Raw genomic sequence first — 115,343 nt, 5'->3', positions numbered from 1 at the left:
AGCTCATCAAAATTCATGGGCCTGTATTTCCTATATAAATTATTGTACATAAAAGTTTCCTCCTAAATCATCTAAACTCAATTAATCAAGGTTATTATCTATGAAAGATTCGCCTCTCATCAAAAATTTTATCTTATTTACTTTGTTTTCGAAAATCTTTAATATTCTTGCTCTATTTTCTTCAGGAATTTCAAACGTGAAATGAACACTGGCTCCAAAATTTTGATCTATTATCTTAAAATCATAGATTTTTCGAGTTAATCGTTCAATTTCAGAAAATTGACTGTAATCGCATTCTGCTTCATAGATTGAAGTTTTGTGATAATTAACAACTTTTGATTTCTTTACTGCTTCTTCTGCAGTTGATGAGTATGCATCTATTAATCCGCGAATTCCTAACTTTACTCCTCCAAAGTATCTTGTTACGACTATTGCGATGTTGTTTAATCCATATTTTTCAATTACGCCAAATATTGGTTTACCCGCTGTTCCAGATGGTTCCCCGTTATCTGAATAATTAAAAATTTCTCTTTCGTTTTCATAAACCTTATAGGCCCAACAGTTGTGAGTAGCGTTTATATATTTTTGTGAGATTTCTTTAATGAATTCTTGAGCAGACTCTGAAGTATCAACTTTTTGAACATTTCCAATAAATTCAGATCGTTCAATATTCAATTTTACCTCTTTTGGTTCTTTTATAGATTTGTATCTAGTCATTAGAAAAAATCTTGACCTCTCCTTCAAATTGGTTATCTATGTTAAACTCCTCGGAAGCATTTCCCATATTTTTAGAAATCTCATAGTATCCAGAGCTATCTAGGTGAATTAATAATTCGTTTTTCTTTACTTCTGAATAATTTTTTACAAAAACGATTTCCTTTTTTATTCCGTTAATTTCTACCATAAATTTCTTTCCTGAATATTTATTATTTAAAAAGTTATAGTCTAAATTCGTTTCTATATTACCAAAATCGTCTTTATACAAAAAATCGCATATTATTTGATTATTTTTAATTTTAGGTTTCTTTATATTGAAGGTTATTAAGTTTTCTACCTTTGGGCCAAAATGGTTCAGTAATATGCCCTTTGAAATATAAGCAGCAGCTGGAGAAAATATGTCTCTACCGTGAAAAGTTGATGAATACTCTGATTTATAATAGAAATTTTTATTGGTTAGTTCATAGGCTTCATTTACATCATATTCATCGATGACATAGCTAAATAAACCATTATCAGGTCCTACGAAATATAATTTTTTCTTCAAAGTTTCAAAAGCGATTGCTTTTCTTGAGCTTCCAACTGTAGGATCAACAACACATAAAAATACTGTCCCATCTTCAAAATCTTTACAGGCTCTCATAATAATAGCGGCATATTTTTTTATGTTAAAATGCCCTGCATTATGCGTAATATCAATAATATCACAGTTACCATTTATCTTTTTGATTACAGATTTACATACTGAAACGTAATAAGAAGATATTCCCCAATCAGTTAAAAATGCAATAGTATTCACTAATCGTATTCCTCCAAAAGTTAGGTTTCTTGAGTCAATTCAAGAAACAACCATGAACCAATAAAAAACACTACCGAAAAAGTCAACAAAATTATTATCTCATAACTAATGTCACCTAATCCATACCCCAACACGGTTAGCTTTCTCCAGCTATCCAAAGAATATTTAATGGGAAAGATGCTTGCTACTTTTTCAAGGAAACTACCAGCGGGTATTGGAATTAAAACGCCTCCGAAGACAAGCATTCCACCAATCACAGCTGTTACAAGAAACGATGACCCTCGAGCGGTTTTCAAAAAAGATGATAAAAATAGACCAAAAGAAGTGAAAGATATAACAGATATTAATACCAATAAAATTAAATTGAAAGGGTTTGCTTGGGACTGTACTCCAAAGAATCTAAACATATACCATGAAAATAGACCTGCGACAAAACCTATAATAGTGTAAGCGATTAATTTTGAAATAAGAAATTCATGACTTTTTAGACCATTAGATATATATAAATCCAATAATCCAACTTCCCTTGATTGACCAGTGGAATTCGCGATTCCAATCATAGATAGTAATAAAATAGCTACAACAGCAACGATTGGAGCAAACATATCATTTATCGAGAGATTTGAAGTTTCAGATACAATCAAGGAACCATCTTCTTGGCTTGGAATAAGCATTTTTATTTCTGGTTTGGGTCGTGTTTCATCTATACCTATACCGCCACCAAGTAAAAATTCTGTTGTAGAACCCACCTTAATTTCTGGGATCCCGGCAAGTTCATCAAAAACAGCTTTGAAACCTGTGTATATCATCATACTGTTTTGAATTTTATGGGGGTTTGGAACCACGTATAACGTTGTTTGTTTTTTATCCATTAAGTTAGAAGTGAACCCCTTTGGGATAATAACTATAGAATCGTATTCACCTTCTTTTATTAATTGGGTTAACTGATCATCGTTTTTTATCTCAAGGGTATTATCGAAATTTAAAAATTGTTTTATTAAAATAAAAGCAAAATTACCCAGCAAACTTTTATCCTCATTATACAAAGCCAGTTGGAAATTCTGCGTCATATCAATAGGATAGAAAGACGATCCAAAATACGCTAAAACAACGGGGATTATTATACTTATTATTAAAACACCACGATTTCTAACAACTTTTTTGATTTCATACCAAGCCATTTTTAAGATTTTCATGGTATCCTCCCAAATTCAAAATTTTTTTCAAATGAAAAAATTGACTACCTCGCATTTTGTTCCAAATGTTCTGATATTTTTATTATTATGCTGGGTGCTTCGTAAAAAGTTAGCGTTTCATCATTTATTAATAAATATAAACCGTATGTGTTTATGTATGGTTTGTGCATGGTGGTCATATTAGTTGGCCACATAAACATGTCTCTGATTTTTGGATAATATAATTCTTGTTTTTTTTGCAATTTAAACATTCCAAAATCGTCAATATCTTTATAATCAATAAACCTTTTGTATAAACCATTACCAAGCTTAGTGCTAAATGCTATGCCTTTATCTCCAAATCCAAAAACTGCTGTTGTTAAATTAGTTAATTGATCTATGTTTTTAATCTGCCCCATGCCAAAAAAACAAATTTCAAACTTCCAGTTTTCATCAGAATATCCTTCATTTTTTATGTATCTTTTTAGATCATCAACTATCCTTTCATCTCTTGAAGCTATAAATAAAAGGAAACTAGCAAATGCGATGTAAATAAAAAGAGGAATGTTTGAAAATTCCATAAAATTCATTATCAACTGTGAAATTAGCAAAAGTGAGGAAAGGGTTATAAAATGAAAAGTTCCTCGATTTTTTAAAATAAAATAGGAGAATATTAGTATAAGGGAAGATACACCAAAAAACAGCCATCCTTTAATAAAAAACTGTAAAAAAGGTATTAATCCAAGAATTATTGAGATTGTTATATACATTTTTCACCACCTAATTCACTATGCGAAGTTTGAGAAAATAGTATTTTTATATTTCTGAGTTGAGCAAATATTTCCGGTATTTTTAATATGTTCAATTAATTCTTTGTAAATAGCAGAGCTACTTAAAGTAAAGCTATCGCCAACTACTATTAATTTTCTTTTCGCTCTTGTGAGAGAAACATTCAACATAGTTATTTATATCTAAAGGTTTTTGCTTTGTAAGAATAATTATCACCCTACTTCATTTAAAAAATAAATTATTTTAAATTATTTTCCTACACAAAAGTTTGAAAAAATTGTATTAAGTAATTCTTCATTATAGTTTTCTCCAGTAAGTTCATAAATCTTTTCTATCGCTTTTCTAATATCTATCATTACTACATCGTTTGAAAAGCCTTTTTTTATAGAATTTATAGCTTTAACAAGATAACTTTTTGATGATTCTAAGGTGATTTTTTGCCTTTCGTTAGTTAAAGTCGGTTCTTCTATATTAAGTTTATCATAAAATATCTCATAAATCTTTTCTTCTAAAGTTTTTACTTCACCATTTTTTGCTGAAATAGTAACCATATCAAAGGATTTTTCTTGACTGATTAAATTGAACTTATTTTTATCAAAATCCGGAGCATCAGATTTATTTAGAACCATTATAACAGTTTTATCTTGAAGTTTTATTAATTCATTATAGATCATCTGATCTTCTTTTGAAAATGAAGTAGTACCATCTAAGACAAACAAGATTAAATGAGAATCTTTTATTGATTTAATGGCTCTTTCGATGCCAACCTTTTCTATTATATCTTCAGTGTGTCTGATTCCAGCTGTATCTATAATTTTTATAAATATACCTTTAATGTTTAAATTCTCTTCAATGGTATCTCTGGTAGTTCCAGGTATATCAGTAACTATTGCTCGATCCTTTCTTAAAAGAGCATTCAAAAGAGTGCTTTTACCAGAATTAGGTTTTCCTACAATGGTTGTTCTCACTCCGCTAATAGCTATTATACCATTATCAGCTTCTTTCAAGATATTGTCGATTGAATTTATAATATTTACAATTTTAATTTCAATATCAGTACTTGCCATTTCTACATCATCAGGATAATCCATTTCTACTTCTATCTCGGCAGCAATATTTAATAACTGATTTTTTATTGATAATACCTTTTTTGAAAGAGAATCTTTTAATTGATTAAAAGAGGCTTTTAGAGAAATTTCTGTTTCTGAAGTAATTAGGTTGTTTATAGCTTCAGCTTTTATTAAGTCCATTTTACCATTTAATACTGCTCTTTTAGTAAACTCTCCAGCGAATGCTTGTCTAACTCCATATTGCAATACGGTATTTAAAACCTTGAGAGTTATCAATTTACCGCCATGACAAAATATCTCAAGCATATCTTCACCTGTATATGAATGAGGTTTTTCATGATAAACCCAAGTAACTTCGTCTACTTTTTCATTTTGTTCGTTATATAACCAGCCGAAATATATTCTTTTTGATAGGTAATTTTTTCTCTTTAAGCCTTTTCTTATAATAATTTCAACGTCTTTTTTTGAACCTGTAACCCTTACAATACCTATAGCTCCAGTGCCTATAGGTGAAGAAATTGCTGCTACAGTATCGCACAACATATTTTCCACCTCTTATGAAAATATCCTTTCCATATAAGTTATACTATCTTTAGGTCCATAACTTATAAGTTCTCTGGTTTCCGGGAAGAAAGTGACTTTTCGAGAATATTTATTATATTTATCTATAATGGGTAAAGTATCTTTATCGAATTTAAAGGATATATACGAATCACCTATTTCTATTTCTCTGATACCTTCCATGTTGGCTTTAACTTTTATTAATGAGTATTTGAATAATCTTTCCACATCTTCAGGGAGTTTTCCATATTTATCTGTAACCTCTTCTTTTATTTTCTCTACCTCTTCGGGTGTTTTTGCAACTGATATTTTTCTATATATTCTCATTCTTTCTATGGAGTTCTCTATGTAAGATTCGGGTATAACTATCGAACCCTTAATTCCTTTTATTTCGGTGACTGTTTGTGATTTAGGAAGTATCTTTGATTTATCTATTCCGTACTCAAATAAAACTTTGTTTAACATGTCGTGATAAAGATGGTAACCAATTGCGTTTATATGTCCTTTTTGCTCAACTCCCAATAAATCACCGTATCCTCTTATTTCTAAGTCTCTTATTGCTAACTTTAGTCCGCTTCCTGGTTCGTTGTATTGTTTCAAAGCTTCTAATCTTTTCATGCTTTCTTTATTCAAATCCTTTTTGTAGAGAAAATACGCGAAAGCTCTTTTGTTTGATCTACCTACTCGTCCTTTTATCTGGTACAACTGAGATATTCCATATCTTTCAGGATCATCTACAATTAAAGTATTAACGTTAGGGATGTCAATTCCATTTTCGATTATTGTAGTTGCCAATAGAAGGTCAATTTCTCCACTATACAGGCTGTTGATAATTTTTATGAACTCGCTTTTCTGAGTTCCACCATGAACCATTACTATTTTTATTTCAGGTACAAGTTTTTGCAATTTTTTAAATAGATCATCTAATTCCTGTACTCTGTTGTGAATGTATATAGTTTGACCACCCCTAGATTTTTCTCTTAAAATAGCAGTTCTAACCATTTTATCAGAATATTTACCTATAAAAGTTTGAATAGGTAACCTCCCTAATGGAGGAGTGTTTATGGTAGAGATGTCTCTTATTCCACTAATAGAAAGATATAATGTTCTTGGAATTGGAGTAGCGCTCATCATTAAAAAGTTAACACCTTCACTTATTTTTTTAAACTTTTCTTTCTGAAGTACACCGAATCTTTGTTCTTCGTCAACAATTACCAATCCCAACTTTTTTGTTTTTAGTAAATCAGATAACAAAGCATGTGTTCCAATTATTATATCAGTTTCTCCCTTTCTTATTTGTTCAAAACTAATATCTTTTTCTTTCTTAGTTATATGTCTTGTAATTAAAGTGATTTTTACTCCGAAAGGTTCCATTCTTTCCTTGAAGTTTTCAAAATGTTGCTTTGCAAGAATTGTTGTTGGTGCAAGCAAAAGAACTTGGAAATTAGAAACAACGGTTCTAAAAGCTGCTCTAATTGCGACTTCTGTTTTACCAAACCCAGAATCTCCTGCAAGCAATCTATCCATAGGTCTATTACTTTCCAAATCAGATAATATTTCGTTTATACTTTTTTCTTGATCCGGTGTTTCAACGTATGGGAATGTTTCTTTGAATTTTTGTTCTAATTCAGGATCTCCGAAAAGACGAATCCCTTCGTTATTTTCTCTAACCGCATAAATTCTTAGCAATTCTTTTATTTTTTCTTTTATTTCCTTGTTGACTTTTTCTTTTGTATTCTTCCATCTCTTGCTATTAAGAGAAGAGATCGTTACATTTTGCTGATCGCCTATGTATTTGGATAGTTTATCTAATCTACCTACAGGTACGTAGACTTTTGAACTGTCTTTGTACTCAAGTGTGACATATTCTCTAAGTCCTAAAGAGGTTTCAACTTTATTTACTCCGTGGTAAATACCTATTCCGTAGTCTTCATGAACTACAAGATCCCCTTCTTTTAAATCTTCCCAATCCAAAAGAGGAAGATACTCTAACCTGGTATCTTCTTTCTTTTTTGGGATATAATAAATCTTTTCTAAAGACAGTTTCACTTCTTGGTAATTTATTTTATTTAATATTTCTATGTTTTGCCCAGAATAAATCTTGTAAATTTTCTTTTTTAAAGTAGTATCACACATTTCGTAATTTTCTCTCTCTTTTTCTAAGAAAGATTTCATAACCTCATTTTTGTTTATTAAATAGATTTGGCTTTTTTCTTGCAAGTAACTTAATATACTGTTTTTGTCCTTATAAAATATTCCAGGAAGTGAGTTTAACTGATCTATATTAATTAATTCTTCTTCTTTGGTTTCATTTACTAACCTCTTAATTCTTCCTTCGTAAATATTTATATTCGAATCGAATTTCATGATTTCAGAGCCCGGTACGATTAGAATTTCTTTTGAGTTTTTAATAGATCTTTGAGAGTAGCTATCGAATAGACTAATTCTTTCTAAATCGTTATCCCAAAGCTCCATTCTGATAGGTAAATTATAAATAGGAGAAAAGAAATCTCTAACAAAGCCTCTTTTTGCATACTCTCCAGGGTTTGAAACTTCACTAGATAATGTGTAACCCATTTTATAAAAAAAGTTATTCTCAAAATCAATCTTATCTCCAATTGAGTATTTTTTTATTATAAAATCCTTTTTTGGAATTGTGTATTTAACAAGTGCAGATAAAGTAGTTACTATAGTTACTTCATCTTGAGTAAGTAAATAATAAAGAGATTTTATCCTTTTACCTCTGATATTTGGCGATACCTCTAAATTTTCAAATGGAAATATGTCAAAATCAGGATAGTTCAGAATATTTTCGTCTTCGATATCCTGATCATAACCGTCCGGTATAATTATTATCTTATGTGCTTGAAGATTTTTTATTGAGCCCAAAAAATCTAGTAATTCTTTCTTAATCAATTCATCTTTACCTCCTGATGAACTTTAAATATTTTGAATTATTTTCCGTATCAACAAAAAAAGCCGCATCTTGAAAATAATCTATATCTTTTTCGTCTCCCGAAATTAAACAAATAAGATTTTTATCTTTCCAATAATATTTGATATTTTTCCCGATAGGAACTTTAACATAAAAGCCTAAAAAAGACAACTTTATTTTTTCGTGTTTTTTAGATTTTATAATATCTTGGGCTAGTTGTAAAATATATTCTTTTGAGACATTCCTTTTTAAACTTTTTCTAAGTGGTTTGTAGATGTATTTCTTTGTTTTACCTTCTTTTATCTTAATATCTATCATTTTTGTCGTATTTAAAAACAAATCATAATTAGTTTCGACGTTTTTCAATAAAAGAAAAGCCTGGAATTTTTCCTCTATTATATTTATATCAGATAAAGAAAAATTTTTTATTATATCTATCTTAAAAAATTTCGAAGTGTTTATTTTTATTTCATTGATATTATTTTCTTTATCAACTATGGTAACGGAATTTGCTAAATCAGAAAAACTTTTGATCTCGATAGAATCGTCGGGATCAAATGAATTTATTATTAAATTTGAGTTTTCGGTTGATTTGAGATGATACTCAGGCTGATTAGAAGAAAAATTTATTATAGAAGTATCCATAGAAAGATTTGCTTGTTTAATAATTATTTTTCTTGAGACGAACATATGTATATTAACGCCTCTTTCAACCTAGTAAAAGGTTCAAAAATGTCAAAGACTTCTACATAAGATTTTAATTTTTTAAGCAAAACAGAATCTACTATTTTCGTCGAGTAGAATTTTAAACTTTTCTCTTCGTTTAAAGGAATGGCACCTTCTTTTTCTTTTACTCCAAATCCTTTATCACTGCTTATCTCAACGATAAACATTATGGGTTTATCTATATCGATATAATTTAACAAATCACTATCATCAGTTAATATGAGATCAATATCAAATGGTTTATAAAGTTCATTGTTATTTAGAATCTGGAAGGCTAGATAATTTTTTAAGTTATTACCATAGATAATTTTTTGAATTTTTGTTGGTTTTATTGGTTCAGTATATTTAAATGAAACAGGGATTCCATTCTCATTCATTATTAATAAGCCACCGGAATATTTTTCTTCATCCGATTTATATAGTGAAAAGTATCCTAACATACATTCTCCTTTTTTTATTTATAATCTAATATCTAATAATTTTCCTCGGTATTCATCTATAGATTTAATTTTGTCTTGATTTTTTCTTTTAAAATTCATAGAGCTGCTAAACTTATTATTAGAGGAATTGTTGTCAACGTTTTTCTTTTCTGCCCCATCTTTATTTTTGACCTTTTTTTGTAAATTTTGAGAGTATTCAGTAGCTTGTTTAATTAACAGCATATTTCTTGCTGCATCTTGTGAATGTGAAATTGCTTGAACATTATTGGCAATATCTATAGATTTGGTAACAAGGATTTGCATATCATGTAAATTTGACATCTTAATCTCTTCCTTGAAGGTCCTTTTTTAATTTTACTAAAATTATTGAGTGTAGTTGAGACACTCTTGATTCACTTATATCAAGAACTTTCCCGATTTCTTTAAAAGTTAATTCTTCATCATAATATAGAGAAAGTATCAATTGTTCTCTTTCCTCTAATTTATTAATGGATGATGTGAGTTTCTCTTTTAATATTTCTTTATATGCCAACAGCTCAGGATCGTTATCTTGTTGAGCATAATTAAAAAAACTATCTTCTTCATCATTTAAGAAATATTCATCAAGTTGAAGAATCTGTCTTTTATTCAAAGAGTATTTAATTTTATTTATTTCCTTCTGGTTTATATTTAGTCCTTCTGCAATTGAATTATCGTCAAAATATTCGCTATCTTTATTTTCATAAACAAAATCTTCGTATTTTTTTACAAGCGAACGAGTCTCTTTTGGAAGCCAGTCGATTCTTCTTAAATAATCAAACATTGCACCTTTAATCCTTTTCAAAGCAAAAGTATAAAACGATGCACCTTTTTCTGGCTTATATCTTCTGTAAGACTGAATTAATCCTATTATTCCTTCTTGAATTAAATCTTCTACTTCGATATTTTGAGGTAGAGTTGTTTTTAAGTTCAAAGCTATTACCTTTATTTTAGGTAAAAACTGAATTACCAGCTGATCTTCATTTATTTTATAATTCATTTCTGTGCCACCTTAGATAACTATAATTTCAACTTTTTCTCCCCCACCTACTTTTTTAACTCTCAATTCACCATTACTTAAATTAAATTCCACACTTCTTGCCCTCTTTCCACCTGTATCTTCCGCTAATAATTTAATATCCTTTTTTTTTAAAATTTCTTTTATTGCTTGTACATTCTTATTTCCAACTTCTAAAGAATTATTAGTACTTTTGAACATCGAAGCACCACCAGCTATTTTTGCTTCAATATTATTTATACTTCCTCCTAAATCAACTATTCCTTGAATTACGGCGATTATACCGGTGTCTGCATATTTACCGATTTTTTGGTCTTTTCCACGACTTTCTGGCAACATTACATGTACAAGACCACCAATCAAATTTTTTTTATCTCTCAAACAAACGGCTACACAAGAACCTAAGCCTAACGTGACCAAAACAGTAGGATTTTTATCTACAATATATTCACCGATTCCTATAATTTTTTTCTTAATATCAGTCATCATTCAACCCCATTCCTAAGGTTTTTAAAAGCTCTTCAACGTTTTTCTCATCAGAAATGTATATTAAGAATCCTTTGACATTCCCACTATGTTCTTCTATGGTTATATCAGTTCTAATGAGTATAACAAAATCTTCTCCTCCAGTAATCATTAATGATGATTCAGATACAATAGCAGTTAACATGTCAACAGTTACTCTGGGAGGCATAGAATGTATATTTAATCCTGTAAAATTTGAGATTGCAGAAATATATGAGCTACATATAATATTTCCAATTTCTCCTATAGCTGAAGAACTCATTTCATCTAATTGAGTTAAATCAGAAGGTCTTGGTAACATCAAAAGTTCTAAAAACTCTTTAGTTTCTTCAATTCCAAGCAAGAACAAGATTGCTCCATGAAGGTCTCCTTCTATCTCAACCATAGAACCAGCAGTAATCTCTTCTGGGTTTTTAAATTCCTCCCATAACTTTGAAACAGGTAAAATCTCAACAGAAGGTACTGTTATATCAATTTTCTTTGCGAGCATGTTTGATATAGATGTTGCAGCATTTCCCGTACCAATATTACCTATTTCCTTTAAAGTATCCAACTTTTCTTCATTTAATTCATCGTAAATAGACATTCAACACACTCCTTTTTAAGAAGAAGTTAGATAAAACCATTTCTGAACAATTCTCTTTCATATTTAAAGACGAATCTTACAAACTCTTCTTCTTGTTCTCTAGCCAAATTAAGAAATTTTACTCCATATATGTAATCTCCGCCTTGGGTTTTTCCAACGTTCCTAACAATTTTAGCTTCAATATCTTTTAATTTAACCTCATTTTTTAGATTTAAGTTTATTAAGATTACCTCTTCTAATTTGAGATTTTTGGAGGTTGTTAAGGCAAGCCCTCCAGCACTGAAATCCTTGGTTAAAAAACGATATTTTTCAGGGTTTTTCTCTTTTTTTTCTTGATAATCTTCTATCTCTTTTTTTATGTAAAAGAAACCTTCTTCAGTTATTGGAATACGGGCGTAGGATCTTCTTTGAACTCGAAACACTATATGCGGAATATTAATTAGCAAATATCTAACGCTACCTTCTTTGCCGCTACTTAAAACCTTACTTTTAAAAAGATAAATGGCCCTTGATGAATAAGCTCTAACTTTTAAATCTGTACCATCGAAAATCTTCATATAGGCCCCTTTATATATAGGTAATCCTATCTTAGCAAGCCCGCTTTTTGGATCACATTCATATAAAATACTTTTATATACTCCATTAATACCCTTTTCTTGTATCTCTAAATCTATGGGCATATTAGTATACAAAACGTTTTTGGCTAGTACTTTTTCTATAAATTCAGACATATCAAACTCCTAAATAAAAATTAATTTTTAATTAGTACTACTTTTGCTAAAAATCTGTTTTAAACGCATTGTGAAGCTAATAGGATGTTCTACTTTTAGATTTAAAATATTTGTTGTTATGCTCATTATATCTTTTGAAAATCTACTGCTACTTTTTAATGAAACCAAAGGGATTTGTCTCTTTACACTTAAATGTACATTCTCATCATAAGATATTTCATAAAAATTTTTGATTTCTCTGTTAAGAAATCTTCTCGTTGTGTTAGATAAAACAGATTTTACACTGTTTACTTCATTCTTGTTTTTTACCATATTCAATATTATTTCTATTTCTCCTTCGACTTTCAGCAAAGATAAAGCCTTCAATAATGTATAACCATTGACTATTGCTGTTGGTTCTGGAACAGTAACAAGAAAAATAGTATCGGAGTTTATATAAAAGTTGTTTAACTTTTCAGAATATCCTGCTCCTACATCTATTATAAAATAATCTATATCTCTTAACAAAATTAAAAATTCATTTAATATAGAATCATTAAAATTATTTTGGAATATTTGCCAATCAGTAAAGTCAAAACCTGTACTAATTATTTTTACCCCATAATTAGTTTCTTGTACACAATCTCTGAAAGATATATTGCCTTTCATATAATCGCTCAACGTATTTTTTAAACTGTTTCCAAGTAATATTGAAGCGTTTGCAAAACCTGCATCAGAATCAAACAACAAAACCTTTTTACCTTTGGAGGCTAAATCAGTTGCAATATTAACTGAAAATATAGATTTTCCAACTCCTCCTTTGCCGCTTAATACAGTAATTATTTTTGTTGGTACATTTATGAATTCTTCTCTTAAGCTAGCGGCCTGATCATGATATATACGGTTCATTTGAATACCTCCTCGACTGCCAGTTCTATTAACCACTCTTTTGAGGCAAATTTTATATCTTCAGGGACTCTTTGTCCATCCGTTATTCCTAAGAAAGGTAGACCTGAGTAATCTAAAAAAGAAAAAATTTGCCCATAAGAAGAAGTTTCATCTAATTTTGTGAAAATCAATTCATCAGGATTTAAGTAACTATAACTATCGAAAATGTGCATCATATCTTCACAATTTATATTTGATGAAATCAACATTATAGTAAAATCAGGTTTAATGGTATCTATATAAACTTTTAGTTCCCCCATTTGTAGATTGTTTTTATGACTTCTACCTGCTGTATCTATAAGTATAGTATCGTAGCTCAATAAAGATTCTAATGTAAATTTTAAATCTTGTGGGGTATAGCATACATATAACGGAAGGTCTAATATGTCTGCATAAGTTTTTAATTGGTCAGTTGCGGCGATTCTATATGTATCTATCGTTACAATAGCAACTTTTTTACTTTCTTTTTTTAATTTTGCTGCTATTTTTGCCAAAGTAGTAGTTTTACCCACTCCTGTAGGACCAATAAACATAACTTTTCCTTTAATTTCATAGAAATTTTTTGTATTAATACATTGGGTAAGGCGTTTTTCAAATCTGTTTTTAATTATTTCTTGTTTTTTCCAATTTTCTTCAATTTTTATATCTTCCAGGGTGGATAAAAAACTTCGAATAAAATTTTTTGAATAAGACTTGTTGTAAAGTTCTTCTTTTATATCCATTAGATACTGATTGTTGACTTCCATTTTTTTATTTAAATTTTGAACCATTTTTTTTAATTCATCAAGTTGAAGACTTTCTTTTGGGATATTTTGATTTGGGATACTTTCCATATTATTTTTATTTTCATTTTTCTGGTAGAAAGATTTAGCGCTTTCGTCTAATTTAGCAGAAATTTGTCTGTTTTTTTCAATAAAGTTTAAAAATTCAGAGTTTAAGATTTTTTCATCAAGATTTTGTTGATATGAGTTATTTATTTGATGTTTATTATTTGTTCTATAAGTTGATTCAGAATTCCTTTTTAACAAATCGGTTAAAGAATAAGTGCTATTTGAAGCTTTTTTTATTTTATCATCGGTTTTTTTGTCTTGTCTTATTTCGTTATTCTCACTTAAAACTGTTACCTCTAAATATTTTTGACCTCCAATACCAAAAAAGCCACCTTTTTTTACTTTTTTTGTTTCCAAAATATAAGCATCCTCGCCAAATTCTTTTCTAATCTTATCCATGGCTTCGGAAATACTTTTAACGGTTAGCTTTTTAATTTGCATCGGAGTTTCCTCCTTCAAATTCCACAATTTCATTGACACTAAGAGAAGTATCAGAAGGAATTTCCTCATAAGCAATTATGTTAATATTTTGTATAAATTTTAAGATAAATCTAGCAAATGGATATCTGATATTTTTTGAACATATCAAAACAGGGTTATATCCTTTTATCATCATATTTTCGAGGGATTTTGAAATTTTGTGTACTAGAACGTTAGAATATTCGGGATTTAAAACAAGGATTCTACCATAATCTCCTTCAATAGTTGATTCGGAGATTTTCTTTTCAATATTTGGATCTAACGCCACAGCGTGTAATTCTCCATCTTCAGATTTTAAACTTTCAACAATCTGTCTTCCAAGTGCTTGCCTAATATTTTCTACCAACTTTTCAATATTGTTTCCATATTTATCAGCAGCTTCAATCAAACTTTCAAAAATTAATGATAAATTTCTTATAGAAACTTTTTCGTATAAAAGTGCACTTAAGATCTTTTTGACTTCATGCATTTTTAACATTGTAGGGATAAGAATATCAACAAGAGAAGCATATTCGACTCTTAAGCCATCTACTAAAATTTCCACTTCTTTGATACCTATAATCTCATGGGCATATTTTTTAATCATTTCAGAAAGATGTGTAGCAAAAACACTAGGAGCATCAACGGTTGTGTATCCTTTTTCAATAGCTTCTTCTTTTAAACTTTCATCTATCCAAAAGGCATCAAGTCCAAATGCAGGTTCTTTAGTTTTTATCCCCGGTAATTCCTCAGAAGCCATTCCGGAATTTATAGCTAATAATCTTTCAGGTATTAATTCAAATCTTCCTACTTCAACTCCTCTCAATTTAATAACATATTCATTCGAACTTAATAGAACACTATCTCTTATTCTAATTGGAGAAATTATTATTCCTAGTTCATAGGCTAGTTGCTTTCTTACAACAGTTATTCTATCTAGAAGATCTCCTCCTTGGTTTGGATCAGCTAGAGGAATCAGACCATATCCTATATCTATTTCAATTGTATCTCCTTGTAAAACCTCTGAAACTTCTTCAGGGCTAGTTAAAGGAGGTAAAAAAACACCGGGAATATTTTTGCCTCTACGTCCAGAACCAGTTCCCGAACTACCTATTTCTTCAGTACCTTCGGAAGCTCCAACACTTTGTAAGACTGGTTTTTGCTTTTCGTTTTGAAGGTTAATATAAGCAACAAACAACAATCCCCCACCTAATATCAATGAGGGGAATACTGGAATAGGAGTTAGCGAACCTAAAATTATTAAAATACCTCCAGAAATATTTAAAACCCTGGTATCTTGGGTTAATTGTATGATTAAATCTCTTCCAAAATTATCTTTAGATGCTGCTCTAGAAACTATCATCCCAGCGGATGTTGAGATTAATAATGCAGGAATCTGAGCTACGAGTCCATCTCCAACGGTTAATAAGGCAAATATTTCTGCAGCTTCACCAATCGATAATCCTTGTTGCATCATACCTATTATTAAACCACCTACTAAATTTATCAACGTTATGATCAAACCAGCTATTGCATCCCCTCTAACAAATTTACTAGCTCCATCCATAGCACCGTAGAAATCCGCTTCTCTTCTTATATCTTCTCTACTTTGCCTTGCTTGCTCTTCATTTATCAATCCTGAAGATAAATCAGCGTCTATACTCATTTGCTTTCCAGGCATTGCATCCAAAGTAAATCTAGCTGCAACTTCTGAAATCCTTTCTGTACCCTTAGTTATAACAAGAAATTGTATTATAACAAGTATCAGAAATATTATAATACCAACAATATAATTTCCTCCTACTACAAAATCTCCAAAAGCTCTTATAACTTTACCTTCGAAATTTTTCCCGTTAAGTAGAATTAAACGCGTAGAAGATACGTTTAAGGCTAATCTAAAGATAGTCATTACCAACAATAAAGAAGGGAATATAGAAATATCCAAAGCCCTTCTTAAGTATAAGGTAGCAAGTAGAATAACTATTGATAGGATTATATTCAAAAGTTGTAGGAAATCTAATAAAAAAGGTGGTATTGGTATAACCATCAAAATAACTATTCCCACAATCAATATGGAAATAACAATATCAAAACCTTTAAAATTCATTTTCATGGTATAACCCCCAGTTATACACAGAAGAAAATTTATTGTAGTTTATAAACATATGCTAAGACTTCTGCTACTAATGTGTACATATCTTCTGGTATTTCTTCATTTATATCTACTTCTTGATACAATTTTCTAGCAATTTGAGGTCTTTCTAATATAGGCACACCACTTTTAAAAGCAATATCTCTAATTTTGAAAGCTACTTCATCTTTCCCTTTTGCTACAACTACAGGGGCACCCATTTTTTCTGGATTGTATTCAATAGCTACCGCGTAATGAGTAGGATTAGTTACTACTACATCTGCCTCTGGAACTTTTTGCATCATTCTGGTTCTAGCTAAATTTCTCATTATTTCTCTTTGTTTTTGTTTAATTTCCGGATTACCTTCTATTTCTTTGTGCTCTTGTTTTACTTCGTATTTACTCATTTTTAATTCTTTCTTGTATTCATACCTTTGATACCAAAAGTCGAATAAACTTAGCAAAAGTAGCGCTATTCCAAGTTGAAAAAGAACATTTATTACTAAATCAAAGATAACTGAAAGCGATAACCCCACCTCTTCTTCAGCCAAAGAAAGGATTTTGTTCCAATTTGATTTTATAATATTATAAGTCATAAAACCTAAAACTGTTAATTTGAGAAGAGCCTTGATTAATTCAATTACTGATCTAAGAGAGAACATTCTTTTAAAACCTTTAATAGGAATGATTTTACCCAAATCCAACTTTAAAGATTTAAAAGTGAATAAAAATTTTGTTTGAATCATTCCTAATAGAATTGATACTATCACTGCAACTGCGAAAAACATTATCAACTTAAGGTATAAATTCATATGAGCTGTCAATTCATAATTAAGTATATTTTCAGGTAAAAACTCTACATCTAAAGATAAATAATCATTAAACACTCTGAATATATCATCTATCAAAGCTTCAAAGATTACCCATAAAAAAAGGGACATGCTTAAAAAACTAATAGCCATATTAAATTCATTAGATTGAGGAATATTTCCTTCTTCTCTTGCTTTTTCTAAACGTCTTGGAGTAGGATCTTCAGTTTTGTCAGGATCGGCAAAAAGTTGAAGATCTATTGAGATAGGAGCATCATAGATTTTCTTATCCATTCGATTAGTTGAAAAAAAAGATATGAAAATTGATCTTCCCAAATTACTATCACTCCAATTAATAATAAAAATCCTACCAATATTTCCAAGGGGATACCAACCATGAAAACATTAACTTGTGGAATCAGCCTAGAAACAATACCAAGAGCAACTTTAATCAAAATCATAAATGCAACTAAAGGCATTGCAAGTTGAATTCCAATAGAAAACACATCAAACAATTTCTGTGAAAAAACAAAATAACCTTCCGGATTAAAGGTAAACACGATTGGTATCTTATCAAATGAATCTATTATAATTGAATAAAGTATCATTGGACCTTTAAAAAGAAAAAAAAGAAAAACACTTAGTAAAAAACTGAATTCGGATATTAATGAAATTTCATCGTTTGTCACTGGATCAAATACGTTAGCCATAGCAAATCCTATCTGTATTCCTATAGTTTCTCCAGCAAATTGAAAAGCATAAAATATAATATTTGCTATCAATCCTACTGTGGTTCCAAAAAGGAAATTCATTACTAAATAAAATACGATGGCTAATGGAGATGAATTAATTGGGAAAGTACCATTGTTCTCTAAAAGTACTAAATACGATATAAAAAGGGTTATAAAGGCTTTGACTTGAACTGGAGCAAATCTTGTACTAAAAAAAGGTAGAAAAAATGTTATTCCTGCAATTCTTGCAAATATAAAAAAATAAACCCATAATGAGTAGGATAAATTTTCTAAAACCAATTAAACCATTCCTAAATAACGTGTGAATAACTCAAAGGTAAAGTCAGATAAATTCTGAATTATCCATGAAAATATAAAAGCCAAAACTAAAAAGGTAATGATGATTTTGGGTGCAAAAGTCAAAGTTTGTTCATGCAACTGAGTAACCGCTTGAAATATACTTATAATTAGCCCAACTGCCACACTTATGATAAGTATTGGAGAAACTACTCTTAAAAACACAAAAATCCCGTTTTCAAAAATTTCTATCAACACTTCTTCACTCAAAAAAATCACCCTCTAACAAAACTTCTAACCAATCCTCCAATCAAAAGGTCCCATCCGTTTACCATAACAAAAATCATTATTTTAAAAGGTAACGATATAAGGATCGGTGGAATCATAATCATTCCCATAGAAAGAAGAATACTTGCAACAACCATATCAACTATTATAAAAGGTAAATAAAGTAAAATGCTCATTTTAAAAGCTATTTCGAGTTCGCTTATTGCAAAGGCTGGAACTAATATTTGGAATGGAGTGTCTTCTATATTATCTATTGTTTCTCCCATGGAAGATGCTAGCATGTAAATATCGTCTTCGTTTTTATGAGCAACTATCTCAGAAATCATAAAATTTTTAAATTGTTGCCAACTAATTTGAATAGCTTCTTCATAACTTATTTCGTTTTGGTTATAAGGTACAATAGCTTCCTGATATACTCCATTGAATACTGGAAACATGATCATTATAGTTAAAAAAAGAGCTAAAGCTAACATAACTTGATTGGGCGGGGCTTGTCTTGTTCCCATGGCCTGTCTTAAAAAGCTTAAAACAACCACAATCCTTGTAAAAGAGGTGAATAGCATTAAAAAGCCAGGAGCTAATGATAAGACAGTTACTATCAAAAGAATTGTGAGTGTTGTATTTAAATTATTTGGTTCTTCTTCTGTATTGATTTGTATGTTTATTCCTGGGATTTGAGTTAAATTTTGTGAGTATACGATATTAAAAGAAATAATAAGTAAAAATGATATGACTATTATTTTTTTGATTTTTTATCTTCCTTTTCTTTTGGTGTTTTCTCCCTTTTCAAAACTTTAGAAAGAGTGTCTACAAAATTAAGATTTTCTTTTGTTATTTCTTCTACTTCCTCATTATTTAACTTTCTTAAAACCTCTGTGGAATCAGAAGTTACAAGGGTAACATAATATTCTTCAAATACTTTTATTATCGCTATATACAAATTCCTATCCAAATAATATTTTTTTGCCATCTTAATTTCTTTATTTTTTGGACCTTTTTTTGCTGTTTTAGCAAGGAAAAAATATAATATCAACAATAAAATTACTAGAAATATTATTGCTACAAACCAGAAAGTTACATCAACGAGGTTACTAGTGTTAGTTGCATAAGCTGTAGACATTTTTATTACTCCAATTTTTGTAAAGCTTCAATAACTCTGTTCGGTTGGAAAGGCTTTACTATAAAATCTTTGGCTCCTGCTTGTATAGATTCAATTACCATAGCTTGTTGACCCATTGCACTACATACGATTATTCTGGCACTTGGGTCAATCTTAACTATTTCTTTTATAGCTTGTATACCATCTTTTACGGGCATCGTAATATCCATTGTAACAAAATCAGGTTTCAGCTCTTGATATTTATCAACTGCTTCTTGACCATTAGCCGCTTCTCCAACTATTTCATAATTAGCTTTTGTTAATATGTCCTTTAACATCATTCTCATAAAAGCTGCATCATCGACTACTAAGACTCTCTTAGCCATTGAAACACCTCCAAAACTTCAAATAATTTTATTTACTTAATTCATTGTTTAAGATATTTTCTAAGTCAAGGTATACAATTAATCTACTTTGTATCTTAATGACTCCTTTAACTTTTTCTGAATATATGTCCTTTTTCGATTGTATTTTTTCTAACTTGTTAGGATCAATAGATATAACATTTTCAACCTCATCGACTAACATGCCGACTTCCTCGTTGTTGATATTTAAAATTAGGATATTCTCAAAAGTATGTTCCTCTCCAACATTTAACTCTAAAATTCTTGCTAAATCTATAACAGGAACGATTCTACCTCTCAGATTAATTAAACCAACGATAAAATATTCTGAATTTGGTACAGGGGTGATATCAGCCATATCAACGACACTTTCAATGTTTTCTATTGGTAAAGCATATTCTTGGTTAATAATTTTGAAAGAAAGAACATCTTCCATATTTACACTCCCCCTTTTTTAATGAATCTATATTAAAGTAACGAAGCAACATCTAGGATTAAAGCGATCCTACCATCACCTAATATTGCCCCTCCACTAAACTCTTTCACATTATTCAACAAACTACCTAATGATTTAATAACTATATCATCTTGTCCTAATAGTCTGTCAACAACGACCCCATATTTTTTGTTTCCTATTTTTATAATAACGATATGTTCTTTTGAATCTTCCTCTTGTAGTTGATAACCAAATAGATTTCTTAAGCGCACAACAGGCATAACCTCTCCTCTTAATAAAAAGACCTCCTGGCCTTGAACTGTCTTTAATTCTCCGTCAGTTATTCTTTGAGTTGTATCAATGTTTGCAATTGGAATGGCGTATACGTCATCGTTTACGGTAGTCAAAAGAGCCTCAATTATAGCCAAAGTAAGAGGTAATCTTATACTTATTTTTGTTCCTTTATCTTTTTTCGTTTCTAAAGATATAGTTCCTTTCAAATTTTCAATAGTATTCTTTACAACATCCATTCCCACCCCTCTGCCCGAGAGTTCTGTTGACTTTATTTTAGTGGAAAATCCCGGAAGAAATATAAAATTATATATTTCTTCATCATTTAACTTTGAAGATTCTGAAGAGTTTAAAAGCCCTTTTTCTATTGCTTTTCTTATAATAGCCTCTTTATCTAAACCTCGACCGTCATCTTCTATTTCTATAACTACACCGTTACCTTCATGTCTTGCTGATAATCTTAAAAGTCCGGTTTCAGGTTTCCCTTTTGAAATTCTTTCATGAGGGCCTTCTATGCCATGGTCTATGGAGTTTCTTAATAAATGAATAAGTGGGTCTCCTATTTCATCGACAACAGTTCTATCTAATTCTGTTTCTTCACCTTGAATTATGAAATTAATTTTCTTTCCTAAATCTTTTGCTAAATCCCTTACTAATCTTGGGAATCTGTTAAAAACGAATGCAATTGGTACCATTCTAATCTTCATCACTACATTTTGAAGATCCAAAGTTATTCTTGAAAGTTGAGTTAAACTTTCATCTACGTCTTTCACGTCGTATTTATTTAAAGTTTCTATGATTCTACTTCTAGCTATAACAAGTTCTGCCATTAAGTTCATTAATTCATCAAGTTTATTTATATCAACACGGATAGTTTTTGAGAGTTTTACTTCTTTCTTTTCTTCAATTAATTTTTTTTCATTTTCTTCCTCTTTTCTTTTTTGGGACAATTCGAAATTCATTGTTGAAAACTCGTCGATATATACAGAATCTACCTCTGCAACTTTTTTTATTAACTCTGCAATTTCGTTCAAACCTTTAGAAGTTACAACACCATAGATTAACTCTTTATCAAAGTTCTCTTTTTCAATGTCTTCGGTATGAGGGTAAGAATATACTATTTCGCAGCCGTTTTCCTCTAATTTATGGTAAATAGCATAAGCTCTTGCCTGCTTTAATTGTACATCGTCAACTAAAATGATCTTTAATAATAAAAAGTTCAAATTTTCATTTTTAGCCTTATTATATACTTTCTTTAATACTTCCATAGTTTCATTGTCTATTTTTGAATAAATTTCATTATTATTTTCATTAAAATTTTCATTAGATGTAGCTTTTGATTTTTCTAAATTATCTTTTGAAGTAGTCGAATCAACGAAATTATCAATTAGATGGAATAATTCTTTTATTTCTAGGACTTCTCCATCTCCACCATCTGCGATGTTATTTATACTTTCTTCTAGAGCATCAGCTGCCTTAAATAAAAAATCCATCAAATGATTCGTGAGGTCAATTTTCTTATTTCTTAATAGGTCAAAAATGTTTTCTAATTTATGCGAGAATTTTGCTAAAGAATTAAATTCCATTGTACCCGCCATACCCTTGAGTGTATGAACTATTCTAAAAATATTATTAAGTATTTCTGAATCTTCTCTATTTTTTTCTAGTTCGAGTAAGAGGTCATTAAGTTCTTGAATATTTTCTTTGGACTCCTCAAGAAAAACGTTCAAATAAACATCATAATTAGACATTTCTACCCCCTCCTATTAAAAACTAAGCTAAGTTCTCATTTCTAATTATTTTCAAAACATTCCATAAAGCAAAGTAAGTAGCCCTTTTCCTTATATCTTCTCTATCTCCAGAAAATACTTTTTTTAAAGAGAAAAATTCGTTATGATGCAAAAAACCAAAGCAAACAGTCCCTACTGGTTTTTCAGATGTTCCACCTTCTGGCCCAGCAATCCCAGTTACAGAAACATAAATATCACAATTATTTATTAAACTTTTCAAACCATAAGCCATTTCCTTTGATGTTTCTTCACTCACAGCCCCTTTTATTTGGAGGGTTTCTTTTTGAACAGCCAATAATTTAGTTTTTAATTCGTTTGAGTAAGCAATTACAGAGCCTTTAAAAACTTTCGAGGAACCAGAATTAGCAACTAAAGTACTGGAAATCATTCCTCCTGTGCATGATTCAGCAAAGGAAATAGTTTTGGATGATTTTAATAATTCTTCAAAAACTTGAATCTCTAATTTTTTAGAACCTATATAATATTTTTGAAATCTTGATATTATCTCATTTTTTATATTTTCTCTATCTTCATTCTTGTTTATCCTAATTCTTAAGCTTGGTCCTACATATTCTTCTATTTTTGTGGAATAATCAATGTTTTCTAAAAGACTTGAAACTTGATCCATAAATTCAGCCTCAGTTAACCCATAAAAATAGAGGGCATACTCTTTAAATTCTTTCTTCGCAATATTTTTTAATTCTGGGTATATGGAGATATCAAATATCGATTTCATTTCATTAAAAGGACCTGGAAGCAAATAAATTATTTTACCTTTGTAATCTATTTTTTGGCCCGGAGCACTTCCAATAGGGTTATTAAGGATTTTTGCACCCTTTAAAACATAGCTTTGTTTTTTTAAGATATCCAAATCTTTTTTTGTTTTTTTATAATAATAATCTTGAATACTTTTATAAATACCTTCATCAAAAAAAGTTGGTATATTTAAAGATTCAGAAAGGGCTTGTACTGTTAAATCATCTTGAGTAGGTCCTAAACCTCCAGTAACTAATATTATATAAGAAATCTGTAAGGATTCAAGGATAGTTAAGTTTATCAGGCTCAAATCATCTTTTATATTTGAAATTTTTATAGTATCATAACCAAGATCCTTTAGTTTTTCTGCTATATATTTAGAATTTCTATCTAGTATAAGACCTTCAGTAAGTTCATTTCCAGTAGCAATTATAGAAACTTTCAAAAAGTTCAACTCCAAAGAAAAGAATTTGTTTCAATATATTTTATCACATTTTATAGTATTAACGTTTTAAAATAAAATAATAAATTACAATATAAGTATATTTTAATATATAATAATATATAAATCAAATAAAGGGGTATATTTATGGAAAGAAATATTGAAAACGAGGCAAAACTAATTATAGAAAACTTTCCACGAGTTATTTCAGAAAAAGATCCGTACAAAGTTCTTGTTCAGACTATACTATCTCAAAGAACAAAAGATGTGAACACTATAAAGGCTTCACTTAATCTTTTTTCCAAATACACAAATGTTTTTGAAATTTCCAAATTAAGCCCTCAAGATATTTACGATCTGATTAAACCTGCTGGTATGTATAAACAAAAATCTCAAAGGATTATTGAGCTTTCAAAAATTATAGTACATGAATATTCAGGAAAGGTTCCGAATACATTAGAAGATTTATTAAACCTTCCCGGTGTTGGAAGGAAAACAGCAAATATTGTTTTGAATGTGTCTTTTGGGATAGCTGCACTTGCTGTTGATACCCATGTTCATAGAATCTCTAACAGGTTGGGGTGGGTTAAAACAAAAACTCCTGAAAAAACGGAATTTGAATTAATGAAAATTCTGCCTAAAAAACTCTGGGGACCAATTAATGGATCAATGGTAAATTTTGGGCAAGAAATTTGTAGACCCATTTCTCCCAAATGTTCTTTATGCCTCTTAAGAAAATTTTGCCCATCAAGAAAAATTCGATAATTTTGAGATATACTATAAAAAATAAAAACCAGCAACTCTTTTGCCGGTTTTTAGGGCTAGATTTAAGGAATAATTATATTATCTTTATTACCGCCGCTTTTTCCTCGTTTATTGTTTAAATGGGTTTTTTCCAACTGTTTTAAGAGTTCGGGAGAGGCGATACTTATATTATTGCCTGCTTCTTCCTCTTCCAATAATTGCTTCAACTTCTCTTGGTAATCAGACAGTCTATCTTTTAGTTCTTCTAAATCATTATCAATCCATTGAACAATGCCTTTAGCAATTTCATCTATTCTATCTTCACTGATGTCCATCTCTTCTTCGCTAAGTTGATTTAATGCTTCTAATTCCTCTTTAACCACTTGTTTTACCTTTTCTAAATCTAAGTTATCATTCTTTCTCAACATTCTTAAAGATATATTAGTTCTAAATTTCAAGTCCTCAACTGACATTTCCAAACTTTCTAATCGAGCCATTAACATCTGTAACAATTGATCTAAAGAAACCTGCATTTAAACTCCTCCTTATGTATTTAATTCAATAAAATTCAGATTTTAAATCTCTAGTCATCAAATCATAAATTGCCTTTTTAGGTTCTAAATCTGTATATAATGTTTCATAAATTTTGAAAGCAATTGGCATATCAATTCCTCTTGATTTTGCATCATTATAAACCGCTTTAGCAGTATAAACTCCTTCGGCTACCATGGGCATCTTATTCAATATATCCTGTAATTTTTTACCTTTTTCCAACATCTCTCCCACATATCTATTTCTGCTATGAGGACTTGTACAAGTGACGACTAAATCGCCAATTCCTGCTAATCCCATAAACGTTTCTTTTTTGCCTCCATAATAAGAAGCATATCGAATAATTTCTACTAAAGAACGAGTAATAAGAGCCGCCTTGGTATTATCCCATTTACCTAAGCCATCAATAATACCTGCGCCAATTGCATATATATTCTTTAGGGCTCCACTTATTTCAACGCCTTTTAAATCGTTATTGGAATAAACTCTAAAGGTTCTATTGCTAAAAATACGTTGTAAAAATTGGTTAACACTTTTGTCTTTGCCAGCAACTACGACCGATGTAGGAACATTTTCAGCAACTTCTTCTGCGTGACTAGGGCCACTTATAGTACAATACTTGAAATCAGGAAAGTATTCATAAAATATTTCACTTGGAGTTTTTAGATTTTCTATTTCTATTCCTTTTGCTAAATTGACAAAGATCGCATCTTTTTTAATATTATTTGCATCTATTATTTTCAAGATATTTCTTATAAATTGGACGGGTATTGCCAATACTATAATTTCTGCTTCCTTTAAACTTTGATTTATATTAGATTCAACTATAATCCTTTCTGTTTTTATTTCTACGTTAGCTAAATATCGTGAATTTTTACCCTTTTTTATATCTTTGAGGACATCTTCATCTCTATCCCACACAGTTATTGTATGGCCATTTTCATTTAAATGTTTTGTTATAGCTGTTCCCCAACTCCCAGCACCTAAAACCGTGATTTTAGACATCAGTTTCTATCTCCTGGGCTATAAATTGCACTGATTCTTTTACTGCTGGTGTTCTGTATACTTTTATTATATCATCAAGTTTCACTAACCATTCATTGTTAGTTTTAACAATAGAGATAAAATAACTTTGTTCAAATCCTTCATCATCAGAAAAAACTTTTAATAAATATTCAGGATTATTCACTTTTGTATATAAATCTTTTATAATAAAAGTTGAATTATCTAATGTGCTCTTTAAACCAACTAGAGTCTTTAATTTTGTAAAATCTGGATTGGATATTTTTTTATGTGGCAAATTATTTGCTCCTCTTAAAAACCTTTTAATTTCTTTTCTATTGCTTTTAACAGCCTTAAATAAATATTTTTTCCTTCCTTCTTTTTCCCATTTATTTTGGTATTTTGTCTTGAAGGGAAGTTGAAAATCTTCAACTATTTCACTTGTTTTAAAAGATCCGTCGCTTTCAAAATCAAACTTAACTTGAGTTGCATACCTAAGAACATCAGTTGTTAGAATAAATTCTCCGCCTTTTTCTAGTACGCAAGACAATGTTTTTATAAAATTATCATCAAAAAGTCTTCGTTTTTTATGTTTTCTCTTTGGCCACGGACAGGGAAAATTAACTATCACTTTATTTACAGAATCATCTTCAAAAAATTCTCTTAAAGCAAACTTTGCATCTTCAAAAATTATTCTAACATTATCTAGATTATTTCTATATATTTTTTTTTGAATTTTATGGCAAGAAGTTAATGAATTTTCAATTCCTATGTAGTTGAAATCTTGTTTAGCTTTTGCTAGTTCTACTAAAAATTCTCCACCGCCAAAACCAATTTCTACAACCAACTTTTTATCGTTTGAAAAAAATTTGTTCCATAGTATAGGATATTCGTCTATTTTATTTGGGTAGACTTGATATTTTCCTAAAAAAGAATTCAATTCCATATTCCTCCAAAAAATAGGGGTAATTCTCCTATTTTTTTTCTTACCAAATTATTCAGCGGCTGAAACTTCTTCTTCTAACACTTCACCCAAATACTTTTTTACCTTGAAATGTAGTTTGGATTTTTTCCTTGCGGCATAGTTTCTATGAACAGCTCCATTTGATTTAGCTGTGTCTATTACTTTGAATGCTTTACTTAGCAATTGAAGAAGTTCTTCTCTTTCTGCATTTTCTTTAATCTTTTTTTCAATTTCTTTAGAAATTTCTTTTATCCTTTTTTGATACCCTTTGTTTCTTTGCCTTCTTTTTGCAGATTGTTTTACCCTTTTTTCAGCAGATTTTTTATTTGGCAATTTTTGATTCCTCCTCTATTTTTTTTATATGAATAAATATTATTTTCTTAATACTATAAACCTAAAGCAACTTTTAACTCCCTTACCTTGTCTAACCTTTCCCAAGGGAACTCTATATCATTCCTGCCAAAATGGCCATAAGCAGCAGTTTTTTTGTATATAGGCTGTAAAAGATTGAGTTTTTCAATGATAGCTGCGGGTCGAAAATCAAATATTTCTCTAACAATTTTATATAGTTTTTCTTCATCTACTTTCGCAGTGCCTTTGGTGTCGATGTTAATAGATACTGGTTCCGCAACACCTATAGCATAAGAAAGCTGAATTAATACTTCATCAGCTGCACCACTTGCTACAAGATTTTTGGCTACGTATCTTGCCATATAAGTCGCTGATCTGTCGACTTTGGTTGGATCTTTGCCTGAGAAAGCACCTCCACCGTGTGGAGCCCAACCTCCATAAGTATCAACGATTATCTTTCTTCCAGTTAAACCAGTGTCTGCCTGAGGTCCACCAATTACAAACCTTCCGGTAGGATTAATAAGAATTTTTGTATGCTTTGTCATTAGATTTTCAGGTATAACGGGTTCAATAACGTATTTTTTTATAGTTTCTTCTAACTCATTCCTAGAAATTTCAGGAGAGTGTTGTGTTGAAATGAGAACAGTTTCTATAGCAATTGGATTATTATTTTCATCATATTCTACTGTAACCTGAGTTTTTCCATCTGGCCTCAAAAATTCCAATTCGTTTGATTTTCTAACATCTGTCAATTTCTTAGATAATCGGTGAGCCAGAACTATGGGTAAAGGCATATAAACATCAGTTTCGTTGGTTGCATAACCAAACATTATACCTTGATCTCCAGCTCCTATTTTTTCATATGGGTCTTGATCTTTTTCTTTAGATTTCACTTCTAAAGATTTATCCACTCCTAAAGCTATGTCTGGGGATTGTTCTTCGATTGAAGTAACGACGGCGCAAGTTTCTCCATCAAATCCAAACTTAGCCCTGTTATAACCAATATCTAAAATAGTATTTCTAACTAAAGTAGGTACATCTATGTAAGCGGTTGTTCTTACTTCTCCAGTTACTACAACCAAACCTCTAGTTACTAAAGTTTCTACAGCACATCTTGCATTTATTCTATTATCTTCTGATTCTTTCTCTAGTATAGAATCTAGTACAGCATCTGAGACCTGATCACATATTTTGTCAGGATGTCCTTCTGTAACACTTTCACTGGTAAAAAGCTTTCTTTTCACACTTTTTCCTCCTTCGGATTTTATTGGAGATGATATATTGATTATTAAATCGATTAGGCATATATATATAGAACATTGTAAAATACCACGAGTTAAATTATATCAAAAAAAAACTATCCTTCAAGTGAATAAACATTATCCAATGTTAATATTTAAAATGTAAAACAAAAATTATTATTGTTTTATGAATTTTAAGTTATAACTTTTTTCATTTCCCCAAATATCCTCTAACACTATTTTCCCGTTCAAAGTGGAGAATTAAGATTGGAAAAGGCCGAAAAATCATTAACAACAATAGGAGTTAAATTTTCATCTGAATACATTTTCAACCAATAAACACTATGAGTTGAGCCGTATCCATAAACAATATCTGCTGAGTATGCTTCTTCTTCCTTAATTTTGCTGAAATCTAGTTTGAAGGTTAAAATATTATTGATATAAAGGGAAACTTTTTTGGGTAAAATTGTTGAATTATCTCCTAATTTTTCTCTAACGTGTACTTCTATTCTAGGGAAAAAGCCTGTGTATTCTACTAACGTATCTCCATTTTCATTTATTTCAAAATATTTATTAGCAGATCTAATTCTTATCAATTCTAAGGATTTACTTCTAGTTTCTTGATAATCAAGAAATTCTAGGGGATCATAATGAATTAATTCCTCCGAAATTTCCTTTAATATTTCAAAATGTAAGTGAGGAGCTAATGCTTCTCCTGTATCGCCAGAATAAGCGATAACTTCATTTACAGTAACTGGTATCTCTCCTTTGGGAAATATTATTTCAATTCTCTGATTTCCAAATTCATTTTGTACTAGTTGTGTATATTTAGAAATCTTCTGTGAGAAAGTTGATAAATGAGCATAATTACTAATTAAATCTGAACTTTCATGATACAAAAAAACAGCGTTACCGTATAATGGATCGTTAATCCAAACCTTATAAACAGAACCACTTGCTCCTGCATAAACTGGTTCACCTTTTCTATTAAATGTAGAAAAATCGGTTCCCAAATGAAAGTGAGAATTTGGACCTGTGTTTCTATATTCTCCAAATGATGATGTTATATACGAATTTTTTATTGGTGGTTCAAATAATTGTGAAATCATTAAAACTGCAACTACAAAAATATAAAAATTTATTAGGATAAATTTTTTCAAATTCATTACCTCCGAATAATTACTTAATAAAAATAATATAAGTTATCCTAAGCCTCAAGCTTCTTTTGAAGGCTGATCTTGAAACAGTTTTATATATTTAGAAGGAACCATCATCTTTACAGCATGCTTATAGACCAATGATTGTTCACCACTTTTTTCTAAAAGTATAGTATAATCATCAAATGATCTAACTACTCCACTAGTTTGAAATCCCCCCTCCAAATAAATTTTTACTTCGATCTTATTTATTCTAAGAATGTTTAGAAAACGATCTTGTAAATTGAATTTTTCTGACATACTATCACCCCTCGTATAATATTATTAAAGAAATCTATTTCTTATTATATTATATAGATTTTCGTAGTCGGTTTCAGAAATATTAATCCATTTTTTATCTTTTATCTTTCTAAAATAAATTATTTGCCTTCTGGCATAATTTCGAGTGTTTACTTTTATTTTGTGAACCATACTCTCATAATCAATTTGTCTGTGTAAATATTGTATCACTTCTTTATAACCTATAGTATTTAAAGCGTTTAGATTTGGTGAATATCCAAAATTTAAAATTTCTTTAGTTTCATCTATTAACCCTATTTCTAACATTTTCTCAACTCTACTGTTTATTCTTTGGTGCAGTTCCTCTCTGTTTCTGTCTATTATAAATATTATATAATCATATGTTTTCTTATTTTCCTGATTTACTTTAATAACGTCACCCATTTTGTTGCCCGTTATTATGAATATTTCCAGGGCTCTAATAATTCTTTTAATATCGTTTGGGTGAATTTTTAAAGCCCTTTCCGGGTCTAAATTTACTAAAATTTTTCTTAATATTCCCGGATTATTGGTTTCCAATTTTCTAAGATAAGTTCTTAAACCGTAATCTGATTTCACATTTAAAAAACCTTTTTTCAAAGCATCTATATATAGCCCTGTTCCTCCTACTAAAATAGGAATTCGATTTCTTGATAAAACTTCACTGATTTTTCTTTCCGCAAGAAATTTATAATCAAATGCTGTAAAATGGTCTTGTATATCTATAACTCCAAATAAATGATGAGGAACACTAATCTCTTCTTCTTCACTTGGGCGAGCGGTGCCTATATTTAATTGTTTATAGATCTGGCGTGAATCCATACATATAATTTCCCCATTAATCTTTTGAGCTAATTCAATTGATATTTCTGTCTTTCCAACAGCCGTAGGACCAGCTATTATTAAAACCTTATTCACTTCTCAATCACTCCGAATAAAACTTGGCTTTTCTTGCTTCCGATTTTCCTATCAAAGTTATATAATTTCCAGACACTGTCATTTGCTCTAGCTTTTATAACAACCCTTTTTTTTGATACTTTAATCATCTTTTCTATATCATACTCAGTAATTTTATCATAGCTTGCAAATTTTCTTAAAGGATTTATAGAATTTGATTTATATTGAGGATTTTCAAACATAGGATCACAGTAAACTATATCATAACTATTTTCTTGTTGTCTTTCTAGAAAAGTTTTATAGTCTTGATTAAAAATCTCTATTTTTTTTGATGCCTCTTTCATCCAGTTTTCCTTATAATTATAATTTTGGATATTCTCTTTAGTTATAAGATATATAGGGAAAGACGCTTCTAATCCTATTATCTTTTTGCAAAAATGAGCAATTAACAATGCATCACTTCCCAGCCCAAAGGTTAAATCAAGAACAATATCACTCTTATTGGGTTTCATGGAATTAATTAGATAGTCGATTCCATTTTTTAAAAAATTATTTAATCTTATTTTTGAAACAGAAGGATGGAAAAATAATTTTCCATCCTTCCATTGACAGATTAAATTTAAATCTTTTTCCACCACAAAATAAAAATTTTCTTCTTTTATCGTTTCTTTTAATTTCCTTCTGTCAACATAAAACCCATTATATTTTTTTGATAAATCATTAGATTTTTTTATTTGTGGGAAGTTAGGTTTATGGGAAGTTGTAAAGATCCATTTGTTCAATTTCTCCATCGTTTAATTCGACTCCTTTTTCAGCTAACCTATTCCTCAACTCAGAAAGAAAGTCATTTCTTTCTTCAATATTTTTGTTTAGAACTTCTTTTTGTGAATTTAATTGGTTGTATGTGTTCCTTAATTCATAATATAGATTTATTTGCCTATATATCTGAAAAAAAGTAAATCCTATTATAAAAAAAATAGCAACAAAAAAAATTACTCTCAATAATAAAGCATAATTTTTAACTTTTTTATTTTTAAAGGAGGCTCTTTTATTAGTTTTTTTTGAATCTATCTCAATAAGAGGTATTTTTAACCCCCTCCATAATAAAATTAGCCTTTTAATCCGGTTCTTGCAATTCCCTCTATAAAATATCTTTGTAAAAATAAAAATAAGATAACTATCGGTATCATAGTGAAAGTGGAAGCTGCCATCAAAAGATTATATATTTCTCCTGCATCTGTTCTAAAATTCTGTAATCCTACAGATAAAGTTCTCATTTCAGGACTTTTTGTAACTATTAAAACCCATAAAAATGCATTCCAACTACCGACAAATTTTAATAGTGCTCCCGTCATAACAGCGGGTTTGCTCAAAGGAACCATAACAGTCCATAAAAATCTCCAACTAGAGGATCCATCTATCTTGGCTGCATCCCATAATTCATTGGGCACGGTCATAAACTGCTGTCTAATTAAAAAAATCGCAAAAACGCTAATAACCCAGGGAACTATCAATGCATAATAACTATCTATCCATGAAAATCTGCTTATTGTAATATAATTCGGAACTAAAAGTACTTCCCCGGGTATCATCATGGTTGCTAAAAAAGTAATGAAAATGAAATCTTTACCCCAAAAATTTAATTTTGAAAAAGCAAAAGCTGCCATAGATGCAAATATAATTTCTAAAATTGTGGTAGCTGATGCAACAAATATAGTATTTAAATAATATTTGGAAAATGGAGCAGCATTCCAAGCATCAACATAGTTTTGAAAAATATTCGCTAAAACTTGCCCAAAAGAATAACCGACATTTGCATTGGGAGTTTCATCAAGCAACCAAATAGCAGGAACATTGTTTGTGTAAATTTCTATAGTTGAATCATTTTTATACAGTATATAATCTATAAAGGAAGGAGCTTCTACAATATTTACTTTGGAAATAGTATTAAGAAAAAATTTATCGAAATCCGTTAATATTTTATCATATTCTTTTCTTTTTTCCAATATTCTATTTAATTCACTTTCTTTGTTTGAAATATTTTGTATTAGAAAATTATAATCAGATTGCGAAAGTGCTTTTTGGGCATCTTCAAGAGGGGTGTTTTTATTAGATAAAGTTCTAATAATATTTATATAAATTGATAATTCGCTTGGTCTTTGAACTAAGTTTTGAGCTATATCGTCTATAATGTCGTTTTCAAGTAATGATACAATTTCGGCATTTAAATTTTCAATATTTTGTTTGTTGGCTTCCCTAATAACAATCTGTTTAAATTCTTCTGGAAATTGGGATTTTGTAATTTCATCAATGATATTTTTATACATTGTATCTTTATTTGGAACTTCAAATGCTATTTTTACATCTTGTATTTTTATGTCTTGCAAAGACTCATATTTTTCAATAAAATAAAGGAAAAAAGTTAGAGTATTAATATCGTCCATAATTGGAGTGTATATATTTCTCATTATTAGAGTGTTGGTATTAGAAAGTATATTATCATCGAATGTATATATATTCGATAAAAAATCTGCCAATAAATCTATAATTTCTTGAACTTCATTTTGATTGATAATTCTTAATTCGGGTGTAAAAGTTCTCAATTTAAAATCTAAGACCTCAATGTTTTCTTTAATCGATAAAAGATATTGAGAAAAAAAATCCTTTCTTTCTAAAACATGTTCAATCTCTTGTTGAGACATGTTATCATTTATTCTAAAATAAGGTAAGATATTGATATTTCTTTCAAGGGTTACATCTAAGAAACTTTGAATTTTGTTTAGGGTCTGTTGTATTCTTCTTATCGTTGAGGTTTGTTTGAAATACCCGTTTTCCTGGGAAAAAAGAGCAAAATAAATATTTTCGAAGTTTTCTAAAGAATAATCTTTTGGAACAAATAAATTTGCTAAATCATCTCGTACCTGAACATTTTCTAAGTATTGATATATATCTAATAATACTGGATCAACATCATAGTTTTCAGAATAATTAATCTCTTCAAATAATAGTTCTATTTCACCTCTTCTAACAAAATCTCCATCAATTCTGTATACTATTTTATCAGGATTAAAGCTTTGTTGTGTTGATAAAGTTCTGAATTCTGATAAACTCAAGCCGGTTCTTGGACCAGAAATAGAAGAGTCCGGGACCAACTTCAAATCCCATTCATTACTGAAATTTTTTGTAGTCCAAGTGGGTGGCCAAGCATTTATTTCTCCGCTTGTTTTTAAGGAAGTTATTATCATCCAAGCAAATGGCATCAGCATAACAATAGCACCAGCAGCTAAAAGAATATAAACAACTACAATTCCCAAAGTTTTCATAAATCTAGAATAACTCAAGTGAAGATTCCTCCTTCAAGATTCATAATATATCCTACTACGGCTCGCTCTCATTTGAATAACGGTAAACAATAAAATAATGGCAAACAGAACATAAGCTGCAGCACTAGCGTTTCCCATTCGTTGTTGCACGTAGAACATATCATAGATGTAGTAAACCATTGTCATGCCACTGTTATTATAAGGGCCGGGCATTCCAACATATAAAATAAATATTTCATCGAACACCTTAAAAGCACCTATCATTGCAACAATTATGATAAAAAAAGTTGTTGGGGATAAAAGCGGTAGGGTAATAAATCTAAATTTTTGAAAAGGTGTAGCACCGTCCACTTCAGCAGCTTCATAATAACTTTTATCAATATTTTGTAGACCCGCCAAAAATATTATGGCGTAATAACCAACCATCTTCCAGATAGATATTATGGCAACTGTTGGAATAGTAAATATTTGATCTTTTAACCACGGGATTTTCGAAAAACCCACTTGAGTTAGAAAATAATTTAATAAACCATTATCGTTGAAAATCCACTGCCAAACCAAAGATATTGCAACAACACTTGTAACAAAAGGAATAAAATAGACAGTTCTAAAAAAAGTTTTTCCCATTAAATTTCTTCTTAATAACAGAGCTATCAATAAAGCAAGAATAATGGTAAGAGGGGTTGAAAGCAAAACATAATAAATGGTGTTCCAAATAGCTTTTATGAAAAGGGACTGCTCCTTAGCTAGATTTAAAAATCTTATTATTTCAGGCACACCAAGAAAATAAAAGGCGATATAAAAAACTATCATAAAAAGAATACGAGGGAACAATTTTTTGGAAATCTGACCAAAAGAGTTGGTGGCGATAAAAATTGTGTAAATGGTCAATAGAACAAGGGAAAGAATCATAATATAAAAAAAGTTTGAGGAAAAAAACAATAAAGAAATTACTCCTAATATACTAGAAATAATTATTAATAATCTTTTTTGAGGCGTTTGAATATTTTTTAAATCAAATATCAAATGTAAAACAAAAATAGAGGTTATTAAGATTAAAAGTGTGGTGAAAAAAGCCTGATTAAAATCAATACTCACAGGTTGTTTCAACCTAAACAAATTCAAATAATTTTCAAACCCTATAAAAATAGGATTATCTTGATTTTGGAAGTCCCATTTGAAGAAACTAAGATAAAAGGAATAAAAAATAGGCCAGAAGACAAAAATTCCTAAAATTACAAAAGAAGGTAAAAGGTAGAGGTAGGCAGAAATGCTTTCTTTAACTTTTCTGTAATTGGAGGGTTTTAAAATTTTTTTTGGAAATACTCCGAAAAAAAAGAAGTGCGAAGATAATCGCTAAAACATAAATAACAATAACAAATTCAGCTCTTAGACTCATTATATACCTCCGATATCTGTATTGTTTTAGTTATATTTTTCGTAAATGTCAACCAATAATTTTAAAGTATTTTCAAAGGGCGCTTTTTCTTCTATATCTTGAGTTAAAAAGTTATTAATGTTTTCTATTTCATTTAAAGCTAAGTCGACTTTTTTATTACTCCCCTTCTTATAGGCACCAACTTCAATTAAGTCTTTAGAATTAATATAATTTGCATACAAATCCTTTAAAAATTTAGATGCTTTAAGATGTTTTTCATCTGCTACTTCAGACATCAATCGGCTTACACTTGATAAAATGTCTATAGGAGGATAATGAGCGGAATCAGCTAATTTTCTTGATAATACAATATGTCCATCAACAATACTTCTTACAGCATCACCAATGGGATCATTCATATCATCAGCCTCAACTAATACAGTGTAAATAGAAGTCATGCTACCGGTTGTTGAATTACCTGCTCTTTCAAGGATTTTAGGCATATTAGCAAAGACACTTGGGGTATAGCCACGAGTTGTAGGTGGTTCGCCGATTGACAACCCTATTTCCCTTTGTGCCATAGCCCATCTTGTAATAGAATCTACCATTAATAAAACATTATATCCAAGGTCACGGAAATACTCAGAAAGGGTGGTAGCAGTATAAAGGGATTTGACTCTCATTAACGAAGGAGAATCGGAGGTTGAAACTACTAGAACAGATTTTTTTAATCCTTCCTTGCCAAGGTCTCTTTCAATGAATTCCTTTACCTCTCTTCCCCTTTCACCAATTAATCCAATTACATTGATATCTGCTTCAGTATATCTTGCGATCATTCCTAATAATGTACTTTTACCCACACCACTTCCAGCCATAATTCCTATTCTTTGACCTTTTCCCAACGTTAAAAAACCATCTATAGCCTTTATTCCAACAGATAAGGGTTCCTTGATTCTTTTTCTAATTAAAGGATTAGGAGCAGGAGAATAAATACTTCTGTTCTCATAATTCTTGATAGTAGAACCATCAATTGGCCTTCCCAAACCATCTAATACATGCCCCAAGAGTTCAGGACCAACTTTTATATTAATATTTTTATCTATTCTTTCTACAGGGGAACCAACGTATATCCCGTTAACTTCTTCTAAAGGCATTAACAAAACTTTATTATCTGAAAAACCAACAGTTTCAGCAAGAACTTTTGATCCATTTTTCAATTTAATTTTGCATAAATCTCCCAACGCCACATTTGGACCTATTGATTCAATAGTAACTCCAATTATTCTACTTACTTTTCCTCGCATCTCAAATAAAGGTTTATTTTCAATCTTATTTTTAAAACTATTTATAACATGGGTAAGCTCAATTGTTTTCATTCATAGACTCCTCCAAAATACTTAATATGTCTTCTATGAATGTTTGAGGGGTCAAATCAAAAATCCCTTCATCAGTTTCAAGAATTATTTGATTATCTTTCAAAGAAGTATCTTCCATTATTAATAAAATCTGACCTAATTTTTCTCTTAAGGATTTTTCATAATCTTTATTAAATGAAGGACTTAATTTAATTTTTGCATTTTTAAAAGAAGAAAGTTTATTTTCAAAATTTTTGTATATGATTTCTATCCAATTTGGAGAATCAAGCTCTTGATTTAAAAATTTTTCAACAACTGACTTGATAACATTTTCTGAAAGAGCAAAACTTTGTTTTGAAAGCTCTTCAATATATATTTGATATTCTTTGGAAATTCTCTGAAAATTCGCTTTAATATCCTCTAATTCATTTTCCAATTCTTTTTTCTTATTATTTAAAATAATAATTTGTTCTTTTTTTAATTTTTGAGCTTCAATCTGTGCGTTTTTTAAAATTTTTTCACTAGTTTCTTTTGATTCTTCGATTATTTTTTCAGCCTTTTTTTTGAGCTTCAGCCAAGATCTCTTTGGCATTTTTTTCATTATAATTTTTATTTTCAAGTTTTTTTGTATCGTTTTTAAGTTCTTCTATATCTTTTAATGGAACTTCAAAAGTTTTATCTAGTACGACCCATTTATTATTTATAATTCTCTTATTCAATTAGTTCTTCACCTGCCCCACCACTTACGATGATAATTTCTCCAGCTTCTTCTAACTTTCTTATAATATTAATGATTCTTTGTTGAGCTTCATCCACATCTCTTACCCTAATAGGTCCCATAAAATCTAACTCTTCTTTTATAATTTGAGCAGCTCTTTTTGACATATTTTTCATAATAATATTTTTTACTTCTTCACTTGCTCCTTTTAATGATACAGTGAGATCTTTGCTATCCACTTCACGTAATATTCTTTGAATAGATCTATCATCTAACTTTACAATATCTTCAAACACAAACATTCTTTTTCTTATTTCATCAGATAACTTGGGATCTCTTTCTGAAAGCTTTTCAAAAATCTTGGTACTCACAGCTCTATCAATATTATTCATAATCTCTGCTGAAATATCTATTCCGCCAACTTGAGAAAATGATTGTACAGTAAAAGCTGAAAGTCTATCTTTCAATCTACTTTCAATTTCTTTTACTATATCGGGATTTGCTGAGTCCATCGTAGAGATCCTTTTTATAACATTTATTTGGAGTGATTCTGGAAGTTCAGATATTACTTGAGCGGCCGCTTGAGAAGGAAGATAACATAAGATAAGTGCAACCGTTTGAGGATGTTCGTTTTGTAATACATTGACCATCTGCGAAATATCCACTTTTCTTAAAAATTCAAAAGGTTTAACTTGTAAGTTTGATACTAATCTGTCTATTATTTGAATCGCCTTTTCTGGACCAAAAGTTTGCTCCAATAACTTTCTTGCATAATCTACTCCGCCAGTATTTATGTAATCTTTTGCCTTTATATATTCTTCAAATTCTTCCAACACAGATTTTTTTGTTTTTTCATCGATCTTTTCTAAATTGGCTATTTCCAAAGTCAATTGCTCAACTTCTTCTTCATCAAGATTTTTTAATATTCTACTAGCTTTTTCAGAACCTAAAAGGACTAGAAGAATTGCGGATTTTTTTAAACCATTCAGCTCTTTGTTTTTTTCTGCCATCGCAAAAACTCCTTTTTACTGAGTTTTAAGCCAAGTTCTTATAATTTCAGCAACTTCTTTAGGATTTCTATCAGCTATATTTAATATTTCCCTTATTTTTTCTTCTTCAGGTGAAACTTCTAGAACTTCTACGCCTCTTTCTTTCATGACATCTTCGACGTTTGTTTCGAGTTGTTTTTTCCTTTCTTCAACTAGCCGGGCTGCCTTACGATCTCTAGAAATTCTTGAAATAATTATAATCATAATAAGTATAAAGATTAATATAATTATAGCTATTATTATGTTAGTAATTCTTTGTCTTTGCATTTGAATTTCATTTTCAATTTGCCATCGCATCGATTCTATATCTCTATTAAATTGAATATCAACCAAAGAGATATTTGTTTCGGGAGTTCCTGCTGCATTCGATACAGCTTTAGCTATTTGATCTCTTAAATCTTGACTGTCTGGGACTTTACTGTTTTGAAAATCAACAAATATAGTTATACTTTTATTAGAAATTTCTCCGCTTTTATCTTCTATAGTTCTTCTATAAATTTGATTCACATCGTAATTGATAATCGTATCGGAACTATTGTAATAATTACCTGTTCCGGTAGGTGTTTGATAAGAATATGGAGGAATGTTTGAATCAACTCCAGCTACTTGTCCTAAAGGAGAAGAACTACTTTGCTCACTTCTGATTTGTGTACTAAGCACTAATCCTTCTTCATCTACAACAGGTTCAACTTTTCTACTTTCTTCTTCTATCTTTTGCCAATTTAATTCGATTTCAGGAACCACAACGACATTTCCAAGACCAAAAACAGATTGTAAACTATTTTCTACCTTTTGTTTATAATATCTCTCGATTTCTGCTTTTAATTTAAATTTTGTATCAGCATTACTGATTCCATCTCCCAATGCAATTTGAGAACTTAAATCATTCGAGAAGTTATCTACAACTTTGACATTTTCAGGATCTAATCCAGGAACAGCTCCGGATACTAAGTTAATAATTGCTCTTATTTGATTGGAAGAGATAGACGCTCCTGGGTCCAAATTTAAAAGAACAGATGCGGAAGTTTTGGGTGTTTCACCAACTTCATAATAAGTTCTTGGGGGTATAACCAAATGAACTCGTGCTGATCTAATTTTATCCATTGATGCAATACTTCTTGAGAGTTCTCCTTCCAACGCAATTTGATAATTTACTTGTTTATCGTAACTGGTAGTCCCAAGACCTTGATTTTGAAGTAGTTCGTATCCAGAAATATTATAACCTAAAACACCATCACTTGCTAATTTCATTCTTAATTCAGCAACGTTTTGATTAGCAACATAAATATTTCCATAATTATCTACTTTATATTCAATTCCCATTTCCTCAAAAGTTCTGACAATGTTTCCGGAACTTGTTTGATCTAATCCACCAACAAAAAAAACATAATTCTTTCTTGAAAGAATTATAGAAAGTACTATAATCAGTACGACTGATACTATTAGTAGTAATATATATAATCTTTTTTGTTTTTCTTCTTGATTTTGCCACCAGTCTCTAATTATTTGAATATACTTTTCCATCTAATCATTCCTCCAAGAATATTATCTGTCTAAAAAGAAATGCGAAATCCTAAGTTAATTGAATGTTCAAAGATATTATATCCAAGATACAAATCTAAAAAATCTATTGAAAAATAGCCAGAAATTAAAAGAATTTCTTCATTTATCATTAACTTAGTTGTCCAATTATTATTTAGTGAATGTTTATAAATAATTTCTGGATTATTAGGACCTTTTAATATAAAATTTTGCCAAGGCAATCCAATCCTTAGTAGTAAATCAGTTGGCAATATTTCTCCTTCAAATCCCAAGCCAAAATGTGTTCTTGGAGAGTACAAAAAAGAGTAATTATAATCTATTTCTAAAGAGTCAAAAGAAAAACTTTGATCTTGAATTTGATCTTGAATAGGTGGGGTTTTGAAAGACAAACCCCCATAAATCTCATATTTTCTATATGCCAATCCTCCCATTAATTCTGTGTTTATTTCATCTTCTTTTGAATACAAAAATCTGCCTCCAACAAAATAAGGAGAATAAATTTTTCTGTTTTGGTAATTATTTTGTGCGCCTTTTACCTTTTCGTAATATTTTTCTCCGTTTTCAGAGGTCCTTCCGGCCATAACGGCTGTGGGTCCATCATGGTAAGCAATAATCTGCAGCCTTTCGTTATTGAATAAACGTCTCAGATATCCATGATATTCTAAAGCGCCTTTTAAATTATCATATGGATCAAACAAATTGTAAACGTAAAGATCTTCTGCAGTTTGAGGTTTTAATTGTAACAAACCAACAGCTTTAGATGATGAAATGGCGTGAGTATAATTGGATGATTCAACAACCATTTGACCACCAATCAAATCTCTTTGTTGAGACCAAACACTAGACAACAATTCATTTGAATCCATTAGAGGATATTTTTTTATAGAATAAAATTCTATACCAAACTCTCCTGAAGAATTAGAGTTATACTCCAAATAATTTTTTGGTTTCATAAATAGATAATCATATATTTCGTAATACGAAAAAAATTGTAGTGGAATTATCAATAAAACTAAAACACAAAAAAAAATCTTCATTTGATACACCTTTTAAAAGGCATCTATCATGCCCATTATCAAGTTAGCAATCTGTTCTCCTGTCTTTTGGGCCACTTCTATGACTTCTTCAGCGGTTACTTCTTTTAGCTGCTCTGGAACTGCTTTATCTGTTATGGCTGTTATACCTAGTATATTCATACCGCCGTGTCTCGCAACTATAGCCTCAGGCACCGTAGACATTCCAACGACATCCGCACCGAAATTTCTCAACATGGACATTTCGGCCGGAGTTTCAAAAGTTGGTCCACTTAAGCCCAAATAAACACCAGAATAAACTTTTAAATTAAGCTTTTTTGCTGATTTAAAAGCCTCTTGTACAAGATTTCTTGAATAAACTTCTGTCATATCAGGAAATCTAGGTCCCCAATCGTCTATATTTGGACCTATTAAAGGATTATCTCCGAAAAAATTAATGTGGTCTGTTATAATGCAAGGAACTCCAACTTCGAAATCAGGGTTTAAAGCTCCTGCAGCGTTTGTTATTATCAAGGTTTCAATGCCTAGTTCTTGCATTACACGAATGGGAAAAGTAACTTCTTTCATTGTGTAGCCTTCATAATAGTGAAATCTTCCATTCATTAATAAGGTATTTTTTCCTTTTAATTGTCCAATTAACAGCTCGCCTTTGTGCCCCGGAGCAGTGGATCTGGGGAAATGAGGTATTTCGGAATAAGGTATAGATATAGTTTCATCCAAGCTTTGAGAAATTTTCCCTAAACCTGATCCTAATATAATAGCCATTTTGGGTTTCTTGCTGACTTTTTCTTGCACAAATTTCGCAGCTTCTTTTACTTTTTCTAAGTATTCTTCAACATTCATTAATCAATAACCTCCTTATTCTATATAGCCTATATAAGGCAAATTCCTATATTTTTCATTGTAATCTAAACCATAACCAACTATAAATTTATCACCTATTTCAAATCCCGGAAATTTAACATTAATCCCATGTGGGTGAACATTTTTCATTACTATGGAAGTGATTTCTAACGACAAGGGATTTTGCCTTTCTAAATATTTTATAATATATTTCAAAGTATTGCCTGTATCTACAATATCTTCTACGATTAACACATGCTTGTTCTCCAAAGGTTCATCCAGCCAGCTTTTTACTTTAACCTTACCAGTAGTAATATCACCAGCATAACTTGAAACTTGTATAAAATTATAATTAACATTCAATTTTATCTTTTTCACAAGATCACTAAAAAAATTAACGGACCCTTTTAAAACACAAACAGCAGTTATTTCCTCTGTTAATTTTGTATAATAAGTATTGATATCTTTTGCCAAATTTTCGATTTTACTTTGAATGTCGTCTTCTGAAATAAGAACTTTTAATGGCATTTCAAACCTCCCCAAATTAGAAAGATAAAAGAACTAAAAAACCAAAATGTGTTAACACTTATTTATAGATAGATTATATCATAAATTTAACCATATTTATTTAATAAACTTATGTCTCCAGAATAATATTTTTTACTCTTTCCAGAATCATCTAAAATTTCCAAATAATCTGAATGAATTTCTTTGATTCTTCCAGAAATAATTTCCGTGTTTTGATCTTTGATTTTAACAGGATCACCATTTTTTATATTTAACCTTTTTAACCAAATCTTAGTTACTGCAGATATAGACTTGGCTTTAAAATATTTTAAATAATAAGAATGATAAGCAATATGATTTATTTGTGTGAGTAATTTTCTTAAAGATAATTCTTTCCCTAAAAGATTTTTTAAACTGGTTGAATAATCTTTGAGTTCATTAGGTAATTCATTATTAACGTTTAGACCTATACCTACAACAACACAGGCGGGATAAGTCCCCTTGTATATACTTTCACCTAGAATTCCGCAAATTTTTTTTTCATCAACTAAGATGTCATTTGGCCATTTAATAATAGGATTTAAATTGTACTTATTTTTTAGTATATCATAAATTACCAGAGAATACATTCTAACATAATAATATGGGATTAAAGGTCTCTTGCGGGGTTTAAACAAAACAGAGAACCAAAGCCCTCCAAGGGGAGAATACCATCTGTCCTTTTTACGTCCATAACCTTGAGTCTGTTCTAAAGCCCAAACAACTGTTTCTGAAGGAAGTTCTATCCAATGATTTTTAATATAAATATTTGTTGAATCAACTTTATCTAGAACTATTAGATTATCTCCTATCACAGTAAAAAAGCTCCTCCTTTAACAAAGTCAAATTTATTTCTTTATTAATTATAATATAAAAAAGCGAAAAAGCATATTCTAAAAATTCTATATGATATAATTATTTGGAAAGAAAGTAAAAAGGAGGAAAATTTCGTGATTTCTTCTCCGATAAGCAAGATTATATACAGCAGAAAAGAAAGAATTAAAAATGTTGAGTTTTTATTGATGTTAGCATACTTTTTATTAGAAATTATAGGGTATTTGTTCGTTAAAAGTTCAGTTATAAACAGCTCGTTGGAAGGAATAGAAAATCAACAGTTTATGTGGATTATTTTAGGAAACATTTTTTTTATCCTTTTAATTTTTATTCCAGAAAGGTTTATAAAGAAATATATTCCCTTATTATTTTACATAACAGTTTTATTTTTATTTTTAGTTTTGTTTTTTCCTCCAATTAGTGGAGCTAGAAGGTGGATAAGAATTGGCCCAGTTGGATTTCAACCATCTGAAATATTCAAGCCAGTATTTATATTATATTTAAGCTATATACTTTCTCAAAAGGATTCCAAAAAATTTTATTTTGCAAGTCTAATGATAATATTAGCTGCTTTGTTAATATATAAAGAACCTGATTTCAGTAGTACAATTATTATCTTACTTACATGGTTTGTTCTTGTTTTTGTCTCTGGTAATTTTGAAAAAGTCTGGCAATATAGTATGGGATTAGGTTTGATAGCCGCTCCGTTTATTTTTTTTAACCTTCAAGAATATCAGAGAGGGAGAATTATAGGATTTTTGTTTCCTCAAGAGTATTCTTTGAGTTATTATTATAATACAGCTCAGGCTATTAGAGCGGTGGGTTCGGGCGGACTTTTAGGACAAGGTTATATGAGTGGTTATATGAATTTAACCCAGTCAGTTCCTGAAAGTCACACAGATTTTATTTTTTCAGTGATTGGTGAAGAGTTAGGATTTTTGGGGGTGTGTATCGTTTTATTACTCTACTCAACTATTATCTGGAGATTGTACGAAGGCTACAAAAGAAGTGAGAATTTATTTTGGGAACTCTTCTATGTAGGAACAGCGTTCATGATATTCTTTCATGTGTTTCAGAACATAGGAATGAATTTAGGGATACTCCCGGTTACAGGTATACCTTTACCTTTAATATCAAATGGGGGAACATCTTTTGTTTCATTTTCTATATTATTAGGTATAGCTACTAAAGGTCTAATGACTGAAAAGAATATAACGAGGTGATGCTATGAAGCTGATTGAAACTCTACCAAATATTAGCGAAGGTAAAAATATAGAAATAATAGAGCAAATAAAACATTTATCTGATAAATTTGAAAGGGTTTGGTTCATTTCATGTAGAAGAGACGAATATTTCAACAGAAGTTTCATCAGTTTAGTGGGCGACTTGCCTCAAATTGAAGAGTTCTTATTTCAAATGGTCAGATTATGTATCGATAAAATCGATTTAAGAAATCACACCGGATATCATCCAAGAATCGGAGCGGTAGATGTAATTCCAATAATCCCCTTGCTTTCCGTTAATCCACAAGAAGCAAACCAGCTTGTTGAAAGACTATCAAAAAGGCTTGCTGAAAGTTTAAGTTTACCAATATATCTTTATGAAAATTCTGCCAAGACTGAAAAAAGAAAAAACATTAATTACATTAGAAAAGGTGAGTTTGAATTTCTATCAAAAAAAATGGCTCTTCCAGAATGGAAACCAGATTTTGGGCCCGATACGCCCCATCCCACTGCTGGTGCCACAGTTATAGGAGTAAGAGATTTTTTAATATCCTTAGAGTTTCACATAAGTACTTTTGATAGATGGCTTGCTGAACAAATAAGGCAAGAATTAATCATAAACATTCCCGGAAGTGTTTTTTTGGAAAGAAAGCAAAACAGTAGGTTTAGTTTGACTATAAACGCAAAAGAAGGGGATATATCTCTATATCTATTATATAGCGAAACAAAAAAGATTATTAATCACTTCGGTTGTGAAATTGAAAAGGTTACTCTTTCATCTCCTTTAACGGGCAAATTGTTTTTGCAGTCTTTTAGAAGTTTGATAGGTAATTTGGATGGAGAATTATTTACAATTGAAGAAATTTTGTTAAATAATTCAGAGATAACTAAAAATATGAAGGTAGAGAACAAAGATTGACTCGTATTATTGTAATAGGACCTATAAAAAGTGAATTCATATTATTAGGAATAAATCAGTATTTAAAGTGGATAGGAAAATACGAAAAAATAAAACTAATCCAAATACCTTTATCAGGAGATTTAAATAAGTTGTCTCCATATGAATACAAAGAAAAGGATTTTACAAGAATTAGTGATTATTTTTCTGGCTCCTACAATATTGTAATGGATGAAAATGGCGAAGCTTTAACCTCAATAGAGTTTTCAAAGTTTTATGAAAAAGCTAAAAGTACTTCTGGTAAAAAATTTATTAACTTTCTAATTGGAGGCCCTTTAGGACATTCAAAAAAAATTTTTAATTATTGTGATAAGATTATATCTTTATCAAAATTTACTTTTACACATGAACTATCTGTTTTACTAATTTTAGAACAATTATTTAGAGCTAATAAAATACTTAAGAATGAAAAATATCATTATTAAAATAACTAAAATTAAGAAAAAAAATCAAGTGTATTTCTGAAATGGAAGGGAGGAAAGCATACATACAGTATGCGAAATCAATGAATAAAATGTCTATAGTAGGTGCTCAATGGGGAGATGAAGGTAAAGGAAAAGTTGTTAACTATTTTTCAGAAAAATTTGAATGGATCGTGAGATTTTCTGGCGGAGCAAACGCTGGGCATACAATATATTATAAAGGCAGAAAATATGTAAATCATATGTTGCCTTCTATAACTCCTCGATCTGATTCAAAAGGTTTTTTAGGAGCGGGAATGGTATTAGATTTAGAAAAATTAGTTGATGAACTTAATGTTTTAGAAAATGATTTTCCTGGAATATCTTCTAGGTTTTATATAGATTTAGAAACATTTTTAGTTTTACCTTGGCACAAAGAAGAGGATGAAATCATCGAAAATATGAGAAAAAAACCAATTGGAACAACAAGAAGGGGAATTGGGCCTGCTTATACTGATAAAGTCTCTCGTGAGGGAATAAAACTTTACTATTTATTTGATGAAAGATTGCTTGAAGAACGTTTGGATAATATCTATTACCTAAAAAAGAGCCAATATGGGGAAAAGTTAAAATCAAATAAAGACGACGTTATTGAATATTTATTAAATGCTAGAAACAATTTGGAAAAGTTGAAGGTTAACTATGCAAGTGCAGTTGAAATGGGGAAAGTTTTCCGTAGCACATCCGTACTTTTTGAAGGAGCACAAGGGGTTTTATTAGACTTAGATTTTGGTACATATCCTTTTGTAACTTCATCTTCTTGTATGGCTCATGGGGTTTCTTCAGTAGGTTTCTCAACATTTGAATTAGACGAAGTCTACGGTGTACTTAAGGCATATACAACACGTGTAGGGGAAGGTCCTTTCCCAACTGAGATATTTGGAGATGAAGCCAGTAAGATAAGAAAATTAGGAAATGAATTTGGAGCAACTACAGGAAGGCCTCGCAGAATTGGTTGGCTAGATTTACCTGCTTTAAGATACGCCAAGATACGTTCAGGACTAACCGGACTTGTAATTACAAAAGCTGATGTATTAAATGGAATAGATAAAATAAAAATATGTACTCATTACGAAGTGAACGGAAAATTAAAAGACACCCCCTCCTCTTCTTATGATTTCTTTGTTGCTAAACCGATATATATTGAATTAGATGGTTGGACAGATACAAACGAAATTAACTTTTTAAAATACCTTTCTTTTATTCAAGAGGAAGTAGGTGTAGATATAGATTACATTTCGTATGGTCCAAAGACAGAAGAAATGTGTTCTAAAAATCATCTTGTGTTAAATATTCACCGTAAATGAAAATAGGGGTGATTAAATAATGAAAATATTAACTTCTCAAGAAGCAAAAAATATTGATAAGATAACTATTGAAAAAGGTATATCATCTGAAATTCTTATGGAACAAGCTGCTTTTGCAGTAGCTGACATAGTTGAAAATTATAACCCTACATTAATTTTATCAGTTGTATCCAAAGGTAACAACGGTGGTGATGGGGTAGCAACTGCAAGAATTTTAAAAAATCGTGGTTATGATGTAGAAATACTAATAGTTGGAGACCCCGAACAAGGAAGTAAAGATTTTAAAAAACAGCTTGAAATAGCGAGAGAGTATCAGATTGATATTTTTAATTACAAAGACATATCTGTAGATATGAAAAAGTATGATTTAATAATTGATGGGTTAATTGGAATTGGTTTAAAAGGTGAAGTTCAAGGAGAAATTTCCGAAGTAATAAAAGAAATAAATAACGCGGGAGCACGTGTCATTTCTATCGACATACCTTCTGGTATATCAACTGATACTGGAGAAATTCTAGGCCAAGCGGTAGTAGCAGACGAAACCGTAACCTTTGGATTTTTAAAGATAGGTCATCTATTATATCCCGCTAGAGACTATTGTGGAGAAATAAAAATAGCTCCTTTATCCTTCGATAACTCTTTACTAAGTTCTATAAATAGGGAATTAATAAGAGACGAATTAGCAAAAAGCTTACTACCTTATAGACCAAACGACTCTTACAAGTATAGATTCGGTTCAATATTAATCTTGGCAGGTAGCAAAAAATATCCAGGAGCCCCTATAATCACGGCCATTGGGGCTCAAAGAACGGGTGCTGGGTTAGTAAAATTAATAACTCCACAAGATTCCTCAGATATTTTAGGTTTGGAACCCTCTGTTATTTATAACTCTTTGAATAAAGAATATTTTGAAGAGGATGATGTTCTATATCTAAAAGAAGATATAGAAAGATCAAACGTCATAATAATTGGTCCTGGGATAACAGAAAAGGCTATAAGATTTGTAGATAAAATAGTTAACCAATATAAGGATAAAAAAAAGTTTCTTCTGGATGCTGATGCTTTAGCTCTTTTAAAAGACGAGAATACGCAATTAGGAGAAAATTTCGTCATAACACCTCATGTTGGAGAATTAGCGAAAGTATTTAAAAACGTTAAAAACGATGTTTTTACTTTAGAAGATTACGCAAAAAAAATCGATTGTACAGTAGTTTATAAATCTTCTACTACTATAATTACTAATGGTGAAGAAACTTACTTCAATATATTTGGAAATTCCAGTCTAGCAAAAGGTGGGTCAGGTGATTTGCTATCTGGAGTAATTGGTTCTTTTATGGCTCAAGGCCTGCCTCTAATGCAAGCATCTGTTTTGGGAAGTTATTTAGTTTATAAAACAGCGCGTGATTTATCCGAAGAATACACAAGCTATTATGTAACTCCACGGTTGATCGCGGATAATATATACAAAACCATAATTAAGTTAGAAAAATAAAATTGAATTATCGGAGGATGAAGAAAATTATATACATAATATCAGGAGCTGGCCAAAGAAGCTCATTAAATTTTTATAAGCAAATGACAAATAAGGCCTCTTTAACGATAGCATGTGATTCCGGAATAGAAATATTCAAAAAAATTAACTTTCCACCCAACTATCTCATGGGAGATTTTGACTCAGCAAAAACTGAGGATATTTTATGGGCAAAAGAAAACGGTACTATTATATTAGATTTTCCTAAGGAAAAAGATGAGATCGATACAGAATTAGCACTTATTTTTTTAAGAAAAGAAAAGAAAAAGGACGTAATTTTGTCGGGGGTTTTAGGAAACCGAATAGATCAGGAATTGGCAAATATTTTTTTATTGGCTGAATACATAGACTTAAACCCTATCATATTTGAAGAAGATATCAAAATTGGGGTAGTAAATAAAAAAGTAACAGAAGAAGCAATCCCCGAAGAGAGTTGGTCGATACTAAGAATAGGTGAACCCGTCTATGGTTTAACTTTAAAAGGGTTTAAATACTCTTTATATAAAAAAAACCTTGATAATTTTAAATCGTTAGGAATAAGCAATTACGCCGCTGAAAATCAAGTTGAAATATCAGTTGATAATGGAATTGTAATTTATATCAGATGGATAAATAAAAGGCATTAAGAGGTGGATAAAAGTGTGGTTAGTTTTGACTGATTCACATGATAATATGGATCTTATAAAAAAAGTTCCGAAGTTAGTAAAGGAATATAATATTAATACAATCTTTCATTGTGGAGATTTTGTTTCTCCATTTACTTTGCCGTATATTATTCAGGATGAAATAGATTTTTATGGGGTATTTGGTAACAATGACGGAGAAAAACTATTGTTATATGAAAAATCCAAAAAGAAAATAAAAAATGGTCCCATTACGATTGAAAAAGAAAACAAAAAAATCTTTTTGATGCATGAGCCTTATTCTTTAATGGCCGCTGAAAATTCAGGGATTTATGATTATATATTTTTTGGACATACCCATGAAATAGTACAACGAAAAACTGGCAATACGGTGATCTTAAATCCAGGAGAATTTTCAGGATGGCTAACAGGTAAATCAACTTATGGTATAATAGAGCTTAAGACAGGAACAGTTCAGATTAAGGATGTGTGAAGCATTGAAAATAAATAAGGTTGAATTAATTAAAACGGCATATGATATTCGGAGTCTTCCTTCCGCTGATAGAAAAGAAATAGCCTTTGCGGGAAGATCAAATGTTGGAAAATCAAGTTTTTTGAACGCACTTTTAGGAATTAAAATCGCTAAAGTAAGTTCTAATCCTGGTAAAACAAGATCCATAAATTATTATTTGGTTAATAATGAATATTACTTTGTAGATCTACCAGGTTATGGATTTGCAAATGTTTCAAAAACAGAAAAAGAAAGATGGAATATATTAATGAACAAATACTTTGAAAACAGGGCAAATTTAACCACTGTTTTTTTGCTAATCGATCATAGACATTTACCGCAAAAACTTGATTTTACAATGGTTGAATGGCTCAAGAATTTAAACATACCTTTTATATTTCTTCTAACAAAAGCTGATAAATTAAAGAAAAAAGAAAAAGTGCAAATGTATAACAATATTAAAAAAAGTCTTTCCATCTATGGTGAATATTTATATATACCAATTTCTTCCAAAACAAAAGAAGGTTTAAAAGATGCTTTAAAAACAATAAGCGTAGTACTTGGAGAAAATGGTTAAAATCAAAATATGAATTTAAAGCTCGAAAGGGAGGGTTTAAATGATTAATGAAAGAACGGTATTAATTCCAGGGGAAGTTTCTTACAGCAACATTTCTCAGATTTTGAATTCTGAATCATTGAAAAAAATAATTATAGAATTAATTCATGATGCTGAAGAAACAAATAATACGTTATATCCTTTTTTTCAATTATTTTTAAAAAACAAACAACAACAAGAAATTGAAGAAAAGTATGATATAGAACAAATAAGGCAACTTCTGCTTGCCTTATCTATAAACACTTTGGATCACCTTGATGAATCTTCATATTTCAGTTTTCCAAAGTTAGGGGCATACAGAGAAATTCTCGCATTGTTTGTAGAAGATACTTTCAACTTATGGCGTTCTAAGCATAGATTTATGACAAAAACAGATTCCTTCAGTCATGATTCAAAAAAGAGAATTCATAAGCAGATATCTCTTGTAAAAAATAACTCGGATTTAAAAAGTTTAGTTTTAAGCGTTTACAGACAGATTATGGTTAATATTTCTGCTTCTAGAGTCAAAGTTCTAAGACAACTACCAAGTGGAGCGCAAGCAGGGTTTATTGTCGATAAACCTCAATTTAAAGAAGACATTAAAATAAAGAATGCAGATTTTTTGTACGATATGAGTTTTGTTTGGAGCGTAGTTTTAGAACCTCCTGTTATATTTTATACACAATCAAATAAAAGAAGAGGGATTTTTAAAGTAGTAGATAAACCAATTCTCGATAAAATTAACATAGATAATCCAGATGATTGGATTGTATTTCCAATTCATGTAAATGACAAATTAATATTTGTCGTTGTTTACAAAGAATATTTTGCTTTAGCAACTGGATTGGCAAACCTTTTTGAGTTTGCGAATTTTGAAATTTTAGAAGAAGTTAAACCAGATGGAATTTATATATTGGGCATAGACAAATCTTTTTTTGAAAATGAAGAAGACTATAATGGAATAATTTATAAAGAAAACGACGGAACATATGTAGGATTAGTAGGTAACGATCCGTCAATTGATTATTTTGGATATATGAAAAAGATGATATTAACCATTCATAATTTAATCGTTATCGATGAAGACAGACTTCCTATACACGGAGCCTTGGCTGAGATAAAATTAAGAGATGGAAAAAGTTATAACGTAATGATAATTGGCGATAGTGGAGCAGGAAAATCAGAAACCTTAGATGCATTAAACAGGATAAAGAAACAAGTTTCAGAGGTGAATATACTCATAGATGATATGGGTTCTTTAGATATTTTAGGGGATGGTACAGTTGTAGCGTATGGTACAGAGACTGGGGCTTTTGTAAGACTCGATGATTTGCAACCAGGATATGCGTATTCTGCCATGGACAGAAGTATATTTATGAATCCCAATGAAATAAATGCACGTGTTATAGTACCTTATTCTAACTATGAAGATATTATAAAACCAACAAAGATTAATTACTTTTTTTATGCTAATAACTACGAAAAAATAGATGAAAATAAACCAGTAATAGAATTTTTTGATGATGTAGAAAAAGCCCTTGATATATTTTCAAAAGGTGCCAGAATGGCTAAGGGTACAACTGCCGAAAAAGGTTTGACATACAGCTATTTTGCTAACCCATTTGGTGCGATACAAAGGAAAGAAAAACATGAAAAAATTGCCAGATCTTTTATGGAAACAATGATCAATTCTAATGTAAAAGTTGGCGTTCTTCGTACGCAATTGGGAATAACTGGTTATGAAGAAGATGGACCTTTAATAGCAGCTCAAAATCTTTTAAAATTTTTGAAAGGCGAAAAAAATGAATGATTTAGTAAAAAGAACGGCTCAACTAATAATTGAATCTAATTCAATTGCGGTATTAAGTGGAGCAGGGATGTCAACAAATGCAGGAATACCTGATTTTAGAGGTCCCAATGGCATTTATAAAAAAGCGGAGATAGATAATCCAGAAAAAATTTTTGACATAGATTATTTTTATAAGGATCCTTCTTTATTTTATAAATTTCATAAAAAATTTCTAAATTATATTACTCAAGCCGAACCCACCTTCACACATAAATTTTTAGTTCAACTAGAGATAGACGGGAAATTAAAAGGAATAGTTACTCAAAACATCGATTCATTGCATCAAAAGGCTGGTTCAAAAAAGGTATATGAAATTCATGGTGGTTGTTGGAAAAATCATTGTATAAAATGTCAAAAAGAATATTCACAACAAGAGATTTATCAGAAAATTGAAATAGAAGAAATTCCAAAATGCGATAAATGTGGAGAAGTTATAAAACCTGATCTAGTTTTTTTTGGAGAACCTGTTAAATATTTAACCGAATCAGAAAATTTGATGAAGCATTCTGATTTAGTACTGGTTCTAGGATCTTCCTTAGCAGTTGTTCCCGCTGCTATGTTACCCTCTTTAACAAAAGGAAAGGTAATTGTTGTTAATAAAGGAGAAGTGTCAAATTGGTACCTGACTGAAGAAAAATTAGCCTTCATTGTAAATGAAGAACTAGATACTTTTTTTAAAGAAGTTGCTGACGAGTATAATAAATTAAAAAAGAAATAAAAGTCGGAGGTGTTTAATGGATCCACAATGGGTTTATATAAAAGATTTTAAAGAACATATAGAACAGGTTGTTGAATTTAGAGGATGGGTATGGAATAAAAGAAGTAGTGGAAAAATTGCATTTCTTCAATTAAGAGATGGGACAGGGATTGTACAAGGAGTTGTTGAAAAAAAGAATTTCGATGATGAGGCGTTTGAAAGAATCAGAAAGATCAAGATGGAAAGTAGTATTATATTGGAAGGTGTTGTAAAAAAAGACGAAAGATCCTCTAAAAACGTCGAATTACACGTAACATCATTCAAAATAATTCACGAACCAAATGAAGACTATCCCATATCAAAAAAAGACCATGGTATAGATTTTTTGATGGATAATCGACATCTATGGATAAGATCTCGAAGACAGTTTCATATATTAAAAGTTAGAAATGAAATACTAAAAGCTATAAGAGATTTTTATAACAACAATGATTTTACACTAATTGATACTCCTATTTTTACAGGATCTATAGGTGAGTCAGCTGGAAATACTTTTAAACTTGAATACTTTGACTATGGAGAAGTTTATTTAGCTCAAACTGGACAACTTTATTTGGAAGCGGCAGCAATGTCTTTAGGAAAAGTTTATAACTTAGGGCCTACATTCAGATCAGAAAAATCAAAAACCAGAAGACATTTGATAGAATTTTGGATGAATGAAGCAGAAGTTGCTTTTTACAAGCATGATGATAATATACGATTACAGGAAGAACTCGTTTCCTTTATTGTAAAAAGAGTCTTAGAAAATGCCAATGAAAATCTAACTGAACTTGGTAGAAATATTGACAGACTCCAAAAGATAGAAGTTCCATTTGAAAGATTAACCTATACAGATGCTATCAAGTTCTTAAACAAAAAAGGATTTGACATAAAATGGGGAGAAGACTTTGGAGCTGATGAAGAAAGCACCATAGCATCTCAGTTTGAGAAACCCGTTTTTATAGAAAAGTACCCCCGAAGAGCTAAAGCCTTCTACATGCAACCTGATGAAGATAATCCTGATGTAGTATTATGTGATGATTTACTAGCTCCTGAAGGATATGGTGAAATTATAGGAGCGTCTGAAAGGATTTGGGAAGAAAGTTTACTGATAGAAAGATTAAAAGAATTTAATTTGCCCGTTGATCAGTATCAATGGTATATAGACTTAAGAAAGTACGGAAGTGTTCCTCATAGTGGATTTGGTCTTGGAATAGAAAGGACAGTAGCATGGATATGTGGATTAGAGCATATAAGAGAAGCAATCCCATTTGCAAGAACATTATATAGAGTATATCCTTAACTTGTCAAAGGAGTTTTTTTAATGTCAGAAAATACCAACACTAGTCAGAAAAGAATAATTGATCCATCTCAAACAAATGAAGATTATGGTGCAAAAAAATTAAGACCAAATTATTTAGAAGAATTCATAGGTCAAAAAAACATAAAAGAAAAGTTAAAAGTAGCTATCCAAGCTGCAAAAATTCGAAAAGAAGCTATGGACCATATTATTTTAGCTGGACCTCCAGGTTTAGGCAAGACCACACTTGCATACATAATATCTAATGAAATGGGTGCTAACCTTCAAATAACCAGTGGTCCTGTGATAGAAAAAGCAGGAGATCTTGCTGCTATTTTAACTAACTTGGAAAAGGGAGACATATTATTTATAGACGAAATCCATAGGCTGAATAGAACAGTAGAAGAGATATTGTATTCAGCAATGGAAGATTTTCAACTTGATATAGTAATAGGCAAAGGCCCATCAGCGAGGTCTATAAGAATAGATTTACAACCTTTCACATTAGTTGGAGCAACGACAAGGTTGGGACTTATAGCTCCCCCATTAAGAAGTAGGTTTGGAATAATATTAGAGGTTGATTTTTACACTCCCGAGGATTTAACCCAAATTATCAAAAGAAGCTCTGATTTACTTAACATAGAAATAGAAGATGAGGCTTCAATTGTTTTGGCAGAAAGATCTAGAGGAACACCTAGAATAGCAAATCGTCTACTCAGAAGGGTAAGAGATTATGTCCAAGTTTCTAAAAAAAAGATTATAAAAGTTGAAGATGTGTACAGTACGATGAAATTGTTAGAAATGGACGAAGATGGTTTAGATAAAATGGATAGAAAGATTTTAAGAACCATAATAGAAAACTACGAAGGTGGACCTGTAGGAATAAACGCTTTAGCCTCTTCTATTGGAATAGAACCAGATTCAATAAGCGAAGTGTACGAACCCTTTTTATTACAATCTGGATTTATAATAAGAACTCCTCGTGGAAGGGTTGCTACAAAAAAAGCTTATCAAAGGTTAAATTATCCCTTTAAAACTGAAAAACAGAACATAAGTTTATGGAGTGAAGTTGATGAGTAACTTTTTAATAGAAAATTATCTTTCTTTAAAAAAAGAAATAAAAGAAATATCAGAAAAATGTGGACGAAATAAAGATGAAATCACACTGGTAGCAGTTTCCAAAAATTTTCCATCAGAATATATAAAAAGTATTTACGATGTTGAACAAATAGATTTTGGAGAAAATAAGGCTCAAGAATTAATAGATAAATGCAAACAATTAAAAGATTTAAATATAACTTGGCATTTCTTGGGAAGAATTCAAACTAATAAAATTAAATACATAGTTCCTATTGCAGAATACATACATTCTGTTTGTAGAAAAAAAGAGCTAGACGAAATACAAAAAAGGGTAGAATCAATAAAAAAAACACAAAAAATATTTTTAGAAGTGAATGTATCTGGGGAAGAAAGTAAAGCAGGATTAACTCCACATCAATTAAAAGACTTTTTGGAAATGGCTACAACCTATAAAAACATTTCAGTAGTTGGGCTTATGACAATGGCTCCTTTTACAAAGGATACAAACATTATAAGAAATACATTTTCAACATTGAGAGAGATAAAAAATGATTTAATTAAAAGTTATCCGTCAATAAAAGAATTATCAATGGGGATGACCAACGATTATAAAATAGCTATTGAGGAAGGGGCAACATTCTTAAGGATAGGAACTAGAATTTTTGGAAAACGAGTCTAGTTTTATAGGAGTGATATCATGCTAAAAATTGGTGCGCACATGAAAATATCTAAAGGATTCAGCAAAGTGCCTGAAGTTACAATAAATATCGGTGGAAATACATTCCAAATCTTTACTCATTCACCAAGAGTATGGCGGATAACAAAGTTAAAAGAAAATGATGTAAAAGGGTTCAAAGAAAATATGAATAAATTAAACATTAATTTTGAAGATGTTTTAGTTCATTCTAGTTATTTAATAAATTTAGCTTCTCCCAAGGAAGATGTATGGGAAAAATCAATAAAAACGATGATAGAAGAAATTAAAGCAACAAATGATTTAGGGATAATTCACTATAATTTTCATCCTGGCAGTCATTTAAATGAAGGAGAAGAATTTGGGATAAATAGAATACTCAAAGCGTTAGATTTAATCTTTAAAGAAGTAGAAGCTACCAACGTTATAGTTTTATTAGAAAACGTTGCTAAAAAAGGATCTAATATAGGTTATTCAATGGAGCAATTAGGAAAAATAATAAACACTTCTTACTGGAAAGAAAGGCTGGGAATAACTTACGACACATGTCACGGTTTTGACTCAAACTATGATATAAGAGAAAAAGATGATGTGAAAAGATTAATCAACGATATTGAAAGGAATATGGGGTTAGAGAAATTAAAAATGATACATTTAAACGATTCAAAGTATGAAGTTGGGGCAGGAAAAGATAGGCATGAATTTATCGCAAAAGGATACATCGGAAGAAAAGGATTCGAAACCTTTCTTTCTTTTAACGAGTTCAATAAACTTCCACTGCTATTAGAAACACCTGGAGACGATCCAGAACACAGTCAAGACATAAAAACTATAAAAGAAATTTTTGAAGGTTTGAAAAAATAAAAAAGAGGCTTTAAGCCTCTTTTTTATTTGGTGGGCGCTGTAGGGTTTGAACCTACGGCCTTCTGCGCGTGAAGCAGACGCTCTCCCACTGAGCTAAGCGCCCAATCTTTCTATATTATACAACATAACTTCAGAACTTGTCAATTAAAAAATCCCCTTTAAATTTTTATAAAAATTTTTATAATTTCTAGACATTGTAAGTAAAATTATGTATAATAATATATATATGTATAATAAAGGGGGACATATATGTACTGTTTTGAAAATCTTTTAGAGATAAAAGGTAGGGAATCTGAGTTTCAAAATAAGCAAATAAGCATAAAAGGTAAGATATTCCGTATTGAGGAAAATAAAGGTATTTATTCCCTAATTATAACTGATTACACTTATTCTTTTATTTGTAAATCCGAAAATGAATTAACAAAAGGCAAATGGTTTAGATTTGAAGGTAGGTTAGAATACGATATCGAATTAGGAACTTTTTATTTAAATATTGAAAAAATAAAACCAGCGGTTCCAATAATAAACCATGATCTTTCTGTTGATAAAAGAGTTGAACTTCACACGCATTCAAAGATGAGTACAAAAACTTCAATTTTAGATATGCAAGAGTTAGTGGACCAAATTTCTTATTATGGGCAAAAAGCGGTCGCTATAACCGATAATGAAAATATTCATATTATTCCATATTTTTACGAATATGCAAAAAAGAAAGGAATTAAAGCGATATTCGGGTGTGAATTGAACGTACATGAAGGGAAAAAAGGTATAACAAAAAACATAAACGTATTGGTTAAAAATAAAGAAGGATTAAAAAATCTATACAGAATAATAACTATATCTCATATGAACGTTGTAAATAAAAAAGCGGTAATATCGTTTTCTGATTTAAAAAACTTAAGGGAAGGGTTGTTGATTGGTTCTTCATTGGATGGATTTTTGTTGTACAGCTATTTAAACAATCTTCCATCAGATAATTTAAATGATTGGATTTCTTTTTTTGATTATATAGAAATTTTCCCAATAGATTGCTACAACGATTTAAACTTAAAAAGATCTAAAATAATTGATTTTTCTAATACAATATATAAACTTTCTAAAAATCTTAAAAAACCTCTTGTAATGTCTGGAGATGTACATTATTTAATGAAAGAAGATAAAGAATATCTAGATGCCATGATAATTGGAACCTCTAACAAAAACAATCCAAAAAAACCTAGTCAAAATATAAACTATTTAAGAAATACCTCGGAAATGTTGGATGAAGCCATTAAAATTTTCAAAAAAAGAGGGATAGCCAAAGAAATAGTAGTAAAAAATACAAATAAAATTGCAGATGAGATAGAACAAATTGCACCTTTTGATTTTAAGTTGAAAGTGCCAAAAATTCCTAAAATCGATAAAAACTTGAAAGAAACGGTATATTTAAACGCTAAAAAGATATATGGTGAAAAATTACATCATAAAATTATTGAACGAATTGAAAAGGAATTAAGCAGCATAATAGGAAATGGATACTCAGTAATATTTCTTACATCAGCAGAAATGGCAAAGAAATCACTTGAAATTGGATACCCTATAGGATCAAGAGGTTCAGTAGGATCTTCTTTTGTGGCTTTCCTTTTAGGTATAACAGAAGTTAATCCACTACCTCCGCATTATTACTGTCGAAGATGTGGCTATATAGAATTCAGTGAAGATCTTAATTTGAGTGGATTTGATTTAAAAGAAAAAGGATGCCCAAAATGCGATTTTATTTTAAGTTCGGATGGTCATAACATCAGTTTTGAAGTTTTCATGGGATACTCCGGAGAAAAGATCCCAGATATAGACATTAACTTTTCTGCCGATATCTTCAACGAAATGCAAAGATTTTTGGAAAAAAAGTTTGGACAAGACCGCTGCTACAAAGCAGGAACAATAAGTACAATATCGAGATATAATGCTTTAAAAATTGCCTACAACTATTTCAAAAACGAAGAGATGAATTTAGCACAACTAATATGGGTTTCCCAAAGAATCAAAGGAGTAAAATTGAATACAGGTCAGCACCCTTCAGCAATGATAGTAATTCCAAAAGAGTATGATGTTCATGATTTTACTCCATATCAATACTCAGCTAACTCCCCAGAAATAGGAATCGTTACTACTCACTATGACTTTAAAGTCTTAGAAAATGATCTTTTGAAAATAGATGTTTTATCTCATGATGGCCCAACTTTTTTAAAAATGCTTAGAGACTTAACAGATTATAATTATAACAATATAACGATGAATGATGAGAAGGTTCTTTCGCTCTTTGCTTCCACAAAAGAACTTGGTGTAGATCTTTCTGATATAAACACGGAAATAGGAACTCTGGGAGTTCCAGAAGTCTGGACACCGTTTTCTCATAAAATGCTCAGTGAAACAAAACCAAAAACTTTCTACGACCTATGTAGAACTAACTCACTGGCTCATGGTACAAATATATGGTTCAATAACGCTAGGGAAATAGTTTTTAAAAACATGGCAGATATAAAACAAATCGTTAGTTGCAGAGATGACATATTAATCATGTTGGAGCACTTCGGTGTAGAAGCTAAAACAGCGTTTCAAATTATGGAAAAAGTAAGAAAAGGTAAGGCACTTACAGATGAAGAGTTAAATGCGATAAAAAATTCAAAAGCTCCAAACTGGTACCTTGATTCTCTAAAAAAAATTCATTATTTATTCCCAAAGGCTCACGCAATCGCTTATATGATAATGGCATATAAGATAGCATATTATAAGCTTTACTATCCACTTGAATTTTACAGTGTATACTTCACAGTTAGAGGAAGATTTTTTGATATCGATATAATAATGGATGAAGATTCAACACTAAACGAAATAAAAAAATTATCAAAAAACGAATATCAGCACAATTATGAAGAATCTAATTTTTATTCCACACTTAAAACCGCTTATGAGATGAGAAAAAGAGGATATGATTTTTTAAGAGCTGATCTTTACAAAAGTGAAGCAAATACCTTTAAAATAGAAGGAAGATATTTAAGAATTCCTCTAAAAAAAGTTAAAAATATAGGTGATAAAAGTGCTGAAAAAATAACAAAAAAAAGAGAAAAACAAGTATATATTGATGAAATAATTACACTTTGAATTCTCTTCTTGAGAGGATATGATGTGAAGTTTTTATCGCGGCTGGGGTGTGGTCACAAGAAAGAGAGCTGATTTTGAATTAAACATAAATTCCCCTTCTATGATATGATACCTCCAAAGTAGACACGTAATTAATAAAAATTACAAAACTACTTTGGAGGTTTAATTCCCCTTTTTGAAGGGGTGGCTGTGACGATTATTGTCACAGACGGGGTAGTTGCTTTTGAATTGGATTTTCAATTTGTTAAAAGCAAATTAAAGAGTGACTACCCCGTCTGCAGCATAAAACGCTGCATCCACCCCTTCGAGGAAGGGGAATTAAACCGATTTTATAACAACCGTAGGTTCCAGAAAAAACTCGGATGCTTGGCTCCTGTTGAGTTCAGAAACCAAGCATCCAAATGTATATAGTTTTTATTAATTTTTGTGTCTACTTGACATGGGGCAGTTCACATGAAGGGGAATTTATGTAGATTATCTCAAACTTTTAATATGGGAAAGTGATATCTGGTATTTCAAAAGAACCGACTTTAGCAGGATCAGTTGGTATTAACAATTGTCCTTCCCTTATAAGTTTGTTAAGGTATTCAATTTCTACAAAGTATCTAATTGGGACCATGCTTCTTGTGTATTTCATAGGAGATATACTTACTCCATTTTCTTTCAGACCAAGTCTATAAACACCTGATTGAAAAGTTCTTACTGACATGGCATTTTGTATACCTTCAAAAGCGGCTGTGTCAACTCTTTTCATAGAACTTGTAAGTACATAGCCAGGGGCCATATAATCTTGATCAACGTCCACTCCTATAGCAAAGAATCCTCTTTCTAACTCAAAATATTTATCAATAATATTTTCCAAAGGCGCATTATCTGGTAATTGAAAAAGATTCGATCCTCTCTGTTTAGCAGCATCGATAACCCCATTACCAGTTGGACCTGCAGCATGGAAAACTATATCAGCGCCGTTATCCATTTGTGTTAAAGCCAAATTTTTACCTAGAGCGGGATCGTTAAAAGTGTTGGCATATCCTGAAATAACTTTTACATCAGTATTATGGAGTTCGTTATAAGTTTTAACCCCGGCTATAAAACCTGCTTCAAATTTTGTAACTGCAGGCACTGGCACTCCTCCAATAAATCCTACTGTTCCTGTTTTAGTCATCATAGCTGCCAAATACCCTGCTGGAAAACTAGATTCGTGTTCATTAAAAACATAACAAACAACATTTGAGGGCACTACCTGACCTGGTGATGGTTCAATATCTATTCCGACAAAATATACATCGGGGAATTGAGGTGCCACGTTGAATAGAACATCAGTCATCATAAAACCAACAGCTATTACCACATCTGAATTTCTAGCTGCGTTTGATAAGTTGGGTAAATAATCTGTTTGCTCAGAAGACTGAACAACAGCTATCTCGACTCCCAATTCGTCTTTTGCTCTTAGTACTCCTTCCCAAGTACCATCATTGAAAGATTTATCTCCTAGGCCACCTACATCTGTAACCATTGTTACTTTAAATGCTAAGGATGTAGAGATTAACAAAATCATAATAAAAATCATTGCTAAAAACCTTTTCATTAGTTTTTACCTCCTTTGAAAAAGTTAGTAATGAAGAAAAGAGTTTTGCATATTTATTATAACATATAAATTTAATTGCGTTTTAATATTTTTTTGTGATATATGGTAAAAAAAGTTTTATAAATTTATCTTAAAAAATAGTTCTTTCTAATTCTATTGAATATTTTCAAGCTTATATGGTGTTTCTTGATAAACACAGTAATTGAGCCAGTTGTTGAATAATAGGTATGCATGACTTCTCCACCTTACAACAGGATCTTTCATGGGATCATCTTGAGGAAAATAATGAACTGGGATATCGACATCCATACCTTTTTTTATATCTCGATGGTATTCTCTCTTTAAATTTTCAGGATCGTATTCGGGATGGCCTGTAACAAAAACTTGCCTTCCTCCTTTTTTCTCTATTAAATATACTCCAGCTTCTTTAGATTCGGCTAAAATAAATAGATCCTTAATAGGTTCTATATCCTCTCTTTTTATTTCAGTGTGTCTGGAATGTGGAACCCAAAATAAATCATCAAACCCTCTTACTAAAGGAGAATTATTTTCAACCACAGTATGCTGAAAAACGCCAAAAATTTTTTTTGAAACCTTGTATTTATTTATTCCATAATGAAAATACAAACCGGCTTGTGATCCCCAACAAATATGTAGTGAGGAAAATACATTGGTTTTAGACCACTCCATAACTTCTTTTAACTCTTCCCAATAATCAACTTCTTCAAAATTTAATGTTTCTACTGGGGCACCGGTGATGATTAAACCATCAAACTTCCTATGCACTATCTCTGGAAATGATTGGTAAAATGTTTGAAGGTACTTTTCAGAGACATTCTTGTGATCATGGGAAATCATTCTCAACAAGACAATATTAATCTGTAAAGGGGTGTTACTTAATAAACGTAATAATTGAGTTTCAGTAGCTATCTTATCGGGCATGAGGTTTAAAATAACAATTTCTAAGGGTCTAATATCTTGATGAATAGCTCTATTTTCAGTCATTACAAATATATTTTCATTTTTTAATGTATCAAATGCGGGTAGTTTTTCAGGTATTTTAATAGGCACTTATGTTCCTCCTTTATTTTTATCTTAATCTAATAGCTTGATCCAATGCTTGATCTATATCCCAGATTAAATCTTCGGTGTTTTCTATTCCAACAGACAATCTAATCATATCTGGCGAAACTCCGGATAACAGTTGCTCTTCTTCACTTAACTGTCCATGAGTTGTGCTAGCTGGATGTACTGCTAGTGATCTTACATCACCAACGTTTGCTACATGAGAAATAATCTTTAAACTTTCAATGAATCTTTTACCTGATTCCACTTTCCCCTTTACTCCAAAGGAAACCATGCCACCAAAACCATTTTTAAGATATTTCGTTGCGTTTTTATACGTTGTATTGTTTTCTAAACCTGGATAATTTACCCAATTAATTCTTTTATCGTTTTGTAAAAATTTTGCTATACTCATAGCGTTAGAGCAATGTCTTTCCATTCGCAAACTTAAAGTTTCTATGCCTTGTAATATTAAAAAAGAATTAAAAGGACTAATAGAGCTACCTAAATCTCTTAGCCATTGAGAACGTGCTTTTGCTATATAGGCAGATTCTTTAAATCTTTCATAAAAGCTAACACCATGGTATGCAGGATCCGGTTCTGCTATCATAGGGTATTTTCCTTTGCCCCAATCAAATTTTCCACTATCTACTATAATACCTCCAATAGAATTACCGTGCCCATTCATATACTTAGTTAAAGAATGTACTACAACATCAGCACCAAATTCAAAGGGTTTAAATAAATATGGAGTTGCAAATGTATTATCAACAATTAAAGCAACTCCATTTTCATGAGCGATTTTTGAAATAGCTTCAAAATCAGGAACAGAAAGTTCGGGATTCCCAATAGTTTCAAGATAAATGGCTTTTGTTTTGACATTTAGTTTAGATTTAAAATCATTCAAATCATCAACTTTAAAGAGTACAACTTCTCTTCCCAGTCTGCTCAAAGTATTTTTAAAAAGTGTGAATGTCCCGCCGTATAAAGATCCGCAAGCAAGTATTTCGTCACCTTCTTCTGAGATATTTAGGACAGATATTGTTTCTGCAGCTTGCCCAGATGATGTAGCTAACGCACCTACTCCTCCTTCTAAAGCTGCTATCCTTTTTTCTAAAATATCTGTAGTAGGATTCATTATTCTTGTATAGATATTTCCTGATTCTTCCAAATTAAAGAGTCTTAAAGCATGATCTGAATCCTTGAAATTGTACGAAGCAGTTTGATATATTGGAACAACATTTGCTCCTGTAGTCGGATCTCCTTTATACCCTGCATGAACCATCAAAGTTTCAAAATGATATTTTCTTTCTTCCATAACAATCCCTCCAATTGGTTTTTTAAAATCAAAAAGACCTCTTTCGAAAACAGAAAGAGGTCTTAAATTTTTAATATCCTCTCCTTATCTCTCGAATTTCTTATCGCAGGATTTAGCACCTTTATCATAATAAAATGTCTATATTATGTTAGGTTGCCGGGCTTCATAGGGCCAGTCCCTCAGCCGCTCTCGATAAGGATATTTATTTTCTAAATACTAGCATATTTTTATAATAAAGTCAACCATGCAAATTTCTTTTTTTCAAGTTCTTCTCCAGTTTTTCGCTAATATAAGTAGAACTTCTCATAGAACATAGAGTTAAAATCTTCTGAGAATTTTTATTGAAAATGTAACGTATTATATAGTATAATTATTAAGGTTAATTTTTTGGAGGCAATACTGTGAAGAGGTTTGATTTACGCTCTTTTAGTTATTTGAACATGGTAATTTATTTTGCTGTAATAGTTTTGTCAAATATATTTGTTGGTCTTTTGATAGGATATTTAATATATAAATTTACTGGCCAACAAATTTGGATGGTTATTCTTATGTTTTTGGGTATTGTGTCGGGTTTGTATTCTGGTATCAAGGAGCTTTTGAGAGAGGTTGAGAAACATGAGAGAGCTGAAAAAGAAGCTAAGAGAGATAGAGATAAAAACAGTAATAATAACGGTGATTGAGTGTGTGTTTTTTTCTTTTTTCTTTTCTTTTCAATCTTTATGGGTTTTGTGGGGAGGTTTGGGAGCAATTATTGGTTTTTATTCGCTAGCTGAAGAGATAAAAAAGATGACTGTTGGTACCAAACCAAAGAAAGTTCTTCCTGGTTTTTATATGAGATATTTGTTGTACGGGGTTGTATTGGGGGTAGCTGCTTTTAATTCTGGTTATGCCCTTATGCTTTCTTTTGTTGGTTTATTTAATTTGAAAATTGTTCCTTTTATTTCGTATAAATAAGGGTAATAATTTATTTGATCTTTGGAGGAGGTGTTTTTTTGACTAGTGAGTCTAACGATAGATCAAAAAAGATTTTGATTTTTCTTTTTGTAGCTTATATTGTTTTAGGGTTTGTTAATTTTTTTGTTTTTGAAATGAGTTTAGAAGGTGTTGGGGATAGATGGATTGTTTATTTCGGAGACGGAGGTTTCTTTGGTCAAATAAATCCGATGACATTGATTATGTCTTTTGGTGTTATGACACTTTTACTTTTAGTCGCAAGAAGTATTCGCTGGGAGAGAATTCCTGGTAGATTACAGGCTTCTGTTGAAACCTTTTTTGATTATTTTTGGGAAATGGTTGAGGATTCAGTTCCCAATCCTAAGTATAGGAAATCTACTTTCGTAATTGCTATGAGTTTTTTCTTGTATATAGCTGTTTCTAATGTTTTAGGTGGAATCCCAGGGATTGACGTTGTCCCTGTTGAGAATGGGTTGAATGTTCAATTGTTTACAAACACATGGTACACGCCTACCTCTGATTTAAACGTTAATTTAACTTACGCTTTAATGGTTTTAGTAATTAGCCACTTTTATGCAGCAAGGGCGAAAGGTGTTTTGAAGTGGCTCAAATCTTTTTTTGAACCGAATCCACTACTATTTCCAATAAACCTAATTAGTGAGATAGCAAAACCAATTTCCCATTCATTAAGGTTGTTTGGTAACATTATGGGGGGAGGTATACTTGTTTTAATTATAAGCTATATGCTTAAGTATTTTCTACTACCTGTTTTTTTGTGGGGCTTTTTTGGTTGGTTCATCGGGCTCATTCAGGCATTTGTTTTTGCTTTGTTGACAATAGCATATATAGGTTCATTGTTAGAATAAAGACTTTTAAATAAATATAAAAAAAGCTAAGGAGGAAAGAAAATGGATTTAGCTACTATGCTTCAAAATTTGGTTACTGAAGGTGGCGCTATTGGATGGGGTTTGTATTATTTAGGTAAGTTGTTAGGTGCAGGTGTTGCTATGGGTATTGGGGCTATAGGTCCAGGTGTTGGAGAAGGTAACGTTGGCGCACACGCTATGGATGCTATGGCAAGGCAACCAGAGATGAGCGGAAACTTGACAACAAGAATGCTTTTGGCTATGGCTGTTACTGAATCCACAGGGCTTTATTCATTAGTTGTAGCATTGATTTTATTGTTTGTTCTTCCATAGTGTTATATATTTTTATGTTTTTTTGAAATTTTAGTTTTTCCTCAAAGAGGTGAGTTTATGTTATCTTTTAATTTAACTTCAATAGTTAATTTGTTAGGTTTTCTTGCTTTTATGCTACTTATGTACAGGTTGTTGTATAAGCCGTACTTTGATATGACCGACAAGAGAAAGCAAGAAGTTGAAAAGAATTTGAACGAGGCTGAAAAGCTTAGGTTAGAAACTCAAAAGGGAAAAGAAGATTTAGATAGAAGATTGTCTGAGATAGATGACGAAAGAAGAAAGATAATAGAAAAGGCTAACGAACAAGCTCAGAATATAGTAAAGGCAGCTCAACAAGAAGCAAATGAACAAAGAAAGAATATTCTAGATAAGGCAGAAAAAGAGGCTGAAGAAATTAAGGAAAGGGCCTCTAGGGAATTGCAGACAAAAATAGTTTCTTTGGCTGTAGCAATTTCTTCTATGATATTGAAAGAGCAGATAGATAAAAGAAAGAATGAAGAGATTATAAGAAGGGCTATAGATAGTTTGAAAGACAAAGGAGAATTGTAATGAAAGCTTCTTACTTTTTAGCTTCTAAATATTCTGAAGCACTTATAAAAACTTTGGAAGATATAGGAGAGATAGGTAATTTAGATAAATATGTTGAAGCCTTCAGGAAGTTAAAAAGCGTTTTAGAGGAGGACGAAACTTTAAGAGATACGGTTTATAGTCCTCTTATATCACCTGATTATATCGTCAAAAAGTTTGTTGAAGTAACAGAGTTTGAAGAGAAGATATTTGTCAAATTTTTAGAATTTTTGGCAAAGAAAAGAAGACAGAATTTGATACCGTTGATTTCTTATATTTTATATCAACAAAATTTAGAAAGAGAAAGAGTTGTAGAAGTAAGATTAATTCTTCCAAAGAAGGCTTCAAAAAATATAATTGATCAGATAAAGAAAGCTATTCAAAGCAAAACAGGAAGAGAGATTAAACTGATTACAGAGATAGAAGAAGAAATTATAGGCGGGTTGCAGTTGTATATTGGAGATAAGTTTTTTGATTACTCTGTTAAAGGCTTTTTAGATAATATACAATCTGCCTATGCACCCACTGGTGGAGGTGACATTTTTTGAGAGTTAATCCAGATGAACTTACAAAGGTAATAGAAGAGCGAATAAAAAGTTATGAAAGTGGAGAAATTAAAGAGATTGGATGGGTAATGCAAGTTAGCGATGGGATAGTTAGAGCCTATGGTCTTAAAGACGTCATGACAAACGAATTAGTGGAGATTGAAAGTTCAGCAGGAGAAAAGGTATATGGTATAGCTATGAACCTTGAAGAAGATAATGTTGGTATTATAACTTTAGGAGATTACAAAGATATAAAAGAAGGAAACAAACTAGTTAGAACCAATAGAATTATAGAAGTGCCTGTGGGAGAGGCTATGCTTGGAAGGGTAGTGAATCCTTTAGGGATACCCCTTGATGGAAAAGGAGAAATAAAAACGAATGATTTTTATCCTTTAGAGAGAAAGTCTATGGGGGTTGTTACAAGAAAATCTGTAGATACTCCTTTACAAACGGGACTTAAAGTTTTAGACTCTTTAATTCCTATAGGTAGAGGACAAAGAGAATTGATAATTGGTGATAGACAAACGGGTAAAACCGCAATTGCGATAGATACTATTATAAATCAAAAAGGTAAAGATGTTTTTTGTATTTATGTTTCAATAGGTCAAAAGTCTTCTGCCTTAGCAAGAACTATAGATAATTTTGAAAAGTTTGGGGCCTTAGATTATACTGTTGTTGTAGCTGCTGATGCTTCAGATCCTGCTTCATTACAGTATATAGCTCCTTACGCTGGAGCTGCAATAGGAGAATATTTTATGTTTAACGGTAAGGACGCCTTAGTTATATATGATGATCTATCAAAACATGCCGCAGCTTACAGAGAAATTTCTCTTTTGCTCAGAAGGCCACCTGGAAGAGAAGCATACCCCGGGGATATTTTTTATCTTCATTCCAGATTACTAGAAAGAGCCTCTAGGTTAAACGAAAATTATGGTAATGGTTCATTAACAGCTCTACCTATAATAGAAACTCAAGCAAATGATATTTCAGCATATATTCCTACAAACGTTATTTCTATAACTGACGGACAAATATATCTTGAATCAGGTTTGTTTAACGCTGGTGTAAGGCCTGCTGTTAATATTGGTTTGTCTGTTTCAAGGGTTGGTGGAGATGCCCAAACAAAACCAATGAAGAAGGTAGCTGGTTCTTTAAAATTAGATTTAGCTCAGTATAGGGAGCTTGAGTCTTTTACACAGTTTGCAGCTGATCTTGATGAAGCAACTAAAAAGCAGTTAATAAAAGGTGAAAAGTTGACGGAATTAATGAAACAACCTCAATATTCACCGATGGAGATTGAAGATCAGGTTGTTGTAATATATGCGGCTACTGAAGGTTATTTAGACCAAATCGACACCGAAAGGATTGGCGATTTTGAAAAACAATTTCTTGCGTATCTTAAAGAAAATAATCCAGAAGTATTAAGTGAAATAAAAGAGAAAAAAGATTTAACCGATGAAATAAAGAAGATGTTGGATGAAACGATTACCAAATTCCTTAATGTTTTCAAATAAGAGTGGTGATTATTGTTGAGTCGAGGTAATTTAAGAGCCATAAAAAGAAGGATAGCTTCCACTGAGTCAACTATGCAGATAACTAGAGCTATGCAGATGGTTGCTACTGCAAGGCTAAATAAGATACAAAAACAGTTTCGGGGTGTTAAAGAATATGCTAACTATGCAGAAAAGATTCTAAAAAAAGTCCCAAAAAACGAAGAGAGTTTTTACGTTAAAAAAGGCGAAGGTACACTAATTTTTGTTATCTCTCCAGATATGGGGCTAGCTGGATCTTTCCCAGCAGATATTCCTAAAGAGGCTTTGAGGGTAAAGTCAAAGACAGATGATTTCAAGGGGTACTTTGTACTTGGAACAAAAGCTTACTCTTTATTAAAAAAAGAGAACGTTATAGAGAAAGAATTAAACTTTTTTGATATTCCGAAGGTTGATCACGCTGAATATCTTTTAGAATCACTATTTCAAATAATGAGAAATAAAAATATTTCAAAAGTCAAGGTAGTATACGGAGAGCTAAAGAATGCCTTGGTTCAACTACCAAAGAGTTATGATTTACTTCCAATACCTGATGAAATCTTTGAAATAGATTCAAGATATGAATTTGAACCTGAAGAAGAAATAGTGTTTGAAGATGCGGCGTACCAATATCTTCTTTCCAAGATGTATTCTTTTTTATTTGAAACGAAGTTAAGCGAATTACATGCCAGACAAAATGCGATGAAAAATGCTACTGATAATGCACATGATCTAATAGAAGAATTGAATCTTGAATATAACAAACAGAGGCAGGCTTCAATCACACAAGAGCTTATAGAGATTGTTAACGGTGCGAATATGCAATAGGAGGTAATTTGATGCAAGAACAAAAAGGAAAAATAATAAGTGTTATTGGTCCTGTTGTGGATGTTAAATTTCCCCAAGGGCAATTACCAAGCGTGTACGATGCTTTAAAAGTGAAGAATGAATATACAAATGAAGAAATAATTCTAGAAGTTGAGCAGTTAATTGGTGATGATACGGCAAGATGTGTTGCTATGGATTCAACCGATGGTTTGAAAAGGGGTCAAGAAGTAATTAACACACAAGATTCTATCAAAGTTCCCGTTGGTGACAAGACTTTGGGAAGGATGTTTAATTTATTAGGTAATCCAATAGACGAAAAAGGAGAAGTTGAAGGGGAAGAGTTTTGGCCGATACATAGAGATCCTCCAACCTTGAACGAACAAGATACATCCATAGAAATTTTAGAAACAGGAATAAAATGTATAGATTTGTTGGCTCCGTTCCCAAGAGGTGGTAAGATAGGTTTCTTTGGTGGAGCTGGTGTAGGCAAGACTGTTCTTGTTATGGAACTTATTAGAAATATAGCAAAAGAACACCAGGGCATATCTGTTTTCGCCGGTGTTGGAGAAAGAACCAGAGAAGGGAACGATCTTTGGAATGAAATGCAGGAAACAGGGGTTATAGATAGTACTGTACTTGTTTTTGGGCAGATGAACGAACCACCAGGAGCAAGGTTTAGAGTACCTTTGACTGCTTTAACTATTTCTGAATATTTTAGAGATAAACAGAAAAAAGATGTTTTACTTTTCATTGATAATATTTTTAGATTTGTTCAAGCCGGTTCGGAGGTTTCTGCTTTACTGGGAAGGATGCCATCGGCAGTTGGTTATCAACCAACTTTGGCTTCCGATATGGGGCAGTTGCAAGAAAGGATCACATCAACAAGAGATGGTTCAATTACATCTGTTCAGGCAATTTATGTTCCGGCTGACGATTTCACTGATCCTGCACCTGCCACAACTTTTGCTCATCTTGATGCCAATATTAATTTGTCTAGAAAACAGGCTGAATTAGGTTTATACCCTGCAGTAGATACTTTAGATTCAACATCAAAGATGCTTGATCCTAATGTTGTAGGTCAAGACCATTATTACGTTGCAAGTCAGGTAAAAGAAGTTCTTCAAAGATATGAAGATTTACAAGATATAATCGCTATTTTGGGTATAGAAGAATTATCTGAAGATGATAGAAAGATTGTTAATAGAGCCAGGAGAATCCAAAGGTTTTTGACGCAACCATTCTTTGTTGCTGAAAGATTCTCAAATTATTCCGGGAAATATGTGAAGATAGAAGATACAATAAAAGGCTTTAAGGAAATCCTTGAAGGAAAATATGATGATTTACCAGAGAATGCTTTTTATATGGTTGGAACTATAGAAGAAGCAGTAGAAAAAGCTAAAAAGATGAACGCTTGATCATTAAAGGCGGGTGGTAGAAATTTTCAAGTTCAGAATTATAACCCCTGAAGGGATAAAATTTGAAGAAGAAGTTCAATATGTTGAATTTACTACTAAAGAAGGTTCCATGGGAACTCTTACGGAACGTTTGCCTATAGTGAGTAGTTTAAAGATCGCGCCTGTAAGGGTAAAAAAAAGCGATAATTCTTCTGAATCTTTTGCGGTTCACGGAGGAGTTGTTGAAATGACAGGTGATGAAATGTCAATAATAACTACAGCTGCTGAGAAACCAGAAGATATTGATGTAGAAACAGCTAGAAGGGCTATGGAAAGAGCCGAAGAGGAACTAAAAGAGTCTCAAGATAAGTTCACAAAGGCCAAATTACAAACTAAGATTGAAAAAAATCTTTTACGGGTTAACATTTCAAAAAGAAAGTGATTTTTCTAGACCATTATCTTAGTAGATCAAGTTTGTTTTTTATTCTTAAAAGATCGCTTGAATTATTCTCAAGATAGTTATTTTTAATAATTTTTAAATCCTTCATATTGAGCCATAAAAGATTTTTCTCTTTGAGAAGAGCTTTATGTTTGTCTAATATAGTTGGAGCAAATATGTTTTTATCTGTAAGAGCGTAGGCAAGTATATTGTTGGAAAAATCCTGCATTTCATAATAAGAAGAGCTTCTAATAAAAACGACATCAATCCCTTGTATATTTAAAGTCATAGCAACAGCTGGGTTAGTTATCTCTTGTGGGAGCACAAAAGATATTTTATATGAGTTTATGGTGAAAATTCTATTAGCTAGTGTTTTTTCTGTGTTTATGACAATTACATTGTTATTGAAAATGCTTAAAGAAACGTTTTTTAAAAATAAGATTAAATGTATTCCATATATGTTTGCTATTTCGTTTATAAGTTTTAGTTTTCTATATGGAACATTTTTATTTGAAGAATAGAAGAATATGTAAAATCCTTTGCTTACACCTGAAGTAAAGGATTTTATTAATTTTTTGGGGGATATTTGTTCTAAAATGTATATTCCCAAACTATCTTTGATGCTTTCCCTCGTATCAGAGATATTTTCTAGAGAACTAAAAATATGTTTTTTAAGAAAAGAATATTGAAGCTTTAATAAAAAATTATAGTTTTTCATTTTATCTCAAAACCTTAACTTCAAAACTTTTTACAGATTCTTTAAGGTCTGAAAGATACTTTCCAAAAGAATAGAAGAAGTTACCATTTTTATTTATTTCAAGATAAAAATACAAGGCGTCTTTTATTTCATAACTATTCTTATAGTTTGGCACTATATAAGAAATTTTAGGTCTATCGTTCATCATATTTACAATTAATGCGGGTATTTTTACTTTTCTTAAATTTGAATGAATGTGAGATAAAACCTTTTCTAAGAGAGTTTCAGAAAAGTTAAGTGACAGAATGATCAAGTCAGTTTGATACAAAAGATTTAAGAAGTAAAATTCAAAATTCATCGCATCATTTGTGTAACCAAAAGACAATAAAAAGTTTTGACAAGTTATAAACCTATTCTCTTTGTTTAACATCGTTTTATTCCTTTTTATATAACATTCTACTGAATATTTGTTAAGGATAGCAACAACCTCAGATTGGTCATTTAAAGACCAGTCTGAGGTTGATATTAATATGTCAAGATCCGTAAACTCTAAAGAATTTAAGGGGTTCCCAACAAATAATTTCATTTTCCAAATTTTTCAAAAAATGTCTTATAAGCCAAATAAGTTTCATAAATATCCGCTTTTGATGCAACTTCGTATGGGGAGTGCATTCCCAAAAGCGGAACACCAGCATCCAAAACATCTAATCCTTTATCAGAGAAGAACAAGGCTATTGTACCTCCTCCACCTCTGTCAACTTTACCTAATTCACCAATTTGCCAGGAAATATTCTCCAGGTTGAAAAGATTTCTTATTTTACCAACAAGTTCAGCATTGGCGTCGTTAGTACCGCCTTTACCCCTTGAGCCTGTATATTTCATTAGGGTTATACCGTATCCTAATTTTGGTGCATTAGATAGATCGTGTGCTTCTTTGTAATTTGGATCAATGGCCGCAGATACGTCTGCAGATAACAACGTTGAATTGATGAAGATATTTTCAATTTCGATTGGCAGCATCTTTTCACTAATAGTCGCAAGCTTACTTAACGCATACATCCAAAAATGGTTTCGTGCTCCAGTATTTCCTGTACTTCCTATCTCTTCTTTATCAACAAGTAATACGGCTGGATTTTTAACAGATTCTTTTGAATCTAGTAGAGCTGTTAAAGCTGTGTAAGCGCAAACTCTATCATCGTGTCCATATGAAGCCATTAAGCTTCTATCTAACCCAACATCTCTAGCTTTTAGAGCAGGTACTGCTTCTAATTCAGCACTTATTAAATCTTCTTCTACCAAACCATATTTTTCGTTTAAGATATTTAATATATTGAGTTTGATTGGGTTTTTTACATTATTATCCTCATCGTAGCTAATAGAGATTGTTCCGAGTAGGAGGTTCATTTTTTCTGCTTCAAATGCATCTGATACTTTCTTGTTGCTTAAATCACTATCTAGATGTGGCAGTAAATCTGATATAACAAAGATAGGATCGTTTTCGTCTTCTCCTATAGATACTTCTATCTTACTTCCGTCGCTTTTAATAACAACTCCATGAAGTTCAAGAGGAATGTTGAACCATTGATATTTTTTTACTCCGCCATAATAGTGAGTCTTTGCCATTGCAATGTTTTCATCTTCAATTATTGGTTCAGGCTTTAAATCAAACCTAGGTGAGTCTATGTGTGCACCCACAATATTAATCCCATCTTTTAAAGAGCTATTGTACTTTAATGCGAACAATGACTTATCCCTATTTAAGTAATAGACTTTGTCACCCTTTTCTATCTTACCTTTTTCTTCATAGTAAGAAAGAGGTTTGAAATCGTATTTTTCAAGCATTTGTACTGCATATTTTGCCGCTTTTCTTTCTGTTTTAGAAAAGTCAATGAATGCTTTGTACTGCCTAGAATATTTTTCTATATCTTCTTTGTTCCTTTTGCTCCATACGTTTTTTTGTTTTCTTGTTAATTTTTTTTCTAACTCTGACAAATTCATTAGATCACCTCCAATAAAATTTTACCATATTTTTTTGAAAATATGAAAAAGTAATTAATATCACTAAATCCATTTAAAGATAATTAAAGACAAATAATTATCTATAGTCCTAATTAAGTGCTCTATACTCTTGTTTTCTCTCGATTTTATGTTTTTAAAAAGAAATTAAAAGTATTATAATATAGATGGCATACTTTTTAAGGAGGGATAAATAATATGGATAAAAAGATTTATCCAGAGTTGACGATGGATTTTGTTAGAGTTACCGAAGCTTCCTCATTAATAGGGAGCCTTTTCTTAGGAAGCGGGAATCTTGATATGATCAATCGTAACTCTATCGATGCTATGAGAGGTATGTTTGATTATATTGATTTTAAAGGAAATATAGTTCTTAGCAAATTAACAAAAGAGAATGCAACAATGTTGTACGTTGGTGAGAAGTTGGGGATTTGGGATGATGGAACTACAGAAATGGATTTAGCTGTTGATCCTATAGATGGTGTTAAGTTAGCAGCTTTTGGTTTGCCTAATGCTATAAGTGCGGTTGCATCTACAATTAAGGGAGGGATCAAAGTTTTACCAACTTATTATTCATTAAAGTTAGCTGTTGGTCCTGAGTTAAAAGGAAAACTTGATATTAAAAAATCGATTAGAGAAAATATAGAGATAGCAAGTGATACTTTGAAGGTTTTACCTGGTGAAATTACTTTTGTTATTTTAAACAGACAAAGGCACGAAGAAATTATAGAGGAGATAAAAGAGGTTGGTTCTAGAATAAAATTGATTAGTGATGGAGATATAACAGCATCAATAGCAACCTCTATTGAGGAAAGCGGAGTGGATATTTACCTTGGCATTGGAGGGACTTTAGAAGGAACCTTAGCAGCTGCAGCTCTAAAAACTTTAGGCGGCGAAATACAGATGAAAATGTGGGCTAGAGACCGGATAGAGGAAGAATCGATAAATGAAAAAGGTTGGGAGTTGGAAAAGGTATTTTACACAGATGAATTGGTAAGTGGTGAAGACGTTATATTTTCAGCAACAGGAATAACGGATGGGGATCTATTAAAAGGCGTTAAGTTTATAAAAGGGTTTGCCTATACCCAAACACTAACTATGAGAAGTAAAAGTGCAACTATTAGAAAGATAGAAACTATGCACAATTTAAAGAATAAAACTATTAGATTAAAGTCTTTAGAAAAAGATATAAAATTGATGGATTTAAAAAAGAACAAAATCTATTGAGAAGATTCGTTTTTTACTTTTGACCTTGTAAAAAGCATTATTATAGCTTCAAAAGCTATTTGCAGATAATAAGTTGCAAATCTCCATAAAAGCACTATTGAAGATAAGAATTTTGCTGGTATAAGGCCAGCCAGTACAATACCATATAGTGTTTCTACTCCTCCTGAGGAACCTGGTGTGGGTATATAATATATTACAAAATTCATAATTATGAATAATATAAGAACATCTAAAATGTTGTAATTTAATGTTGTAACAGAAGTCAAAGCTATATATAACCCTAATGAATGAAAGAAGACTATAAAACCTCCCAAGATGAAATCAATCGCCAATATATAAGCTTTTTTAATCCAGAGTAAATTAATGCTAGCTTTCAGATCTTCAAGCCAATTTTTAAGTTTTTCCATTCTATTCTCCATTTTAGTTTTGTTTTTTATCGGTAATATCTTTAAAAGAAAGTTGAAAAATTTGTAGAATATCTTAGGGTTCAAAAATAAGATAACTACTAAAGCTGAAAAGCCTAAAGCGGATATAATTCCTATTACAAGAATATATTTTCCAACCCCAACATTCGCTATAATTTTTAAAACTCTTCTAATAAAGATTAATATCATTGCTGCTGAAAACAAGAGATTTTCAGCTAATCTAGACATCACTATATTCGTTGCAAGTGTTGATTCGATCCCTAATTTTGTGAGATGGTATATCTGGTATGGCTGGCCTCCACTTGCCATGGGGGTAATATTAGACATAAAATAGTAAGAAAAAGTGTTGTGAAGGGCGTCTTTGAATCTTAATCTTTTGTTGAAACTAAAAGTTACTATATATAGTCTAACTAAATCTATAATATAAGCAAATGCAAAGACACCAAAAATTTTTATAATAAAAGTTAAATCGATTGTTTTAATTGTAGCTATTGTTTCTTGAAAATCCGCAAAAAAGGCAATCAAAATGTTGATAGCAAAGCCTATGATAAGAGCAATAATTACGTTTATTATGATTCTTTTTCTGCTTAAAGCTTTATTAGATCCAGTGCTTTCAGACATTTTTACCTCCGGAATTATTTTTAACCATTGAATTTATGAGATGGGTTTTTCCTATTTTGTTTTTTGGATTCGTAAAGATTTAAATAAAATTCTCTCCATTTCGAAGTAACGTTATTTTTTGAATAAAATTGGCCTCCTAAAATGGAATTTTCTTTTGCTTGTTCATAATAATCTTTGTTTATTCTTAACTTTTTGATTTCACTTATAAAATCATTCACCTCATTACCTTTTAGGTAATATCCGTTTAATATATCTTTATATTCTTGTAAATCCCGTAAAAGCAATGGTTTATGGCAAGCCATGGCTTCTAAAATAGACATTGGAAACAATTCGTTGTATGAAGGAAGAAAAAAAAGGTCAGATATGTTGTAATATAAATTCATTTTCTTGCGATCTATTATTCCTAGAAATTTTACATTTGTTGGTGGGTTTTCGACCATTTTTTTTAGATTTTCATAACCAGATGTTATCTTTCCAAAAGAAAACCCTCCCGCCCACAAGAATTCGGTATCTGGCATTTTTTTTGCAACCTCTAAGAAATTTTGTACCCCTTTTCTTATTTGAACTTGTCCATTTCCAAAGATTACAAACTTATCAAGAGAAATTCCTAAATTTTTTCTTTCGGTTTCTATTTGTTCCTGAGTAAAAGGATAAAAGCTTTCATCTGATACGAAATTTGGTATATAAGTTATTCGTTCCTCAGCAATGCCATAACTTTCTAGCTCTTTTACGAAATTGGGGTTAACTACTACCAAATAATCTACGCTTTTATAAAAGTTAATTAGATAGTTATAAAAGATATGTTTTAGAAAAAAAGGTAAATTAAGACTATTTTCTAATGTTTGTGGAAGAAAATGAACAGTAACTACTGTTATAATCCGTCCTTTTGAAATGAGTTGAAATAAAAAATGTCTAAAATCAACTGTATGAAAATGGGCTATATCTATAAAACTCTTTTTTTTAAAAACTATTTCAAAGTCATCAGAAAAGTCTTCTAAAGCCTTTATCAATTCTTGATAAGCCGAATCTACCCCCTGCCCTTTAATCTTTTCAGAAGAAGAAAACATACTAATAACTATCTTTGATTTTTTGTTCATTAAATCATCCCCAATATTAGAATATAATTATGTTTGTAATCAATATTTTTTTATTATTTTTTTTATTAATTTTATTCAAACTTTTATTATATATTTTACTATATATAATCGAAGAATTATCTATTAAATAATTGTGATAAGCATATCCATTAAAATTAATTTTTTCATTATTAAAATATTTATTTATCAAACTTTTTGAAAGCCCTTTTTGGTGCATAAGAGATAGAGGGTATCCTATAGTTTCTATTTCGTACTTTGCGAGGTCTTGTAAAGTTGTTTCATTTTCTTTTTTTGAACTTTTTTCTAATTCACCAAATAGAGAACTTTTTATTTCTTCTAGTTGTTGGATCTTGCCTTTTAGTCTTTGTGCAGATTCTTTTAATAATTTTTTTCTATTTGGCTGGAACTTATCTAATGAACCGCTTTTTATTAGTAATTCGATGATATTTCTATTTATATTATTAGCAATTACAAAATCAAAAAAATCATCAACACCATTAATTTTACTATCCTGAAATGTCTCTGTTATGTTTTTACCTACACCTTTTATAACATACATGGGTAATGTGATTTCTGATTCAGTATATAAACCGATTGGAGAACTGATATCAGGTAACTTTATTCTTATACCTAAAAAAGAACTCTCATTTAATATATCAAGATCCAACCCTTTTAGGTTTATATATTCAAAGAAGAAACGGGACGGATTTTTAAACTTCTCCTTCGCTAACCAATACGTTATATGTGCATAAGCAACTGCATGTGACTTATTGAACGCATATTGTGCGAAGTTTTCTATCTGTAAAAATAACGAAGTTGCTTGCTCTTTTCCAATTTGCTTTGAAGCTGTTATGATAAATTTGTTTTTAAAATTAGTAATCTCATCTTTCCTTTTTTTAGATACTACTTTTCTTAGTAAATCAGATTCCTGAGAAGTGAATCCACCTAAGATTTGAGCTACTTTCATTATCTGCTCTTGATAAACCAAAACGCCCTTTGTTTCTGGTAATATTTTTTTCATGTAATCTGGAGAGGTGGTTTCAATGTACTGATCTATCATTCCTGATTCAAGTGGTCCAGGGCGGTTTATTGCTAATAACAAAGCCAATTCCTCAAAATTTTTAGGTTTTATTTTTATACTTAAACGTTTCCCAAGTTTAGAATCAAGTTGAAAAATGCCTTTTGTTAAACCTTTAGATAGATAATGGTAAGTTTTATCGTCGTTTAAATTTTCATATTCTTCTTTTACATTGAGTTTTCTTAAAAAAGTTAATGTATCGAGAGCTAAAACATCGAACTTTTCTACTCCCAATAATTTTAAATCAGACATCTCCCATTCTAAGATAGGAATATCCTTTTTTTCAATAGGTGAAAATCTTCGTAAATCATTTTGTGATATGATTAGACCAGCTGCATGAGTTGATTCAGCTATTTCTAAACCTTCTAAATAATAAGAAAGAGTGTAAAATAATTTGTCTTCTTTCGATAATGATTTGAATTTAACAACATTTTCTTTTGATCTTAATGGAGAATGGAAATTTATATTACTTTTATAACCTAGTAGCTCTTCTGATTTTTTTAATACGGATTTGATTTTCATAGTTGAATAGGTTCTTATTTGGGCTATGTTGTTTTGACCTATCTCATTTTGAAGGGCTTTTATTAGATCGATTCTTTTTTCTGCATCAACATCAAGATCTATATCTGGTAGTTCATGTCTGTATTCATTTAGGAATCTTTCAAATATTAAATCGTACTTTAGAGGATCAATTTTTGTTATACCAAGTTTGTATACTAAAAATGAGCCTACTGCAGAACCTCTTCCAGGACCAATGGGGATATTATTCTTAGTAGCTGTATCTACTATCTTTTTTACTGTTAATATATAGTTTTCTACTTTGAGTTTCTTAATTATTTTTAATTCGTAGATTAGTCTTTTTTTCTCTTCAGGCGTCAAATTGTTTGTAGAAATATATCCTTCAATTTTATTATTAATAAGTTCATATTCTTTAAATTTGTACTCTTTGAGATTATATTGAGTATCAATATCTTTAAAGATAGATAATTCGTTTTGATACTTTAAAAGATCTTTTATAGTAAGTGCTTCTTCATTTTGAAATATTTTTTTAAATGCGGTAGATGGATAGATTACATGAGGAAGTTTTATTTTTAGTTTCTTTAAATTTAAATCTTTATTTAATCCATTGTAATAAGAAATTCCATTCTGAATATCTTTGTTTGTTTGAATTAAGAAGTTATCTTCGTTTGTTTCGTAAATAATAAAAGGTTTTATTCTATACTTTATAGCATAATTAATAAAACTTATCCAAGACTTTGGATGAGGTTCTGATAGAATTATTCCTTCAAATCCATATCTTTTAGCTATTGGAAAGAGATCCCTTAGTTGTATGTAAGATTTTCCTATCGTTTTTGATGTAACAATGGGTCCTAATATTTTCAAAAAAAGACCTCCGATTCTACTATTTATTCAACTCTACCAGTAAATTTTTAAAATCAGAAGGTGGAGGCGCTAAAAATTCCACCCAAGTTTTTTTCATGGGATGATAAAAGCCCAGTTTTAATGCATGAAGCATCTGCCTATCAGCAGTAATGCCGTAATTTTTCTCTATTTTATTTTTCCCATAAAGGGAATCACCAACTACAGGGTTGCCTAAATATTTGAAATGCACCCTTATTTGATGAGTTCTGCCTGTTTTGAGTCTTATCCAAACAAGAGATGCCAAATTATCAAACTCTTTTAAAACCTTATACTCAGTTATTGCTTCTCTTCCATTGTACACAACAGCTCTTTTTTGTCTTAAGGTTGGATGTCTTCCTAACGGTAAATTAATTTCTCCTTCTTTTTCTTTTAATAAGCCTTCTACAATTGTTAAGTAATATTTTTTTGTCTTTCTTTCTTTGAATTGTTTTGATAAAAGGTGAAGAGTTATGGGGTTTTTAGCAACCACTAATACACCAGAGGTTTCCTTATCAAGCCTGTGAACTATACCCAATCGCTCTGAGTTTTGTGAAAAACTTTTGAAATCTTCTATATGATAAAGTAAACCATTAACTAAAGTACCACTTTTAATAGTTGGGGTTGGATGTACAATCAATCCGGCTGGTTTGTTAATAACAATGAGGTCTTCGTCTTCATATAGAATATCTAAATGAATGTTTTCAGGTAAAATATCTTTTTCATTTCTATCTTCTTTAAGATTATCTAAATCTATTTCTATTTCATCACCAATTTTCACGGTATAATGGGCTTTTTTTATGTTACCATTGACTTTTATATTTCCTTCACTAATGGCATTTTTAAGGAGGTTTCTCGAAACTCCTTCGAATGAATTCTCAACCACAAAAACATCTAGCCGTTTTTGTTGTTCTTCACTTTTAACCTTGATTATTCTTTTTTTCATATGAACTCCTTCGTAAAAGATGGTACAGTAATATCAATGCCCCAAAAGTAACAAACATGTCTGCCACATTGAATATTGAAAAGTTTGGCCAATAAATCATATCAACAACGTAACCAAGTCTGACTCTATCAAATATATTCCCTAAAGCTCCTCCTAGAATAAAAGACATACCTAAATCAAAAGATTTAAAAAAAGGCTGGGTCTTCTTCTTGTATATTTCTCTGAAAGAAAAAAGAAAAATAACTACAATTGTAGAAATTATAGCATGAAATAAAGCTTTTCCCTGAAAAAGGCCGAAGGCAATTCCAGTATTTTTCACATAGGTCAATTGGAAAAAGCCGACTTTTATAGTATTATTAATCAAGTAAATCTCTGAAAGTTTTTTTGTAATTTGATCAAAAAAAATGATAATGGGGATAATCCAGGTCATAAAACAATATCTCTCCTTTTAAAAAGACTAAATATCTCTGAAATCGATTATAACATAGTATGAAAAAAATTTTCTTATTTCAGCGTTAAAATCAAAATAATAGATCATATTAATGATTTTAAAAGTGAAAGATAAGCCTTGTTACTGTGGGTCATTTCTACAAAACTTAATAAAGATGCTTGAAGATATGTTTTCCGCTATTAAAATAAATCTTACTTAGAAAGAGACAGTAAAAAAGAAAAACCCCTTCTAAGAAGGGGAATCAGAACTGAACAGGATTCAAAATTTCTTGGTCTTCATAGCTTCGCTGATCCTACTTTCTTTTTTTTCTAGAGACATTTTTGAAGATACATAATTATACAAAAGTTCAATCATAAACATTTCACCAATTCTGCTTACTGTGAACTCACTTTCTTCAGGCATTTCTGCAGAGGTATATAAAACAGTATTTACTATTCTAGATAATGGGGAATTAACTCCCGCTGTAATTCCTATTGTATAAGCTCCAGCTTCTTTTGCTACCTGTGCTGATTTGTATGTATCTCTTATTACTCCTGAATGGCTTATTGCTATAACAGTATCATCTTTTTCCAGATTTGATCCTACGATTACCTGCATGTGTGGATCCGAATATGCATTTGTGGAAAAACCAAGTGCTGCAAATTTTAAAGATGCATCTAGTGCAACAGGAAAAGACCTTCCAACAGCATAGAATAATAATTTTTTACTCTTTAATATAATATCAGAAATTTGATTGATTTTATTTTTATCTATTTGACTTTGAATATCTGATAAAGAATTTATAGTTTTATTAAACACTAGGTCAAAAATATCTAGTGTTTCTTTTGGTTCTAGTGCAGGTATGCTTAATTCTCTAGCCAATTCTAATTTGAATCTTTGATATCCAGAGTAACCAGCTTTTTTTAAAACACGATATATGGTAGTTTCACTCGTTCCTGCCCAGTTAGATAATTCTGTAATGCTATAATGTATAACGTCTCCAGGTCGCTCTATTATATATTGGGCTGCTAGCTTTTCTTTTTCTGTTAGTGAATTATATAGTCCTTTAATTTTTGAAGTTACCAACTTCTTCACCTCTTGATTTTTACAAGCTGTCTATTAACATTCTCTTTTTTTTATTAAATATTTCTATTTGGTTTCTTATGATTTTTTCAGCGGCATCTTCATCCATATCTTTTGTTATTTCAGCAAAATCTGCTACTCTCCCAAAATATAAAGGGACCAAAGACTCAACAATATTTTTATCTTTATTCTTTGAATACTCTAATAAGGCATTGTATAAAATATCTACCCATATTTTTAGTGAAATCTTTTTTTCTTCTTTAATTGTTTCAAGATAATTTCCTGCTAACCTTTTGGTTTCTTCTATTTTCAAACCTTCTAAAAGCTGTTTTTTTAAGTTATCTATGTTTATATTTATTGGTTCAACGGTAACTTTTGGGATTTCACCATATATTGGGGCTTCTTCTACGGTTTTTATCTCTTTCCACTTTGAAAAATTTTCTACGAGAATTTCAAATAAAGTGCCTACTACCTGCTTAAACATTGGAGACAAGTCGGAACCTGGGTCTTTAGGATCGTGGACTTTTGCACCTAACGCCGCCTGATAAACTTTTTTGTCTGAATTCAACATAGCGTTTGTGGTCATCCAGATATCTATACCAAACTTTGCTACATCCGTTTTGGCAACTTCGTTAACATTGTTCAAATAGATATCAAACATATATTTCCCTACTCCAAAATCACCTCCTATAGGTTGTCTCACAGATTGTCCCAGTAAGGATGATGTTAATGGGTAACAGACCTGGTTTGTAATTGTTCCGTCGTATTTATGCCTCACATAATAGGGTGTCACATAATCAGAATTTCCTTTTATTATAGGGGTTGTTAACCTTTCTATCCACCATGGTCTTACACTTTTTAGATCCGAATCCAAAAACACAACTACTTCGGCATCTAGATATTTTGCGAGTTCTATAACTGATAACATTGCACTCCCTTTACCTGGAATTCCTATATAATCAAAAGCTAATTTTGGAATATTCTCAGTATCGGTTTTCATGAATGCATCTTTGGTCCCATCTTTTGAACCACCGTCGGAGTTAACTATTATTCCATCAGAATTAAAATATTCTTTTATTCCCTTTGCAGCGGTTTCGGTCACAAAAGAAATGGTATCTGCATTATTATAACTTGGGATACCCACAACAATCCTTACTTTTTCAGGAGATTTCTGTAACAATTTTCCATCAAAGAAGTTTGGCATGTTATATTTCCTCCTTTTTTTACTAATTTAAAAAATTTAATATTCTACTCTTTAACTCCTCCAGCAGTTAATCCCGCCGTGAGATATTTTTCTACAGCCATAAACATTGCGATAACAGGAACGGCAGTTAAAACAGAAGCTGCCATCATTTTAGCCCAAACCGCATGTGCTGAAAAAAAGATTTCTCTCAAACCTACAGGTAAAGTATAAGATCCAGGAAATGGTCTTATAAAAATTGATGCAAATAGATACTCGTTCCAACCAATCATAAATGCGTAAATGAATACCGTTATTATTGCCGGCATTGATAGTGGAATAATAATTCGCATAATAGTTCCAAACCTCGTACTTCCATCTATCAAGGCTGCTTCTTCTATAGATTCAGGGATAGTTCTAAAATAATTTCCAAGCATATACATAGAAACCGGTAAAGTTTGAATAACATAAATTATATATAGCGAGAACATAGATGTCCCAGCAGTGTTGGTTAAGCCGATTCTTACGAACATATCATAAAGCGGGACAGATAATATTACTCCTCCAACTAAATATACAAGTAAGACGCTTCTTTGAACCATGTTTCTACCAGGGTACCATACTCTGCTAAATGAATATGCCCCAAAAATTCCTATTATTAAACTAGTTAAAGCACTTAGTCCAGCTAATAGCAAACTATTACCAAACCATCTTAAAAATGGGAACGATTCTCTACGCCTTTGTGATTGAATGTTTTGCATTACTTGTTCTCTTTGCTCTTCAGGAAGTGATTCTAATAATTTAATCAATTGTTGTTCTTCTTGGCTCATTTCTTGTCTTATGGATTCTTGAAAACCTAAAAGTTGTGCATATTGAGACAAAGTTGGATTTTTTGGAATTAACGACGAATCAAAAGCATCAGAATCATATCTAAAAGAAACGGATACCATGTAAGCAAATGGATATGCAACAAATATTATAACAAGAGCGATAAAAAACCAAAAGAAAAATGTTTTTATAAAAGATCTTTTCCTTACTACCATTTTAACACCTTCTTTACATAGACGGTAATTAAGGCCATCATCACAATGAAAAGAACCGTTGCTATAGCAGCGGCAACACCTAGATCAGGAATACCAGTGAATGCAGTTTGATAAAGATATATAGGTAATGTTCTAGCTTCTTTAGATAAAAGATATACCTCTTCAAATTTATAGAAATTCCAAATACCTCTTAAAAGAACTAAAGAGCCCAATACATAATATAATTCTGGAAGGGTTATATGTCTGAATTTTTGCCACCCATTTGCTCCATCAATATCAGCAGCTTCATAATAATCTTGAGAAATAGATTGTAATCTTGATAAGATCATTAAATATATAAATGGGAAGTTTTTCCAGATACTGTAAAACGATACAACTAAGAATGCATTATTTGGATTGTTAACAACGTCCTGAGTTATATCCATTATTCCAAAGTTACTTAATAGGATTGTTAGAGGCCCATTCAATGGCATTAGTACGTATTGCCAGGCAAAAACCGTTGAAATAACAGGAGCCACATAAGGAAATAGAATAAGGGCTCTCACTATACCTCTACCAGGAAACTCTTTATTCATAAGTAAAGCTACACCTAAACCAACCAAAATACTACCTGCAACAGTTATTGCAACGAATAACAAAGTAATTCCGAAAGAGTTCCAAAAAGTAGGATCAGTTAATAACCTTCTATAATTCTCTAAACCAACAAACTTATTAGATTGACCAGGAGTTAAAGATACTTCAAAAAAACTTAAATAAATATTATAAAGAACAGGGTATAAGATAAAAACTCCGATCAGTATAACTGCTGGAGACACTAACTTCCATCCGAAGACAGCTTCTTTTCTTTTTAAGGAAGATAATTCTTTATATTTTGTCATCCTTTCCCTCCTTCCCTCTTTTCAAAAAAAAGGGGAATAGAATTATTCCCCTTTTTACTTATCTGCTTACCATAAAGCGTCAATTAATTATTACTTACCTAACAATTTTTCCGCTTCTTCTTGGGCCCATTGAGCAGTTTGTTGAGGAGTCCAATCATTTGCAAACATTCTGTTGATAGCTCTACCTACTACAAAGTTACCCGATAATACGCTCATTTCTTCGATTATCTGACCTTCCACAAACTCGAATCTTTCAACAGTATCCAAAGCAGATATAATCGTTGTTATTTGATCTTTACCATATCTTTCTAAGACCGGATTGTCTAAAAATTCATCCATTTCAGCTATAGAACTCCTTGTTGGGTTCATACCTCCTGGTGCCATATGTAGCCAGTAAATATAATTATTACCGGTCATTAAGAATTTCACCCATTGCTCAGCTGCATCTTTATTTTTTGAAGTATTCAATATACCCAAACCAACTACTTCACCATAGGAAGAAGGCTTGACATTGATCATTAGATTTGCAAATCCTGTATTCTCAACAAGTTGAGGATTAAAGTTTTCGACTCTTTGCTTTTGAACTTCTTCTACAGCGATATCATCCATAATATAAGTTGAGTAGAAAACCAACGCTGCTTCGTTGTTTAAATACGCATTGAGAGCTTCCGGAACTCCCGTAAATCCAGGTCTTGAATATTTTCCCAACTCTTTATAAAATCTGAAGGCTTCGATCATTTCAGGAGTATTGAAAAGAATATTTCCATCTTTGTCTATAGGTATTGCACCATTTGAAAGTGCAACTTGTGAAAATACTTGTTCGGTATAAGCATCTGCTTTTTTAGGAAGTACCAAACCATAGAACTGGTTTGCGGGATCGTTTAAGGCTTTTGCGGCGGTCAATATGTTGTACCAAGAAGTTGGTGCCCCTAAATCTCTTTTTTCAAATAAATCTTTATTATACCAGATACCTTGAACCCATGCGTGGAAAGGAATTCCATAATAGCCTCCATCTGGGGCTCGCATAAGTCTTGATACACCTTCATATACATCTCCAAAATCTTCAATAATCTTTGCGTTAAGCTCTGTATCCATAAAGCCTTGACTTCCAAGTAATAGTATTGGAGAAATACCACCTTCTACAACATCAGGTAAAGTACCTGCTTGAACAGCCCTTGGGATTTGTTCTAAAATTTCATTTTCCTCGATAGGAACTAAATTAACCTTTATCCCAGTTTGTGCTTCAAATATTTGCGCTAATGCTCTTATCCTTTGCTGCCTATCTGTTTCAACTTGAGTGTGCCAAAATGTAATACTTTGTGTGAAAACTATCGCACTAATAAATATAACTAAAAGTACTACTAAAAGTTTTTTCACCTTGAAACACCTCCCTTTAATTTTTGATTCTAGAAAATAATTTTTAAAAGTTATAATAAAAAAGAAAATTTCCTTTTTATTATAACCAAAAAAAATATATTTTCAAAGCCTTATTATCTTTGATTATCAATGATTATATCCAATTATTTTTAAATAAAGACGATTATATTTGTTATTCTTATTTTTTGATTTATTTTTAATTTAGAAATGAAATAATGATTTTGTTATAATAATTAAAGTATGAAAAACACAGGTCAAATTCTCTGTTTGTAACACAAAGAATTTTGCGGGAGGTTAGAAATATGAATAAAATAGTTAAGGAAGATAAAATTAAAGATATAAAAATCACGCTAGTTTTTGGAGATATAACAATTGAAAAGGTTGATGCCATTGTTAATGCTGCTAATTCTCATCTTCAACATGGTGGTGGAGTAGCGGGAATAATTTCAAGGAAAGGTGGGTCGCTAATTCAAGAAGAATCCAATCAATATTTGAGTAAATATGGTTCTGTTGAAACAGGAGATGTAGCAGTTACATCAGGTGGTTACTTAAATTGCGAATATATCATCCATACGGTAGGACCCATTTGGCATGGAGGAAGTTCAAATGAAGAAAAGTTATTATACAAAGCTGTTTTTAATTCATTAAAAAAGGCGGAAGAAATGCAATTGACTTCTATAGCTTTGCCAGCTATAAGTGCAGGGATTTATGGGTATCCTATTGAAAAAGCAGTAGTAGTTTATAAAAAGGCCGTGTTTGATTTTATAGAATCAAAACCAAGTTTTCTCAAAGACATAAGATTTATCATCTATAACGAAAATCACTTAGGATATTTTGAAAAAGAATTTTCAGAATAATGAGCTTTTTAAGAACTCTAAATTATTATTTTTCTTTACGTAAAAATCTTAAAAAGTCAAGAAACGAAATCCTTAATTTAAGAGAAAGAAAATTCAGAAAGATTATAAGATATGCGTATAAAAATATTCCTTTTTATAATGAATACTATACTTCTCGTGGAATAAAAGAGAATGATTTGAATTTTATTCCTATTTCTGAATTACCAATTATAAATAAAAATATTCTTATGAATAATTTTGAAAAATTCTTTGCAGATAAAAGAATCACTAAAAATAAAGTTGCAGAGTTTTTAAAGGATAATCCTCATCCTTCATCTTTGCTATTTAATAGATATTATATTATACATAGTTCTGGTTCAAGTGGCAAAATAGGTTTTTATCTCTATAGTATGAGAGAGTGGGATTTTATTAAGGCAGTTTCAACACGAATGTTTCCCAAATTCAATTTAGAAAGAAAAAAATACGCTTTTATTGGGGCGGTTGACGGTCACTACGCGGCCATCAGTTTGTTTTTATCTCCTCTTCATCAAATTGAACAATACTTCTACAAAGATTTTATGGTGATGGATATAAATAGACCTATAAAAACTTATATAGAAAAACTCAATGAGTTTAATCCAGATAATCTCACAGGGTACCCCTATGGAATTAAATTACTTGCAAAATTTCAAAGAGAAAAGATTTTAAATATTTATCCTAAAGTGATTGTTTGCGGGGGAGAACAGCTCTTAAAATCAGATAGAGTATTTATTAAAGATATCTGGAAAAAAGCGGAAATCGTAGATAACTATGCCACATCTGAATCTTTAGCAATGGGAGTTTGTAGAGAAGATTTAGAAGGGATGTATATATATGATGATGCGGTTTATCTTGAAATTGAAGATAATAGAACTTTATTAACAAATTTATACAATTATACCCAACCTCTTATAAGATACGAATTAACGGATGTAATTAAAGCTACAAAAAAAGAAAATTATAAATGGCCTTTTACATGTATTGAAAATATCTCTGGCAGAGTTGAATTAATTCCTACTTTTATAAACCAAGACGGGGAAAAAGATTTTATACATCCAATAGTTATAGCAGAGATCTTTGTAAAAGGGGTAGATAAATTTCAGTTTGTTCAGACAAGTGATCAATCTTTTGAATTTAAGATTTCAATTTTGAAAAGCGAATCAGTAAATCGAATTATTGATGATACAAAAAAAATACTTAACAGTATTTTAGAAAGAAAAAATATGAGAAATATAAATTATAAAATCATAGTGATAGATGACATCAAACCAGATAAAAAAACTGGAAAGTTTCAATTAATTATAAGTTATAATAAGAAATAAAGATAGTAATTTAAAATAGAAGGATTAAAAATATCGATAATTATGGGGGTGGGAAGATGGAAAAAGAGCTTGTTAATCTAACCAGGTTTACTTTGGAGGAACAGAGAAAACATCCGGAGGCAACTGGAGATTTCACCTTAATTTTACAGCAAATTGGATTTGCTGCAAAGATTATTAGTAAAGAAGTTAATAAGGCTGGTTTGGTAAGAATATTAGGTAAAACAGATACATTTAATTATCATGGAGAACAACAGCAAAAGCTAGATGTGTACGCAAATGAAATTTTGATTAATTCTCTGGAATATACCGGGAAAATATGCGGAATGGCTTCAGAGGAAGTTGACGATATTATCCCGATCCCCAGTATTTATTCTAAAGGAAAATATTTAGTTGTCTTTGATCCGATTGATGGTTCGAGCAACATCGATGTCAATATTAGTATAGGTACAATATTTGGTATATATAAAAGGAAATCTTCAGCTAGCGGAAATATTACGCAGAAAGACTTCTTAAATAGAGGTAAAGATATAGTAGCGGCAGGTTATATTATTTATGGTTCGAGTACAATGTTTGTCTACACAACAGGTAATGGAGTCAATGGTTTTACCCTTGATCCTTCTGTTGGAGAATTTCTTTTGTCACATCCAAATTTAAGAATTCCAGAATACGGAAACATTTACAGCGTAAACGAAGCAAATAGTCCATATTGGGATGATAAAATAAACCAATACATAGATTTTTTAAAAAAATATTCTGAAAGAAAATATACTTTAAGATATATAGGTTCATTAGTTTCTGATTTTCACCGAAATTTGTTAAAAGGTGGAGTATTTCTCTATCCTGCAGATATTAATAGACCTAATGGTAAATTGAGATTAGTATATGAAGTAAACCCAATGGCTTTTATTATGAGACAAGTAGGTGGAATGGCCACAGACGGAAAGCAGGATATATTAGAGATACTTCCTGAAAGTTTACATCAAACCACCCCACTAATAATGGGTTCGGAGTTTGAGGTAAAAAAATATTTAGAATTTGTAAATAATTAATAATAATAATAGAGAGAAGGTGTTTCACATTGGGAAATTTATACTTAATAGACGGCTCTGGAATCGCTTATAGAGCTTTTTTTGCTTTAGGCGATTGGATGAGTACATCAAGTGGACTTCCAACTAATGCTATTTATGGGGTTACAAGAATGCTTTTAAAACTTCTGAAAGAGTACGTCAGAAATGGTGAAGACTCTGTCATATTCGTTATGGATAAAAAGACTACAACATATAGGAACGAATTACTAGAAACATACAAAGCACAAAGGCCAAAAACTCCTGAAAATTATATTGAACAAATCCCTTACATCTACAAATTAATTGAAAGTTTAGGTGTTAAGTTGGTTGTTATGGATAATTATGAAGCAGACGACGTTATTGCTACAATAGTTAAGAAAAAAAAAGAAAAATATGATAACGTATATATAATCACTTCAGATAAAGATATGATGCAACTTGTAAAAGATAACGTGTATATTCTAAGACCTGAAAAGGGGATAACTGAAATCGTTAAATACGACGCAAAGGAAGTTGAAAATAAAATGGGAGTGCCTCCCGAAAAAATTGTCGATTTACTAGCATTGATGGGCGATAGTGCTGATAATATACCGGGAGTAAAAGGGGTAGGAATAAAAACAGCTCAACAATTGTTGAAAGAGTATACATCTATTGAAGATGTGTTTAGAAATATTGATAAAATAAAGGGTTCTCTTCAAAAAAAACTAAAAGAAGGGGAAGATTTTGCGTATCTTAGTAAAAAGTTAGTTCAATTAATGACAGATGCCCCTATTGAGCAAATATACAATGACGAAGAAATAGTGTATAAAGGATTTATGAACGAACTGAAAGATCTGTTAAAAGAGTTAGAATTCAGTTCTATATTGAAAGAATTAGATATTACAGATACCTCAACCAAAAAAGAAGAAATAAAATCAAAAAAGAAAATGGATTATTCTTACAAAGGAAAATACAATCAATATACCTCAGAAAATTACAAAGAATTATTTGAAATTATAGAGAAAAACGAAATAGTATCCTTTGACCTTGAAACTTCGTCTTTAGATCCATATCAAGCAGATTTAGTTGGAATAGCTTTGTCTGTAAAACCTTTTGAAGGATATTTTTTATACCTATACAAAGATCCAAAAAGATGGGAAATAACAAGTGAATTGATACATATATTGAACAAAAAAAAGATTATAGGGCAAAACTTGAAGTACGATATCTCTGTTTTAAAGGTAAATGGGTTAGAACTAAAATCAGTTTTTTTTGATTCTATGATAGCGGCATACCTTCTAAACCCTGACAGTCGCAGGTTTAATATGGATGATTTGGCTAAAGAGTATTTGAATTATAGAACTACAAAGTATAAAGAAGTTATGGGAAAAGATATAAAACTTTTAACCCTTGGAGATATCGATAAACAAAAAGTTGTTGAATATGCAGGTGAAGATGCGGATATAGCTTACAGACTTTTTGAAGTGCTAAAGCCAAAGTTAGAAGAATTTAAGCTATCTGAACTATTATCAAAAATAGAAATACCTACCATAAATGTATTATCAGAGATGGAAATGAACGGTGTTTTTTTTGATTTAGAAGAGCTGAAAACTTTGGAAGGAGAGTACAACATTAAATTGGATTCTTTGATGTTGGAAATGAAAAATATATCGGGATATGAATTTAATCCAAACTCACCAAAACAAGTTGGAGAATTGCTTTTTGAACAATTAGGCTTAAAAGGAAAAAGAAAAACCAAAAGCGGTTCCTACTCAACCGATGCAGATTCTTTAGAAGCATTAAGAGATGAACATCCAATAGTAGAAAAGCTTTTGGAGTACAGAAAATATCAAAAACTTTTATCTACATACATATTAGCTATTCCAAAGTTGGTTAACAAAAAGACCGGAAGAGTTCATACCTCTTTCAATCAAACCGGTACAGCAACGGGTAGATTAAGTAGCAGTGATCCTAATTTGCAAAACCTTCCTATTAGAGAAGAAGAGGGGGAAAGGATTAGAAGAACTGTAAAAGCTCAAAAATCAGAATATGTTTTACTTAGTGCGGATTATTCACAGATAGAGCTCAGAGTTTTAGCTCACCTAGCGAAAGATGAAACATTGATAAAGGCTTTTAAAAATAACGAAGATGTACATGCATTAACTGCGGCTGCAATATTTGGAGTGAAGTTGGAAGAGGTGAACTATAACATGAGGAGGGCAGGAAAGGTTGTTAACTTTTCTCTCGTTTATGGTTCCTCTCCTTACGGTTTAGCCAAGAACTTATCTATTTCTGTTGAAGATGCAAAACATTTCATGGAAAGATACTTTGAAACTTACAAAAATGTCCAAAAATTCCAAGATGAATGTTTAAAAAATGCTCAAAAAGAAGGTTATGTAGAAACCATCTTTGGAAGAAAGAGGTTTATTAAAAGTATTAAAACCGGTAAATCAGAATTGAAAAGGATAACTATAAATACGCCTATTCAAGGTAGTGCTGCTGATATAATGAAGTTAGCTATGATTAAGTTATATCAAGAACTTCCCAAACAAGCAAAACTCATCTTACAGGTACACGATGAGGTAGTTGTCGAATTGCCCGAAAGTTTAGAAGAGAAGGTTAAAACTATCGTTAAAGATTCTATGGAGAATGTAGTGTCTTTAGATGTGCCTCTAAAAGTTGATATAAACGTAGGTAGAAGATGGCAAAAGTAATTATTTATAATTTTGTATAGTTCATTATTACAATTTTTTCTTTTTTTAAAGAGAATTTGATATAATCTATTAAGCAAAAATATGCAGCGAGTGGAGGTTGTGCATGTCAAAGTTTCATATTGTAAAACTGGGATGTCCCAAAAATGATGCGGATATGGAAGTGTTGAAAGGATTACTTGAAAAAGAAGGATATACTTACGAAAAAGTCCCAGAAGAAGCTGATTATATATTTATAGATACATGTGGATTTATTGAAGATGCAAAAAAGGAAAATATAGAAAGTATATTTGAATATGTATCATTCAAAGAGATAAATAAAAATATAAAAGTCATTCCTATCGGTTGTTTAACAGAAAGATACTTTGATGAAATTTTAAAAGATATTCCCGAAATTGATGGATTATTCGGAGTACTATCCCCCAAAACAATCATTGATAAGTTAAAGAAAAAAGAGTATTATTTCAAGGCTGATACACCTGAGAGTACTTATATCTGTGAAGTTAGAGCAAAGCCAGAACTTTCCTATGCATACGTTAAAATTGCCGACGGTTGTAGTAGAAATTGTGCGTTTTGTTCGATTCCTACTTTCAAAGGGAAACCAAAGAGCAGAAGTATCGAGGACATAAAAAAAGAAATCGATTTTTTAGTTCAAAACGGAGTTAAAGAGATTATCTTGGTATCTCAGGATAACACGTTGTACGGTGTGGATAATTACAAAAAACAAGCTCTGCCAGATTTACTGAAAGAATTGGAAAAGATTGAAGGAAAATTCTGGATAAGAGTGATGTATTTACATCCAGATTTTTTAACTCAAGAGATCATTGATTCTATACATCTAAACAAAAAAGTGCTCAATTACTTTGATATTCCAATACAGCATGTTTCAGAAAAGATATTAAATGCAATGGGAAGAGTAAAAAAGAAAGAAGAACTAACAAAGCTTTTTGAAAGTATAAGAAAAAAACCTTCTGTTATAAGAACAACTTTGATGGTCGGGTTTCCTGGAGAAAAAGATGAAGATTTTGAAGAGCTACTTGATTTTGTAAAAGATGTTAAGTTTGATAGAATGGGAAGTTTTACGTTTTCAAAGGAAGAAAATACAAAGGCCTACAAATTACCTGAACAGGTATCAGAAAAGGTTAAAAACCAGCGTCAAGAAGAATTAATGAACGTTCAAAGTAAGATTTCTCAAGATATTATGGAAAGTTATATGGGTAAAGTCTTAGAGGTTCTAGTAGAGGAATATGATAACGGTATTTATATAGGAAGAAGCTTTTTAGATGCTCCAGAGATAGATGGGAATGTCTTTATAAAAAGAGGATCTGAAATTGAATTGTCTTTAGGAGATTTCACTAAAGTAGAAATAACCAATTTCTACGAATATGATATGGAAGGGGAAGTAGTTCAAAATGAATTTACCAAACCTATTGAGCTTTTCTAGGATAATTTTGGCTATTCCTATATTCATTTTAACAATCTTTGGGGAACCTATTTATACAACAGCTTTGATACTTTTTATTATTGCTTCTTTGACAGATTGGTTGGATGGTCTTGTAGCAAGAAGAACAGGGCAAGTTACCGATTTAGGAAAATTTTTCGATCAAATATCTGATAAGATACTCATAAACACAGTTTTTATTGCTATGCTTGGAGCGGGAATTTTGCCAGCGTGGTTTGTTGCAGTTATAGTTTCTCGCGATACATATGTGAGTGGTTTAAGGATGGTTGCAGCAAGTAAAAGTGTAGTGGTTCCAGCAGATATGTCTGGTAAAATTAAAACAGTCCTCCAGATTTTACTAATTATAGTTATTTATTTAAATCTCTGGATGGTTCTGGTTACTTTTTTATTATATTTAACAGTGATAATAAGTTTGTTATCTGCATTTAATTACACTATAAAAAACATCAAACAGATTAATTAGTTTGTTTTATTAAGTTATTTATTTAAGGAAGGAGTCAGACAAATGACACAGTTAAAAAATAAAAATACTCATAGTATGGATAAAGTTAGATCTTTTATTGCAATTGAAACAAACGAAGAGTTAGAAAGTTCGTTGAATGAGCTCATTGAAAAACTCGAAAGAATGGGCTTTAAAGCTAATTGGACAAGAACCAAAAATATCCATTTAACTCTTTTTTTCCTTGGAGATCAAAAGATGGAAAAAATAGCTGAATTAGCATACAAAATAGGGGAAAGAGTTTCAGGATTTCCAACCTTTCATTTCAATATAAATAAGATTGGATACTTTGAAAATTCATCCATTCCTAAGGTATTGTGGTTAGGGATAGAAGAAGAACAATCATTAATAGGGTTAAGTGAAGAAATAAAAAAAGTTCTTAGTATATCAAATTTAGAATTTAAAAATGATATCTTTGTACCTCACATAACAGTTGGAAGAGTTAAATCGAATCCAAATCATTGGAGAGAATTGATCAAAACCATTAATTTTGACCAAATTAGGGTTTATGTCAATTCCATAGGAATATATTCTTCCGAACTAACACGCAAAGGACCTATATACAAGAAACTTTACACGGTTGATTTTGAAGGAGGCGTCATAATTAATGGATAAAAACGATACAAATAGTACAAACGAAAACGGAAAAGAAGTTTTATTGGAAAAGCTAGTTAAAGAACTAGAAAAAAGTCATGGTTCTGGTTCAGTAATGATAATGGGAAAGGGTTTAGACAATAGAAATATCTCTGTTATTCCCAGCGGAATTCTTTCTCTTGATATTGCTTTAGGGATAGGAGGATATCCAAGGGGTAGAATTATAGAGATATATGGAAATGAGTCATCGGGGAAAACCACCTTAGCTTTACAATCATTAGCAGAAGTCCAAAAGTTGAACGGGATAACTGCTTTTGTAGATGCTGAACACGCCTTGGATATAGAATACGCAAAAAAATTAGGTGTAGATGTCGACAAATTAATAGTTTCACAACCGGATTACGGAGAACAAGCACTTGAAATTGTTGATTCTTTAGTTAGATCGAATATTGTAGATTTAATCATTGTAGATTCTGTCGCGGCTTTAGTTCCAAAGGCTGAAATAGAAGGAGCAATGGGAGATTCTCACATGGGACTTCAAGCTAGATTGATGTCTCAAGCTTTAAGAAAACTGGCAGGAAGTATAAGCAAATCTAAATCTATAGTTATTTTTATCAACCAAGTTAGAATGAAAATCGGAGTAGTTTACGGGAATCCAGAAACTACTACTGGAGGTATTGCTCTTAAATTTTATTCAACAATAAGAATTGATGTGAAAAAAGGTAGCCCCATTAGAGAAGGAAAAGAGCAAATTGGAAACGAAACAACATTAAAAGTGGTAAAAAATAAGGTTGCTCCACCTTTCAGAGAAGCGTCAGTTGATATGATATTTGGTAAGGGTATAGCAAAAGAAAACGACATCTTTAACCTTTCTCTACAAGAAGGTTTAATTCAAAGAAAAGGGGCCTGGTTTTCTTACTTTAACGAAAAAGGTGAAGAGATCAGTATTGGACAAGGAAAAACCAACTCTGTAGATTATCTTGTTCAAAATCCTGATATTCTTGATTACTTTGAATACACTATTAGAAAGAATCACGAGTTAACAATACCAGAAGCCCTTATAGAGAAGTTTGAAAAATCCTCATCAAAAAAACAGATAAAGAAAAATGAAAAAGATACGAAAGAAAACTAAACTTGATGAAGAAGCTGCTGTGAGAACTGCATTGAATCTAATTAAGTATCGTTTGCGATCAGAAGAAGAATTAAAAAAACGTCTCATTGAAAAGGGATATGGTATTGATATTGTTAATAAAGTAATTGAAAAAGCTAAAAAAAGTGGACTTGTTGATGATAAGTTATTTGCTTATCTCTATGCTTATGATAAGTTAACTCTCGATAAAAAGGGACCAATGTTTATTCAACACAAACTTAGAGAACTGGATGTTGATGATTATTTAATATCCGATGCTTTAGAAAGGGTTAAAAGTGAAGTAGATTTGATTGAAATTGCTACGGAATTAGCAAAATTTTATTATGAGAAAAAACGGGACATTCTCAAAACTAAAGATTATTTGTATAGAAGAGGTTTTGAGCCAGACATTATAAACTGTGTTATAGAAAACTTGAGAGGTGATTAAGATTGGAAATATTGGTATATATTATTCTTGCTGTTGCTATTTTTATTGTTTCTTTTCTTTTAGGGATTGGCATTGGGAATAAAAGAGTTCTCTCTTCCTTAAAACAGAAAAAAGAAGAGTTGGAAAGCGAGATAAGAAATAAAGAGAAAGAAATAGAAGAAAAATTAGAAAAAGCAGAGGAAGAAGCAAAAACATTAAAACAGAAAGAACTTGTAGAAGCAAAAGAAGAGATACATAAATTGAGACAGCAGTTTGATATGGAAGTAAAACAACAAAAAGAAGAGTTAAAAGCTACTGAAGAAAGATTGATAAAAAAAGAAGAAAATTTAGACAAAAAAGAAGAAAATTTGGAAAAATTAAAGGAAAAACTCGAATCACAACATGAAAAAGTAAAAACTTTAGAAGTCCAATTGGAAACAAAATTGAATGAAATCGCAAAAATGTCAGAAGAAGAGGCAAAAGAGATAGTTATAAACGAAGCTAGAGGAAAGTATGAGACAGAAATTGCTCAAAAGTTTAAAGAAATAAAGGATCATTATGAAGAAGATTCCAAAAAGTACGCTAGATGGGTTATAACTACAGCTATTCAAAGATACGCATCCGATATTACTAACGAAATTACTACGTCTACCGTATCCCTGCCAACAGACGATATGAAAGGTAGAATAATAGGAAGAGAAGGAAGAAATATTAGAACATTTGAAAAGTTAACAGGAACTGATTTAATAATCGATGATACACCTGAAATGGTGGTAATATCTTCTTTTAATCCTTTGAGGAGAGAGATTGCGAAAAGAACTTTAGAAATGCTTGTTGCAGATGGAAGAATTCATCCTGCTAGAATAGAAGAATTATATGAAAAATCAAAAAAAGAAATTGAAGAATACATTAAAGAAGTAGGAAAAGAAGCAGTAATGAGGGTAGGAATAAAGCAGCCTCATATGGAAATTGTAAAGCTTCTTGGGAGGCTCAAATTCAGAACGAGCTATGGACAAGATGTATTGGAACACTCTATAGAGGTATCTCAATTTGCAGGATTAATGGCTAGCGAACTTGGTTTGAACGTTGAATTAGCAAAAAGGGCAGCTCTTTTGCACGATTTAGGTAAAGCAATAGATCACGAGGTAGAAGGTTCACACGCTTTAGTAGGTGGGCAGATTGCTAGGAGGTATGGAGAGAAGTTGGAAGTTGTCAACGCTATTCAATACCATCATAACGAAGTCGATCCTATGACTCCTGAGGCGGTGTTAGTAGGAGCAAGTGATGCGTTATCAGCATCAAGACCTGGTGCAAGGAAAGAAACGTTAGAAAATTATATAAGAAGAATAGAACAATTAGAAGAAATCGCAAAATCCTTTAGGTACGTTGACAAAGCCTATGCTATTCAAGCAGGGAGAGAGTTAAGAATAATAGTTCAACCTGATAAGGTTGAAGATGAAATAGCTGAAAAGTTAGCTCATGATATCTCAGTTCAGATAGAAGAGAAGGTTCAATATCCAGGAGTAATTAAAGTAACTGTAATTAGAGAAAAAAGAAGTGTATCTTATGCAAGTTAATAGCTTTTAATTTAACAAAAATTAGGGATGCGATAACTGCATCCCTAATTTTACAATTTAATTCTACTTCCCTTCTTATCAGGTATTACTTCTATCTTAGTATTTATTCTCTCTTTTAACTCATTCACATGAGAAATTATTCCAACCATTCTTCCTGAAGTATTGAGTTGCATCAATACTTCTATGGCATTATCTAGAGAGTTTGTATCCAAACTGCCAAATCCTTCGTCAATAAATATAGTATCTAAGGTTACACCACCAGAATGATTTTGTACCACATCTGCCATTCCTAACGCCAAAGACAAAGCGGCTTTAAAGCTTTCTCCCCCAGAAAGTGTTTTTATAGGTCTTTCTTTTGCAGTATAGTTATCAAAAATTGTTATCTCCAAACCTTCTTTTCTACGGGCATCAGTTACATTTTTGGTTCTCAGCATTCTGTACCTGTTATCAGTTAATTTTTTAAGCCTTTGGTTGGCATATGATAATATTTCTTCAAAATAATAAGTTAAAACATATTTACTTAAACTTATTCTTGAATCGTTGTTCCCTACACTCACATCTCTAAGAACTCTAATTGTTCTATATTTTTTTTCAGCTTCTTCAAAATCTTTTTGTGTTTCCTCTATACTCTTTTGAGATTCTTTTAAACCCTTTTTTCTTTCTTCCAAGCGAGTTTGTTCACTTATTAAATTTTCTATATTCTTCTGAATAAGTTTAATTTCTTGAAGTATGGGAATCTCATCTATCTTTTGGAGATCCTTTGTCGCATTTTCGAGATCTTTTAGAATACTCTGTTTATCTTTTAATTCATCTTCGTATTCTCTTATTACCTTTTCTAGTTGATCAACCTCATTCATTTTGTCCTTTATTATTTGGTATTCTTCAAAGTTTTTAAGATTCATTTCTTCAATTTTTTGATTGAATATTTTTTCAAATCTGATTGCCTCTTCTTGATAAGTAGAAACTAATTCTTTGAGGGTTATAATGTTACCTTTTAAAGTATTTATTTCTTGGGATATTACCTTGTATTTCTCTGTTTTTTCTTGATATTGAGTTTGAGTTTTTTTAACGAAGTTTTCTTTCAGAATTATTTCTTTCTGAATATCTTCCACAGTTTTATTTAAGATTTGCTGGTTAAGATTTTTTATCTCTATAGAGAGCTCTATCTTTTTTTTGTTCATCTCATCAACTGTTTTTGTTAATTCTTCATTTTCTATCTCTAATTCTTTTATCTTTTTCTTGATAAAGATGATTTCTTCTTTTGTTTTTTTTATCTTATTATAAATATTTAATTTTTCTTTATATTCATTTTCTAATATATATACCTCGTTCTGTTTAGCTTTTAAAATATCTTGTAAGTGAAAAGATATTTCTTCATCTTTCTTTGGAGAAAGTTGTGCCTCTTTACATATTCTTAAGTATTCATGATCAATATGTGACGATAACTCAGAATATTTTTTTGATATTTCATCGTACATTGACAGAATTTTAGCTCTTTCTTCCTCTTTTTTTTGTATCTCTTTTTCTAAATCTCTTACCTCTATTTCTGTTACCGTTTGATGATGAGGTTTCGCTGGTGAAGGATGAAATGTTGCTCCACATACTGGGCAAGGTTCGCCTTCTTTAAGTTTTGAAGCAAGTATATAAGCTTGTGAGTTTATAAACTCTAGATTCTTATTTTTATACGCTTCTTTCAGTTGATTAATTTCATGATCTTTTTCTTCAATCTTTTTAAGGATGTCATTGTATTTTTTCTTAACCCTTATAAATTCGGAGTTATCCTCAAAAAGTTTATTTGTTGAAGTGATTATTTTTTTTAGATTTTCTACTTGGAATTTTAAAATCTCCGGGTGAATATCCTCGTTTTTTTCTATGAACTCTTCATTTTTCTCAAGCAAAGTTTTGCCTGTTAGAATCGCTTCTTTAATCTTTGATATACTTTTATTTTTTAGGCTAAGAGCTGTTTCCAAATCTTTTAACTGTTTTTGTTTATTTTGCATTTCTTCTATCTTCGGTAATTTGTCGTTTAACTCTTCAATTTCTTTCTGAATACCAGATAGTTGTTGATAATCTTTTTCAAGGGTTTTAAGAACTTTCTCTAATGTTTTTTCTTCTTTTTCTTTTTCAAATAATAAAATTTTATGGTGTTCACTTTCTTTTTTTGCTTTCTCTAATTTTCTTTTTGCTTCAACAAGCTGGTCTTCATAAGGAATTATTTTTTCAACTTTTTGGACTTTTTCTAATACAATTTTCTTTTTTTTAATATTATCTTGGTTTTTTAAAAGCTCATTTATTTCTTGTTTTATGTTTTCTTTTCTATCAATTAATTCGTTGTTTCTTTTTATTTTTTGAAGTTTAGTATTTAATTCATCAACTTCTTTTTTATTTTTATTTTGTTCTAGAATCTTTATTTTTATTAACTCTTGGTTTTTTTGGATCTCTAACAATATTAAATCAAATACCTTTTCTATGTCTATACTTTCTTCTTTGATTAGATCTTTAAAACTCTGTTCTTGTATATTTAGGTTTAATATATAATTTTTAATTCTTTCTTTTTTTAATTTTAGTTCATCAAGAATATCTTTATAAACTTCATCTATCTTATTTTCAAACTTTTCATAGACACTTATATCAAATATCTTTTTGAATATTTCTTCCCTTTCGTTCGAATCAGCTAATATAAATTTTCTAAACTCACCTTGAGGTATCATCATTATTTGCTTGAATTGATAATAGTTTAGTCTCAAATACTCTTCTACTTTTTCTGTAACCTGTTGAACTCCTTCTGTTTGAACTATTAATTTCTCATTTTGGTATACTTTTATATTGGCCTCTGGTCTATGCTCCGTTATTCCTTCCCCTATTTTTTTCTTTCTTTCATAACGAGGTGATCTGTATACTTTAATTCTTTTATCTTTCAACTGAAATTCAAATTCTACATAAGTATCTTTACTTTCATCTGCAAAATCGGATCTAGCGTTAGAATCTCCTCTTTCTCCCATAGAACCTGTACCATACAGTGCATAACATATCGCATCAAAAATAGTTGTTTTACCCGCTCCAGTTGGACCAGATATTAAAAATAAACCTTCGTTTTGTAATTTTGTAAAATCTATCTCTTGTTCTTCCAAGAAAGGGCCAAAAGCCTGGAATTTTAAGTTTAGAGGTTTCAACTTTCATCACTTCTCTCTTTTATTACTTCTTCAAATATTTCTTCTACTTTTCTTTTTTCTTGAATAGACAACTCTCTTTTTTTTACTTCTTTAAAAAAAATCTCAAAAATTTCTAAAGGAGATATATCATTTACATTTTTGTCCAATGAAAATATGTTTTCTGAAATTTGTTGGTTTGGAAACTCAAGGGATAAAACGTTTGGAAATTTAGCCCTTAATTTGTATATCGCATCAAAAATCGGTTCTTCATCTTCTAAGACGATTTGCAAATAATTGTCGGATGGATTCTTTTTGATTATTTCTTCAAACATCCCTTTAATAATTTTCATTTCTCTGATAGGATTGAAGCTTATTTTATCTATTTCAACATTTCCCTTTTCCTTCATTTTAACAATATTCATGCCCTTTATGTGGTTTACTTCACTAAAAGAATACTTAAGAAGTGAACCAGAATAGTTTATATTTTCATTTTTTACTTTTTGTGGGCGGTGAAGATGCCCCAAGGCCACATAGTCAAACTTATTAAAAACTGAAGGTTCAACATATTCACTGCCACCTATTGATAACGGTCTTTCTGATTCACTTTCTTCCGCCCCCATAACATATTCGTGAGCGATTAAAATATTTCGCTCATCATCTTTAACCTTCATATTGTCTATATAGTATTCGATAACCTGTGTCTTGTTTTCAAAATCAGTTTTAAAGAGTTCTTTTGCCCTTTGCATTTCAACGTATGGAAGTAAGTAAAAGTTAACTGGTCCATATTCATCCTCAAAGGTTATCTTTTTTACTTCTTTTTTCAAAGTTCCTTCTATGTGGAGATTCATTCCTGAAAGGATACCGTTTAAGAATTCAAGCCTTTCAGAACTATCATGATTCCCTGATATAATTAAAGTCGGTATTTGCATTTCAAGAACAATCTTTGAAAGGACTTCATTCAACAAACTAACTGCCTCGGAGGGCGGTACTGCTCTATCGTATAAATCACCAGATATAATCAAAAGATCAGGGGAATTACTGTGTAGGTAGTTTATGAACTTATTCAAAATAAATCTTTGATCCTCGGTCATATAATTTGAGTAAATTATTTTTCCAAGATGCCAGTCAGCGGTATGTATAAATTTCACTTGTTTTTACCTACCTTGCATATTTCTTTAATTTAGTTATTTTTGATCTTATAAAAAATTATACCATAGAAAAGGAAGATTGTTTTTTTAAGAAATAACTACTATTCGATCTATTTGAAAAAATGACCAATTTAGATATTTCTTATTTTTATTCGTTTGTAAAGAATGATATAATTGTAATGAAAAAAATTTCTTTGTTTCTCCCGCAAGATAATCTCAAGAGTTTTCAAAACAAAGTTTGGGAGGTTTATATGATGTTGAAAAAAGTCAAAGAATTTTATGATTTTTCTCGGAGTCAAATTTTGAAACAGGTTCTTGAGAATAACGGTATACAGGCTTTTTTAAAATCTTCTATAGGAATAGGCGGAGAGTATTTTGGTGAAGGTGTAATTTACGATATTTATGTTGAAGAAGAGGATTTTGAAAAGGCTAAACAAATAATTATAGGGTTTAAAAAAGGAGGCGAAGAATTAAACGAGATGAAAAAAACACCACTATATAATAAACATAAAGAACTAGGCGCTAAGTTAGGTGAATTTGCAGGATGGGAGCTCCCTTTGTGGTATTCTTCTATTATAGATGAACATCAATCAGTACGAAATAATATTGGTGTTTTTGATGTCTCTCATATGGGAGAAATTCTTATAGAAGGGTCTGAAGCTGAAGAATTTGTTGATTTTTTGATAACAAATAACATTAAGAAAATAGAAGCAGGAGATATAATTTACTCTCCAATGTGTAACGATAATGGAGGTATAATTGACGATCTTTTAGCGTATAAGTTTAGCAATCAAAAGGTTTTATTGGTCGTAAATGCTTCTAATACAGAAAAAGATTTTAATTGGATTAAGAAACATGACGATAAATTTGATGTTGATGTTCAGAATGTTAGTGATGAATACTGTCAGATAGCTTTTCAGGGTCCAAAGGCTCAAGAGCAGTTACAAAAATATTTAACTAAAATTAATTTGGATGAAGTAGATTATTATACTTTTAGAGATATTGAAATAGATAATAAAAAAGTTATTATCTCTAGAACCGGATACACTGGAGAAGATGGTTTTGAACTTTATTTGCCTCCAGAAATTTCTGTAAACGTTTGGGATAAACTTTTAGAATTAGCTCAACAAGTTGATGGTAAGCCTTGTGGGCTTGGCTGTAGAGACACTTTGAGGTTTGAACCTAAAATGTTATTGTATGGTAACGATATGGATGATAATACAACTCCATTAGAAGCGGGGTTAAAATGGGCGGTTGATTTTGATAAAGATTTTATAGGGAAAGATGTACTTTTAAATCAGAAAGAAACAGGAATCAAAAGAAAGTTGGTTGGCATGGAAATACTTGATAAGATGCCTGTAAGACACGGTTATGAAATATACGACGAGTCTAAAGATATAAAGATTGGCTTTGTAACAAGCGGTGTTAAATCACCAACTTTGAACAAAAATCTTGCATTGGGTTACGTTGACAAAGATTTTTCAAAAATAGGCACAAGGATATATATAAAAGCTAGAAATAAAATGTTGGAAACAGAAATAGTAAAAACTCCTTTCTATAAAGGCAGTGTTAGAAACAAAAAAATATAGTAATATACAAAAAACGAAAGAGGTGAAAACATATTATGAATAAATTCCCTTATTTGCCTCATACTGAAAAAGATGTAGAGCAAATGCTTGAATTTTTGAACATAGAAAGTATTGATGAGTTGTATGAAGATGTTCCGCATTTATACAATTCTACATTGAATATACCTTCTAGTATGAGCGAGATAGAAGTTAAAGAAAGACTTCAAGATTTGGCTAAATTGAATAAAAACATAGAAGATTATGGGATATTTAGAGGCGCAGGAATTTATAACCACTATATACCTTCTGTTGTATATCAAATCGCTTCCAATAGAAACTTTTTAACTGCATATACACCTTATCAAGCCGAAGTTTCTCAAGGTACTCTACAGATGCTTTATGAATATCAAAGTTTAATTTGTGAGCTTACTGGTATGGAGGTAGCTAATTCATCGATGTATGATGGCGCCAGCGCATTAGCAGAAGCTGTGTTGATGGCAAAAAGAATTAATGGCAAAAACAATGCTTTGGTTTCTAAATTAGTACATCCCGAATACCAAGAAGTAGTCAAAACTTATATTGAAGCTCAAGAGATGAAACTAGAAGAAGTAAATTATATTTCTCAAACAGGGCAGGTTGATATCGAAGATTTAAATTCAAAAATTGATGAGAATACTTCATGTGTTGTTGTTGCTTATCCCAATTTTTTTGGTATAGTCGAAGATTTGAAAAAAATAAAAGAAAATATTCCTGATAATGTAATTTTTATAGTTACAACGTACCCTATTTCTTTAGGACTTTTAGAAGCTCCTGGAAAGTTTGGGGCTGATATTGTTGTTGGAGAAGGACAGTCATTAGGTAACCATCCATCTCTTGGAGGACCAGGTCTAGGTTTCTTTGCCTCAAAAAAGAAGTATATAAGAAAAATGCCAGGTAGAATAATAGGAGAAACAGTAGATCAAGAGGGGAAACGAGGATTCAGTATGGTTTTACAAACAAGGGAACAACATATCAGAAGGGAAAAATCGACTTCAAATATATGTTCTAATCATGCTTTTAATGCTCTTTTGACTTCTATATATATAAATGTAATGGGTAAACAAGGGATAAAAGAAGTAGCCGAACAAAATTATTATAAAGCACATTATTTAGCAAAAAAATTAATAGAAAGTGAGAAGTTTGAACCGGTGTTTGAAGGACCTTTTTTCAACGAGTTTGTTTTAAAAAGTAAGTTAAATGTTGAATTTTTAAATAATAAACTTTTAGAGCAAAATTATTTTGGCCCATTACCGTTAATGAAATTTTATCCTGGAATGAAAGATCAAGTTTTGTTTTGCGTAACGGAACTAACTAAAAAGAGAGATATCGATTTTCTTTGTTCATTTTTGGAGGGATTGGTATGAAATTGATATTTGAAAAATCTGTCGAAGGTAGAAGGGCATATTCTTTACCTGAATTAGATGTTGAGAAGACTGAATATGATATTCCGGAACATTTAATCAGAAAAGAGAATTCTAACCTACCTGAATTATATGAAGTTGATATAGTAAGGCATTACAATGAATTAGCAGCTTTAAATTATTCAGTTGACAAAGGGTTTTATCCACTAGGATCTTGTACAATGAAATACAATCCTTTCTTAAATGAAGAAATAGCTTCATTCAAAAACTTTATAAAATTACATCCATATCAGGAAGAAGAAACGATTCAAGGAACTTTGGAATTAATGTATGATTTACAAGAATATCTCAGAGAAATAACAGGTATGGATGCAATTACTTTACAACCCGCCGCAGGTGCCCACGGTGAACTTACGGGCATGTTGATTATTAGGAAGTATCTACAGGATAACAATTTAGGATATAAAAATGAAGTTATCATTCCTGATTCAGCTCATGGAACTAACCCTGCTTCTGCTGTTATGGCAGGATTTAAGGTAGTTCAAGTAAAATCAAATGACGAGGGAAGGGTTGATTTAAAAGATCTACAATCTTTAGTTAACCAAAATACGGCTGCAATTATGTTAACTAATCCGAATACTTTAGGACTTTTTGAAAAAGATATATTGGATATATCTGATATGATACACAAGAATAAAGCATTGCTGTACTATGATGGGGCAAATTTAAATGCTGTTATGGGGAAGGTTAGACCTGGAGACAACGGGTTTGATGTTGTTCATCTCAACCTTCATAAAACGTTTTCTACTCCACATGGAATGGGTGGTCCTGGAAGTGGTCCTATTGCCGTAAAATCCTTCCTGAAAGATTACTTGCCAAAACCTATTGTTTCTAGAAAAGATAGCGGAGAATTTTATTTTGAATACAATATTCCAAACAGTATAGGCAGAGTTAGATCTTTCTATGGTAACTTTATTGTGATGTTAAAAGCTTATGCTTATATTTTAAGTATGGGAAAAGAGGGTTTGAAAAAAGTTAGTGAATTAGCTACTTTGAACGCTAATTATTTAAGAAAGAAACTTTCTAACTTTTTACAAATAGCTTATCCAGATATTTGTAAACATGAGTTTGTAATTAAAGGGAGTTCTTTGAAAGAGTATAATGTTACGACTTTGGATTTCGCAAAAAGGATGTTAGATTATGGAATACATCCTCCCACTGTTTATTTTCCTCTTATAGTCGATGAAGCTATGATGATTGAACCTACAGAAACAGAGAGTAAAGAAAGCCTTGATAGAATTGCGGAAATATACGAAAGAATTTTTAAAGAAGCAAAGAGTTCACCTGAAAAACTGAAGGAAGCTCCTACCAAATTACCTATAAAAAGACTGGATGATGTTAAAGCAAATAAAGAATTAAAAGTTAAATGGGAAGGTAATTAGAAAAATAGTGAGGCTTAAGCCTCACTATTTTTATTACTACAATCTTTACAAATTCCAATTAAATTGACTTCAACTGAATCAACCTTATAGCCAGATAATTTTTCTTCAACTATGTTCTTGAAATTTATTAAATCTTCTCTGTTAAGAATTGAATTATCATCAATCTGTACATCCCATATTTTTTCACATTTTCTACAAATAAAATGGGCATGAGGTGTAATATTAGCATCATATCGAATTTTATTTTGAAGCATAATTTCTTGAACTAAACCGGCGTTTTTAAAAAGTTTTACTATATTATATACTGAAGTAAACGAAACTCTTTTTCCGCTTTTTATTAAATTTTGATGTAGTTCGTCTATTGAAGGATGATCAGTGGAATTAAAAAGCTTAATTGCTATATAGAGTCTGTTCGGTGTTACTTTTATCTTTTTATTCTTAAGTATTTTAACAACATCTTCTTTTTCATATACTGTCAATTTCATCACCTAAACTTTAACTTTTGAATTTAAATTTATTATAGCACAAAATTGTTAAATGAGTTATTCATTTTATATTTGAATTAACAAAAGTGTCAAAAAACAAGTGATATAATAAGAAGGTAGTTCCTATTCAAATTAGATAATTAAATTCGCTAAACGGAGAATTAATTAAATCTAGAATTTGGAAAAATTTAGGAGGGGTACCAATGTCCAAAATAAAAAGGATTGGATTGATAACCAGTGGTGGAGATGCTCCTGGCATGAACGCAGTTATTAGAGCGGTTACAAGAAGCGCCGTTGTTGAAAATATAGAAGTTTATGGATTTTTGAGAGGTTATGCAGGAATTCTAGATAAAGATTATAAAAAGTTTAATTATTCAGATGTTGGTGGAATTATGGAAAGAGGTGGAACAATCTTAAGAACTGCTAGAGTTCCGGAGTTTAAAGTACCAGAAGTTAGAAAAAAAGCAGCTGATAATCTGAAAGATTTAGGGATAGATGCATTGGTTATTATTGGTGGAGAAGGAAGTTTGACGGGAGGAAAACTTTTATCTGACGAACAAGGAATTCCAGTCGTAGGAGTTCCTGGATCGATTGATAACGATATTGCTTACACCGATATGAGTATAGGAGTAGATACTTGTTTAAATACGGTTATCGATGTTCTTCAAAAATTAAAAGACACTGCTTCATCTCATGAAAGAGCTTTTATTGTTGAGGTCATGGGAAGAACCTCTGGTTACATTGCTTTGATGACGGGACTTGCTATAGGTGCTGAGGCTGTTATCATCCCTGAAATTCCTACAGATTATGATTCTCTTGCTGAAAAAATGTGGGAAGAAAGGAAGCGCGGAAAGATTAATTCAATTGTTGTAGTAGCAGAAGGCTCCGCAAGTGCTTATACGGTTGCAAGGCATCTTGAGAATAGAATTGGTTTTGAAACTAGAATAACAATCTTGGGACATATTCAAAGAGGAGGGTCTCCAAGTGCGTTTGATAGAATATTAGCTTCAAGAATGGGGAATGAATCTGTAAAATCTCTTATAGAAGGCGAATTTAATGTTATGATTGGGCTAAGTAGAAACGATCTTATAAGAACACCTATCGAAAAGGTGTTAGCAGAAAAAAAATCTTTGGACTTAGAGATAGTAAAATTAGCTAATATTTTATCTTAGAAGATAAAATTTCTTATAATGATGTTTTTAGGAGGATAATTATGAACAGAAAACTCAAAAATAAAAAAACTCGAATTGTTTGCACTATAGGACCAGCTACAGAGGAAGAAAAAGTTCTTAAGAATTTAATTGAGAACGGGATGAATGTTGCCCGTTTAAATACGTCCCACGATTCTATCCAGGATCACGAAAAAAGAGTTAAATTATTGCAAAAAATAAGAAGAGAATTGAATATTCCTTTAGCTATATTATTGGACTTAGAAGGCCCGAAAATAAGAACAGGCACTTTTGATACGGATAAAGTCACATTAAAAGAGGGCCAAGAATTTGTTTTAACCAGTGAAGATATAGTTGGTAGTTGTGATAAAGTTAGCATAAATTACAAAGAATTACCAAAAGAAGTAAATAAAGGGGATAATATATTATTAGATGATGGAAAGATTAGACTAGTAGTATCAGAAACAACTGAAAAAGAAATAAAAACTAAAGTTATAACAGGAGGGACCATTGTCGGTAGAAGAGGGATAAACGTTCCTGGTATCGATATAGGAATGCCTCCTTTAACTGAAAAAGATATAGAATATTTAAACAAAGCTGTGGAGTGGAATGTTGAATATATAGCACAATCATTTGTTAGAAAGGCTCAAGATATAACTGAAACAAAGAAAATTCTAGCAGGATTAGGAATGCCCGATCTTCCGGTGATTGCAAAAATAGAAACTTTGCAGGCTCTAGATAACTTAGAAGAAATTATCAAAGAATCAGACGGAGTTATGGTAGCTAGAGGAGATTTGGGAGTAGAGGCGCCAGTTGAACAGATCCCATTACTACAAAAAAGAATAATAGAAATAGCGAACACAATGGCAAAACCAGCTATAACTGCTACTCAAATGTTGGAAACCATGATTAACAATCCATTTCCCACAAGAGCAGAGGCTACGGATATTGCAAATGCTATTTTAGATGGAACAGATGCAATTATGTTATCCGGTGAAACATCTATAGGTAAATACCCAGAAAAAGCAGTAGAAGTTATGAGCAAAGTTGCTTTCGAAACTGAAAAGATGTTGGATGAATATTTGTACAAGTTTGATTATTCAACTTATGGGGGAGGAGATCCTTCAACAAACGCTATTACAATGTCTGCTGTAAAAATGGCAGAACAGCTTGGTATAAATGTAATAGTTGCTACTACATACAGTGGTTATACCGCAAGAGCCTTATCCAGATTTAGAAGAAACTCCAAAATCATAGCCGCTTCACCAAGATTAACAACTTATCACAGGTTGGCATTGGTATGGGGTGTAACACCTGTAATAATGAGAAAGTTCACCGATACAGACAATATGTTGGAGAGTGTAACGAATATAGTTAAATCATTGGACGTTGTTCTTCCAGGTGATAATATAATTGTAACTGCAGGTATCCCTTACGGTTTTTCTAGTAAAACTAATCTTTTAAAGGTACACGAAGTATAAATTAGTAAGAAAATATTGATTTAAATAATTATTGAGGTGAATTATATGAACGATAAAAAAGAATTAACTCCAAAGAAAGTTGTAGAAGAATTGAATAAGTATATTATTGGCCAAGATGATGCTAAAAAACAGGTTGCCATAGCTTTAAGAAACAGAATAAGAAGGCTAGCTTTACCTGATGAAATAAGAAAGGACGTAATTCCAAAAAATATCCTGATGATCGGTTCAACAGGTGTTGGAAAAACGGAGATAGCAAGAAGATTAGCTGAAATAGCAAACGCTCCTTTTGTAAAAGTAGAAGCAACAAGATTCACTGAGGTGGGTTACGTGGGGAAAAACGTTGAAAGCATGGTCAGAGAGCTTGTTGATTCATCTGTTAATATGGTGAAAAAAGAAATGATGGAAGAGGTAAAGGAAAATTCTCAAAGGATGGTGGAAGAAAGAATAGTCGAAGCTTTAGTTCCAGTTAAGAAAAAGTCAAAACGCCAAGCCAATCTGATGGATGTAATGCAACTTTTCAATCAAGGTAATGAATATATTAATCAAGATAGTACTAGCTATGAAAAAGAAGATGAAGATATTCAAAAAAGAAGACAAGAAATACGGGAAAAACTAAAAAATGGTGAGTTGGAAGACTTAGAAATCGAAGTTGAAGTTGAAGAACAATCATCCCCTATGTTTGCCGGGCTTGGACCAGAGTTTGAAGATATGGGGATACAGTTTGGAGAGATGTTTCAAAATCTGATGCCAAAAAAGAAAAAAAGAAGAAGGATGAAAATATCAGAAGCAAGAAAGGTCTTAGAACCTATAGAAGCAGAAAAATTAATAGATCAAGATAAGATGGTTCAAGAAGGCGTAAGTAGAGCAGAAAATAAAGGTATTATTTTTATAGATGAAATTGATAAAGTTACATCCAAAGGAGGAAGTTCAGGTCCGGATGTTTCTAGAGAAGGAGTTCAAAGAGATTTGTTACCGATAGTAGAAGGAACAACTTTGGTAACAAAATATGGATCAATCAAAACTGATTATATTTTATTTATTGCAGCAGGTGCATTCAGTGAATCTAAACCATCGGATTTGATTCCAGAGTTACAAGGGAGATTTCCGATAAGAGCAGAACTTTCAGACTTAACTGAGGAAGATTTTGTAAGAATTTTAACTCAGCCAAAAAATGCTATATTAAAACAGTATCAATACTTGTTGGAAACAGATGGTGTAAATGTAGAATTTAGCAAAGATGGAATAGAAAGGATAGCAAATATAGCTTTTGAACTGAACGAAAAGGTTGAAAATATTGGTGCAAGAAGGCTTTATACAGTCGTTGAAAAGGTGCTTGAGGAAGTATCTTATGAAGCTCCAGCAACAGGAGAGTGGGAAGTAAAAATAGATAAAAACTATGTAGATTTGAGATTAGGTAAGGTTTATGTGAATGAAGATCTCAGAGAGTATATATTATAAATTTTCTATATTAGCTTAATTATACGGAACACCTATTCTGGTGTTCTGTTTTTATTAAAATATCAAAATCTAATAACATAGGAAGTGGAATTATATGAGAATTAACAATTCTAAAAATATAATTATTATAGGTTGCGGAAGGTTGGGTTCGGAATTAGCTATTAGATTGAGTAAAACTCATAATGTGGTTGTAATTGATAAAGAGGAAAGTTCCTTTGAAAGATTAGCAAGAAGAAATTTCATTGGTTTTACAAAAGTAATTGATACAAACGATATGGAAGCATTAAAGAACGTCAATGTTGAAAAAGCAGATATGATTTATATAGTTACACCAGATGATAATTTGAATTTTATGCTAGCTTATGGAATAAAAAAGATGAAAGAAAATATAAACTTGGCGGCTAGGGTTAACGATCCTATAAAAAAAGCTATATTCATCAAAGCTGGTTTAAATTTGTTTTGTCCCATAGAAGATTCAGTGATTGAATTAGTTGAAGAGTTAGAAAAGGCGGTTGGTACAAATGAGTAGAACATTTTATATTATTGAAGGGAAAACTTTGGCTTATTCACTAGCAAAAAAATTGTTGTTATTAGGAAATGAAGTCTATTACGTTAGTATGAACAAAGACAATTTAGAGATTTTAGATGGGTTAAAAGTTAATTTCCCTTTATTAGAACTTGTAAAACAGGATCCAACAGACATCAAATGGATAGAAAATCTAGAACTTAGCAAGAAAGTTGAAGCGCTAATAATTATTTCTGATGATGATGCCCTCAACTTTGTAGTATCCTGGTCACTAAGACAATATTACGAAAACATTAAAATCATCTCTTTGGTCAATGCAACAGAAAACGAAACTATTTTCAGAGGAATTAATGTTGAAACACTCGTACCAATTTCTTGGATGCAGAAATTGATAGAATCTTCTTTAATACATGAAGAGATCACCGATTTTTTTAATCCATATATGGAGAAATTATCTATCTTGGAATTATCTATAAATGAAAATAATGCATCTGTTAACAAGAGTTTGAAAGAATTGCATTTACCACAAAATTCTATAATAGGAATAATAATAAGAGAAGATGGAAAGATGATGGTGCCTCAAGGAAATACAGAAATACAAGCAGGGGATAGATTAATTGTTTTTGCTTTAAAAGAGCAAGTGGAAAAAGTTAAAGAAACTTTGAAATCGAGGTGATTAAGTGCCTTCATATAAATATTTTTTGAAGTTAAGATATAAAACTATTTTTAGAAATACTGGAAGTATTATTATTGGTTTGGGCGTTTTGATTTTAATAGTAGGATTAACTGCATTTATTTATGACACTCCTAAGGATTTTTTGCCTTTTCTAAGCAGTAGCTTAATTACTTTTACAATTGCATTTGTTTTTAGATTTTTTGGGAAAGGAGAAAGAAAAAAAGAATTAAATACTCAAGATGCCGTAGTTACCGTTTTTTTCGTTTGGACTTTAGCAATTTTTTTGTCTTCGTTCCCTTTTATTTTTTCTGGACTGTTAAATTTTTCTCAAGCTGTCTTTGAATCAACAAGTGGATGGACGACTACAGGATTATCTATGTTTTCAGATGTTGAATCATTACCAAGAACGGTATTAATATGGCGGTCAGTCATGCAATTTGTTGGGGGTGCAGGCTTTGCAATAATAACCGTAATTGTGGTTGGTGCGATGGGAGTAGGAATATACCAGGCTGAAGGGAGATCAGATAATTTAGTCCCTAACTTAAGGGAATCAGCCAAAATTATACTTAGAATATATTTGGCATGGGCATTAATAGGGGTTATACTCTTAATGTTGATAGGAAAACTATCTTTTTTTGATGCTTTTAATCATACTTTAACCGGTCTTGCAACGGGAGGATTCTCTACCAGGAATTTTAGTATCGGTAGTTTTGGTAGTTTACAAGTTGAAATAATAATCATGGTATTAATGATTATCGGTGGAACAGGATTCGGGGTTCACTATGCGGCTATTATCATGGTTAGAAATTTTATAAGAAACAGAAAAGATTACAAATCAGGCAAGATTAGTTCTTTAGAGTTAAGAGAAAAGATAAAATCAGAACCATTTTTAAAAAACCCAGAACCAAAAACTATGCTTTTTATTTTGATCATTTCATTCGTCTTAGTTTTTAGTTTTACCACTTACCAGATTTATAACGCCGGTCAAGGAATTGTTCATGCTGCATTTCAAACTATATCAGCCTTAACAGGAACTGGCTTTTCGACCGTATCTTTTGCTTCATGGAATTTTTTGGGGTTATTAATTATTACTATATTGATGATACTTGGAGGTATGATGGATTCAACATCAGGTGGACTTAAACTTTTCAGGGTTTATATTGCTTTTAAACTCATATTAGACCAAATAAAGGACTTTTTCAAGCCATCAGGCTCCACCTTTTATATTGAAGTCTACAAAGGTGTTTCAAGAAAAAAAATAGATTTGCAATCTATAAAAAATGTGATAGTAGTATTTACTATGTACTTTATTACTTATTTTATTGGAGTTTTTGTTTTATTAGCTTACGGATATCCTCTACATGAAGCTCTTTTTGAATATGCCTCAACTTTATCAGCAGTAGGACTATCAGTAGGAATTACTTCTGGACAAGCCCCATTAGGGGTTATTTGGACACAAACTTTAGGGATGTATCTTGGACGTTTAGAATTTTTTGTCATAATAAATGCAATTATAAAAGTATTTAAAGATATTAGAGAGTTCTTTTAATTTTGTTTAATACTTGAACGACCTTTTGTTTTTCATATCTAAAAAACAAATTTAAGAAAAATAAAAATCCGTCTTATATTTTAGCTGCCCCATGTCAATTGGTTTAATGGCAACGTTTTATGCTGCAGACGGGGTAGTCATTTCTATTCCCCTTCCTCGAAGGGGTGGATGCAACGTTTTATGCTGCAGACGGGGTAGTCGGTTCTATTCCCCTTCCTTGAAGG

Annotated in this window: 113 protein-coding genes, 1 tRNA gene and 1 riboswitch (1 of these 115 running past the window's edge); of the genes, 47 read left to right on the top strand and 67 right to left on the bottom strand. The window is 31.0% G+C overall.

Annotated elements, in window-relative coordinates; translation table 11 throughout:
* From dnaX to PW5551_RS07160, 26 genes are all read right to left on the bottom strand, one after another.
* Positions 1 to 50, bottom strand: partial view of a DNA polymerase III subunit gamma/tau gene (dnaX, locus tag PW5551_RS07285; RefSeq protein WP_113075128.1) — the 5' end (the start) only. The gene continues 1,360 nt to the left of window position 1, outside the view; 50 of the gene's 1,410 nt are visible here — the first part of the coding sequence; it begins with the start codon at positions 48 to 50; its stop codon lies beyond the left edge, outside the window.
* Between the two features lie 31 nt (positions 51 to 81).
* Positions 82 to 717, bottom strand: coding sequence for a YigZ family protein (locus tag PW5551_RS07280; protein WP_113075127.1), 636 nt, complete (start codon positions 715 to 717; stop codon positions 82 to 84).
* Complete coding sequence (locus tag PW5551_RS07275) at positions 710 to 1,516, bottom strand: S-adenosyl-l-methionine hydroxide adenosyltransferase family protein (RefSeq protein ID WP_158526164.1); 807 nt, start codon at positions 1,514 to 1,516, stop codon at positions 710 to 712. Before PW5551_RS07275 ends, PW5551_RS07280 begins: the two co-directional genes overlap by 8 nt.
* A gap of 20 nt (positions 1,517 to 1,536) precedes the next feature.
* Entirely contained in the window at positions 1,537 to 2,712 is a 1,176-nt protein-coding gene (locus PW5551_RS07270; protein ID WP_113075125.1) for an ABC transporter permease, read from the bottom strand.
* 44 nt (positions 2,713 to 2,756) lie between these two features.
* Positions 2,757 to 3,461 (bottom strand): hypothetical protein, encoded by a 705-nt coding sequence (locus PW5551_RS07265; protein WP_113075124.1) that lies wholly within the window; start codon positions 3,459 to 3,461, stop codon positions 2,757 to 2,759.
* A gap of 267 nt (positions 3,462 to 3,728) precedes the next feature.
* On the bottom strand, positions 3,729 to 5,093 hold the full coding sequence (gene mnmE / locus PW5551_RS07260) for a tRNA uridine-5-carboxymethylaminomethyl(34) synthesis GTPase MnmE (RefSeq protein WP_113075123.1): 1,365 nt from the start codon (positions 5,091 to 5,093) through the stop codon (positions 3,729 to 3,731).
* Between the two features lie 12 nt (positions 5,094 to 5,105).
* Complete coding sequence (locus PW5551_RS07255) at positions 5,106 to 8,027, bottom strand: DEAD/DEAH box helicase (protein ID WP_113075122.1); 2,922 nt, start codon at positions 8,025 to 8,027, stop codon at positions 5,106 to 5,108.
* 7 nt (positions 8,028 to 8,034) lie between these two features.
* Positions 8,035 to 8,736 carry a hypothetical protein gene (locus tag PW5551_RS07250; RefSeq protein WP_113075121.1) on the bottom strand — a complete coding sequence of 234 codons (702 nt, stop codon included), beginning with the start codon at positions 8,734 to 8,736 and terminating at the stop codon, positions 8,035 to 8,037.
* Complete coding sequence (locus PW5551_RS07245; protein ID WP_113075120.1) at positions 8,715 to 9,212, bottom strand: hypothetical protein; 498 nt, start codon at positions 9,210 to 9,212, stop codon at positions 8,715 to 8,717. The genes PW5551_RS07250 and PW5551_RS07245 overlap by 22 nt, the downstream gene beginning before the upstream one ends.
* An 18-nt stretch (positions 9,213 to 9,230) precedes the next feature.
* On the bottom strand, positions 9,231 to 9,533 hold the full coding sequence (locus PW5551_RS07240) for a hypothetical protein (RefSeq protein WP_113075119.1): 303 nt from the start codon (positions 9,531 to 9,533) through the stop codon (positions 9,231 to 9,233).
* 1 nt (position 9,534) lies between these two features.
* Positions 9,535 to 10,230, bottom strand: coding sequence for a FliA/WhiG family RNA polymerase sigma factor (locus PW5551_RS07235; RefSeq protein WP_113075118.1), 696 nt, complete (start codon positions 10,228 to 10,230; stop codon positions 9,535 to 9,537).
* 12 nt (positions 10,231 to 10,242) lie between these two features.
* Positions 10,243 to 10,734 carry a chemoreceptor glutamine deamidase/glutamate methylesterase CheD gene (cheD, locus tag PW5551_RS07230; protein ID WP_113075117.1) on the bottom strand — a complete coding sequence of 164 codons (492 nt, stop codon included), beginning with the start codon at positions 10,732 to 10,734 and terminating at the stop codon, positions 10,243 to 10,245.
* Positions 10,727 to 11,359, bottom strand: coding sequence for a CheY-P phosphatase CheC (gene cheC / locus PW5551_RS07225; protein ID WP_113075116.1), 633 nt, complete (start codon positions 11,357 to 11,359; stop codon positions 10,727 to 10,729). The genes cheD and cheC overlap by 8 nt, the downstream gene beginning before the upstream one ends.
* Before the next feature lie 26 nt (positions 11,360 to 11,385).
* The gene (locus tag PW5551_RS07220; protein ID WP_113075115.1) at positions 11,386 to 12,090 is read right to left on the bottom strand and encodes a flagellar brake protein; all 705 of its coding nucleotides are present in this window, start codon (positions 12,088 to 12,090) and stop codon (positions 11,386 to 11,388) included.
* Between the two features lie 27 nt (positions 12,091 to 12,117).
* The gene (locus tag PW5551_RS07215) at positions 12,118 to 12,978 is read right to left on the bottom strand and encodes a P-loop NTPase (protein ID WP_113075114.1); all 861 of its coding nucleotides are present in this window, start codon (positions 12,976 to 12,978) and stop codon (positions 12,118 to 12,120) included.
* Positions 12,975 to 14,288: a flagellar biosynthesis protein FlhF gene (gene flhF / locus PW5551_RS07210; RefSeq protein WP_158526163.1), complete on the bottom strand. Its 1,314-nt coding sequence runs from the start codon at positions 14,286 to 14,288 to the stop codon at positions 12,975 to 12,977. The genes PW5551_RS07215 and flhF overlap by 4 nt, the downstream gene beginning before the upstream one ends.
* Complete coding sequence (gene flhA, locus PW5551_RS07205; RefSeq protein WP_113075137.1) at positions 14,278 to 16,413, bottom strand: flagellar biosynthesis protein FlhA; 2,136 nt, start codon at positions 16,411 to 16,413, stop codon at positions 14,278 to 14,280. The genes flhF and flhA overlap by 11 nt, the downstream gene beginning before the upstream one ends.
* Positions 16,414 to 16,451: 38 nt before the next feature.
* A complete protein-coding gene (gene flhB / locus PW5551_RS07200; RefSeq protein ID WP_113075112.1) occupies positions 16,452 to 17,540 on the bottom strand; it encodes a flagellar biosynthesis protein FlhB in 1,089 nt (362 codons plus the stop codon).
* The gene (fliR, locus tag PW5551_RS07195; protein WP_113075111.1) at positions 17,504 to 18,277 is read right to left on the bottom strand and encodes a flagellar biosynthetic protein FliR; all 774 of its coding nucleotides are present in this window, start codon (positions 18,275 to 18,277) and stop codon (positions 17,504 to 17,506) included. Before fliR ends, flhB begins: the two co-directional genes overlap by 37 nt.
* Positions 18,278 to 18,553, bottom strand: coding sequence for a flagellar biosynthesis protein FliQ (fliQ, locus tag PW5551_RS07190; protein ID WP_233488469.1), 276 nt, complete (start codon positions 18,551 to 18,553; stop codon positions 18,278 to 18,280).
* On the bottom strand, positions 18,550 to 19,311 hold the full coding sequence (gene fliP, locus PW5551_RS07185) for a flagellar type III secretion system pore protein FliP (protein ID WP_370445935.1): 762 nt from the start codon (positions 19,309 to 19,311) through the stop codon (positions 18,550 to 18,552). The genes fliQ and fliP overlap by 4 nt, the downstream gene beginning before the upstream one ends.
* Positions 19,299 to 19,682 (bottom strand): flagellar biosynthetic protein FliO, encoded by a 384-nt coding sequence (locus PW5551_RS07180; RefSeq protein WP_113075109.1) that lies wholly within the window; start codon positions 19,680 to 19,682, stop codon positions 19,299 to 19,301. The genes fliP and PW5551_RS07180 overlap by 13 nt, the downstream gene beginning before the upstream one ends.
* Before the next feature lie 5 nt (positions 19,683 to 19,687).
* Positions 19,688 to 20,047 (bottom strand): response regulator, encoded by a 360-nt coding sequence (locus tag PW5551_RS07175; RefSeq protein ID WP_113075108.1) that lies wholly within the window; start codon positions 20,045 to 20,047, stop codon positions 19,688 to 19,690.
* A 28-nt stretch (positions 20,048 to 20,075) separates the two neighbouring features.
* Positions 20,076 to 20,501 carry a chemotaxis protein CheW gene (locus PW5551_RS07170; RefSeq protein WP_113075107.1) on the bottom strand — a complete coding sequence of 142 codons (426 nt, stop codon included), beginning with the start codon at positions 20,499 to 20,501 and terminating at the stop codon, positions 20,076 to 20,078.
* A gap of 32 nt (positions 20,502 to 20,533) precedes the next feature.
* Positions 20,534 to 22,543 (bottom strand): chemotaxis protein CheA, encoded by a 2,010-nt coding sequence (locus PW5551_RS07165; RefSeq protein ID WP_113075106.1) that lies wholly within the window; start codon positions 22,541 to 22,543, stop codon positions 20,534 to 20,536.
* Between the two features lie 22 nt (positions 22,544 to 22,565).
* On the bottom strand, positions 22,566 to 23,783 hold the full coding sequence (locus tag PW5551_RS07160; protein ID WP_158526162.1) for a nicotinamide-nucleotide amidohydrolase family protein: 1,218 nt from the start codon (positions 23,781 to 23,783) through the stop codon (positions 22,566 to 22,568).
* 144 nt (positions 23,784 to 23,927) lie between these two features.
* On the opposite strand from PW5551_RS07160, the gene nth reads away from it, so the two are divergent.
* Positions 23,928 to 24,545, top strand: a complete 618-nt coding sequence (nth, locus tag PW5551_RS07155; RefSeq protein ID WP_113075104.1) for an endonuclease III — start codon at positions 23,928 to 23,930, stop codon at positions 24,543 to 24,545.
* Between the two features lie 62 nt (positions 24,546 to 24,607).
* Here the strand turns inward: nth and PW5551_RS07150 are convergent, their stop codons facing one another.
* The 21 genes from PW5551_RS07150 to PW5551_RS07055 all read right to left on the bottom strand — a co-directional run bounded on the left by PW5551_RS07150 (position 24,608) and on the right by PW5551_RS07055 (position 43,609).
* Positions 24,608 to 25,057: a hypothetical protein gene (locus PW5551_RS07150; protein ID WP_113075103.1), complete on the bottom strand. Its 450-nt coding sequence runs from the start codon at positions 25,055 to 25,057 to the stop codon at positions 24,608 to 24,610.
* A 25-nt stretch (positions 25,058 to 25,082) separates the two neighbouring features.
* Entirely contained in the window at positions 25,083 to 26,081 is a 999-nt protein-coding gene (locus tag PW5551_RS07145) for an NAD(P)H-dependent glycerol-3-phosphate dehydrogenase (protein ID WP_113075102.1), read from the bottom strand.
* Positions 26,074 to 27,018: a tRNA (guanosine(46)-N7)-methyltransferase TrmB gene (gene trmB, locus PW5551_RS07140; protein WP_158526161.1), complete on the bottom strand. Its 945-nt coding sequence runs from the start codon at positions 27,016 to 27,018 to the stop codon at positions 26,074 to 26,076. The genes PW5551_RS07145 and trmB overlap by 8 nt, the downstream gene beginning before the upstream one ends.
* A 54-nt stretch (positions 27,019 to 27,072) precedes the next feature.
* Positions 27,073 to 27,375 (bottom strand): 30S ribosomal protein S20, encoded by a 303-nt coding sequence (gene rpsT, locus PW5551_RS07135; protein ID WP_113075100.1) that lies wholly within the window; start codon positions 27,373 to 27,375, stop codon positions 27,073 to 27,075.
* Between the two features lie 53 nt (positions 27,376 to 27,428).
* A complete protein-coding gene (gene metK, locus PW5551_RS07130; RefSeq protein WP_113075099.1) occupies positions 27,429 to 28,637 on the bottom strand; it encodes a methionine adenosyltransferase in 1,209 nt (402 codons plus the stop codon).
* Positions 28,638 to 28,882: 245 nt separating this feature from the next.
* Positions 28,883 to 29,794, bottom strand: coding sequence for a M23 family metallopeptidase (locus PW5551_RS07125; RefSeq protein WP_158526160.1), 912 nt, complete (start codon positions 29,792 to 29,794; stop codon positions 28,883 to 28,885).
* Between the two features lie 54 nt (positions 29,795 to 29,848).
* The gene (gene hfq / locus PW5551_RS07120) at positions 29,849 to 30,091 is read right to left on the bottom strand and encodes an RNA chaperone Hfq (protein ID WP_113075097.1); all 243 of its coding nucleotides are present in this window, start codon (positions 30,089 to 30,091) and stop codon (positions 29,849 to 29,851) included.
* A 24-nt stretch (positions 30,092 to 30,115) separates the two neighbouring features.
* Positions 30,116 to 31,027, bottom strand: coding sequence for a tRNA (adenosine(37)-N6)-dimethylallyltransferase MiaA (miaA, locus tag PW5551_RS07115; protein WP_113075096.1), 912 nt, complete (start codon positions 31,025 to 31,027; stop codon positions 30,116 to 30,118).
* Positions 31,024 to 31,797 (bottom strand): class I SAM-dependent methyltransferase, encoded by a 774-nt coding sequence (locus tag PW5551_RS07110; RefSeq protein WP_113075095.1) that lies wholly within the window; start codon positions 31,795 to 31,797, stop codon positions 31,024 to 31,026. The genes miaA and PW5551_RS07110 overlap by 4 nt, the downstream gene beginning before the upstream one ends.
* Positions 31,757 to 32,008, bottom strand: a complete 252-nt coding sequence (locus PW5551_RS07105) for a hypothetical protein (RefSeq protein WP_113075094.1) — start codon at positions 32,006 to 32,008, stop codon at positions 31,757 to 31,759. Before PW5551_RS07105 ends, PW5551_RS07110 begins: the two co-directional genes overlap by 41 nt.
* 107 nt (positions 32,009 to 32,115) lie before the next feature.
* A complete protein-coding gene (locus PW5551_RS07100) occupies positions 32,116 to 34,347 on the bottom strand; it encodes a carbohydrate ABC transporter permease (RefSeq protein ID WP_199562249.1) in 2,232 nt (743 codons plus the stop codon).
* A gap of 15 nt (positions 34,348 to 34,362) precedes the next feature.
* Entirely contained in the window at positions 34,363 to 35,142 is a 780-nt protein-coding gene (locus PW5551_RS07095; protein ID WP_233488467.1) for a carbohydrate ABC transporter permease, read from the bottom strand.
* A gap of 612 nt (positions 35,143 to 35,754) precedes the next feature.
* Positions 35,755 to 37,083 carry a FliI/YscN family ATPase gene (locus PW5551_RS07090; protein ID WP_113075092.1) on the bottom strand — a complete coding sequence of 443 codons (1,329 nt, stop codon included), beginning with the start codon at positions 37,081 to 37,083 and terminating at the stop codon, positions 35,755 to 35,757.
* Entirely contained in the window at positions 37,070 to 37,654 is a 585-nt protein-coding gene (locus tag PW5551_RS07085; protein WP_146738341.1) for a hypothetical protein, read from the bottom strand. The genes PW5551_RS07090 and PW5551_RS07085 overlap by 14 nt, the downstream gene beginning before the upstream one ends.
* Positions 37,614 to 37,781 carry a hypothetical protein gene (locus PW5551_RS10190; RefSeq protein WP_158526159.1) on the bottom strand — a complete coding sequence of 56 codons (168 nt, stop codon included), beginning with the start codon at positions 37,779 to 37,781 and terminating at the stop codon, positions 37,614 to 37,616. Before PW5551_RS10190 ends, PW5551_RS07085 begins: the two co-directional genes overlap by 41 nt.
* Entirely contained in the window at positions 37,774 to 38,790 is a 1,017-nt protein-coding gene (fliG, locus tag PW5551_RS07080; RefSeq protein WP_113075090.1) for a flagellar motor switch protein FliG, read from the bottom strand. The genes PW5551_RS10190 and fliG overlap by 8 nt, the downstream gene beginning before the upstream one ends.
* A 15-nt stretch (positions 38,791 to 38,805) precedes the next feature.
* The gene (fliF, locus tag PW5551_RS07075) at positions 38,806 to 40,353 is read right to left on the bottom strand and encodes a flagellar basal-body MS-ring/collar protein FliF (RefSeq protein ID WP_113075089.1); all 1,548 of its coding nucleotides are present in this window, start codon (positions 40,351 to 40,353) and stop codon (positions 38,806 to 38,808) included.
* 29 nt (positions 40,354 to 40,382) lie between these two features.
* Positions 40,383 to 41,408 carry a lytic transglycosylase domain-containing protein gene (locus PW5551_RS07070; RefSeq protein ID WP_113075088.1) on the bottom strand — a complete coding sequence of 342 codons (1,026 nt, stop codon included), beginning with the start codon at positions 41,406 to 41,408 and terminating at the stop codon, positions 40,383 to 40,385.
* Positions 41,409 to 41,420: 12 nt separating this feature from the next.
* Complete coding sequence (locus tag PW5551_RS07065; RefSeq protein ID WP_113075087.1) at positions 41,421 to 42,248, bottom strand: purine-nucleoside phosphorylase; 828 nt, start codon at positions 42,246 to 42,248, stop codon at positions 41,421 to 41,423.
* Positions 42,249 to 42,263: 15 nt separating this feature from the next.
* Complete coding sequence (gene hpt, locus PW5551_RS07060) at positions 42,264 to 42,776, bottom strand: hypoxanthine phosphoribosyltransferase (RefSeq protein WP_113075086.1); 513 nt, start codon at positions 42,774 to 42,776, stop codon at positions 42,264 to 42,266.
* 86 nt (positions 42,777 to 42,862) lie between these two features.
* Positions 42,863 to 43,609, bottom strand: coding sequence for a biotin--[acetyl-CoA-carboxylase] ligase (locus tag PW5551_RS07055; RefSeq protein WP_113075085.1), 747 nt, complete (start codon positions 43,607 to 43,609; stop codon positions 42,863 to 42,865).
* A gap of 135 nt (positions 43,610 to 43,744) precedes the next feature.
* On the opposite strand from PW5551_RS07055, the gene PW5551_RS07050 reads away from it, so the two are divergent.
* From PW5551_RS07050 to PW5551_RS06985, 14 genes are all read left to right on the top strand, one after another.
* Positions 43,745 to 44,851, top strand: a complete 1,107-nt coding sequence (locus tag PW5551_RS07050) for an FtsW/RodA/SpoVE family cell cycle protein (protein WP_113075084.1) — start codon at positions 43,745 to 43,747, stop codon at positions 44,849 to 44,851.
* Between the two features lie 4 nt (positions 44,852 to 44,855).
* Positions 44,856 to 45,770 carry a hypothetical protein gene (locus PW5551_RS07045; RefSeq protein WP_113075083.1) on the top strand — a complete coding sequence of 305 codons (915 nt, stop codon included), beginning with the start codon at positions 44,856 to 44,858 and terminating at the stop codon, positions 45,768 to 45,770.
* Complete coding sequence (locus PW5551_RS07040) at positions 45,767 to 46,234, top strand: 23S rRNA (pseudouridine(1915)-N(3))-methyltransferase RlmH (protein ID WP_113075082.1); 468 nt, start codon at positions 45,767 to 45,769, stop codon at positions 46,232 to 46,234. The genes PW5551_RS07045 and PW5551_RS07040 overlap by 4 nt, the downstream gene beginning before the upstream one ends.
* Before the next feature lie 80 nt (positions 46,235 to 46,314).
* Positions 46,315 to 47,577 (top strand): adenylosuccinate synthase, encoded by a 1,263-nt coding sequence (locus tag PW5551_RS07035; RefSeq protein ID WP_113075081.1) that lies wholly within the window; start codon positions 46,315 to 46,317, stop codon positions 47,575 to 47,577.
* A 19-nt stretch (positions 47,578 to 47,596) separates the two neighbouring features.
* Entirely contained in the window at positions 47,597 to 49,069 is a 1,473-nt protein-coding gene (locus tag PW5551_RS07030; protein ID WP_113075080.1) for an NAD(P)H-hydrate dehydratase, read from the top strand.
* 17 nt (positions 49,070 to 49,086) lie between these two features.
* Positions 49,087 to 49,734, top strand: a complete 648-nt coding sequence (locus PW5551_RS07025) for a thiamine diphosphokinase (protein ID WP_113075079.1) — start codon at positions 49,087 to 49,089, stop codon at positions 49,732 to 49,734.
* Between the two features lie 13 nt (positions 49,735 to 49,747).
* Entirely contained in the window at positions 49,748 to 50,224 is a 477-nt protein-coding gene (locus PW5551_RS07020; RefSeq protein WP_113075078.1) for a metallophosphoesterase, read from the top strand.
* Between the two features lie 4 nt (positions 50,225 to 50,228).
* Positions 50,229 to 50,819: a ribosome biogenesis GTP-binding protein YihA/YsxC gene (gene yihA / locus PW5551_RS07015; protein WP_113075077.1), complete on the top strand. Its 591-nt coding sequence runs from the start codon at positions 50,229 to 50,231 to the stop codon at positions 50,817 to 50,819.
* 40 nt (positions 50,820 to 50,859) lie between these two features.
* Positions 50,860 to 52,647: an ATPase gene (locus PW5551_RS07010; protein ID WP_113075076.1), complete on the top strand. Its 1,788-nt coding sequence runs from the start codon at positions 50,860 to 50,862 to the stop codon at positions 52,645 to 52,647.
* The gene (locus PW5551_RS07005; RefSeq protein WP_113075075.1) at positions 52,640 to 53,404 is read left to right on the top strand and encodes a Sir2 family NAD-dependent protein deacetylase; all 765 of its coding nucleotides are present in this window, start codon (positions 52,640 to 52,642) and stop codon (positions 53,402 to 53,404) included. The genes PW5551_RS07010 and PW5551_RS07005 overlap by 8 nt, the downstream gene beginning before the upstream one ends.
* A 16-nt stretch (positions 53,405 to 53,420) precedes the next feature.
* On the top strand, positions 53,421 to 54,725 hold the full coding sequence (gene asnS, locus PW5551_RS07000; RefSeq protein ID WP_113075074.1) for an asparagine--tRNA ligase: 1,305 nt from the start codon (positions 53,421 to 53,423) through the stop codon (positions 54,723 to 54,725).
* 21 nt (positions 54,726 to 54,746) lie between these two features.
* Positions 54,747 to 55,802, top strand: coding sequence for a Holliday junction branch migration DNA helicase RuvB (gene ruvB / locus PW5551_RS06995; protein WP_113075073.1), 1,056 nt, complete (start codon positions 54,747 to 54,749; stop codon positions 55,800 to 55,802).
* Complete coding sequence (locus tag PW5551_RS06990; protein WP_113075072.1) at positions 55,795 to 56,481, top strand: YggS family pyridoxal phosphate-dependent enzyme; 687 nt, start codon at positions 55,795 to 55,797, stop codon at positions 56,479 to 56,481. Before ruvB ends, PW5551_RS06990 begins: the two co-directional genes overlap by 8 nt.
* Positions 56,482 to 56,499: 18 nt before the next feature.
* Positions 56,500 to 57,360 carry a deoxyribonuclease IV gene (locus PW5551_RS06985; protein ID WP_113075071.1) on the top strand — a complete coding sequence of 287 codons (861 nt, stop codon included), beginning with the start codon at positions 56,500 to 56,502 and terminating at the stop codon, positions 57,358 to 57,360.
* A gap of 28 nt (positions 57,361 to 57,388) precedes the next feature.
* Here PW5551_RS06985 and PW5551_RS06980 read toward each other — a convergent pair.
* Positions 57,389 to 57,463: transfer RNA gene (locus PW5551_RS06980), tRNA-Val, on the bottom strand.
* Positions 57,464 to 57,609: 146 nt separating this feature from the next.
* Between PW5551_RS06980 and PW5551_RS06975 the strand changes: the two genes are divergently transcribed.
* Together PW5551_RS06975 and PW5551_RS10850 are read left to right on the top strand one after the other, a co-directional pair.
* Positions 57,610 to 60,501, top strand: coding sequence for a PolC-type DNA polymerase III (locus PW5551_RS06975; protein ID WP_113075070.1), 2,892 nt, complete (start codon positions 57,610 to 57,612; stop codon positions 60,499 to 60,501).
* A 183-nt stretch (positions 60,502 to 60,684) separates the two neighbouring features.
* A complete protein-coding gene (locus PW5551_RS10850) occupies positions 60,685 to 60,912 on the top strand; it encodes an IS3 family transposase (RefSeq protein WP_370445931.1) in 228 nt (75 codons plus the stop codon).
* A gap of 76 nt (positions 60,913 to 60,988) precedes the next feature.
* Here PW5551_RS10850 and PW5551_RS06970 read toward each other — a convergent pair whose 3' ends face one another.
* The 3 genes from PW5551_RS06970 to PW5551_RS06960 all read right to left on the bottom strand — a co-directional run bounded on the left by PW5551_RS06970 (position 60,989) and on the right by PW5551_RS06960 (position 64,472).
* Complete coding sequence (locus tag PW5551_RS06970) at positions 60,989 to 62,089, bottom strand: BMP family protein (RefSeq protein WP_113075069.1); 1,101 nt, start codon at positions 62,087 to 62,089, stop codon at positions 60,989 to 60,991.
* Between the two features lie 153 nt (positions 62,090 to 62,242).
* Positions 62,243 to 63,160 carry a homoserine O-succinyltransferase gene (metA, locus tag PW5551_RS06965; protein ID WP_113075068.1) on the bottom strand — a complete coding sequence of 306 codons (918 nt, stop codon included), beginning with the start codon at positions 63,158 to 63,160 and terminating at the stop codon, positions 62,243 to 62,245.
* A 19-nt stretch (positions 63,161 to 63,179) separates the two neighbouring features.
* Complete coding sequence (locus PW5551_RS06960; RefSeq protein ID WP_113075067.1) at positions 63,180 to 64,472, bottom strand: O-acetylhomoserine aminocarboxypropyltransferase/cysteine synthase family protein; 1,293 nt, start codon at positions 64,470 to 64,472, stop codon at positions 63,180 to 63,182.
* 81 nt (positions 64,473 to 64,553) lie between these two features.
* Positions 64,554 to 64,671, bottom strand: a riboswitch (SAM riboswitch).
* A 202-nt stretch (positions 64,672 to 64,873) separates the two neighbouring features.
* Here PW5551_RS06960 and PW5551_RS06955 point away from each other — a divergent pair.
* Genes PW5551_RS06955 through atpC form a run of 10 tightly spaced genes read left to right on the top strand, consistent with a single transcriptional unit; the run spans position 64,874 to position 71,930 of the window.
* Positions 64,874 to 65,152, top strand: coding sequence for an AtpZ/AtpI family protein (locus PW5551_RS06955; RefSeq protein WP_113075066.1), 279 nt, complete (start codon positions 64,874 to 64,876; stop codon positions 65,150 to 65,152).
* A gap of 4 nt (positions 65,153 to 65,156) precedes the next feature.
* Positions 65,157 to 65,426: a hypothetical protein gene (locus PW5551_RS06950; protein WP_113075065.1), complete on the top strand. Its 270-nt coding sequence runs from the start codon at positions 65,157 to 65,159 to the stop codon at positions 65,424 to 65,426.
* 38 nt (positions 65,427 to 65,464) lie between these two features.
* Positions 65,465 to 66,292, top strand: coding sequence for a F0F1 ATP synthase subunit A (gene atpB, locus PW5551_RS06945; RefSeq protein ID WP_113075064.1), 828 nt, complete (start codon positions 65,465 to 65,467; stop codon positions 66,290 to 66,292).
* Positions 66,293 to 66,334: 42 nt separating this feature from the next.
* Positions 66,335 to 66,625 (top strand): F0F1 ATP synthase subunit C, encoded by a 291-nt coding sequence (locus PW5551_RS06940; RefSeq protein ID WP_199562245.1) that lies wholly within the window; start codon positions 66,335 to 66,337, stop codon positions 66,623 to 66,625.
* 57 nt (positions 66,626 to 66,682) lie between these two features.
* Positions 66,683 to 67,174 carry a F0F1 ATP synthase subunit B gene (atpF, locus tag PW5551_RS06935; protein WP_113075063.1) on the top strand — a complete coding sequence of 164 codons (492 nt, stop codon included), beginning with the start codon at positions 66,683 to 66,685 and terminating at the stop codon, positions 67,172 to 67,174.
* Positions 67,174 to 67,740, top strand: coding sequence for an ATP synthase F1 subunit delta (atpH, locus tag PW5551_RS06930; RefSeq protein WP_113075062.1), 567 nt, complete (start codon positions 67,174 to 67,176; stop codon positions 67,738 to 67,740). The genes atpF and atpH overlap by 1 nt, the downstream gene beginning before the upstream one ends.
* Positions 67,737 to 69,251, top strand: coding sequence for a F0F1 ATP synthase subunit alpha (atpA, locus tag PW5551_RS06925; RefSeq protein ID WP_113075061.1), 1,515 nt, complete (start codon positions 67,737 to 67,739; stop codon positions 69,249 to 69,251). The genes atpH and atpA overlap by 4 nt, the downstream gene beginning before the upstream one ends.
* A 15-nt stretch (positions 69,252 to 69,266) precedes the next feature.
* Entirely contained in the window at positions 69,267 to 70,094 is an 828-nt protein-coding gene (atpG, locus tag PW5551_RS06920; protein ID WP_113075133.1) for an ATP synthase F1 subunit gamma, read from the top strand.
* 11 nt (positions 70,095 to 70,105) lie between these two features.
* Positions 70,106 to 71,509, top strand: coding sequence for a F0F1 ATP synthase subunit beta (atpD, locus tag PW5551_RS06915; RefSeq protein WP_113075060.1), 1,404 nt, complete (start codon positions 70,106 to 70,108; stop codon positions 71,507 to 71,509).
* Between the two features lie 13 nt (positions 71,510 to 71,522).
* A complete protein-coding gene (atpC, locus tag PW5551_RS06910; RefSeq protein WP_233488466.1) occupies positions 71,523 to 71,930 on the top strand; it encodes an ATP synthase F1 subunit epsilon in 408 nt (135 codons plus the stop codon).
* A gap of 13 nt (positions 71,931 to 71,943) precedes the next feature.
* Here atpC and PW5551_RS06905 read toward each other — a convergent pair whose 3' ends face one another.
* Genes PW5551_RS06905 through PW5551_RS06895 form a run of 3 tightly spaced genes read right to left on the bottom strand, consistent with a single transcriptional unit; the run spans position 71,944 to position 74,622 of the window.
* Complete coding sequence (locus tag PW5551_RS06905; protein ID WP_113075059.1) at positions 71,944 to 72,645, bottom strand: hypothetical protein; 702 nt, start codon at positions 72,643 to 72,645, stop codon at positions 71,944 to 71,946.
* 1 nt (position 72,646) lies between these two features.
* The gene (locus PW5551_RS06900) at positions 72,647 to 73,210 is read right to left on the bottom strand and encodes a hypothetical protein (RefSeq protein ID WP_113075058.1); all 564 of its coding nucleotides are present in this window, start codon (positions 73,208 to 73,210) and stop codon (positions 72,647 to 72,649) included.
* Entirely contained in the window at positions 73,207 to 74,622 is a 1,416-nt protein-coding gene (locus PW5551_RS06895) for an aminopeptidase (protein WP_113075057.1), read from the bottom strand. Before PW5551_RS06895 ends, PW5551_RS06900 begins: the two co-directional genes overlap by 4 nt.
* Positions 74,623 to 74,838: 216 nt before the next feature.
* On the opposite strand from PW5551_RS06895, the gene glpX reads away from it, so the two are divergent.
* Entirely contained in the window at positions 74,839 to 75,867 is a 1,029-nt protein-coding gene (gene glpX / locus PW5551_RS06890) for a class II fructose-bisphosphatase (protein ID WP_113075056.1), read from the top strand.
* Here the strand turns inward: glpX and PW5551_RS06885 are convergent.
* The 10 genes from PW5551_RS06885 to PW5551_RS06840 all read right to left on the bottom strand — a co-directional run bounded on the left by PW5551_RS06885 (position 75,861) and on the right by PW5551_RS06840 (position 87,423).
* Entirely contained in the window at positions 75,861 to 76,913 is a 1,053-nt protein-coding gene (locus PW5551_RS06885) for a lysylphosphatidylglycerol synthase transmembrane domain-containing protein (protein WP_113075055.1), read from the bottom strand. The genes glpX and PW5551_RS06885 overlap by 7 nt on opposite strands.
* Positions 76,914 to 76,933: 20 nt before the next feature.
* Complete coding sequence (locus PW5551_RS06880; protein WP_199562243.1) at positions 76,934 to 78,010, bottom strand: glycosyltransferase family 4 protein; 1,077 nt, start codon at positions 78,008 to 78,010, stop codon at positions 76,934 to 76,936.
* A gap of 16 nt (positions 78,011 to 78,026) precedes the next feature.
* Positions 78,027 to 80,471 (bottom strand): DNA polymerase III subunit alpha, encoded by a 2,445-nt coding sequence (locus PW5551_RS06875; protein ID WP_113075054.1) that lies wholly within the window; start codon positions 80,469 to 80,471, stop codon positions 78,027 to 78,029.
* Between the two features lie 19 nt (positions 80,472 to 80,490).
* Positions 80,491 to 81,432, bottom strand: a complete 942-nt coding sequence (locus tag PW5551_RS06870; RefSeq protein ID WP_113075053.1) for an RluA family pseudouridine synthase — start codon at positions 81,430 to 81,432, stop codon at positions 80,491 to 80,493.
* Complete coding sequence (gene lspA / locus PW5551_RS06865; protein WP_113075052.1) at positions 81,407 to 81,862, bottom strand: signal peptidase II; 456 nt, start codon at positions 81,860 to 81,862, stop codon at positions 81,407 to 81,409. Before lspA ends, PW5551_RS06870 begins: the two co-directional genes overlap by 26 nt.
* Before the next feature lie 279 nt (positions 81,863 to 82,141).
* Positions 82,142 to 82,957 (bottom strand): MurR/RpiR family transcriptional regulator, encoded by an 816-nt coding sequence (locus tag PW5551_RS06860; protein ID WP_233488465.1) that lies wholly within the window; start codon positions 82,955 to 82,957, stop codon positions 82,142 to 82,144.
* A gap of 10 nt (positions 82,958 to 82,967) precedes the next feature.
* Positions 82,968 to 84,149 (bottom strand): glycosyltransferase, encoded by a 1,182-nt coding sequence (locus PW5551_RS06855; RefSeq protein WP_113075050.1) that lies wholly within the window; start codon positions 84,147 to 84,149, stop codon positions 82,968 to 82,970.
* Between the two features lie 44 nt (positions 84,150 to 84,193).
* A complete protein-coding gene (locus tag PW5551_RS06850) occupies positions 84,194 to 85,168 on the bottom strand; it encodes a carbohydrate ABC transporter permease (RefSeq protein WP_113075049.1) in 975 nt (324 codons plus the stop codon).
* Positions 85,162 to 86,046: a carbohydrate ABC transporter permease gene (locus tag PW5551_RS06845; protein ID WP_113075048.1), complete on the bottom strand. Its 885-nt coding sequence runs from the start codon at positions 86,044 to 86,046 to the stop codon at positions 85,162 to 85,164. Before PW5551_RS06845 ends, PW5551_RS06850 begins: the two co-directional genes overlap by 7 nt.
* A 90-nt stretch (positions 86,047 to 86,136) precedes the next feature.
* Entirely contained in the window at positions 86,137 to 87,423 is a 1,287-nt protein-coding gene (locus PW5551_RS06840) for an ABC transporter substrate-binding protein (RefSeq protein ID WP_113075047.1), read from the bottom strand.
* A 302-nt stretch (positions 87,424 to 87,725) separates the two neighbouring features.
* On the opposite strand from PW5551_RS06840, the gene PW5551_RS06835 reads away from it, so the two are divergent.
* The 10 genes from PW5551_RS06835 to rny all read left to right on the top strand — a co-directional run bounded on the left by PW5551_RS06835 (position 87,726) and on the right by rny (position 99,065).
* Entirely contained in the window at positions 87,726 to 88,280 is a 555-nt protein-coding gene (locus tag PW5551_RS06835; RefSeq protein ID WP_113075046.1) for a macro domain-containing protein, read from the top strand.
* Positions 88,280 to 89,620, top strand: coding sequence for a phenylacetate--CoA ligase family protein (locus tag PW5551_RS06830; RefSeq protein WP_113075045.1), 1,341 nt, complete (start codon positions 88,280 to 88,282; stop codon positions 89,618 to 89,620). Before PW5551_RS06835 ends, PW5551_RS06830 begins: the two co-directional genes overlap by 1 nt.
* Positions 89,621 to 89,676: 56 nt before the next feature.
* A complete protein-coding gene (gene fbp / locus PW5551_RS06825; RefSeq protein WP_113075044.1) occupies positions 89,677 to 90,669 on the top strand; it encodes a class 1 fructose-bisphosphatase in 993 nt (330 codons plus the stop codon).
* Positions 90,670 to 90,698: 29 nt separating this feature from the next.
* Positions 90,699 to 93,380 (top strand): DNA polymerase I, encoded by a 2,682-nt coding sequence (gene polA, locus PW5551_RS06820; protein ID WP_113075043.1) that lies wholly within the window; start codon positions 90,699 to 90,701, stop codon positions 93,378 to 93,380.
* Positions 93,381 to 93,483: 103 nt separating this feature from the next.
* Positions 93,484 to 94,821, top strand: a complete 1,338-nt coding sequence (gene rimO / locus PW5551_RS06815; RefSeq protein WP_113075042.1) for a 30S ribosomal protein S12 methylthiotransferase RimO — start codon at positions 93,484 to 93,486, stop codon at positions 94,819 to 94,821.
* Positions 94,790 to 95,302, top strand: a complete 513-nt coding sequence (gene pgsA, locus PW5551_RS06810) for a CDP-diacylglycerol--glycerol-3-phosphate 3-phosphatidyltransferase (protein ID WP_113075041.1) — start codon at positions 94,790 to 94,792, stop codon at positions 95,300 to 95,302. Before rimO ends, pgsA begins: the two co-directional genes overlap by 32 nt.
* 42 nt (positions 95,303 to 95,344) lie before the next feature.
* Positions 95,345 to 95,953: an RNA 2',3'-cyclic phosphodiesterase gene (thpR, locus tag PW5551_RS06805; protein ID WP_113075040.1), complete on the top strand. Its 609-nt coding sequence runs from the start codon at positions 95,345 to 95,347 to the stop codon at positions 95,951 to 95,953.
* Positions 95,946 to 97,064: a recombinase RecA gene (gene recA / locus PW5551_RS06800; RefSeq protein ID WP_113075039.1), complete on the top strand. Its 1,119-nt coding sequence runs from the start codon at positions 95,946 to 95,948 to the stop codon at positions 97,062 to 97,064. The genes thpR and recA overlap by 8 nt, the downstream gene beginning before the upstream one ends.
* On the top strand, positions 97,039 to 97,509 hold the full coding sequence (locus tag PW5551_RS06795; protein WP_113075038.1) for a regulatory protein RecX: 471 nt from the start codon (positions 97,039 to 97,041) through the stop codon (positions 97,507 to 97,509). The genes recA and PW5551_RS06795 overlap by 26 nt, the downstream gene beginning before the upstream one ends.
* Before the next feature lie 2 nt (positions 97,510 to 97,511).
* The gene (gene rny, locus PW5551_RS06790; protein ID WP_113075037.1) at positions 97,512 to 99,065 is read left to right on the top strand and encodes a ribonuclease Y; all 1,554 of its coding nucleotides are present in this window, start codon (positions 97,512 to 97,514) and stop codon (positions 99,063 to 99,065) included.
* Between the two features lie 50 nt (positions 99,066 to 99,115).
* Here the strand turns inward: rny and PW5551_RS06785 are convergent, their stop codons facing one another.
* Together PW5551_RS06785 and PW5551_RS06780 are read right to left on the bottom strand one after the other, a co-directional pair.
* A complete protein-coding gene (locus tag PW5551_RS06785; RefSeq protein ID WP_113075036.1) occupies positions 99,116 to 102,238 on the bottom strand; it encodes an AAA family ATPase in 3,123 nt (1,040 codons plus the stop codon).
* Entirely contained in the window at positions 102,235 to 103,365 is a 1,131-nt protein-coding gene (locus PW5551_RS06780) for an exonuclease SbcCD subunit D (RefSeq protein WP_113075035.1), read from the bottom strand. The genes PW5551_RS06785 and PW5551_RS06780 overlap by 4 nt, the downstream gene beginning before the upstream one ends.
* Before the next feature lie 254 nt (positions 103,366 to 103,619).
* Between PW5551_RS06780 and gcvT the strand changes: the two genes are divergently transcribed.
* The 3 genes from gcvT to gcvPB are packed head-to-tail and all read left to right on the top strand — an operon-like array spanning position 103,620 to position 107,775.
* Positions 103,620 to 104,954, top strand: coding sequence for a glycine cleavage system aminomethyltransferase GcvT (gene gcvT, locus PW5551_RS06775; protein WP_113075034.1), 1,335 nt, complete (start codon positions 103,620 to 103,622; stop codon positions 104,952 to 104,954).
* Positions 104,955 to 104,989: 35 nt separating this feature from the next.
* Complete coding sequence (gcvPA, locus tag PW5551_RS06770) at positions 104,990 to 106,336, top strand: aminomethyl-transferring glycine dehydrogenase subunit GcvPA (RefSeq protein ID WP_113075033.1); 1,347 nt, start codon at positions 104,990 to 104,992, stop codon at positions 106,334 to 106,336.
* Positions 106,333 to 107,775 (top strand): aminomethyl-transferring glycine dehydrogenase subunit GcvPB, encoded by a 1,443-nt coding sequence (gene gcvPB / locus PW5551_RS06765; RefSeq protein WP_113075032.1) that lies wholly within the window; start codon positions 106,333 to 106,335, stop codon positions 107,773 to 107,775. Before gcvPA ends, gcvPB begins: the two co-directional genes overlap by 4 nt.
* 14 nt (positions 107,776 to 107,789) lie before the next feature.
* Here the strand turns inward: gcvPB and PW5551_RS06760 are convergent, their stop codons facing one another.
* Positions 107,790 to 108,260 carry a Fur family transcriptional regulator gene (locus PW5551_RS06760; RefSeq protein ID WP_146738340.1) on the bottom strand — a complete coding sequence of 157 codons (471 nt, stop codon included), beginning with the start codon at positions 108,258 to 108,260 and terminating at the stop codon, positions 107,790 to 107,792.
* A 212-nt stretch (positions 108,261 to 108,472) separates the two neighbouring features.
* Between PW5551_RS06760 and pfkA the strand changes: the two genes are divergently transcribed.
* From pfkA to PW5551_RS06730, 6 genes are all read left to right on the top strand, one after another.
* Positions 108,473 to 109,432 carry a 6-phosphofructokinase gene (gene pfkA / locus PW5551_RS06755; RefSeq protein ID WP_370445934.1) on the top strand — a complete coding sequence of 320 codons (960 nt, stop codon included), beginning with the start codon at positions 108,473 to 108,475 and terminating at the stop codon, positions 109,430 to 109,432.
* 41 nt (positions 109,433 to 109,473) lie between these two features.
* A complete protein-coding gene (gene pyk, locus PW5551_RS06750) occupies positions 109,474 to 110,910 on the top strand; it encodes a pyruvate kinase (protein WP_113075029.1) in 1,437 nt (478 codons plus the stop codon).
* Positions 110,911 to 110,955: 45 nt separating this feature from the next.
* Positions 110,956 to 112,368, top strand: a complete 1,413-nt coding sequence (hslU, locus tag PW5551_RS06745) for an ATP-dependent protease ATPase subunit HslU (protein WP_113075028.1) — start codon at positions 110,956 to 110,958, stop codon at positions 112,366 to 112,368.
* Between the two features lie 94 nt (positions 112,369 to 112,462).
* Positions 112,463 to 112,897, top strand: coding sequence for an NAD(P)-binding protein (locus PW5551_RS06740; RefSeq protein ID WP_113075027.1), 435 nt, complete (start codon positions 112,463 to 112,465; stop codon positions 112,895 to 112,897).
* A complete protein-coding gene (locus tag PW5551_RS06735) occupies positions 112,890 to 113,570 on the top strand; it encodes a TrkA family potassium uptake protein (RefSeq protein ID WP_113075026.1) in 681 nt (226 codons plus the stop codon). Before PW5551_RS06740 ends, PW5551_RS06735 begins: the two co-directional genes overlap by 8 nt.
* A 4-nt stretch (positions 113,571 to 113,574) precedes the next feature.
* Complete coding sequence (locus PW5551_RS06730) at positions 113,575 to 115,119, top strand: TrkH family potassium uptake protein (protein ID WP_113075025.1); 1,545 nt, start codon at positions 113,575 to 113,577, stop codon at positions 115,117 to 115,119.
* Positions 115,120 to 115,343: the final 224 nt, after the last annotated feature.

The organism is Petrotoga sp. 9PW.55.5.1 (genome assembly GCF_003265365.1).
In the GTDB taxonomy this organism is placed as follows: domain Bacteria; phylum Thermotogota; class Thermotogae; order Petrotogales; family Petrotogaceae; genus Petrotoga.
This window is presented reverse-complemented; position numbering and strand designations above follow the sequence as displayed.

Bases quoted from the DNA above. Each gene is read 5' to 3' on its own strand.
- PW5551_RS07280 (WP_113075127.1), bottom strand. From the start codon at position 717: ATGACTAGATACAAATCTATAAAAGAACCAAAAGAGGTAAAATTGAAT.
- PW5551_RS07270 (WP_113075125.1), bottom strand. From the start codon at position 2,712: ATGAAAATCTTAAAAATGGCTTGGTATGAAATCAAAAAAGTTGTTAGA.
- PW5551_RS07265 (WP_113075124.1), bottom strand. From the start codon at position 3,461: ATGTATATAACAATCTCAATAATTCTTGGATTAATACCTTTTTTACAG.
- mnmE (WP_113075123.1), bottom strand. From the start codon at position 5,093: ATGTTGTGCGATACTGTAGCAGCAATTTCTTCACCTATAGGCACTGGA.
- PW5551_RS07250 (WP_113075121.1), bottom strand. From the start codon at position 8,736: ATGTTCGTCTCAAGAAAAATAATTATTAAACAAGCAAATCTTTCTATG.
- PW5551_RS07245 (WP_113075120.1), bottom strand. From the start codon at position 9,212: ATGTTAGGATACTTTTCACTATATAAATCGGATGAAGAAAAATATTCC.
- PW5551_RS07240 (WP_113075119.1), bottom strand. From the start codon at position 9,533: ATGTCAAATTTACATGATATGCAAATCCTTGTTACCAAATCTATAGAT.
- PW5551_RS07235 (WP_113075118.1), bottom strand. From the start codon at position 10,230: ATGAATTATAAAATAAATGAAGATCAGCTGGTAATTCAGTTTTTACCT.
- cheD (WP_113075117.1), bottom strand. From the start codon at position 10,734: ATGACTGATATTAAGAAAAAAATTATAGGAATCGGTGAATATATTGTA.
- cheC (WP_113075116.1), bottom strand. From the start codon at position 11,359: ATGTCTATTTACGATGAATTAAATGAAGAAAAGTTGGATACTTTAAAG.
- PW5551_RS07220 (WP_113075115.1), bottom strand. From the start codon at position 12,090: ATGTCTGAATTTATAGAAAAAGTACTAGCCAAAAACGTTTTGTATACT.
- PW5551_RS07215 (WP_113075114.1), bottom strand. From the start codon at position 12,978: ATGAACCGTATATATCATGATCAGGCCGCTAGCTTAAGAGAAGAATTC.
- flhF (WP_158526163.1), bottom strand. From the start codon at position 14,288: ATGCAAATTAAAAAGCTAACCGTTAAAAGTATTTCCGAAGCCATGGAT.
- flhA (WP_113075137.1), bottom strand. From the start codon at position 16,413: ATGAATTTTAAAGGTTTTGATATTGTTATTTCCATATTGATTGTGGGA.
- flhB (WP_113075112.1), bottom strand. From the start codon at position 17,540: ATGGATAAGAAAATCTATGATGCTCCTATCTCAATAGATCTTCAACTT.
- PW5551_RS07180 (WP_113075109.1), bottom strand. From the start codon at position 19,682: ATGTCTACAGCTTATGCAACTAACACTAGTAACCTCGTTGATGTAACT.
- PW5551_RS07175 (WP_113075108.1), bottom strand. From the start codon at position 20,047: ATGGCTAAGAGAGTCTTAGTAGTCGATGATGCAGCTTTTATGAGAATG.
- PW5551_RS07170 (WP_113075107.1), bottom strand. From the start codon at position 20,501: ATGGAAGATGTTCTTTCTTTCAAAATTATTAACCAAGAATATGCTTTA.
- PW5551_RS07165 (WP_113075106.1), bottom strand. From the start codon at position 22,543: ATGTCTAATTATGATGTTTATTTGAACGTTTTTCTTGAGGAGTCCAAA.
- nth (WP_113075104.1), top strand. From the start codon at position 23,928: ATGGAAAGAAATATTGAAAACGAGGCAAAACTAATTATAGAAAACTTT.
- PW5551_RS07150 (WP_113075103.1), bottom strand. From the start codon at position 25,057: ATGCAGGTTTCTTTAGATCAATTGTTACAGATGTTAATGGCTCGATTA.
- PW5551_RS07145 (WP_113075102.1), bottom strand. From the start codon at position 26,081: ATGTCTAAAATCACGGTTTTAGGTGCTGGGAGTTGGGGAACAGCTATA.
- hfq (WP_113075097.1), bottom strand. From the start codon at position 30,091: ATGTCAGAAAAATTCAATTTACAAGATCGTTTTCTAAACATTCTTAGA.
- PW5551_RS07110 (WP_113075095.1), bottom strand. From the start codon at position 31,797: ATGGAGAAATTGAACAAATGGATCTTTACAACTTCCCATAAACCTAAC.
- PW5551_RS07095 (WP_233488467.1), bottom strand. From the start codon at position 35,142: ATGATAGTTTTTTATATCGCCTTTTATTTTCTTGGTGTGCCTGAAATA.
- PW5551_RS07090 (WP_113075092.1), bottom strand. From the start codon at position 37,083: ATGAAAACAATTGAGCTTACCCATGTTATAAATAGTTTTAAAAATAAG.
- PW5551_RS07085 (WP_146738341.1), bottom strand. From the start codon at position 37,654: ATGCCAAAGAGATCTTGGCTGAAGCTCAAAAAAAAGGCTGAAAAAATA.
- fliG (WP_113075090.1), bottom strand. From the start codon at position 38,790: ATGGCAGAAAAAAACAAAGAGCTGAATGGTTTAAAAAAATCCGCAATT.
- fliF (WP_113075089.1), bottom strand. From the start codon at position 40,353: ATGGAAAAGTATATTCAAATAATTAGAGACTGGTGGCAAAATCAAGAA.
- PW5551_RS07070 (WP_113075088.1), bottom strand. From the start codon at position 41,408: ATGAAGATTTTTTTTTGTGTTTTAGTTTTATTGATAATTCCACTACAA.
- PW5551_RS07065 (WP_113075087.1), bottom strand. From the start codon at position 42,248: ATGAATGTTGAAGAATACTTAGAAAAAGTAAAAGAAGCTGCGAAATTT.
- hpt (WP_113075086.1), bottom strand. From the start codon at position 42,776: ATGCCATTAAAAGTTCTTATTTCAGAAGACGACATTCAAAGTAAAATC.
- PW5551_RS07045 (WP_113075083.1), top strand. From the start codon at position 44,856: ATGAAGCTGATTGAAACTCTACCAAATATTAGCGAAGGTAAAAATATA.
- PW5551_RS07035 (WP_113075081.1), top strand. From the start codon at position 46,315: ATGAATAAAATGTCTATAGTAGGTGCTCAATGGGGAGATGAAGGTAAA.
- PW5551_RS07030 (WP_113075080.1), top strand. From the start codon at position 47,597: ATGAAAATATTAACTTCTCAAGAAGCAAAAAATATTGATAAGATAACT.
- PW5551_RS07025 (WP_113075079.1), top strand. From the start codon at position 49,087: ATGAAGAAAATTATATACATAATATCAGGAGCTGGCCAAAGAAGCTCA.
- PW5551_RS07010 (WP_113075076.1), top strand. From the start codon at position 50,860: ATGATTAATGAAAGAACGGTATTAATTCCAGGGGAAGTTTCTTACAGC.
- PW5551_RS07005 (WP_113075075.1), top strand. From the start codon at position 52,640: ATGAATGATTTAGTAAAAAGAACGGCTCAACTAATAATTGAATCTAAT.
- asnS (WP_113075074.1), top strand. From the start codon at position 53,421: ATGGATCCACAATGGGTTTATATAAAAGATTTTAAAGAACATATAGAA.
- ruvB (WP_113075073.1), top strand. From the start codon at position 54,747: ATGTCAGAAAATACCAACACTAGTCAGAAAAGAATAATTGATCCATCT.
- PW5551_RS06990 (WP_113075072.1), top strand. From the start codon at position 55,795: ATGAGTAACTTTTTAATAGAAAATTATCTTTCTTTAAAAAAAGAAATA.
- PW5551_RS06985 (WP_113075071.1), top strand. From the start codon at position 56,500: ATGCTAAAAATTGGTGCGCACATGAAAATATCTAAAGGATTCAGCAAA.
- PW5551_RS06975 (WP_113075070.1), top strand. From the start codon at position 57,610: ATGTACTGTTTTGAAAATCTTTTAGAGATAAAAGGTAGGGAATCTGAG.
- PW5551_RS06970 (WP_113075069.1), bottom strand. From the start codon at position 62,089: ATGAAAAGGTTTTTAGCAATGATTTTTATTATGATTTTGTTAATCTCT.
- PW5551_RS06960 (WP_113075067.1), bottom strand. From the start codon at position 64,472: ATGGAAGAAAGAAAATATCATTTTGAAACTTTGATGGTTCATGCAGGG.
- PW5551_RS06940 (WP_199562245.1), top strand. From the start codon at position 66,335: ATGGATTTAGCTACTATGCTTCAAAATTTGGTTACTGAAGGTGGCGCT.
- atpF (WP_113075063.1), top strand. From the start codon at position 66,683: ATGTTATCTTTTAATTTAACTTCAATAGTTAATTTGTTAGGTTTTCTT.
- atpH (WP_113075062.1), top strand. From the start codon at position 67,174: ATGAAAGCTTCTTACTTTTTAGCTTCTAAATATTCTGAAGCACTTATA.
- atpD (WP_113075060.1), top strand. From the start codon at position 70,106: ATGCAAGAACAAAAAGGAAAAATAATAAGTGTTATTGGTCCTGTTGTG.
- PW5551_RS06905 (WP_113075059.1), bottom strand. From the start codon at position 72,645: ATGAAAAACTATAATTTTTTATTAAAGCTTCAATATTCTTTTCTTAAA.
- PW5551_RS06900 (WP_113075058.1), bottom strand. From the start codon at position 73,210: ATGAAATTATTTGTTGGGAACCCCTTAAATTCTTTAGAGTTTACGGAT.
- PW5551_RS06895 (WP_113075057.1), bottom strand. From the start codon at position 74,622: ATGAATTTGTCAGAGTTAGAAAAAAAATTAACAAGAAAACAAAAAAAC.
- glpX (WP_113075056.1), top strand. From the start codon at position 74,839: ATGGATAAAAAGATTTATCCAGAGTTGACGATGGATTTTGTTAGAGTT.
- PW5551_RS06885 (WP_113075055.1), bottom strand. From the start codon at position 76,913: ATGTCTGAAAGCACTGGATCTAATAAAGCTTTAAGCAGAAAAAGAATC.
- PW5551_RS06880 (WP_199562243.1), bottom strand. From the start codon at position 78,010: ATGAACAAAAAATCAAAGATAGTTATTAGTATGTTTTCTTCTTCTGAA.
- PW5551_RS06870 (WP_113075053.1), bottom strand. From the start codon at position 81,432: ATGAAAAAAAGAATAATCAAGGTTAAAAGTGAAGAACAACAAAAACGG.
- lspA (WP_113075052.1), bottom strand. From the start codon at position 81,862: ATGACCTGGATTATCCCCATTATCATTTTTTTTGATCAAATTACAAAA.
- PW5551_RS06855 (WP_113075050.1), bottom strand. From the start codon at position 84,149: ATGCCAAACTTCTTTGATGGAAAATTGTTACAGAAATCTCCTGAAAAA.
- PW5551_RS06850 (WP_113075049.1), bottom strand. From the start codon at position 85,168: ATGGTAGTAAGGAAAAGATCTTTTATAAAAACATTTTTCTTTTGGTTT.
- PW5551_RS06845 (WP_113075048.1), bottom strand. From the start codon at position 86,046: ATGACAAAATATAAAGAATTATCTTCCTTAAAAAGAAAAGAAGCTGTC.
- PW5551_RS06835 (WP_113075046.1), top strand. From the start codon at position 87,726: ATGAATAAAATAGTTAAGGAAGATAAAATTAAAGATATAAAAATCACG.
- PW5551_RS06830 (WP_113075045.1), top strand. From the start codon at position 88,280: ATGAGCTTTTTAAGAACTCTAAATTATTATTTTTCTTTACGTAAAAAT.
- fbp (WP_113075044.1), top strand. From the start codon at position 89,677: ATGGAAAAAGAGCTTGTTAATCTAACCAGGTTTACTTTGGAGGAACAG.
- rimO (WP_113075042.1), top strand. From the start codon at position 93,484: ATGTCAAAGTTTCATATTGTAAAACTGGGATGTCCCAAAAATGATGCG.
- pgsA (WP_113075041.1), top strand. From the start codon at position 94,790: ATGAATTTACCAAACCTATTGAGCTTTTCTAGGATAATTTTGGCTATT.
- thpR (WP_113075040.1), top strand. From the start codon at position 95,345: ATGACACAGTTAAAAAATAAAAATACTCATAGTATGGATAAAGTTAGA.
- recA (WP_113075039.1), top strand. From the start codon at position 95,946: ATGGATAAAAACGATACAAATAGTACAAACGAAAACGGAAAAGAAGTT.
- PW5551_RS06795 (WP_113075038.1), top strand. From the start codon at position 97,039: ATGAAAAAGATACGAAAGAAAACTAAACTTGATGAAGAAGCTGCTGTG.
- gcvT (WP_113075034.1), top strand. From the start codon at position 103,620: ATGTTGAAAAAAGTCAAAGAATTTTATGATTTTTCTCGGAGTCAAATT.
- gcvPA (WP_113075033.1), top strand. From the start codon at position 104,990: ATGAATAAATTCCCTTATTTGCCTCATACTGAAAAAGATGTAGAGCAA.
- gcvPB (WP_113075032.1), top strand. From the start codon at position 106,333: ATGAAATTGATATTTGAAAAATCTGTCGAAGGTAGAAGGGCATATTCT.
- PW5551_RS06760 (WP_146738340.1), bottom strand. From the start codon at position 108,260: ATGAAATTGACAGTATATGAAAAAGAAGATGTTGTTAAAATACTTAAG.
- pyk (WP_113075029.1), top strand. From the start codon at position 109,474: ATGAACAGAAAACTCAAAAATAAAAAAACTCGAATTGTTTGCACTATA.
- hslU (WP_113075028.1), top strand. From the start codon at position 110,956: ATGAACGATAAAAAAGAATTAACTCCAAAGAAAGTTGTAGAAGAATTG.
- PW5551_RS06740 (WP_113075027.1), top strand. From the start codon at position 112,463: ATGAGAATTAACAATTCTAAAAATATAATTATTATAGGTTGCGGAAGG.
- PW5551_RS06735 (WP_113075026.1), top strand. From the start codon at position 112,890: ATGAGTAGAACATTTTATATTATTGAAGGGAAAACTTTGGCTTATTCA.